Source organism: Hymenobacter glacialis, from assembly GCF_001816165.1.
GTDB classification, from domain to species: domain Bacteria; phylum Bacteroidota; class Bacteroidia; order Cytophagales; family Hymenobacteraceae; genus Hymenobacter; species Hymenobacter glacialis.
This window is the reverse complement of the sequence record NZ_MDZC01000133.1, coordinates 57,672-160,516: the sequence shown is the minus strand read 5'-3', so window position 1 is coordinate 160,516 and position 102,845 is coordinate 57,672. Positions and strand designations below refer to the sequence as shown.

Genomic DNA, 102,845 nt, shown 5'->3' with positions numbered 1-102,845 from the left:
CGCTCCGGCCGGGCCGAACGGGCCGTGGCAGACGCAGCGGGCGCTTCCACGGCTTCCCCGTTCTGGTCCACCCGCTGCGGCTTGCTTTTGCGCTCGGTCTGCGGCACCGCTTTCACGGGGGGCTCCGAGGGGTTTTGCGGCGTGGTTTGAGCCGCCGGCCGCTCGCCCTGGTCGGGGGCCACTGGCGCGCTGGCGGGTAGCAGGGCTATGGCCGGGACCGGCCGCGCCGTTTGGGCGTAGGCCGTGGTAGTGCCCAGCCCGAGCAGGCCCAGGCAGACAATGAAAACGAGAGGCTTCATGGCAATGGCAAGTAAACAGATACACAGAAACCCAAGTGGCTGCCAGCGGCAATTGAGTGGTCAGTAATCAACAAAGCCGGCCGCCTTTCCGAATGGTTCAGAAACGCGACCGACCTGGCAGGCAAGTTCAGTAATTAATGCTTGCCCTGGTGCCCGCCGCCATTCGAACGGCCGCCGCCCTTCGAATGGCCGCTGCCAGCCGACCGGCCACCCTGGCCATGCTCGCTGCCCCGTGCGCTGCGGGCGCTACGGGCATTGCCCATATTGTGGTCTACGCCGTGGCCACCGCGGGCAACACTGCTGATGGCCGCGCCCTTGTCGGCCCCGGTGAGGGTGGTGGACTTAGCAAAGGCGCTCACGTTCTGGCCGTGGTTGGCGGGCTTGCCGGCCTGGTTGCCGGTGCGGTCGTCATCGTCGCCGCGCTGCTTGGTTTTGGCTTCTTTGCGGCGCTCCTTGGCGGCTTTGTCGGCGCGACGGGTGGAGGCACCTGCTTTATCCCCTTCGTGGTCGTCCTCGTTGCCGTGTTGCTTGATTTTGGCTTCTTTCTGGTACTTTTTATCGGCGCGGCGGGCATCGGCGGCGGCGGTGGGGGCTTGCGCCAGGGTGGCCAGGGAGTAGCCCAGGGCCAGAATGGAAAACAGTGCTTTTTTCATGACGGTTGGGGGTTGATTCGTTAAAGAATAAGACAAACCTATCAGCCCAACATGATGCGAACATGATAAGCCGCGCCCCTGACCAGGCGGGTAGCAGGCTGCCTGCATTAGAAGCGTGGTGCTCACCAGCAACTCCCGCCGGGAATTCCACTGCGCAAACCCTCACGCCGTACCATGGCAAAACTGTGGTGCAACGGCCCTGCAAGGGCATAAATTAGCACCCAGCAAATCCCCTTCGATGAAAAAATTCTTTCTCTATGTGGCGCTGGCCATCGCCGCGACCCTGCCCGGATTTTACATCCGTTTCACGGGCACCCACCTCGCGCCAGTGTTTGAAGCGGCTGTATTCTTCGTGGCCATTCTCGGGGCGGGCTTCCTGCTCTCGTGGGGCGCGGAGGCGGCCGAGGAACACGTCTCGCAGGGCCTGGTCATCGGCGTACTGGCTCTGCTCACGGTGCTGCCCGAGTACGCCGTTGACCTGTACTATGCTTACCAGGCCGGCCTGCATCCCGGTTCGGCCTACGCCGGCTTCGCCGCTGCCAACATGACCGGCGCCAACCGCCTGCTTATTGGGGCGGGCTGGCCGCTCATCGTGGGGCTGCACTGGTGGCACAGTGGCAAAAAAACGGTGGTCCTGAATGCAGACAACGCGGCCGAAATTGCCTACCTGGCCCTGGCCAGCCTCTATTCCTTCGTCATCGTGTGGCGGGGCCGCATTGGGCTCGTTGATTGCGTGGTGCTGGTGGGCATCTTTGCCGCCTACCTCTGGCGCCTGAGCCAGCTGCCCAAAACCGACCACAACGCAGAAGAAGCAGCAGAAGATGATGACGACGAAGTAGGTCCGGCGGCGGCCCTGGTCGTCCTACCCGTTCGGCATCAATGGCTGATTATGGGCCTATTGACTGCGGTAGCTGTCGCCGTTATCGTCATGGCTGCCGAGCCGTTTGCGGAGTCTTTGCTGGCCGCCGGCCGCGACTTGGGCGTCAGTCAGTTTCTACTGGTGCAGTGGGTAGCGCCCTTTGCCAGCGAAGTGCCTGAGGTGGTGCTGGTGGTGCTATTCGTGCTCAACAACCGCCCCACGGCCGCCCTTGGGGCCCTGGTCAGCGACAAAATCAACCAGTGGACGCTGCTCGTGGGGATGATTCCGGTGGTGTACGCCTTTGGGGCCGGCCACCTGACTGGCTTCCCGCTCGATGCCCGCCAGCAGGAAGAGTTCTTCCTCACGGCGGCCCAGTCTTTGTTTGCCGTGGCGCTGCTGCTGCGCCTGCGCCTGAGCCTGGCCAGCGCCATCACGCTGCTGGCCCTTTTTGTGGTGCAGTTCTCGCTGGCCTTCGTGTTTCAGCACGATGAGGCCCGCACCATTCAGGTACTGACGTACATGGCCTGGCTGTACCTAGCCCTGGCCGGGGGGCTTTTCATCTGGAACCGCCAAGAACTACGGCAGTACCTGCGCCAAGGCCTGCTGGCCCGCCCGGGGCCGGCCGAAAGTGAGCCGCCTGCCTAAGCTGTTCCACCGATGAATGTGTAGCCAACCAAAACCAGCGCAGCCATTCGACCACAAGGCCTAGCTCGAGTATAGCTGCAGCCACCTTCGCCCCATCCTGTCTTTAAGTTGACAGCCAAGCTCCAAAAAAAGGGCCGCCCCCGAAACGGGAACGACCCTAGATGCCGAAAAGAGGAGCTTGGCAACTAATTCTCTCCGACAAAGCAAATGTATAGGTTCTATTACAGGACCGACAGCTTTTTCAATCAGTCTAAGCAGGCTCAAGAATCGGTCAGCCTGCTCTGTCCCAGATTCCGTCCCAGGCGCATAAAAAAAGGCCCTTAGCAGTGCGCTAAGGGCCTTTTTTTGTGGCAACAGTTGGAATCGAACCAACGACACCAGCATTTTCAGTGCTGTGCTCTACCAACTGAGCTATGTTGCCGTTTCCCCGTAGCAGAAACCCGCTTTGGGGACCGCAAAGGTACGAAGCCAAAACAACGACGCAAGGAGTTGAGTAAAAAAAGTAGTAACTAAAGTCAATTCATTCAAAAAAAGTATTCGGCATGCCGACTATATTGCAGCCGCAAACGTTTCCACTTCCTTACCTTTACTGCATGTTGCAATCCATCATTTTCCTGCTGCTCCTGGTAGCGGCCTTTGGTCTTTTCGCGTGGCAGGTCCGGAAAGTCCGCGCCAACATCCTCGTGGGTCGCGACCGCGACATGAGCGGCAACGCCGCCGAGCGGTTTAAAAAGACCCTGCTGGTAGCCTTTGGCCAGCAAAAAATGTTCAAGCGCCTCACGCCCGCCCTGCTCCACCTCATTGTGTACGTGGGCTTTCTGGTGATTAACGTGGAGGTGCTGGAAATTGTGGTGGACGGCCTCTTCGGCACACACCGTTTCCTTAGCTTCCTCGGGCCGGTGTACGACGTGCTCATGGCCACCAATGAAATCCTGGGCGCGCTGGTGATTCTGGCGGTTATCGCCTTCTGGTGGCGCCGCAATAGCTCGGCGCCCGTGCGCCGCTTCACCGGCGTGGAGCTGCGCGCCTGGCCCAAGCTCGACGCCAACATTATCCTTTATGTGGAGGTAATTTTGATGGCCGCCCTGTTCACGATGAACACCGCCGACCTCAAGTTGCACCAGTTGGCAAGTAAAGACCTGCCGGGCACTTTTCCCATCAGCAGCCTGCTCACGGGCCTATTTCCAGATAGCGTAAGCGCTTTGGAGATACTGGAGCGCGTGGGCTGGTGGGCGCATATCGTGGGCATTCTGGTGTTTCTCAACTACCTGCCCAGCTCCAAGCACTTCCACATCATCATCACGTTCCCCAACGTGTGGTTTTCGCGGCTGGTGCCGCAGGGCCAGTTCAGCAACGTGGAGAGCATTACCCACGAGGTGAAGGCCATGATGGACCCGAGCTACGTGGTGCCCCCGGCCCCGACGGCCCCCGATGGCTCGGCCCTGGCGCCCACGTCCTTCGGCGCCAAAGACGTGGAAGACCTGCCCTGGACCAGCCTGCTGAATGCCTACTCCTGCACGGAGTGTGGCCGCTGCACCTCGGTGTGCCCCGCCAACCTGACGGGCAAGCTGCTTTCGCCGCGCAAAATCATCATGGACACCCGTGACCGGATGGAGGAGAAGTACGAGTCGCCGCTCATCTTCCGCCCCAACGTGTACGGCGCCGAAGCCAAGCACGAGCCCATCACCGACCTGGCTAACGCCACCCTGCTGCGCGGCAAAGTGACGCCCGAGGAGCTCTGGGCCTGCACCACCTGCAACGCCTGCGTGGAAAGCTGCCCCGTAAACATCAACCCCCTGGAAAGCATCATTGAGATGCGCCGCTTCCTGGTGCTGGAAGAGTCGGCCGCGCCGAACGCCCTGAACGTCATGTTCTCGAACATTGAAAACAACGGCGCGCCGTGGGCCTTCTCGCCCTCCGACCGGTTCAACTGGGCCGATGACTTGTTTGCGACTGATAAGCAAGCAGCTACGGTAGTCGCGTAAATCGTTTGTCATGCTGACGCAGGAAGCATCTTATCGCCGCTACTTTCGTCAGAATAACTAATTCACTGCGGCTCGGACGTGATAAGGTCCTTCGCTGCGCTCAGGATGACAGTTGTGTTGTCCATTTTCTCTATGTCCCCAAACACTCCCGAAGCCACCAAAAAGCAAATCAACGTTCCCGTCATGGCCGATTTGGCGGCCCGCAACGAGTCGCCCGAAATTCTGTTTTGGGTGGGCTGCGCCGGCGCTTTTGATGACCGGTACAAGCGCGTGACCCGTGCCTTTGTGCGCATCCTGGAGCACGTGGGCACCAAGTACGCCGTGCTGGGCCTGGAAGAAAGCTGCACCGGCGACCCCGCCAAGCGCGCCGGCAACGAGTTTCTGTTTCAGATGCAGGCCATGACCAACATCACGACCCTGAACGGCTACGGCATCAAGAAAATAGTGACGGCCTGCCCGCACTGCTTCAACACCATTAAGAACGAATACCCGGCGTTGGGCGGTGATTATGAGGTGATTCACCACAGCACTTACCTGCAGCAGCTCATCAACGACGGCAAGGTGGGCGTGACCGGGGGCGAAAGCTTCAAAGGCCGCCGCATCACCTTCCACGACTCCTGCTACCTGGGCCGCTCCAACAACATTTACGAAGCCCCGCGCGACGTGCTGGCCGCCCTCGACGCCGACCTGGTGGAGATGAAGCGCAGCCGCGCCAACGGCCTGTGCTGCGGCGCCGGCGGTGCCCAGATGTGGAAGGAAGCCGAGCCGGGGAAGAAGGAAATCAACATCGAGCGCACCGAGGAAGCCTTGGCCACGCTGGCCGGCAAGGCCGAAGCCCTGGCGAACCTGGGCGGCGTGGAGACGGAAACCAGCACCCCCGATGCCCACGACCTGCAAGGCAGCATCATTGCCGTGAGCTGCCCCTTCTGCATGACCATGATGAGCGACGGCGTGAAAAACAAGGAGCAGGAAAGCAAAGTGCAGGTCTTCGACCTGGCCGAGCTGATAGCCTCGGCCGAAGGCATCAACGCCTAAGAACACGGATTAGCGCGGATTTAAACGGATTTCACGGATTTTGTGGGCGGCTTCGGCCGGAACGCTCAAGGAGTCATGAGCCAGTGATAGGTAGCTGGTGTCCGGAACAGCTTCGTGGCAAAAGCCGCTGCTTTGAGAATAAATTCCTGTTATTTCTGTTAAGGCACTCCGCTACGTGTCGTCCACAAAATCCGTGGAATCCGTTTAAACCCGCGCTAATCCGTGTTCTATGTACGTTTCCTTCGACCAGCTGCCGCCCAGCGCCCGGGTGTGGATATACCAGGCCAACCGCCCGCTCACCAGCCCGGAAATAATGGGCGTACTGCCCACCCTGGCCCGTTTTGCCGCGGAGTGGACCAGCCACGGCAATGCCCTCCACGCTTCGGCCACGTTCCTGCACCAGCAGTTCCTGGTGGTGGGGCTTGATGAGGGCGTAGCCGGCGCCAGCGGCTGCTCCATTGATGCCTCGGTGCGGTTTGTGGCGCAGCTGGAACAACTGCTCGGCGTGGAGCTGTTAGACAAGTCCCGGCTGGCACTTCTGCAAGGTGGTGTGGTGCAACTGCTGAAGCGCAACGAGCTCAAAGCAGCCGTGGCAGACGGCACCCTGGCCCCCGACACTTTCTACTTCGACAACACCTTAGCTACTAAGGGTGAGCTGGATACCGCCTGGCCACGCCCGGCGGGCGAAACCTGGCTGGCGCGCTACTTTGGGCAGGAAGAAAGAAGCCAGCACCTGGCTTAGCGCCTGCGGCTGCGTAAATCCTACGGCTACGTAGTATTATTGCTATCCTAAAAATTGCCCTAACGGGAATGCTCTCTGCTACCCGTCCCTTTCCTACTTTCCAATTCATGAGGAACCTATTATTCGTCTGTGTCGCGGCCGGCGCAACCGTCTTGCTTGGCGGTTGCGCCACCACGGGCAGCATGAGCAAAGGCGACAAGCAATTTGCGCGCGGCCAGTACGAGTTGGCCATTCCCTTGTATAAAGCGGATGCGGCTAAAGGCAAGAACGTGGCAATTTCCAACTTCCGCATCGGCGAGGCCTACCGCCTTTCCAACCGCGTAGAGCAGGCCGAGTCATTTTACAAAGCGGCGCTGGATGGCAATGTGAAAAACGCCGACGCCGGCTACCGCTACGCCGAGGCCCTGCGCGCCAACGGCAAGTACGACGAAGCCGCCGCGCAGTTCACGACCTACGCCGCCAGCGGCAGCAACCGCACCCTGGCCGCCCGCGCCGAAAGCGACGCCAAAAATGCCACGGAGAGCAAGGCCGTAGCGGCCATCAAAAACAAGTACGACGTGCTGCCCGTGGATGCGCTGAACTCCCCGGCGTCGGACTTTGGCGGCTCCATGCTGGCCAGCACCGGCGACCTGGTGTTTACCTCCGGCCGCGACGGCAAGAAGTACCTGGGCAACGGCGAGAACTTCAACGACCTGTACGCCATCAAGTTCGACGACGCGGCGACCATGACCGGTGGCACCGCCCGCAAGCTGGAAGGCCCCTTCAACTCCGAGAACAAGCACGAGGCCAGCGCCACCTACACCCCCGACGGCAAAACCATGGTGTTTGCCCGCTCGAACGACGGCAGCAAGAAAGGCTACCTGAGCGTGGACCTCTGGATTTCCTATAACAAAGGCGGCGAATGGAGCGAGCCCGTGCTGGCCAACATCAACGACCGGACTGCCGACGACTTCTCGCCGGCTTTTGCCCCCGATGGCACCACGCTCTACTTCGCCTCAGGCCGAAAGGGCGGGCAAGGCGGCAACGACCTGTATAAGGCAACGCTGGGCCCCAACGGCCGCTTCTCGCCGGCCGAAAACCTGGGCGAAACCATCAACACGGCCGGCAACGAGAACTTTCCCGGCGTGGCCCCCGATGGCACGCTGTACTTTGCTTCGGACGGACGCCCCGGCGTGGGCAAGCTCGACCTGTTTATGATGCAGGGCGGCCAGGCCGTGAACCTGGGCGCCGACGTGAACAGCATTGCCGACGACTTTGCCCCGGTGCCCATGGGAGCCGACATGGGCCTCTTTAGCTCAAACCGCGACGGTGGCAAGGGTTCCGATGACTTCTACACATTCAAGAAAAAAGCACCGAAGCTGGTCACGTTCTACGTGGACGGCACGGTGCTGGAGCGCGACGACAACACCAAAACCACGCTGCCCATTGCCGGGGCCCAGGTCACGCTCATCAGCAATACCGGCCAGCGCCAGACCTTTACCAGCGGTCCGGATGGCAAGTTCAGCTCGCCGCTGGACTCGGTGACGAGCTACACCGTGCTGGCCGAGCGGCCCGGCGACTTTGCCGCCCGCACCTCCCTGAGCACCGTGGGCCGCAAGCCCAGCCAGGACCAGCTGCCCAATCCGATGAACGACATTCGGCTGCCGGTAACGCTCACGCTGAACAAAATCATTCTGGCCCGGGCCATCGAAGTCAAAGACATTTTCTACGACTACGACAAGTTCAACATTCGCCCCGACGCCGCCATTCGCCTCGACACGCTGGTGCAAACACTGGTGGATAACCCCAAAATCTCCATCGAGCTGAGCTCGCACACCGACCAGCGCGGCAAGGATTCCTACAACCAGAAGCTCTCGCAGCAGCGCGCCCAGGCCGCCGTGGACTACATCGTGAGCAAGGGCATCGACAAGGCCCGCATCACGGCCCGCGGCTACGGCGAAAGCCGCCCCATTGTAGCCGCGCCCAAGTCGGAGGAAGAATACCAGCGCAACCGCCGCACCGAGTTTAAGGTGACGCGCGTGGCCAAATAACCGCAAAAGCAAGCGCACTGAATTTAGAACGTCATGCTGAGCGCAGCCGAAGCATCTCGCGTGCTGTAACTAATCCTCACGATTGGATTACTACCACACGCGAGATGCCTCGGCTGCGCTCGGCATGACCATTCTAGTGTGTTCGACTACGTATGCGCGCCTGTTCAAAACATAGTTGGCGAATTTTGCCGGGTCAGTCTTATTTGCGGGCGAAACGTGGCATAGCTTTTGGAATCAGGGCAATACCAGCCGGCTATACGGTGGGCCATTTCCTTTGGCGTCATGAAAAAGACTTTACTCCTTGCCTTGGCGGGCCTGTTGGCAGCCATCGCCCCGGCCCTGGCCTACCCGGTGCCGCCCGCCAACGTCACCTTTGCCTCCGAGCGCGGGGGCGTGCCCTTTGGGCTGGTTCTCGATGGCCGCCCGCTCACCCGGGGCGTATCCCGGCAGGTGCACGTAGACCGGCTGGCGCCCGGCGCCCACTGGGCCGATTTTACGGTACCTACCGCCCGCGGGGGGGCCGTGCGCTTCCGCAGCCGCGTGTGGCTGGAGCCCGGCCTCGAAACCACCTTTGTGCTCATTGCCCGCCCCGGCCGGCCACTCGGCTTGCAGCAGGTAGGTGCCGTGGCACTCTACGTACCCGGCCACGGGGGCTACCGCAGCGGCTACAACGACGGCTATGGCCCCGGCCATTACAACAGCCCCACGCCCTACGGCCAGACTGCTCCCGGCTCCTCCTACCCCTACAGCCGCGGCAACCAGAGCAGCGACTACGATAACAACGACCCACGCTACGCCCCCACCCCAGCGGCAGGAAGCTACCGCATCATGGCCCCGCAAGACGTGGACGCTCTGATGCAAACCCTACAGCAGCGCCCTTCCGAAGCAAGCAAGCTGAACATTGCCAGGGAAGCACTGGGCCAAAGCAGCATTCAGGCCGATGATTTGAAGCGGCTGCTGCGCAGTCTGAGCTTTGAGTCGTCCCGAGTGGAACTGGCCACCTTTGCCTACTCCCGCGTGGCCGACCCGCAAAATTTCTACCGCGTGTACGACTCCTTTGATTTTGATGCCAGCGTGCAGGAAGTGCAGCAGGCCGTGAGTAGCCAGCAACGTCGGTAGCCAGAAAAGTTGACGCACAAGAGCCGCCGTGAATATCACGGCGCTCTTGTGCGTTGAAATAAGAGGGCTGCCCGGCAGCCGAAGGCTACCGCAGGCGGTCGGCGCTGCGCACCAGCTGCTCGTCGCGGCGGATGAAGCGGTTGGCCAGCAGGTTGAGCAGCAGGGCCAGCGTGGGCAGGTAGAAGCCGGCCAGCTCCTTGCCTTGCAGTTTCACGTTGAGGTGCTGCTCGCCCTGGTTGGAGAAGTAGAAGGCGGCGCCCAGCGTGGCCACGATGAGCAGCAGGTTTACCGAGCCGAGCAGGAGCTGCTTGGCGCGGTTGCGAAACTGGAAAATCTCAAAAACCGCCACCGCAGCAGAGGCAATGGCCAGTACGCCGATAATCCAGGCCGGACCCGTAGGCAAGGCCAGTGGCTTGCCCCCCGCCTGGAACCCGAAGGCGGTGAGGGTGAGCTCCTGGCCCGTGAGGCCGTCTGCTTTGTGCCACAGGGGCAACGCTAACACGCTGAGCATGGCCAGCGCCAGCAACAGCAAAAACACGCTTTGGATTCTTTGTATCATCTTTGCAGGTAGTAAAAATTACCCCCGGATTTGTGCCGGGGCCACAAATTTAGTCCCATCCGGCGCTTGCGCCGCAATTGCTATTTCGAATGTCAAGTGCTTATGTCGTGGACGCGGTGCGTACCCCGATTGGAAAATTTGCCGGTGCGCTCAGCAGCGTCCGGCCCGATGACCTGGCCGCTCATGTGCTCCGTGAGCTCATGCGCCGCAACCCTTCCCTTGATAAAAACGCCGTAGAAGACGTCATCATGGGCGCGGCCAACCAGGCCGGCGAAGACAACCGCAACGTGGCCCGCATGGCGGCGCTGCTGGCCGGCCTGCCCATCACGGTGCCCGGCAACACCGTGAACCGCCTGTGCGCCTCCGGCCTGCAGAGCATCATGGACGCCGCCCGCGCCATTAAGTGCGGCGAGGGCGACGTGTACCTGGCCGGCGGCTCCGAGAGCATGACCCGCGCCCCGTTTGTGATGGCCAAGTCGGAGTCGGCGTTCGGCCGCGAACTCACGGCCCACGACACCACGCTGGGCTGGCGCTTCATCAACCCGCGCCTCACCAAGCTGCACCATCCGTTTGCCATGGGCCAGACGGCCGAGAACGTGGCCAAGCAGTACCAGGTAACCCGCGAGGAGCAGGACTTCTTCGCCTTTGAGAGCCAACGCAAATACGCCCGGGCGCTGGAAAAAGGCCGTTTCCGCAGGGAAATCGTGCCGGTGTTCATCCCCCGGCCCAAGGGCGACACGGCCCTGTTTGACACCGACGAGCAGCCGCGCTTTTCTTCCCTGGAAAAGCTGGCCACCCTCAAGCCCGCCTTCCAGCCCGAGGGCGGCACCGTGACGGCGGGCAACTCGGCCGGCATCAACGACGGCGCCGCCGCCGTGCTGCTGGTGAGCGAGGACGCCTTGCGCCGCTACGACCTCAAGCCCATGGCGCGGGTGGTGGCTTCGGCCGTGGTCGGCGTCGACCCGTCGGTGATGGGCCTAGGGCCGATTGCGGCCACGCACAAGGTGCTGCAGCGCGCCGGCCTCACCCTGGCCGACATGGACCTCATTGAGCTGAACGAGGCCTTTGCGGCGCAGAGCATTGCCTGCGTGCGGGAGCTGGGCCTGGACATGGCCAAGGTGAACGTGAACGGCGGCTCCATTGCCATGGGCCACCCGCTGGGCAGCTCGGGCGCCCGCATCACGGCCACGCTGCTGCACGAGATGCAGCGCCGCGAGGGCGTGCGCTACGGCCTGGCCGTGATGTGCGTGGGCGTGGGCCAGGGCGTGGCCGTGATTTACGAGAAGCTATAGATTAATGGTTAGTGGTCAACGGTTGGTGGTTAATGGGCCTGTTCGAGCATTTTGGCAGTCTCATTAATCACTAACCATTAACCACTACCCGCTGAATGCCATGCGCTACTTCCTGCACCTTGCCTATGACGGCACCAATTACCGTGGCTGGCAGATTCAGCCGGGCATGCCCACCGTGCAGGCTGAGGTAGACCGCTGCCTCTCGCAGGTGCTGCGCCAGCCAGTGTACTGCCTGGGCAGTGGCCGCACCGACTCGGGCGTGCACGCCAGCCACCAGGTAGCCCACTTCGACGCCGACCTGCCCGAAAACATCACCCTCGACCTGCTGCTTTACCGCCTGCGCCGCGCCCTGCCCACGGACATTGGGGCCCTGCGTCTGCACCCCGTGGCCCACAATGCCCACGCCCGATTTTCGGCCGAAGAGCGTAACTACGAGTACTTTGTGGTCACCCAACCCAACCCCTTCCGCCGCGACCAGGCCCTGTACGTAGACCGCCCGCTGGACGTGGCGGCCATGAATGAGGCGGCCGGCTACCTGGTGGGGCAGTTTGATTTCACTACCTTCTCGAAGGTGAAAGGCGGCGAAAACCACTACGTGTGCTACTGCACGGCCGCCGGCTGGCACGCGGCGCCGGGCGGCTGGGTGTTCCGCATTCGGGCCAACCGCTTTGTGCGGGGCATGGTGCGGCTGGTGGTGGGCACCCTGCTCGACGTGGGCCGGGGCAAGCGCACGCCGCGCGAGTTCCAGCAACTCCTTTGGGCACAGCAGCGGGTGCACGCCAGCGGCGCGGCCCCAGCCCAGGGCCTGTTCCTGAGCCGGGTGGAGTATGAGGATGGCGTGGTGCCGGCAGAGTAACACGCTTCGGCTGCTACCCTTTTCAGGAACCGGCGACGGCGGGGCGTGATTTGGTATACTTGCGCTCCAGCGTCTTTAGGTACTTCATAGACGCGTCGGAGAAGCGCGGAGGGTGGGTTTTGTCTTTCCGAGCGGCTTTCTGGTAGAGATAAAAGAAGGCAAACGGGTCATCGGCCTTGTCAATCATTTGCTTGGCGTAGCCGTTTTTTTTGATGGTACTGGACATGAAGAAGCCCGGCAGATGGCCGTTTGACCCGTTGGAAAGACGCCGGTAGAACCGGCCCGTGGCCGGGGCCCCGCCCAACGCCCGCGCCTGAATACTGGAGTCCATTTGGTGAATAAAGGCCGGTGCGGGGTCTATAATCCACTCGCGAATGCCGCGCGGGTCGCCGGGCATTTTTATGGTAACCGCTTTATCAATCAGGTCGGGTATGCCTTCGTTCTGGATGCTGAACATTATTTCCATTAGCCCCTGGTCGTCGGGCGCAATGGTGCCGAAGTCTTTGCCCGTGCGCAGCCGGTGGTGCATCTCATGCCCTTGCAGAATGCTGGCGCCGGCCTCGTTGGCATCGCGCACCGCCCGCAGGCTATAAAATATACCCTCGGCTTGCACGGTGGCATCGTTGCCCAAGGCTTCGTAGTAAATATTCAAATCATCTGCCTTGGTGTGGTTGCGGGCCGGCAGGTACTCGTAGGCTTTCTGGTACATGAGGTCGCGCGAAGCCGCGCCATCCTTCACCGAAGCAACCAGTTGTCGGTAGTCGGCCTCATGCTCTTTGTAGTCGTTCACCATCATGTAGTACCACACCTTGGCGTCCAGCTTGGCCCGGCGCAGCGAATCATAGCGCGGCATGTACACCACCTCTATGGCTGTGCGGTAGCGCACCAAATCAGCGGCTGAGTAGATGCCCCGCACGTAAATCTTATTGCCGGGGATTTCCAGAAACTCCTGCCACATCTGGTCGGTAAGGGGCTCATTTTTCCGAAGTCCGTCGGTTATCTCCCAGTAACGCGTCACGGCGTCCACGTTGATGGTTTGGGCCTGAGCAGGACCGGCAGCCAGCAGCAGAATGAGTGCAGCGACCAAGCGCCAGATTCGGAAAAGCATAAAGCAAGGGTGAGAAGGTGGTAGTTGCTTCAAAGATGCACCCCGCCGCGCATTAGATGCCTGGATGCATGCAGTACCGTTGTTATTTATCGTGGGGCGAAGCTTTCTCCTCTCCTTATCTGTTAAATCGCCAACCAAGACCCGGCACTGGCCCGCTAACGCCGCAGTCCCGACCTTTGCCCGACTTATGACTTCCACTACTTCCGCCACCAAAACCGGGCAGGTGTTCGACTGGGCCGTGCTGCGCCGCTTGCTGGCCTACGTGCGGCCGTACCGGCGCGTGTTTATCGGCCTTGTTTTCCTCACCGTGGCCACGGCCGTGCTGGGCACGCTGCGGCCGTTTCTCATTCAGCGCATGGTCGATGTGAGCATCGAGCAGGGCGACGTGAGCGGGCTGAACACCATGTTTCTGCTGCTGCTGGTGCTGCTGGTGGGGCACGCCGGCGTGAGCTACCTGCAGACGTATTACGGCGGCTGGCTGGGCCAGTACATCGTGCGCGACATCCGCACCGACCTCTACCAGCACCTGCTCAAGCTTAAGCTGAGTTTCTTCGACCGCACCCCCATTGGCGTGCTCACCACGCGCAGCATTTCCGATGTCGAGACCCTGTCCGATGTGTTCAGTGAAGGCCTGGCAGCCATGGTCGGCGACATCCTGCAGTTGCTCTTCATCATGGCCTTCATGTTTTACATCGACTGGCGCCTCACGCTCATCAGCCTCTCGGTGATTCCGCCGTTGCTGTTCTCCACCTACGTGTTCAAGGAGAAAATCAAAGGCTCGTTTCAGGACGTGCGCAACGCCGTGGCCAAGCTCAATTCCTTTGTGCAGGAGCACCTCACGGGCATGAACGTGGTGCAGATTTTCAACAACGAAGAGCGGGAGTTTCGCAAGTTCGAAGCCATCAACAAAGAGCACACCGATGCTCACATTCGCTCGGTGCTTTATTACAGCATCTACTTCCCGGTAGCCGAGGTGCTGGGGGCCATTGGCGTGGGCCTGCTGGTGTGGTACGCGGCCCAGGGCCAAATTGAGGGCACCATTTCCAAGGGGGCACTCATTGCGTTTATCATGTACAACGCGCTGTTTTTCCGGCCCATCCGCCAGATTGCCGACCGGTTCAACACCCTGCAGCTGGGCCTGGTGAGCACCGAGCGCCTGCTCAAGCTCCTCGACAACAAAGACCTGATGGCCACCACCGGCACCTACGCGCCGGCTGATATCCAGGGCGATGTGGAGTTCAAAAACGTCCGGTTCGCTTACAACGAGCCCGATTGGGTGCTCAAGAACATCAGCTTCCACGTGAAGCCGGGCCAGACCATAGCCTTTGTGGGCGCCACCGGCGCGGGCAAAACCAGCATCATCAACCTGCTCAGCCGCTTCTACGACATCCAGGAAGGCAGCATCTGCGTGGATGGCCGCGACCTGCGCGAGTACGACCTGGGCCTGTTGCGCCGGCAAATTGGGGTGGTGCTGCAGGACGTTTTCCTCTTCGCCGGCAGCATCCGCGACAACATCACCCTGGGCAACAAAACCATCACCGACGCCCAAATATGGGAAGCGGCCGACCTCGTGGGCGCCCGCCGCTTTATTGAGCGCCTGCCCGGCGCCCTGCAATACCCCGTGATGGAGCGCGGCGCCACGCTCTCGGTGGGCCAGCGCCAGCTCATCAGCTTCGTGCGGGCCATGGTGTACCAGCCCCGCGTCATCGTGCTCGACGAGGCCACGTCCTCCGTGGATTCGGAAACCGAAGAGTTGATTCAGGAGGCCATCGAAAAACTGATGCAGGGCCGCACCTCGCTCGTCATCGCTCACCGCCTGAGCACCATCCAAAAAGCCGACAAAATCATCGTCCTCGACAAAGGCGAAATCAAAGAAACCGGCACCCACGAGGAGCTGCTGCGCTTGGAGGGTGGCTACTACGCCCAACTCTACCGCATGCAGTACGTCGTCGTCAATGAGGAATCAGGAATGAAGAAGGAAGAATTGCCGTCTAAATAATATCGGGGCTTTCATTCCTCGTTCTTCATTTTTAGTTCTTCATTAAGCGAAGCGTCATGCGTTACCTCTTTCTCGCTATCATTCTGCTAACCGTGGCTGCCGCTGGCGTCTACGTGTATCTGGGCGGCAACCGCGAGCCGGTCGTTGCCCTCGAAACCACCACCGCGCCGGTGTACCTGGCCGGGCAGCCCTTCCAGGGTGCCGTCACGGGCGCGGGCTTTGGCGGGCTGTTCCGGCAGGCCAAAGAAGCCCAGGCCAGCCTACACGGCGACCTGGCCAATTTGTACCTCAACGACCCGGAAACCGCCAAAGACACCGTCACGGCCTTCATCGGTCTGGCTCTGCCTGACACCAGCCAGGCCTTGCCGGCCGGCTTTCGCTACCGCGTGGTGCCAGCCGGCCAGCGCGTGGTGGCGGCCCGGCTCACGGGCGTGAGCTACTTGCTGTCGCCCAACAAGCTGTACCCCGCCGCGTTGGAGTACCTGGAAAAGCGCAAGCTCCGCGCGCGCGGCGACTTCTACCTGGAACGCTTCGGTGCCGATGATGCATCGGAGGTGTGGATAGGCGTGAAATAGCCGGACGCTTTGAAAAAATAAAAGAGCGACCAAACAGCAACGGACGTAAGCATAAGCTTGCGTCGAAGCAGTTATTCGACGCGCTGCCTCCGACAGAGGCGTTAGGGAGTTGTCGGCAAAACAGGCTCCCAGCATTATCGCAACTAACTCCCACAACTTGTTGGCAGCGCCGATGTAACTTTACCGGCGCTACTGGCCATTACTTTCTGAGTTATGAAACCAAAAGCCCGCTGAACATGCGTTCAGCGGGCTTTTGTGCTATCAACTGAATGTCGGGGTGGCAGGATTCGAACCTACGGCCTCGTCGTCCCGAACGACGCGCGCTGCCGGGCTGCGCTACACCCCGAAAGCAGGCCGATGGAGCGGCCCGTTCCTGACTACCGATACTTATGGCCAAAAAAAAGCCTCCGAACTCGTAAGTTCGGAGGCTTTGAGAGCTGTTGCTCTTCCGTCGGAGTGGCAGGATTCGAACCTACGACCTCCAGCACCCCATGCTGGCGCGATACCAGGCTACGCTACACCCCGGTTGGTATCTTTGGTATTGGTGCAACAAAGGTAAGCGCTTTTTTGAGCTGAGTGCAAGCCAACGCTAAATAAAATTTTCCCAACAGCGCTGTTTTTACGGTCTGGCACGCGCCTTGCACCATGGCCGGGGCAAGCAAGCTGTAGAATTTATTAGCTTTACGCTAGCAATTTTAACCTCATCAATTCGTATCTCCATTATGAAGCATTTATTACTACTACTATTGGCCTGTGCACCCGTGGCCGCCTATGCCCAGGCTGCTCCCGTGGCCACGCCGGCCGCCACTTCACCCGCAGTTCCCGAATCGGCCCAGGAGGCTATTTTGCCCACCGGAGTTGTGAATGCGCCCGTGGTAGCGGCTGCCGCCCCCACGGCCCTGGCCTCCAGCACGCGCATTGCGCCCGCCCCCGAAACGCCGGCAGCCAATCCCAATGCCATTAAGGTGAAAGCGGATGCCGCCGCTGGCCGCCTCACGGTGAAGACCGACAACGCGGGCCCTACCCGCATTGAAGTAACCGACGTAAGCGGCCGCCCCGTCATCACCCGCACCACGATGAATGGCCAGGCTGCTACCGTACTCAACGTGGCGCAGCTGCCCGCCGGCACCTACATCGTGCGCTGCTCGGCATACGAGAAAACCGGCATGCGTCAAGTTAGAATCGGGCAGTAGCGCATTGCTTTCCCGGTAACCCCGGAGGGCGTCTGCTGTGCAGAACGGCCCCTCCGGGTTACCGGGGGTTTAGCTTATCTGTGGTTAGCCCAGCGGCTCTAGCAGGTCCCACTTGTTGCCGTACAGGTCCTCAAATACCGCTACGTGGCCGTATGCTTCGCTGCGAGGTGTTTCCAGGAAGCGCAGGCCGCGGGCTTGTAGCACGGGGTAGTCGTGCCAGAAGTCGGCGGTGTGCAGGAACAGCCACACGCGGCCGGCGCCCTGCTGGCCCACGCCACGCTTTTCCTCGTCTGTAGTTGCCTCGGCCAGCAGCAGGCCGCAGCCGCTGGGGCCGGGTGGCGCTACCACTACCCAGCGTTTCCCCTCGCCCAAGTCCACGTTCTCAGCGAGAGCAAACCCCAGAACGTTGGTGTAGAAGGCAATGGCTTCGTCGTAGTTCCGAACGAGCAGGGTGACGTGGGCAAGCCGTTGGTTCATTTGATATCATGCTGATTTGAAGTTTAGGGGATGCGATGCGGCTTATGAGGCACGCGCCCGTTCCCAACTCACTGCGGCTACGCTTCTTCGGTTTGCAGCTGCCGCTCGTAGAGGGCCCGGTACAGACCGGCGGCGTCGGCCATCAGGGCGTCGTGGGTGCCGTGCTGCACAATCACGCCGTCGTCGAGCACCAGGATTTCATCGGCCAGCTTCACCGAGCTCACCCGGTGCGAGATGATGAGACTGGTGCGCTTGGCCATAATGCGCTGCAGGCTGCCGAGAATGGCATTCTCGGTTTTGGTGTCCACGGCAGAGAGCGAATCGTCCAGAATCAGGATTTTGGGTTCCTTGGCCAGGGCGCGGGCCATGCTCACGCGCTGCTTCTGCCCGCCCGAGAGGGTGATGCCCCGCTCCCCTACTTTGGTGTCGAAACCTTCGGGGAAAGCCCGGATGTTTTCGTACACGTCGGCGTCCCGGGCGGCTTGCAGCATCCGGGCTTCGTCGGGCTGGTCGAGGCCGAAGTTGATGTTGTTGCGGATGGTGTCGGAGAAGAGGAACACGTCCTGCGGCACGTAGCCAATCTGACCGCGCAGGGCCCGCAGCGAGTAGTCGCGCAGGTCGGTATCGTCTATACTAATGCTACCGGCCGTCACGTCGTAGAGCCGGCAGAGCAGGGCGGCAATGGTGCTCTTGCCCGAGCCCGTGTTGCCGATAACGGCCAGCGTCTGGCCTGGCCGCACCCGGAAGCTCACGTCGCGCAGGGCCTGAATGCCGGTATCGGGGTAGGTGAAGGACACGTGCTCAAAAACGATGTCGCCCACCAGCTCGCGCTCCACGTTCTGCCGCGAAACAATGTCGGTTTTCTGGTCCAGAAACTCGTTGATGCGCACCTGCGACGCCTCGGCCCGCTGCACCAGCGACGACGTCCAGCCCAAGGCCGTAACGGGCCAGGTGAGCAGGTTCACATAAATCAGAAACTCGGCAATGGTGCCCGTGGTGATGGTGCCCCGGATAACTTCCTGCCCGCCTACCCACACTGTGATAAGTGAGCTCAGCCCCACGAGGAACAGAATCAGCGGAAAAAACAGGGAGTTGACGAAGTTCAAACTCAGCGACTTCTCCTTGTAGTCGTTGCTGGCTCGGGAGAATTGCTCGTGCGAGTCGGCTTCGCGCACAAAGGATTTCAGCACCCGAATGCCAGAGAAGGCCTCCTGCACGAAGGTGGTCATGCCGGACAGGGCCTTCTGAATTTCATCGGATTTGCGCTCGATTAAGTTATTGATATAGAAGATACTGACCGACAGAATGGGCAACGGCAGCAGCGTGTAGAGCGTCAGCTTCACGTTCACCATGAGCATGAGCGGCACGATGAGCAGAAACAGCAGCACCAGCTGCAGGAAATACATAATGGCCGGCCCGAGGTACATGCGCACGCGGCTCACGTCTTCGCTGATGCGCGACATCAGGTCGCCGGTGCTATTGCGGCGGTAGAAGCTGAGCGGCAGCGACTGGTAATGCTGATAAATCTGGTTTTTCTGGTCGTTTTCAATGTGCCGTGACATCACAATAAGTGTCTGGCGCATAAAAAACAAAAAAATGCCCCGCAGCAACGCCAGCACAATGATGAGCACGCCGTAGAACAGCACGTTGCGCCCAAACAGCTGGTATACCTCGCGCTGCGACTCCGTGCCCTCGTAGAGGTTGTAGAGGTCGATGCCCTCGTTCACCAAATCGAAGGCATAGCGCACCAGCTGCGCCGGAAAAATGGCCAACAGCGTGCTGAGTGCGACAAACAGCACGCCAGCCAGAAAATGCCATTTGTAGCGGAATATGAACGGGTTAACGGCGTTGAGAGCGCGCACAGGCTGGGTGGAAAAGGGGCCGATGTGGGAAAAATGGGGTACTTTTGCGGCCTGAATGATACCAGAAGCTTTCGCTTGCGGTACCATTTAACGAAGTTACACCACACTCTTCCCAACCTAAATTCCCACCACGCTCAATCCTTCCCACATGATTGAAACTCAACTTATGGCTCCTGAGGCCATTTTTGGCCAGATTGCCGAGCACCAGCACGAGCAAGTCGTGTTTTGCCACGACCACGAGACGGGCCTGAAGGCCATCATCGGCATCCACAACACCGTGCTGGGCCCCGCCCTGGGCGCACCCGCATGTGGCACTACGCCTCCGACATGGAAGCCCTAAACGACGTGCTGCGCCTCTCGCGCGGCATGACCTACAAGGCAGCTATTTCGGGCCTGAACCTGGGCGGCGGCAAGGCCGTCATCATTGGCGATGCGAAAACGCTGAAGACCGAAGCGCTGCTGCGCAAGTTCGGCCGCTTTGTGAAGAACCTGAACGGCAAGTACATCACGGCCGAGGACGTGAACATGACCACCAAGGACATGGAGTACATCCGCATGGAAACCAAGCACGTGGCAGGCCTGCCCGAGAGCATGGGCGGCAGCGGCGACCCCTCGCCGGTGACGGCTTACGGCACCTACATGGGCATGAAGGCCGCCGCCAAAAAGGCGTTCGGCTCCGAGAGCCTGACCGGCAAGACCATTGGCGTGCAGGGCGTGGGCCATGTGGGCACCTACCTGCTCGAACACCTGCAGAAAGAGGGCGCCAAGCTCATTGTGACCGATTACTACGAAGACCGGGCCCACGAGGCCGCGGCCCGCTTTGGCGCCACCGCCGTGGGCCTCGACGAGATTTATGACCAGCAGATGGACATCTACTCGCCTTGCGCCCTGGGTGCCACCCTCAACGACGACACCATCTCGCGTCTGAAGTGCCAAGTAGTGGCCGGCTGCGCCAACAACCAGCTGGAAGTGGAAAACCAGCACGGCCCCGAGCTGGTGCGCCGCGGCATTGTGTACGCCCCCGACTTCCTCATCAACGCCGGCGGCCTCATCAACGTGTACTCCGAAGTAGTGGGCACCAGCCGCCAGGGCGCCCTCACCCAAACCGAAAAAATCTACGATTTCACCCTCCAGGTGCTGGCCAAAGCCGAAGCTGACGGCTCGCACCCCCAGGCTGCTGCCATCAAGCAGGCCAAGGAGCGCATCGCCAGCGTGGGCAAAGTGAAGTCGACTTATTAAAAAAGAACGTCATGCTGAGCTTGCCGAAGCATCTCTACTGCTTCGTTGCAGTAGTAACTGCTTAGTTGTGCGGTAGAGATGCTTCGGCAAGCTCAGCATGACGTTCTTTTTCCGACTACTGAATACCCAATCCTGATTACCAGATAAATATGCTCAACCGCCGCCTTCTCCGTATCAAAGTCATGCAGTCGCTTTACTCCTACCACCAGGCGGTGGGGGCCGATTTGCTGCTGGCACAGGACCGCATTGCGGCTGCTTTTGAGCCCGACCTCACGGCCAAAGAAGCACCCGACCGCCGCCAACTGGAGGGCCAGCGCAAGATGGGTGAAGCCCAGTTGCGCGCATGGTACAAGACCGGCGAGCAGCCCGAAAAAACGGACGACAAAGCCGTGGACAACGCCGTGGCCGATGCCATTACCTCGTTTCAAAACCAGGTAAAGAAGGACGGCGAGTTCTACGGCGGCCAGCTGCTGGTGGGCGCCGAGAGCATTCACGACCAGTACCTGCACCTGCTCAACCTGCCCGCCGCGCTGCTCGGCGTGATTGAGGAAGAGCAGAGCCGCGAGGAGCGCCGCCGCCTGGGCCCCAGCGAACACGCCCTGGACGCCACCCGCCTGCACCAGAGCAAGGCCATTGCCAAGCTTATGGCCAACGAGCAGCTCCAGGCCCTGACCATCCGGCGCAAGCTGGCCTGGGAAGGCGCAGTGGAAATTGAAGCCCTCCGCGCGGCCTGGCAGGAAATGAAAGCCGACGGGCCGCTACGCGAGTACCTGGCCGGCAAGCCCACCGACGAAGCCGCCATGGACTACGATGCGGACTTGGAAATTCTGCGCCTTTTCTACAAAGACTACGTTTTCAAGGGCGAGGCACTGCCGCGCCAGCTGGAAGCCGATGACCTGAACTGGGAAGAAAACCGGCCCATTGTGCGCAACCTGGTGCTGAAGACGCTGAAAATGCTGCCCTTCGGTGCCGATGAAAAGCAGGAGCTCATGAACCTCTCGGCCAACTGGGCCGACGACCGCGAATTTGCCGAAACGCTCTACAAGCAGACGCTCATCGAGGACGACAAGATGGAGAAGCTCATCGCCGGCTCGGCCCAGAACTGGGACGTGGAGCGCGTGGCCCTGCTCGACAAGATTATCCTGAAAATGGCCCTTACTGAGATGCAGCTGTTCCGCGGCATTCCCGTGAAAGTCACTATCAATGAATACATTGAAATCAGCAAGCTGTACAGCACGCCCAAGAGCAAGCAGTTTGTGAACGGCATTCTGGACAAGCTGGCCACGGATTTGGCGGCCAGTGGCGACATTCGCAAATCGGGCCGCGGCCTGCTGGACAACCAGTAAGTAGCGTATGCTTTAGCTTGCGCCGGCGTTGCGCCAGCCGAAGCATGTTCTATATAACTTCACCGGCCTGCCCGCCGTTGAACCCTCCGACCCTTATTCCCACTTTCTCATTCCGACGACCATGGCCAGCAAAACCACCACCGGCATCTTATGCTTCGCGGGCGGCGCCCTCACCGGCGCAGCCCTTGGCTTGCTTTATGCCCCCGAACCCGGCACCGAAACCCGCTCCTGGCTCAGCTACCAGCTGGAAAGGTACCGTTCCGTACTGGCCGACCTCACCGACAGCCTGGTGACCAGCCGCGAAGCCAGCGGCCAGTCTTCGGCCAAAAGCGAAGGCCAGCGCGTGATTTCCGACGCCAAGTCCAAAGCCGAGCAGCTGCTGGGCGACGTCGACCAGCTTATCAACCAAATCAATTCCCGCAAGGGGATTTAATTCCAATGGGCGCCTGGGTGCAGGCGTAAAGTCAGGAGTGCTTAGGCCAATTCTGGCTCCAGGCATCTTGGTCATCCACGCATGCACTCAGCTACCCATTCACCTATTGAACAACAAGATGCACTTAGTAACCCTTATTCCCGGCGACGGCATTGGCCCCGAAATCACCAAGGCGGTAACCGACATTTTTGCGGCGGCGCAGGTGCCCATTGAGTGGGAAGAACAGAACGCCGGCCAAACCACCTTTGACCAGTCGGGTGAATTGATTCCCAACTCGCTGCTCAAATCCCTGGAAAAGAATAAGGTAGCGCTGAAGGGCCCAATTACTACTCCGGTGGGCAAAGGCTTCCGCAGCATCAACGTGACGCTGCGCCAGAAGTACGACCTCTACCAGAACGTGCGCCCCAGCAAGACCACGGCCGGCATCAAAACCCGCTACGAAGGCATCGACCTGGTGCTGTTCCGCGAGAACACCGAGGGCCTGTACTCGGGCTTGGAGGTGTGGGACGAGCGGCTGGGCATTGCCGACTCCTTCAACCGCATCACGGTGGAGGGCTCGCGCAAAATCTGCCGCGCCGCCTTCGCGTATGCCGCCAAGCACGGCCGCAAGAAGGTGACCCTGGCGCACAAAGCCAACATCATTAAAATGGCCGGCACGCTGATGCTCAATGCCTGCAAAGAAGCCGCTACCGAGTTTCCGCAGATTGTGTTCGAAGACAAAATCATCGACAACATGTGCATGCAGCTCGTGGACAAGCCCGAGCAATTCGACGTGGTAGTGACGACCAACCTGTTTGGCGACATCCTTTCCGACCTCTGCGCCGGCTTGGTGGGCGGCCTGGGCGTGGTGGCCGGTGCCAACATCGGCGACGACATGGCCGTGTTTGAAGCCGTGCACGGCTCGGCCCCCGACATTGCTGGCCAAGGCAAAGCCAACCCCACCGCCCTGCTGCGCTCGGCCCTGATGATGCTGCACTTTTTGGGCGAGCACGCCAAGGCCGACCAGATTGAGAAAGCGCTGGAAGCTACCCTGCTGCATCAGGAAGAGTGCACCGGCGACCTGGGCGGCAAAGCCAGCACCAGCCAGTTTGCCCAAAGCATCATTGCCAAGCTCTAGTAGCTTGCTCGTAGGTTGCCCGTGGTTGCTGCTTCGCTTGGGCAGGGCCACGGGCACTCTCCTTCCCAACCAGCTGTTACTGAATATATCTCCCTTTTTTTGTGCCTTCACCAGGACGTGCCCGGTCGCGTTTTACTCGTATGAAATACCAAATTATTCTGGCTGCCTCCCTCCTTCTTTCGGCTTGCAACAACGACAAAACCGTTGAGGTAGGTGCCGAAGGCATGAACGCGGCCGCCAATGCGGCGTCTGACGCCACGGCCAACCCGGCCATTGACAACCCCAACGTGGTGAGCGAAAACGAAGCGCCCAACCCGAACGCCCCCGTGATGAAATTCGCGGAGTCTGAATTCGACTTTGGCGACATCAAGCCCAACAGCTCGGTGCGGCACACCTTCACCTTCACCAACACCGGCAAGTCGCCGCTGCTGATTGAGGACGCTACCTCTTCGTGCGGCTGCACCACGCCCAGCTGGACCAAGGAGCCCGTGGCCCCTGGTGCCCAAGGCACCATGGAGGTGCAATTCGACAGCCGTGGCAAGCAGGGCATTGTGAGCAAGCAGGTGGCCGTACGGGCCAACACGCAGCCCAACATCACCACCATCCTCATCAAGGGCAACATCCTGACGGACCCTGCCAATAGCGCGGCCAGCACTTTTTAATCTCAGCCCTTTACCCAAACGCCATGTTTTTGACCTTACTCCTGCAAGCTACCGGCGGAATGGACTACACCCAGCTCCTTTTCCCGGTAGCCATTGGCCTGGTGGTGTATTTTTTCATGATTCGGCCCCAGCAGAAGCGGGCTTCGGATGCGAAGTCTTTCCGGCAGTCGCTGGCCAAAGGCTCGCGCATCGTCACCATCGGCGGCCTACACGGCCTGGTGGTTGACCTCACCGACGAGACCGTAGTGGTGGAGGTAGACCGTGGCACCAAGCTGCGCTTCGACCGCTCGGCCATTGCCCGCGAAGTGGGCACCAAGAAGGACGCGGGCACCGACGTTGTAGCCACTACCTAAGCCATGGACGGGCCGCTGAATCGGGCTACTCGGCTAGTAAGCTGGTTTGTGCGCCCCTTCGCGGGCCAGGAACCCAGCTTCTACCGGGCCGTGACGGCGTGCCTGCTCGCGGCGGGCTTGTTTTGGCAAATGAATGCCCTAAGCAAGAACTACACTACCCGCCTGACTTACCCCATTGCGTGGCAGTACGACTCGGTGCACTACGTGCCGCTGCGGCCGCTGCCCGAAGCCCTGCCCGTGACCGTTACGGGCCAGGGCTGGCGGCTACTGCGGGCCAACATGGGCTGGGGCACGCAGCCTGCCGTGTTGCGGCCCGTGCCCCTGCCCGGCACCCGCTACCTCCCCCCCGATGCCTGGCGCCGCGGCCTTGAAACCGCCCTGGAGGGCATGCAGGTGAGCGAATGGGCGGGCGATACGCTGCGCCTTACGTTTGACCGCTACGCCACGCGCCAGCTTAGCCTGGCCCTGCCGCGCGATTCAGCGCGGTACTACTCGGCACGTTTCACGCCGCGCTACGTCACGTTCCGGGGGCCTGCCAGCGTCATCAACAACCTGCCCGACCCGTTTCCCATTCCGGCTTCGGAAATGCCCGCCCCAGACTCCGACGACGAAACCGACGTGACCTTGCAGCTGCCGGCCCGGGTGCGGGCGTCGGTGCAAAAGGTGAGCCTCACACAAAAGCGGCGGGCTGCTGCCCCAAGGCCAGGCCAACGCCGGGTTTCTTCTTATACTCATTAGTGCATCTCATGCTGCGCATCGGCATCACCGGCGGAATTGGCTCTGGCAAAAGCATTGCCAGCCGTTTGTTTCAAGCCATGGGCGTGCCCACCTACGACGCGGACTCCCGCGCCCGCTGGCTAATGGAAAACGACGAAGAGCTGCGCCAGCAGCTCACGGCAGCTTTCGGGCCAGCTACCTACACCGCTACGGGGCACCTCAACCGCCCGCTGCTGGCCGGCACCGTATTCAACAACCCGCCTTTGCTGGCCCGGCTCAATGCGCTGGTGCATCCGCACGTGCGCACCGATTTTGAGCGTTGGGCGGGGTTCCAGGAGCAAGCCGGCCATGCTTACGTGCTCAAGGAGGCAGCCCTGCTCTTCGAAGCCGGCTCCTATAAGCAGCTCGACCAGATTATTACCGTGTTTGCGCCGCTGCCGGTGCGCCAGGCCCGCGTGCTTCGGCGCGACCCCCACCGCTCCGTTGCCGATATTCAGGCCATCATGGGCAAGCAGCTTAGCGAAGATGAAAAGTTGCAGCGTGCCCACCACGTGCTAACCAACGACGACGTGCAGCCGCTGCTGCCGCAGGTGCTGGCGTTGCACGCGCTGTTCAGCGCAGCACCAAGGGCATAGAAAAGGGCTGCTTCTCTCGAAACAGCCCTTTTCGTTGGAGCGGTTCTGCGAACCGTCCGCTTTATAGCAACTTACAAGCGGCCGGAATAGTCCTCCAGGGTATCAATCACCTTGAGCAGCTGGGGCACAGCCAGCGAGTAGTAAATCTTGGTACCAATCTTACTGGATTTCAGCACGCCCCGATCTTTGAGGGTGATGAGATGCTGCGAGGCAATGGCCTGGGGCAGGTCGAGGGCTTGGTAGATATCGGTAACGGACATTTGGCTGTCTTTGCCTTTGGCTTTGCCTAGCAAATCAACGATAGCCAACCGTTTTGGGTGAGAAAGAACCTTGAGCATAGCCGCGGCACGGTCCAACTGATGCGCTTCTACACGCGAATGCAATGGTTTCATGGGATAATGAAAAAAGAAGAGGGGAGATTATTTGTACTGTTGGCAGAAAAAATAGAATAGAAGGTAGACAATAGAAGCGTATAATAACTGCAATACATCATTACTGCTTAGGTAGTTCCTTACAGTGCTGCAAAATACGATAAAGAAGTTAACTATTTTATAATACCTAGATATACATCCCTGATACTTATTGCTAGTGTTCAATTGCTGCATTCACCTACTGCTGGGTTACCTGCTACCTTTGCGTTGCCGCACTTTACGCGTAAATATTTTCCTGTATTACCCAATGCTTAACCTTCTTACCAAGTTTGAAAACAAACGTCCCGAAATCGTATTTGAGTGGAAAGACTCAGAAACCGAAGCCGAAGGGTGGGTGGTAATCAACTCTTTACGTGGCGGCGCGGCTGGTGGTGGCACCCGCATGCGCAAAGGCCTTGACAAGCGCGAGGTAGAGAGCCTGGCCAAGACCATGGAGGTTAAGTTCACGGTGTCAGGCCCGGCCATTGGGGGAGCCAAGTCCGGTATCAATTTCGACCCGCAGGACCCGCGCAAGCGCGGGGTGTTGGAGCGGTGGTACCGCGCGGTGTTCCCATTGCTGAAAAACTACTACGGCACCGGTGGTGACCTCAACGTGGACGAGATACACGAGGTTATCCCCATTACGGAGGAATACGGCCTGTGGCACCCGCAGGAAGGCGTGGTTACGGGCCACTACCACGCCACCGAGCCCCAGAAGATTCAGAAACTGGGCCAGCTCCGGCAAGGCGTGGTGAAGGTGGTGGAAGACGCTACCTTTTCCCCCAACCTGGCCCGCAAGTACACCGTGGCCGACCTCATTACCGGCTACGGCGTGGCCGAGGCTGTGCGGCACTATTACCGCCTCTGGCCCCAGACCGACCTGCGCGGGCAGCGCGCCATTATTCAGGGCTGGGGCAATGTGGGCGCGTCGGCAGCTTATTACCTGGCCGGGCAGGGCGTGCGCATTGTGGGCATCATCGACCGGGCCGGGGGGCTGCTGAGCACCGAAGGCTTCGGCCTGGAGGAAATCAGGGCGCTGCTGCTGGCCCGCCAGGGCAACGCCCTGACGGCCGACAGCCTGCTTTCATTCGAAGAAGTGAACGCGCGGGTGTGGTCCATGGGCGCCGATATCTTTATCCCGGCCGCATCCTCGCGCCTGGTGGCCCGCGAGCAGGTGGAGCAACTGCTGGCCGGCGGCCTGAAGGTGATAAGCTGCGGCGCCAATGTGCCCTTTGCCGACCCCGAAATATTCTTCGGCCCCACCGGTGTATTTGCCGACGAGCGCACGGCCGTCGTACCCGACTTCATTGCCAACTGCGGCATGGCCCGGGTATTTGCCTACCTTATGGAAACGGGGGCCGAAATCACCGACCAGGCCATTTTCGCGGACACCTCCCGCATCATTGGGGCGGCATTGGAGCGCACGCACCAGGAAAATGCGCTGGGCACAGGCATCGCCCAACGCTCGTTTGAGATGGCGCTTCGGCAATTGGTGTAATCCACAAGTATTTGACTTCAACTTCATTATCACATCATTTCCGACAGTGAGTACGCCGGCACGGCGGTGCCTGGGCTGGCGCTGTCGCCCGGCACTGCCCTATCTACACACGGCGCGGTATTGTCGCTACAATTTGATATCTTTGACGCCCTGCTTTTAATCGCCCCTTTGCCGGGGCGATTTTGCTTTTAGCAGGAATTCCCACAGAAACTATGTCAGATATTAAAAAAGAGAAAACCAGCAAGACCAAACTCTCCGACGACTTGCTGAACGCCGGCAGCGGCAAAACCATCAAGCAGCCCAACGTCAACGACGACAAGCTCACCTCCATCACCGAAGTGCGGCACGCCGACGGTGGTGCCGCCATGGCCGTGGAAGACGAGCAGCGCCTGCGCAAGGCCCTTGTGGACAAGGACTGGAACGAAATCAAAATCGCCGACAGCTGGCAGATTTTTAAGGTGATGGCCGAGTTTGTGGAGGGCTTCGAGAAGATGTCCAAAATCGGCCCGTGCGTCAGCATCTTCGGTTCGGCCCGCACCAAGCCCGACAACCCGTACTACCTGATGGCCGAAGAAATTGCCGCCAAGTTGGTACGCCACGGCTACGGCGTTATCACGGGCGGTGGCCCCGGCATTATGGAAGCCGGCAACAAAGGCGCCCGCTCCGAGGGCGGCAAGTCGGTGGGCCTCAACATTGAGCTGCCCTTCGAGCAAACCCACAACATCTACATCGACCAGGACAAGTGCATCGACTTCGACTACTTCTTCGTGCGGAAGGTAATGTTTGTTAAATACGCCCAGGCGTTTGTGGGCATGCCCGGCGGCTTCGGCACCCTCGACGAGCTGTTTGAGGCCATGACGCTGATTCAGACCAAGAAAATCAGCCGCTTCCCCATCGTATTGGTGGGCTCGGCTTACTGGAACGGTCTTTTCAAGTGGGTGAACGACGTGATGCTGCTTGAGGAGAAGAACATCTCGGCCGAGGACATGAACCTGGTGCAGATTGTGGACGACGCCAGCGAGGCGGTGAAAATCATCGACGACTTCTACCACAAGTACCTGTTGTCGCCCAACTTCTAAGACCACGGATTTTTCGAATTTTAGCGAATTTCACGGATTTTGTGGACGGCGCTTTCTGGTTTGAAAACCCTTGCGTTGGAAAGCCGCTTCTTCGGGAGCGGCTTTTTTTGTGGGTAGTTTTGCCTGCGCCCGTCGTGCTCCGCTCTGTTTTTATGCCGCCAGCAATTGTTACTCCTGTGTCAGAATACGACTACCTCATTGTGGGTGGCAGCGCAGCGGGCCTGAGTCTGGCGTACCACCTGGCGCAGGAGCCCCGCCTGGCCGGCAAAAAAGTACTGCTCATAGAGCCCGACGCCAAGGACCAGAACGACCGCACCTGGTCCTACTGGTCGGATACGCCGATGGTCTTCGACGGCATCGCGGCGCATGAGTGGCGCCAGATTGCCTTCCGCAGCCCCGGCTTTGAAAAGGTAATTGACCTGGGTGCCTACCGCTACCGCATGATTCGCGGCCTGGACTATTACCACTTCGTGCGCGAAGCCCTGGCTGGCAAACCCCAGTTCGACCAGGTGCGCGGCACCGTGGAAAGTCTGGAAAACACCGCCACCGGCGTGCGGGCCCAAAGCACCGCCGGCACCTTCTCGGCGCGCTATGCCTTCGACAGCCGCCCGCCTAATCTGCAGCAGCTCAGGCAGCCGCAGAAGCACCGCTACCTGCTGCAGCATTTTGTGGGGTGGGAAGTGGAAACTGATGCCGATGCCTTCAACCCGGAGGTAGTGGAGTTTATGGACTTCCGGGGCGAGCAGCACCACGAGGCCCGGTTCATTTACGTGCTTCCTTTTTCGGCCCGTAAAGCCTTAGTGGAATTCACGTTGTTCTCAGAAAAGCTACTACTGAAAGCCGAATACGAGGCCGCCATCCGCGAGTACCTCGCTACGACTTTAGCAGGCCGGGACTACCGCATTGCGGCCGTGGAAATTGGAGCCATTCCGATGACGGACCATCCGCTGCCCGCCCGTACGGGGGCCCACATCATCAACCTGGGTACGCGCGGCGGGCGGGCCAAGCCCAGTACCGGCTACGCGTTCAAGCGCATTCAGCAGCACTCGGCGCGGCTGGTGGAGGCGCTGGCCCGCACTGGCCATCCGCCCGCCGATACCACAGGCGATAAATGGCAGTTCCGGCTATTCGACACCCTGCTGCTTGACATAATGAAACGCAGAGGCGAGAGCACGCGCGACATTTTCCGGCAGCTGTTCGAACGCAATCCAGTGGAGCGCATCTTCCGCTTTCTGGACGAAACCACTTCCTGGGCCGACAACCTGCGGGTGATGAACTCGGTGACGCCGGGGCCGTTTATGCGTTCCATTGTGCAGCTGCTGCGCGGCAAGCCGGGGCAGCGCTAGGGCTTCAGGTGGCGCGGCGCGGGGCTTGCTCCAGCCACTCGCGGGCCGCCTGCACCGTGTGCGGCGAGAGCGGCCGCAACTGTGGCTGCGGCTCGGATAGGTTGAGTAGGTAGCCGCTTAGGCCGGGCAGGTTGTCGAGGTCGTGGGTGCTGCAGAGTACGGTTTTGCCCTGCTCCTGCACCCAGCCGTGTATCAGGCCGAATACCTGACGGCGGTAGTACACGTCGAGCTGCTGGGTGGGCTCATCGAGCAGGTAGAGCTGGGCATCTTGTAGGCTAAGCTGGGCCAGCCACACCAGCTGCTGCTCGCCGCCGGAGAGCTGGGTAAAGTCCTGCCGGGACAGGTGCCCCATTCCCACGCGCTCGAGAGCGGCGTCGGCCAGGGCGTAGTCGGCGGGTGCGTAGGCGCTGAGAAGGCCGTGGTGGCGGTAGCGCCCCATCACCACCAGCTCCCGCACCGCAATGGAGAAGCCAATGCTGCCCCGCTGCGGCAGGTAGCCCAGCAGGCCCGCTTGTGCCGCGCGCCGCAGGCCGCGCACTTCCTGCCCCAGCAGCTGCACGCTGCCCTCATAGGGCAACTGCCCCGTGAGCACCCGGAAAAGAGTGGTTTTGCCGCTGCCGTTGTGGCCCACCACAGCCACGAAAGCAGGCTCTGGCAAGCACAAAAAAAGGTTGCGGACCAGCACCCTTCCGGGGTAGCCCGCAACCAGATTTTCCACGTAGAGCGTGGGAGTTATCAGCTGAGAGTTATGGGTTATGAGTTTAGCCGGTAGGTCCTTTTTCAACTCGTAACTCATAACTCTCAACTCACAACTCTCCTAGTATTCGTCTTCGTTGAACATGAAGTCCTCCTTGGTCGGGTAGTCGGGCCACACTTCTTCGATGTTTTCGTAGGGCTGGCCGTCATCTTCCAGGGCTTGCAGGTTCTCAACCACTTCCATGGGCGCACCCGAGCGGATAGAAAAGTCAATCAGTTCGTCTTTGGTGGCGGGCCAGGGAGCATCTTCCAGGTAGGAAGCGAGTTCGAGTGTCCAATACATAGTAAGGAGGATAAAAAAAGGTTGGCGAAGGTAGCTGTTTCCTGTCAAAATACAAGCCAGAAAATGCGCTGAAACCGACAACGCAAAAGTTGGCCCAAGGTTTAGCCCGCGGCTTGCGCCTGCTGGCTGAATAAAGCAATCAAGTCGTTTTTCGTGCGAATTTTGCGTTCAAGTGACCGGATTTTGGTTTGCAGCATTTGCCGGAAGGCCTCGTTGGCGGTGCTGATGCTGAGCTTATCCAGGTTGTCGCGCAGCACTTCCAGCTCCTGGTGGTCGTCTTTCAGCAGCTCGCGCAGCGTAGTGGCCCGGAAGCGGGCCCGCTCGGCGGGGGTGGCAGCGGGCTCGCCGCCCACGCGCTTGCGCAGGTGGTACTCCAGCGCGCTGAGCTCAAATATCTTGTCGCAGGCCACCATAAAGCGCTGCCAGATACGGTCCGACTCTTCGCCGCGCACGGTGCCCACCTGCTTCCATTCTGCCTGCAGGGCTTTGGCTTGGTGAATGGCTTCCTGGGGCGGAATGTTCATCAGGTCCTCGGCGCGGCTGGCGAGGGCGCGCTTGCGCTCCAGCAGCACCTCGGGCGAGGCGGCCGCGCCGGGGGCACCGGCCACCTGCTGTGACGCAATGTGCACTTTCAGCCGCTCAAAAAAGAAGTTATTGGCCGCCCGGAAGCGGGTCCACAGCTCCGACGCCTGCTTTTTTGGCAAGGAGCCATTTACCTCGCGCCAGGCCAGCTGCAGCTGCTTGAGCTGGCGGGAAGTGGCTTCAAACTGGTCGGAGTTCTTCAGGTTTTCGGCCTGCTGAATGAGCTCGCGGTAGCGGTTTTGCACCCGCGACGTCATGGCCTTTTTGTCGGCCTGAAACTCTTTGCGGCGGTCGAAAAACGCCTGAATAGCTGTTTGGAACCGGTGTTCCAGCTTGTCGGCCATTTCCTTGTCCACGGGGCCGGTTTTGAGCCAGCCCTGGCGCAGGTCCTTCACTTTCTCGCTGGCCGATATCCACTCCACGCTGTCGCGCAGGGCTTCGGCTTCCTGAATGAAGCCAAGTTTGATGGCCAGGTTCTTCTCGCGGTTGTGGGCCACGGTCACGGCAATGGATTCCTCTGCGTCGGTGAGGTGGCGGTGCAGGCGGGCAAAGTCGCCGAGGCCATCGTAGGTCAGCAGCTGTTCTTTGAGGTGCAGGGCCTTCATCAGAAACGAGCCTTTGTTGTCGCTGGCTTCCATTTTGGAGAGCAACGCGTCTACTTTGGTGTCCAGGGCGTCAAAACGGTGCGCGAAATAGAGCAGCGCGGCATCGTCCGATTCTTTGACCAGGCCTATCTGGCGGGCGGGCTGGCCCAGCACGGGGCGCAGCCACACACCTTCGGCTTCCACGTAGCCGTAGCGCTTGGCTTCGGCCAGCAAGGGGTCGGTTGGTTCCATACTAAATTAAGCTCGTGGGTAGGTGTGTTGAATACGGTGCAGCTGAAACGTGGAACGGGAAGGGGTTACAAGTTTACGCTAAAAACATGACGAATTGGTGTATTCTTAGACGAATGAACAGCTACAGTAGGTGAGAAATACAAGAAGCGGGGAATGACGCATTAAAGGCGAGCAAAACCGGGGTCTGGTTTGGCAGCGCTGCCCTGCCGTTCTTTGCCCCTCAACTCCGGTGCCAAGGCCACTGGCGGCCTCGCCGGGAGTTGAACCAGCGCTGGGGCGCAACAACCCCATTGCTGCTGGCTCACTATTCATTACTTCATTCTCTGCAAACCCCATGAGCGACCAAACCATCATTTTCAGCATGGCCGGCGTGAGTAAGATTTACCCACCCCAAAAGCAAGTTCTCAAGAACATTTACCTCTCGTTTTTCTACGGCGCCAAAATCGGGGTGTTGGGCCTCAACGGCTCGGGCAAGTCGAGTTTGCTGAAAATCATTGCCGGCGTCGACAAGCAGTTTCAGGGCGAAGTGGTGTTTTCGCCGGGCTACTCGGTGGGCTACCTGGAGCAGGAACCCCAGCTCGACCCCACCAAAACCGTGCGCGAGGTGGTAGAGGAAGGGGCCGCCGAAACCGTGGCCCTGCTGAAGGAATACGACGAGATAAACGAAGCTTTCGGGGCCGAGGACGCCGATTTCGACAAGCTGCTGGAGCGCCAGGGCACCGTGCAGGAGCGCCTCGACCAACTCGACGCCTGGAACCTGGATACCCGGCTGGAACGGGCCATGGATGCCCTGCGCACCCCGCCCGAAGAAGCCATCATCGGCAACCTCTCGGGCGGTGAGAAGCGCCGCGTGGCTCTGTGCCGCCTGCTGCTACAGGAGCCCGACGTGCTCCTGCTGGACGAACCCACCAACCACCTCGACGCCGAAAGCGTGTACTGGCTGGAGCAACACTTGCAGCAATACAAAGGCACCGTGATTGCCGTGACCCACGACCGGTACTTCCTCGACAACGTGGCCGGCTGGATTCTGGAGCTGGACCGCGGCTCGGGCATTCCGTGGAAGGGCAACTACAGCAGCTGGCTGGAGCAAAAAACCGACCGCATGGCCAAGGAGGAAAACTCCGAGAGCAAGCGCGCCAAAACCTTGCAGCGCGAGCTGGACTGGGTGCGCATGTCGCCCAAAGCCCGCCAGGCCAAGGGCAAGGCCCGGATGGCCAACTACGATAAGCTGGCCAGCGAGGAGGCCAAGGACAAGGAGCAGAAGCTGGAACTGTTCATCCCCGACGGCCCGCGCCTGGGTGCGCAGGTGATTGAGGCCGAGGGCATCACCAAGGCCTTTGGCGATAAGCTGCTGTTTGAAAACCTGAGTTTTTCGCTGCCGCAGGGCGGCATCGTGGGCATCATCGGGCCGAACGGCGCGGGTAAAACCACGCTCTTCCGCATGATAACCGACCAGATGCAGCCCGACGCGGGCACGTTTGAAGTGGGCCCCACCGTGCAGACGGCTTACATCGACCAGCAGCACGACACGCTGGACGGCAGCAAATCGGTGTTCGATACCATCACGGGCGGCACCGAAACCATGCTGCTGGCCGGCCGGCCCGTGAACTCCCGCGCCTACGTGAGCAAGTTCAACTTCGGCGGCGGCGACCAGGAAAAGAAAGTGGGCACGCTCTCCGGCGGCGAGAAAAACCGCGTGCACCTGGCCATGACCCTCAAGCAGGGAGCCAACCTGCTGCTGCTCGATGAGCCCACCAACGACCTGGACGTTAATGCCATCCGGGCCCTGGAAGACGCGCTGGAGAACTTCGCCGGCTGCGCCGTTATCATCAGCCACGACCGGTGGTTCCTGGACCGGCTGGCCACCCACATTCTAGCCTTTGAGGGCGATTCGGAGGTGGTGTGGTTTGAGGGCAACTTTACGGACTACGAAGAGGCCAAGCGCAAGCGCCTGGGCGACGTGGAGCCGAAGCGCGTGCGGTACAAGAAGCTGGGGTAGTGGCTTTGCCATAGTCAACAGCAACTCGCTAATTAATTTATCCCGAGACAACAGAATACCTCAGTTGCGGAGTAAAAACGTCTCTTAGGGAGGCGCGCTTACTCCGCAGTTGAGGCATTCTGTTGTCTCGGGGCGTAATCGGGTAGTAACACCAGCAAAACGCGGGAACAAAAAAGCCGTCACCCTGCCTGCAGGATGACGGCTTTTTTGTAAGAATACAGTTCACTAACTGCGGCGGCTGCCGCCCATGAAAATCATCACGTAGTAAAGCAGCGTGGCCAGCGAGCTAATGGCGGCCACCACGTAGGTCATGGCAGCCCACCACAAGGCGTCTTTGGCCATGACGTGCTCCTCGGTGGTTACCACACCCCGCGTGTCCATCCAGGCCAGGGCCCGGCGCGAGGCGTCAAACTCCACGGGCAACGTCACAAAAGAGAAGATGGTGGTGAGCGAAAACAGCACAATGCCCAAGCCCAACGGAATCATGCTACGGTTAATCATGAAGACGCCCGCCAGCAGAATCCACGGCATATACTTGGAAACGGCACTGAGCGCCGGCACCATAGCCGAGCGGAATTGCAGCATGGAATAGGCCGTGGCGTGCTGCACGGCGTGCCCGCACTCGTGGGCTGCAATGGCGGCGGCAGCGGCGCTACGCTCGGCGTACACGCCCTCGCTCAGATTCACGGTTTTGTCGGTGGGATTGTAGTGGTCGGTCAGGCTACCGTCGGTGCTGATGATGCGCACATCGGTAATGCCGTGGTCGGCCAGCATGAGCTCGGCTACCTGCGCACCGGTCAGGTTGGCTTTGAGGCCTACCTGCGAGTACTGCTTGAACTTGCTGCGCAGCCGCCACTGAATGGCGAAGCTAACCAGCATGAGCAGAATGAGAATAATATACATGGCAATGAGGTATTAAAACGAAAGAGAAGGGTACTACTGCGCGGATGACCTGCGAAAGCTTCTACATCTTGATTGATTAAAATTACTGTGACACGCTACGCAAAAAACATGCCGCACAGCACTATACGCCCAATATACGGTCCACAATGCGGGAAGTGCTATAGCCCGGCACCAGAGGCACAGTCAGCACTTGCCCACCCCTGTTCAACACCAGTTCATGGCCCACAATTCCGTCGATGGCGTAGTCATCGCCTTTCACCAGCACGTCGGGCTGCACCAGCTCAATAAGGGCCAGCGGCGTGGGCTCGCCGAACAGCACCACAGCATCTACAAAAGCCAGCGAAGCCAGAATACGGGCCCGGGCATCTTCGTCCTGAATGGGCCGGCCGGGCTTGAGGGCACCTACCGACGCATCGGTATTGAGGCCCACCACCAAGGCATCGCCCAAGTGCCGGGCCTGCTCCAGGTAATCGACGTGGCCGAGGTGCAGCAGGTCGAAGCAGCCGTTGGTGAATACCACTTTACGGCCCTGCGTCCGCCATTCGGCCAACGTGGCAGGCAGCTGCTCCCGGGTCCTGATTTTATCTTTTGTCCACATAAAGGGCATTTCTACGGAAGAGGCGCAAGGGGTACTGATGCCAGCGACTTGGCCACTTTGCCTGATTTAATGGCACTGGCAATGAAGCTAATGCCTCCCATGAACACGACCAGTAACGTCTGCGCTCCGTGCACTACCAGCGCATAGGCAATGCCCGCTTCCTTGCTGATTCCATACACCAGCAAGGTGCTCTGCACCATCACGTGGAACACACCAATGCCACCCTGCACCGGCGCCGCCATGCCAAATGCCCCAAACGTGAGCACCGCCAGGCCAGCCTTGGCGTCAAGGCCATACGTTTCGGGAAAGCACTTGAACGCCAAGTAGTCCATCAGATAATACACCAACCAGGTGAAACCGGTATGCAACAAGAATAGGCCCTTGTTCTCCAGCTTGCGCACGCTGAATACGCCCGCCAACAACCCTTTCACAAAGCCCACTACTTTGGCAAAAAGCGTGTATTGCCGCAGTTTTTCGAGGTTGCGAAACAACAGGTACCCAAACACGACAAGCAACAGCACAGCAATGCCCACCAAGGCAAGCAAAGTAGTGCGGTTGGCTGCCAGAGAATCGTATTTATCGGCAAACAGGCTTTGTAGAAATGCCCAGAACTTGTTAAACTCCAGCAGCATAATACTACCTAACAGCAGCAACAACACCAGCACGTCAATCACCCGCTCGGTTATCACCGTGCCCAGCGACACCTCTACCGGCACCCCGCTCGTGCGCCGCAGCACCGAGCAGCGAATGACTTCGCCCATGCGCGGTAGCACAATGTTGGCCAGATAGCCCACCATCATGGCGTGGTACACATTCCAAAACGGCACCTTGTAGCGCGAAGCCGTAAGTTGCATTTGCCAGCGGTAGGCCCGGCTAAAGTAGCCCAGCACCGAGAGCACCATGGTAATTCCTAACCATAAGTAGTTGGCCGTAACAATGTAATGACCGATTCGCGACAAGTCCTGTCCACGCACGGCATACCACATCAGCACCCCCGAGAGGGCCAGCAACAGCGCGTATTTTAAAATGGTAAGTAGCTGTTTCAACTAGCAAATAGAATGGTGATTGTTTAAAAGAGTCCGCAAAGGTAAAGCGCTAACTTTACCGCCTAGCCCGCCACCACAAGGTTGTCAATCAGCCGAACACCGCCCAAATGGGCAGCTAGGCACAGCACCACGTCCCGGTCCGCGGCGTAGTCCGCCAGCGGCTGCAGGGTTTGTGCATCGGCTATCTCGAAATATTCGGGCGTGATGAGCGGCTCACGACGCAGTGCCGCTTCAGCGCTGGCCTTCACCTGACTGGGAGGTACACCCTGGCGGACCTCGGCGGCGGCAGCCTCCAGCACCTGGTGCAGCAGCGGCGCGGCGGCGCGTGCCTCGGGCGCGAGCCGCCGGTTGCGCGACGACATGGCCAACCCGTCAGGCTCCCGGATGGTGGGGCATGTCACAACTTCCAGGTCAAACGACAAGTCCGCCACCAACTGGCGAATCACCGTTACCTGCTGCCAGTCTTTTTGCCCAAAGTAGGCCCGGTGCGGCCGCGCAAAGTGAAATAGCTTGCTTACCACCGTGGCCACGCCGTTGAAGTGGCCGGGCCGGTGCGCGCCCTCCATCACCTGTTCCAGGGAGCCGAAATCGAACCGCAGCACCGCGGGCTGCGGATACACCTCGGGCACGGACGGCACAAAAAGCGCGGTGCAGCCCACCGGCTCCAGCAGCACGGCATCGGCCTCCGGCACCCGTGGATACAGCCGAAAGTCCTCGGCGTTGTTGAACTGCGTTGGATTGACAAAGAGGGTGACTATCACCTCGTCACAATCAGCGCGGGCGGCCTGCACCAGTTGCAGGTGGCCGGCGTGCAACGCACCCATGGTAGGCACCAGGCCCACGCTTTTGCCTGCTTGGCGGGCCTGCTCAGTGTAGGCTTGCAACCCGGCGGCGGTAGTTAGTATCTGCATAGAAGAGGAAGGCTATTGGACTGGCCTCCAAAGTAGGTTTTATTGATTTTCCGCTCAAAATTGTTTAATTTTGTGCACCCATAGCATGGGCTTGTCCCATTCTCTTCAATAATCCCTTATGTCGAAGCTACGAATCCTTTACGCGGCCACCGAAATTGACCCCTTTCTGCAGACCACGAAAGTGGCTGAAATGCTGCGTCGGTTGCCCGCCAGCATGCAGGAAATGGGATGCGAAATCCGCATTTTCGTGCCGCGTTTTGGCATTATCAACGAGCGCAAGAACCGGCTGCACGAAGTAGTGCGCCTCTCGGGTATCAATATTGCAGTGGGCGACGACGAGAAACCCTTGGTTATCAAGGTTGCTTCTATTCCCACGGCCAAGCTGCAGGTTTATTTTATCGATAACGAAGATTATTTCCACCGGAAGTCGGCCTTGGTTGACAAAAACGACAAGTTTTACGCCGATAACGACGAGCGTGCCATTTTTTTCTGCAAAGGTGTGCTTGAGACGGTGAAAAAACTCGGCTGGTCCCCCAACATCGTGCATTGCAGCGACTGGATGACGGGCCTGATTCCGCTGTACCTGAAGACGACCTACAAAAAGGACCCGGTGTTCAAGGACGCGAAGTCGGTGTTCTCAATCTACAACAACGAATTCTCCGACAAATTCGAGGGCAACATCCTCGAGAAAGCCAAGATGCTGGACATCGACGACTCCATGTTGGCGTCGCTAAAAACGGCGGACTTCAGCGGCTTCATTAAGATGGGCATGGAATATGCAGATACTGTGGTCCGGTCCGATGAGGACTTTAGTGACAACATGAACGGCATGTTCACCGAATACGCCCTTCACAACCGGCTAAGCCAGGTAGCCACCGACGAAAACCTGCACTCTTCCTACCTAGCGCTCTACAATGAACTGGCTGCTAACTAGCCGCTATGCTCCCCTGGTAGTTCTCACCGCACTGGCGCTGACCGGCTGCGACGAAGGCACCGACCTGAATGTGGACCTGCCCGGCACGGCATCCACCAGTACCGAGTATATCGAATACAAAACCCCGTTGCTTGACGTGGCCACCGTGCGCATCGCTCCGGTGCAAACCCTCAAAGCCAATCAGTTCCTGGTGGGCCGGCTGAGCGACAACATTGCTGGCACAACCGAAGCAAGGGCTTACCTCAACACCATTACCGTTAGTTCCAAAGATTCGCTGCCGTCGTCATTGACGACGCCGGTGTTGGACTCGGTGGTTTTGGTGATGGGGTTCGACAAGGTGGACGGCAGTTTGACCACGCCGGCGCAGTTCGACGTTTTCAACCTGCAGGCTCCTCTTGACGAGCGGCAATCCTACAACAGCGGTTCGAATACGCCCACGGTGAGCCCGGCGCTGGGCCAAAACATCACGGGTCGCCTCAACCGCACCGTACAGGTGACTACGGCGGCTACCGGAACCACGCCGGCTACCACCGCCACTGTTCCAGACCAGACGGTCCGTTTGGTATTGCAGCGTACTTCGGCCGTCGCCGCACCGTTTGCTCCGGCACCAGCCGTGGCTTCGTCATTCTTCAGCACCACGTTTTTCCCGGCGTTGCGGGGCACCACCTTTACGCAGGCCCAGCTCGATGGCCTGCTGAAAGGCTTGGCCATCACGCCAAGTGCAGGCTATTCCAGTGGCATTGTGAGTTTTGGCCGGGCGTATAACCACCGCTTAGCCTTATTTTTCCACGATGGCGCTGTTCCGGCGCCGCCCTCCACGGTACGCCGGAAATGGCGCTCATTCTCCGTGTTTTTTGGTTCGGTTTACAGCGGCATTAACGGTGCCCCAACCAGCGCCCCAGCCAGTGACCCACGCTACTACACACAAATAATCAACGACTTGAGTGGTACCCCGCTCAATGCGCTGGCCGATGTAACGCAGGCTGTATCCGGCAATTCCGGGGTTCTGAGTGGTACCAGTTACCTGCAGGATGGTGTTGGCCTGGGCACACGCGTGACGTTTAAAAGCCTTGATAAACTGCTGGCCACGCCCGGCGTCATCATCAACCGCGCGGAGCTACGAGTGCCCGTAAAGCCCTTTAGCAACGCGCTACTTACGAATCCTGCCGCCATCTATGCCCTCGAGGTAGATGCCAACAACAGGCCCCTGCAGCGCATTGTCAATTTCATTCCAACCGACCGCGTGGTACAAGCCGACGGGTCAAACCAGTTAGCTACTGGAGTTCCGTCTGTTGGCACGCTGGTGAATTCCAGTGCAACGCAACCCTACTACAATTTGCTTATCACCAGCTATCTACAGGCTTACATTGCCAATAAGCTTGATGGTAATCCGGCGGCACTTGTGCTGGTGCCGAACATTAATTCGGCCCTTACGTTGTCGCTGAATCGAGCTGTAATTGATGCTAACAACATCAGTCTTCGCGTGTATTACACCAAGCGCTAGTCAAGGCTGGTAAGTACGTCGCTAGTGAGCTGTTGCTTTTCAATTCTATTTATTAATTAATTCTTCTGCCATGTGCGGCATTGTCGCTTATTTGGGCCATCGTGAGGCCTGCCCTATTATTCTCAAAGGCCTGCGTCGGCTCGAATACCGCGGTTACGATTCTGCGGGCGTAGCCTTGCTCAATGGTGACCTCAATGTCTTCAAAAAGAAAGGCAAGGTTAGCGACTTGGAAGCTTACATCGCGGACAAGGACACGCACGCCAATGTGGGCATGGGTCATACCCGGTGGGCTACCCACGGCGAGCCTAATGATGAAAACGCTCACCCCCACTACTCTACTTCTCAGCGGATTGCCATTATCCACAATGGCATTATTGAGAACTACGCGGCGCTAAAGACGCATTTGCAGCAGCAGGGCCACACGTTCCATTCCGATACGGACACGGAAGTTTTCGTGAACCTGATTGAGGAAATCCAAAAGCAGAACGCCTGTTCTCTGGAAGAGGCCGTGCGCCTGGCCCTGCACGAAGTAGTGGGCGCGTACGCCATTGTGGTGCTCAGCAAGGATGCCCCCAACCAGCTCATCGCAGCCCGCAAAGGCTCGCCGATGGTAATTGGCATTGGCGAGGGCGAATTCTTTATTGCTTCGGATGCGACTCCTATCATTGAGTACACCAACGAAGTTGTGTACGTGAACGACTACGAAATTGTGGTTATCCGCGATGGGCAACTGGAGATTCGCAGCAAAGAGGACGTAAGCCAGACCCCCTATATCCAGAGGCTGGAAATGGAGCTCGAGAGCATTGAGAAAGGCGGCTACGAGCACTTCATGCTGAAGGAGATTTTTGAGCAACCCCGCTCCATCCTCGATTCCATGCGCGGGCGCCTGGAATTGGAGGCAGGCCACCTCAACATGGGCGGCATTCGGGCGTACGAGCAAAAGTTTGTGAATGCTCAGCGCATCATCATTGTCGCCTGCGGCACGTCGTGGCACGCTGGCCTGGTGGCCGAGTACCTGATTGAGGATTTGGCCCGCATTCCGGTGGAGGTTGAATACGCGTCGGAATTCCGCTACCGCAACCCGGTTATTACGGAGCGCGACATCGTAATTGCCATTTCGCAAAGCGGTGAAACGGCCGACACGCTGGCCGCCATTGAACTGGCTAAGAGCAAAGGCGCAACCATTTTCGGAGTCTGCAACGTAGTGGGCAGCAGCATTGCGCGCGCTACCGATGCGGGTGCTTACACTCACGCCGGGCCGGAAATTGGCGTAGCTTCTACCAAGGCATTCACCGCTCAGGTGACGGTGCTCACGCTGCTGGCCATGATTATGGGCCAGAAGCGCGGCACTATCACCGACACCAAGCTGCGGGAGCTGATGGTGGAGTTGGATACCATTCCGTCTAAAGTAGAGAAGGCACTGCTGCTTGACACAGAGATTCAGGCCATTGCCGAGATTTTTAAGGATGCCACCAATTTCCTGTACCTGGGCCGCGGCTACAACTTCCCCGTTGCATTGGAAGGCGCGCTCAAGCTCAAGGAAATCAGCTACATCCACGCAGAAGGCTACCCCGCCGCAGAGATGAAGCACGGCCCCATCGCCCTGATTGACGAACACATGCCCGTGGTGGTAATTGCCACGCGCGACAGCTCCTATGAGAAAGTGGTGAGCAACATCCAGGAAGTGAAGGCGCGCAAAGGCCGCATCATTGCCGTGGTGAGCGAGGGCGATACCGTCATTCCAGCCATGGCCGAATTTGTGATTGAAGTACCTCACACCAGCGAAGTGCTGATGCCGCTGGTGTCGGTGGTGCCGCTGCAGTTGCTCTCTTACCACATTGCGGTGCTTCGGGGCTGCAACGTGGACCAGCCCCGCAACTTGGCCAAGTCGGTGACGGTGGAGTAGGGCAGAGAACCTAACAACTTTGTAAAACTGTGAAAGGCAGGACAAACGGTAACGTGGGTCCTGCCTTTTCTTTTGCAACTAAAAAGAAAACAACAGGATACGGCCAACGGCTTAGCCTAACTACTTTGGCGCGAAAAAAGTAGTCGCCAAACCGTCCGCGCCATAACATGGGCGGTGCTTCCTCATTTGAAACTAATTTCGGCTCTCCCTAAAAAATGGCTGACTATATGTTGAACGGTTCGCCACTCAGTGCCTGTCGCTTCAGCAGGGGGCACACTTTGTAGCGCTCGTCGTGGGTATCGTGCCACATAGCTTCCAGCACGGCATACACCCGCTCCACACCAATGGCATTGGCCCAAGCAAAGGGCCCGCGTGGGTAGTTGGTCCCGAGCCGCATGCCGAGGTCAATGTCTTGCATGCTGGCTGTGCCTTCCTGCAACGTGAAGCACGCCTCGTTGATGATTTGGCAGACGACGCGGGGCGTGACCAAGCCCACGCGGTCGGCTACCACACGGTAGTCGGTGCCGAGGGCGGCGCAGGTTTCGGCCAGCTTTTGGCGGTTATTTTCGTTCCAAACACTCACTTCCAGAAGTGGACGGTTTACCAGAGTGGGCAGGCCGCAATATCCAAATAGCAGCGCATCAAGGGCAACGCCCTCATATTCCAGACTTTCAATCAGAGATTCATCAGAAGCTTCTACAAAAACCGGGATAGTTAAATGAGCGAAAAGCAAATATGACTGTCCGCCTTCACCACTAAAAACCACGTCAACTGTATCGGCTGCAGCTAGCATGTTCTCCACCATACGGTCCTGTTCAGCACGGTCTGAATAGTTCGTGTTGAAGAAACTGTAATCGTGCGCCGGGCCGAACTTCGCGCGGAACTCCGCTTCTACGTGGTGGCCGTCAATAACCAGAATGTGCATGGTTTCGGTAGTTACTTTGGGCCAAAGATACCTTAACCATTCGCACTCATGGCCCACCAGATTATCCTCACCGACCAAGCTCCCGCCCCCATTGGGCCCTACTCCCAAGCCGTGAAGGCTGGCAACACCGTGTACGTTTCGGGCCAGATACCGCTGGATGCGGCGGGCCAGCTGGTAGCCGGCGACGTAGCCGCCCAAACCCATCAGGTACTCAAGAACCTCACTGCGGTGCTGGCTGCAGCCGGCCTGGCCCTGACCGATGTGGTGAAGTGCAGCATTTTTGTAAAAGACCTCAGCAACTTCGCGACCATCAACCAAGTGTACGGCTCCTACTTTGAAGACGCCACGGCACCCGCCCGTGAAACCGTGGAGGTGAGCCGCTTACCCCGTGATGTGGAAGTTGAGATTTCCTGCATCGCCGTGGGCGCGTAGAAAGTAAGGCAGTCTGCCATCCTGAGCTTGCGAAAGACCTTATCACAAATGAGATTTTATCAAACGCTTGTAATTCAAGCGCGATAAGGTGTTTCGCAAGCTCAGGATGACCAGCTTGTTCGAATTCCTGCAGAGGTCTATACAAGTCCCCATTCCGAGCAACACAGCGCTTCCCTGTTTCCGGGACTGTGCAGTAGTGCTGCGGGGCTTTGCACTTCACCCACCCCAAAAGCCCCACCTGATTACCACCAGTGGGGTGAGCGGTCTTTACTCCGGCGCCTCCCGCTCCCGTGTAGCAGTCTGGAGATAACGCTTCGCGCTAGTGAGTGGCGGCGTTACCTTTGCGACGCGTTCCGGCCGACGGAGTGCGCTTTTTTTGCTTTATGACTGATAGAGAAGTTCGGGTGCGTTTTGCGCCCTCGCCCACCGGGCCGCTGCACATTGGCGGCGTGCGCACTGCGCTGTACAACTATTTGCTGGCCCGCAAGCTCGGCGGCAAGATGCTGTTGCGCATCGAGGACACCGACCAAAACCGCTTTGTACCCGGCGCGGAGGAATACATTCTGGAGGCATTGGCCTGGTGCGGCATCGTCATCGACGAAGGCCAGGGCGTGGGCGGCCCCCACGGCCCCTACAAGCAGAGCGAGCGCAAGCCCATGTACAAGCAGTACGCCGACCAGCTCATTGCCGGCGGCCACGCCTACTATGCCTTCGATACGCCAGAGGAGCTGGACGCTATGCGCGCCCGCCTGCAGGCCGCCAAAGTGCCCAACCCGCAGTACAACAGCATTACCCGCGCCCAGATGCGCAATTCGCTCACCCTGCCCGAGGACGAGGTGAAGACCCTGCTTGATAGCGGCGCACAGTACGTGATTCGCCTGAAGGTGCCCCGCAAGGAGGAAATCCGCTTTCAGGACATGATTCGCGGCTGGGTGGTGGTGCATTCAAGCGCCGTAGACGACAAGGTGCTGATGAAGTCGGACGGCATGCCCACGTACCACCTGGCCAACATCGTGGACGACCACCTGATGGAAATCTCCCACGTGATTCGGGGTGAGGAGTGGCTGCCCTCGGCGCCGCTGCACGTGCTGCTGTACCGCTACCTGGGCTGGGAAAGCACCATGCCGCAGTTTGCCCACCTGCCCCTGCTACTGAAGCCCGACGGCACCGGCAAGCTCAGCAAGCGCGACGGCGACCGCCTGGGCTTCCCTGTGTTCCCCTTGGAATGGCACGGCACCGATGCCGAAACCGGCGAACCAACCATCAGCAAGGGCTACCGCGAAGAAGGCTACCTGCCCGAAGCGCTGGTGAACTTCCTCGCCTTTCTGGGCTGGAACCCCGGCACCCAGCAGGAGATTTTCTCTATGGACGAGCTGATTCAAGCGTTTTCGATTGAGCGCGTGAGCAAGTCACCGGCCAAGTTCGACCAGAACAAGGTGAAGTGGTTCAACGAGCACTACCTACGCGCCAAGCCCGATGCCGAGTTGGCACCTTACCTGCTCACGGCCCTCACCGAGCACGGCATCACCTGCTCGCGGGCAAAAGCCGAACAGATAGTGGGCGTGATGAAGGAGCGGGTAAGCTTCCCGAACGACTTTTGGCAGGAAGCCAAGTACTTCTTCCAGGCACCCACGGAATACGACCAGGCCGTAATCAGCAAAAAGTGGAATCCCGAAGTAGCAGCAGCCCTCGTCGCCTACGCAGCGGCCATTCCCACTGCTTCCGATGCTACGGCCGACGGCCTGAAAACCTTGTTCAACCAAACCATGGAAGCGCAGGGCCTCAAGCCAGGCCAGGTGCTGCAAGCCCTGCGCGTGGCCGCGACCGGCGCCGCGCGGCCCCGACCTGTTCGAAACCCTGGTGATTCTAGGCACGGACGAGGTAGCTACCCGCTTGCGAACCGCCGCGAGCTCACTAAGCAACTAGCTTCGAAAACCGGATAATGCGGCATTTAGTGAGAAGGGCTGGCCGATGGCCGGCCCTTCTGCGTTAGGTTCTGCGGCGGCACGCCACCTCTCGGCCGTGGTTTGCGTAAAGTGATGTATTAGTCGTAGCCTCACCATTATCCCACCATGGCCAAGAAACCCGTAAAACCCAAGTCGAAAACTCAGGACCCCGACAAGAAAGCCCGCGTTCACAAGGAATTGGAGGGCTTCGAAATCGGCGTTAATCCGTTGGGCGAAATCACCTCAAACTATAGCATCGAGCAGATAAACCAATTTCTGGGCCGGCACGTGCGCGACAAAAAGTTGGTGGACCGCGCTGGCCAGTTTGGTGAAAAGCCCGGCGAAGACGATGCCGACGACGAAGACTTCCCCATTGCCGACGCCGAGCATGCGCCCGAGCCAGAGGAAAGCGACGAAGAGTTTATGAAGCGCAGTAGCCAGGAGGCCAAGCGCAAAAAAGCCGCAGCCAACCCGGATGCTGCGGCTGCCAAACTCCGCAGCACCTCATCCAAGAAGGACTAGCCACCGCGCCAGACAGTTTCTGACCACTGCTTGGCAGCCGATGGGCGGCCGTGGCGGCACAGCCTGCTGTATGCGGCGATGCAGTAAGCTTCGTCATACAACGAACCCGCACTTCTCACTTCCTTTCCCATTTTTTCTGTACCATGCTTTCTCACGACGTTGACTTTCGCATCCTCGGTTCCGACATTCAAGTGCTTGAAATTGAGCTGGACCCCAACGAAACCGTAATCGCGGAGGCCGGAGCCATGGTTTACATGGACGAGGGCATTGCGTTTGAAACCAAGATGGGCGACGGTTCCGAGCCCGACCAGGGCCTGATGGGCAAGCTGTTTTCGGCCGGTACGCGCCTCATTACCGGCGAGTCGCTCTTTCTCACGCACTTCACCCACCGCGGGGGCTACGGCAAAAGCCGGGTGGCCTTTTCGGCACCCTACCCCGGCACCATCATTCCCGTGAACCTGGGCGACATGCCCAACGGCCTCATTGTGCAGAAAGATGGTTTTCTCGCGGCGGCACGGGGCACCAAAATCAGCCTGCACTTCAACCAGAAACTGGGCGCGGGTCTTTTTGGCGGCGAGGGCTTTATCCTGCAAAAGCTCACCGGCGATGGCAAAGCCTTCGTGCACGGCGGCGGCACCATCATCGAAAAGAAGCTTAACAACGAGCTGTTGCGCGTAGACACGGGCTGCGTAGTGGCTTTTGAGCCGAGCATTGATTTTAGCATTGCCCGCGCCGGGGGTCTGAAATCGATGATTTTTGGCGGAGAAGGGCTCATGCTAGCCACCCTGCGCGGCACCGGCCGGGTCTGGATTCAATCCATGCCGGTAAAAAAGCTCATTCGTGCCCTGGCGCCAGGCGGAGGCAATTCCCAAAAGGAGGGCGGCGGGGTACTCGGCGGCCTGCTGGGCGAGTAAGCCCGCAGGGCGACCACCGCAACGTGTTAAGGCGTGCCTTTTTAGCCCTCGGCAAGGCCTGTTATCACGAAGCCCAACACCACGGCTATCACCAGCCCAATAGCAATACCTACGCGCACCAGAAACTTGTAGTCGCCGGATTCGTCGTGCTTGCGGCGGTCGGCTTGGCGGCGTTCGCTACGGGACTTGTAAGGGCGCTGGTAAGCCGTTTTGTTCGAAGATGGATGTATCGTCTGCAATGGCGTAGTTGGAAATATTGCGGTAATATTACTAAGTAATCAGCAGACACCCATGTACGTACCGGGCTAAGAATCAGTTGTGCCCAGCAAATGGTTGGTTTTTCCGGGCCAATACTTTCGCCTGCCAAGGGAGTGGGCTGGGCACTAGTTGTGGCCGGGGCAGGAAGCGGCGCGCAATACTGCCTCCAAAACATCGCGGGAGTTAAGCAGCCGCGGGACTTTGTGCTGGCCACCCAGCTTGCCCTGGCTGCCAAGCCAGGCCTCGAAAGTGCCCGAGGGCACGGCATGCAGCCGGGGGGGCGCCAGCGCCAAACTGCGGTGGCGCTTGGCAGCATAGTCTGAATTGAGGGCACACAGCGTGGCATCGAGTACGGCGCCAAACCTATCCAGGTCGGGGGAGTCGGCCGACGCGAATTCGATGGCCCACTCGTGGCCCCCGCGCGAAGTGGCACTGCCCACGGCAAACCAAATCGGGGCCGCGGTGAAGTCGCGGACGGCCACCCCCGTGGCTTGGCTGGCGGCGGCCACGGCGGCTTCGGCATTTTCAATCACCACTTCTTCGCCAAAGGCGTTGAGAAAATGCTTGGTTCGGCCCGTGATGCGCACCCGGTACGGCCCCAGCGACGTGAAACGCACCGTGTCGCCCACCACGTAGCGCCACAGCCCGGCGTTGGTGCTGATGACCAGGGCGTAGGGCCGGTGCAGCTCTACTTCAGCCAGCGACACGGGGCGGGGGTTGGGGCTGGCCCACTGGTCGGCGGGCAGGAATTCGTAGTAGATGCCGTGGTCGAGGAGCAGCAGCAGGTCCTCGCTCTCGGGCTGGTCCTGCAGGGCAAAGTAGCCTTCGGAAGCGCTGTAGATTTCGAGGTAGCGCATGCGCGCATCGGGAATGAGCTGGCGAAACAGCTCCCGGTAGGGGCCAAAGGCCACTGCGCCGTGCAAAAACAGCCGCAGGTGCGGCCACACATGCGTAATGTCGGGCACACCGGCCAGCGCCACCACGCGGCGCAGCAGCACCACCATCCAAGTGGGCACACCGGCAAGGGTGCGCACGTCCTGGTGCATCACGTGCACCGCAATGCGCTCTATTTTCTCTTCCCACTCATCCAGCAGGGCCAGGGCAAGCGGTGGGGTGCGCAGCTGCTCGGCCCACCGTGGCAGCTGCTGCATGATAACGGCCGACACATCCCCGGCCCGCGACGTGGCGCCCGGCGGCCGGAGCGGGTTGGCAGTGTGCGTGCCGCCCAACGACAGGGTTTTGCCGGCGAGCAACCGCTCCTGGGGGTAGAAGTGCGTGGCCAGCGCCAGCATGTCGCGCCCGGCACGGTAGTGGCACCCGTGCAGCGCTTCGGCCGTGACGGGGATATACTTGCTGCGGGCGTTGGTGGTGCCGCTCGACTTGGCAAACCATTGCGGCCGGCCCGGCCACAGCACATCGGACTGGCCCCGCATCACTTTTTCCAGTTCCGGGTAAAGTTGCTCGTAGGTGCTCACGGGCACGCGGCGGCTAAATTCGGCCGGCGTCAGGCGCTCATTATAGCCGTAGCGCCGGCCCCATTCGGTGCCCTGGGCGCGCACCAGCAAGTGGCGCAGCACCTGCGCCTGCACTTCCAGCGGCCGCTCCCGCAGGCGGGCCAGCCGGGACAAGCTCCCCCATTGAACGGCACGGGCTAATAGCTGGTCGAGCATAGGGTTTTAGGGTGCGGTTCTACGTCATGCTGAGCTTTTCGGAGCAGCTCTACTGCAACAGTAAATCCTTTCGATTGGATTACTCCCCTGGTAGAACTGCTTCGGCTGCGCTCAGCATGACGTGCTGTATCGTTGTTCTCCAAAACTTACACGTTTCTCTTCAGTTCGAAGTTTTTGCCCAGGTACACGCGCCGCACGGTTTCGTCGCTGGCCAACTCTTCGGCGGTGCCGGCTTTGAGCAGCTTGCCTTCGAAGAGCAGGTAAGCGCGGTCCACGATGCTGAGGGTGGAATTCACGTCGTGGTCGGTGATGAGCACGCCGATGTTGCGGTGCTTGAGCTTGGACACGATGCCCTGGATTTCTTCGGTCGCAATGGGGTCGACGCCCGCAAAGGGTTCATCGAGGAGCACAAATTTGGGGTCCACGGCTAGGGCGCGGGCTATTTCAGTGCGCCGCCGTTCGCCACCGCTCAGCACCTTGCCCAGGTTTTTGCGCACGTGGGTGAGGCTGAACTCATCCAACAGCTCCTCGACCTTGGCATGGCGGGCGTCTTTCTTCATGCTCGTCATCTCGAGCACGGCCATGATGTTTTCTTCCACGCTCAGGTCGCGGAACACGCTGGCCTCCTGGGCCAAGTAGCCCACGCCCAGCCGCGCCCGCTGGTAGATGGGCATGTTGGTTATCTCGGTGGTGTCAAGATAAATGCGGCCGGCGTTGGGTTTCACCATTCCTACCATCATGTAGAAGCAGGTGGTTTTGCCGGCGCCATTGGGGCCCAGGAGCCCCACAATTTCGCCCTGCTCCACCGTCACCGACATGTCGTTGACGACGGTGCGGGCTTTGTATTTTTTGACGAGGTGGTCAGCGCGAAGAATCATAAAGCAAAGGTATGGACTAGCGCCACGGCAGGCCGATAGCCCAGCAAACGTTTAATGCGGCATAAATTAGTAGGCACGCCTAACAAATGGTTTACAACATTTCTTCCTTTTACCCCCAAAATATTACCTGCCCAAATTCTTTTTTTCTGTTATGATAATAAAAAAACCTGCTCTTTGCAGGTGGTGCCGTCCTGGTGGGCGCTTCCAGCGCCCACCAGGACGGCTTTCAGGTTTACCTACCCAGTCAGCAGAGCATTGGCATGGGTGGGCCTTTCCATGGAACAAGCTGCGCAGTTTATGCCCTCCGGTGCCATGGCCGTGCTCCGCTAAAACGCCGTGCAGGTGGGCGCATGCGCCACGTTTGCCCGGCTGGCGTTTCGGCCAGCAAGCGGTGGCCCCCAGCGCCAGCTGGAAAACACGACCGTGACGCCGCTTAACGTGTACGCCAGCTTTGGCACCAAGAAAGGTTCCGGGCCGGCATTTCGGTTTACACGCCCTAAGGCTCCACGCTGAAGTACAAAAAGGGTGGGAGAGCCGCTTTGCCCTCACCGAAATCACGCTGCGCGCCATTCACGTGCAGCCCACCGTGAGCTACGCCATCGCCGACCAGCTGAGCGTGGGCGCTTATCTAAGCAAGAACCTACGAAACGGCCACTTGCGCCGCCAGGTGCTGCGCGATGAGCTGGGCGTGGTGCCGGCCGTTTTCGATGAACCAGCGGCTGGTGGCGCGCCCACCGCACACGGTGCCGGCCACAAACAGGCCGGGCCGGGTGGTTTCGTGGGTGGCGGGGTCAAAGAGCGGGGCGCGGGCTTCGTCGGCAGGGTCGGGCTCGACGCCGAGCCGGCCGAGCAGGGCCTCGTCGGGGTGGTAGCCGGTGAGGGCGTACACGAAGTTGGTGGGAACGGTGAGCGGGCCGTCGGGCGTGCGGATGTCCACGGCCTCGGGGTGAATGGCGGTGATGGTGGCGTTGAAGTGGGCCGTGATGCGGCCTTCGGCAATGCGGTTGACGAGGTCGGGGCGAATCCAGTACTTCACGGAGTCGCTGATGGCGGGGCCGCGCACGATGAGCGTGACGGTGGCCCCGGCGCGGGTGAGCTGCAGGGCGGCTTTGGCCGAGGAGTTTTTGGCCCCGACCACCACCACGTGCTGGGCCACGTGCTGGTACGGCTCCTTGTAGTAGTGGCTGACGGTGGGCAGGTCTTCGCCGGGCACGTTGAGCGGGTTGGGCAGGTCGTAGAAGCCGGTGGCCACTACCACGTTGCGGGTGCGGATTTCGCCCTTGTCGGTGGTCACGGTGAAGTCGCCTTGCTCGCCCTCCAGCTTCAGCACCTTTTCGTAGAGGCGCAGGGTCAGTTTTTCGTCGCGGGCCACGCGCTGGTAGTAGTCCAGGGCGTCTTCGCGCAGGGGCTTGTAGTGGCTGGTAGGAAACGGATAGCCGCCGATTTCCAGCAACTCGGGCGTGGAGAAAAACTCCATGTTGGTGGGGTAACCAATAATGGAATTGACCAGCGCGCCCTTTTCGACCACGGCGGTGCGCAGGCCGCGGCGCTGGGTTTCGAGGGCGCAGGCCAGGCCTACGGGGCCGGCCCCGATGATGAGTACGTCGAGCATATGTGGATGAATGTATTTCTGGAAGCGCACCTTGGCGCGTTTCCACACCATGTTCCCACGGTGCGCGTTGCGTATCCGGGATTTGTGTGGCAGCACCGACCTTTGCGCCATGCGTACCTGTGACTTGTGCGGCAGCACCGATTTTAAGAAGCTGCCTTTCTATTACGAATTCGAGGGCCAAAAGCTGCAAGGCACCCAGTGCCGCCGCTGCGACCTGATGTTTCTCGACCCCCAGCCCACGCCCGCGCAGCTGGAACGGCTTTACGGCAAGGACTATTTTACGGAGCGGCCCAACTACGACCGCACCCAGCAGGAGGTCGTCTTCATTGAAGAAGGCCAGAAGCAGAGCGCATTAAACCAGGTGCGGCCCGACAAGTTCACGAACTACATCCTGGCGAAATACCCCGGCCGCAAGTTCCGCTACCTCGACGTGGGCTGTGGCCCTGGCTACACCCTCAAAAGCCTGGAGAACCTAGGCTGGCAGGCACACGGCCTCGAAATATCCGAGCACGCCGCCGACTTTGCCCGCCGCGAGCTGCACCTGCCCGTGGTGACCGGCAACATTGAAACCACCGAGGATTTCCACGAAAACCAGTTTGACCTGGCCTACATGGGCGATGTGCTGGAGCACCTGCTCTCGCCCGCCGCCACGCTGGCCAAGTTCCACCGCATTCTGGAGCCGGGCGGGCTGCTGGTGCTGGCGCTGCCCGCCACGCTCAACCTGCCCACGGTGCGCCTGGGCTTTGCCGCCTACGGCCTGCTGGGTAAGGAGCGCAAGATGGATATTCCGCCCTATCACTTATTCGAATTCACCCCCGCCACCATCAGCAAGATGCTCAAGCAGCAGGGCTTTGAAGTGGTGGAGCTGCTGAACCCGGTGAAGCCGCCGAAGAATATTCGCCTGGGCGGCAGCGCGGTGGAGAAGGTGGGCAAGCTGGCCGGGCAGTACCCTACGTACTATTTGAATAAGCTGACCGGCCGGTTTGGAGACAGGATGTTTGTGGTGGCGCGGAACGTGAAGTAAGCGCCCTCCGCGTCAACCTCACCCCCTGACCCCCTCTCCAAAAAAGAGGGGGCACCGGTTCAGCTTTAGATGAATAAGAAAAGGCCTGCTGTGCAGCAGGCCTTTTCTTTTATACGCCAAAGTCAAGTCACGCATAACCGGTGCCCCCTCTTTTTTGGAGAGGGGGTCAGGGGGTGAGGTTGACGCCAAGCGCGACTACTCCAGCAACTCCGTGCTGCGCTTCACAAACTGCGTCAGGGCCTCGCCCTTCAACATGCCCTGGGCCAGCAAGGCCAAGTCAAACGCCTGCTTGGCGATTTTCTCGCCGCCTTCGGCCAGCACTTTTTGGGTGAGGGGGTGGTTGGCGTTCACGGTCACGTCGTACGACTCGGGGAAGGCGCCGAACATCTGCATGCCGCCCCCGCCGCCGGTGCGCTGCATATCTTTCATGCGGCGCATAAACTCGTTCTGGGTGATGACCACGGGGGCGTCCTGGGGCGAGAGGGCCGCTACTTTCACGTGCATGGCCTCGTTGGCGATGGCCGACTTGAAGAGGTCCGAGAGCTTGGTTTGCTCGTCTTCGCTCAGCACGCTTTCGGTGGTGGTGTCTTTCTCGATGAGCTTGCTCACGGTGTCGGCATCCACGCGCTTGAAGCTGGTTTTTTCCAGCTTTTGCTCCAGTTGGCCCACGAAGTGCGGGTCGAGGATGTGGTCGAAGTTCAGCACGTCGTAGCCACGCTCCTGGGCGGCGGCCACGAAGCCGTGCTGGTGCTCGGCGTCGTTGGTGTAGAGCACCACGGTGCTACCGTCCTTGTCCTGCTGGTTGGCCTGGATGTGCTCGGTGTACTCATTAATGGTGAACAACTTGTCGTTCACACTTTTGAGTAGCACAAAGTCTTTGGCTTTGTCGTAGAACTTCTCATCCGAGAGCATGCCGTACTTCACGAACATGCCGATGTCGCCCCACTTTTCCTCGTAGCCGGGGCGGTCCTGCTTGAAGAGGCCACTGAGCTTGTCGGCCACCTTCTTGGTAATGTAGGTGTTGATTTTACGCACCGCCGCGTCGGCCTGCAGGAAGCTGCGGCTCACGTTCAACGGAATGTCGGGCGAGTCAATCACGCCGTGCAGCAGCATGAGGAACTCGGGCACCACGTCCTTCACCTCGTCGGTGATGAAGACCTGACGCGAGTACAGTTGAATCTTGTTGCGCGAGAACTGCAGCTCGTCCTTCACCTTGGGGAAGTAGAGAATACCCGTCAGATTGAAGGGATAGTCCACGTTGAGGTGAATCCAGAACAGGGGCTCGTCCATGCTCATGGGGTAGAGCTCCTGGTAGAATTTCTTGTAGTCCTCGTCGGTGAGTTCGGCGGGCTGCTTGGTCCAGATGGGGCTGGTGTCGTTGATGAGCTGGCCCTCGAACTCGATGGGAACGGGCAGGAATTTGCAGTACTTGGTGAGGATGGTGCGCAGGCGGGCTTCCTCCAGGAACTCGTCAGAGTCCTCGGCTACGTGCAACACGATGTCGGTGCCGCGCTCGGTTTTGGCGTGCTCGCCGGTGGGCTCGTCCAGGGTGAATTGCGTGCTGCCGTCGCACACCCAGTGGGCGGTCACGGTGTCTTCTTTGTACGATTTCGACCAAATTTCAACTTCTTTCGCCACCATGAAGGCCGAGTAGAAACCCAGGCCGAACTGCCCAATTATCTGGTCTTTGGTGGCGGCGTCCTTCTCCTTGTATTGCTCCACAAACTCGGTGGCGCCAGAGAAAGCAATCTGGTTGATGTACTTCTTGATTTCTTCAGCCGTCATGCCCAGGCCATGGTCGGAAATCGTGATTTTGCGGGCTTCTTTGTCCACGGTCACGCGCACTTTCAACTCGCCCAGCTCGCCTTTAAACTCGCCCAATTGGGCCAGGCTCTTCAGCTTTTGGGTGGCGTCAACGGCGTTCGAGACTAATTCCCGCAGGAAAATCTCGTGGTCGGAGTACAAGAACTTCTTGATGATGGGGAAGATGTTCTCGGTATGGATGGAGATGGAGCCGGTTTCTTGCATGATAAGGGGATAGGGAAACGGTTGGATGCGGACGGAATGGCCGGGCACAGGGGGCCGGGCCCCGGCATACACGGCATTCAAAGGGCGTTCCAAGGCAAGAAAGGCTGTCAGATTGACAGCGGGGAGGGCACGGGTTGCGCGTGACTAGTGGCTGCGGCTATACAGGGAGCGCGGCTCAGCCACGCCGTCTGAGGCACCAATACCCAAGCCATGCACTGCCTCCCACTCCATGAGCAGGGCCGGCAGGCGGCTTGAGTAGTCGCATATCCAATGCATGCCCGGCACGGCGGACGAGAAAAATTGGATATCAAACTTGATAAACGGCCGCGACATGGCAATGAGCGAGTCCAGGGCCAACTGATTGTGCACGCGCCGTCGGCTGATGGCCAGCACCACACGCTCGAGCGGCAGCTTCGTGAGCGGCGGCATCCAGTTCACCCCCAGCCACACCTGGTCATACACCGATATATCGGAAAAGGTGTTCATATCCAGCAGCATGTGGCGCACGCCCAGCTCGCGAGCCAGTATCAGCAGCTGCTCGGCACTGCTGCGAAAGGTGCGCATGTCCTGACCCGACGCCCACTCTACACGCAGCAAGCCCAAGGCTTGGTCGTGTTGCAGCGAAAGGTCAGGAATGGTGGTTATAATCACAAAAAAGTTGAGCGCGGCTGCTTTGGGCAAGTTATTATACGGGTTACGACAAAATCCAATCCATTGGATTGCGATGAACGGCAAAAGTTTAACGAAGTATTGCCGGAGCCGTCGTTTGTTTTATCCCATATTTGCATTTGTGTCCGCCTTGCGCTCTCATATCGCTCTGTTACTGCTGCTCTGTCTCACGCGGACGCTGCTGCCCGAGGCCTGGATTTTGGCGCTGCACGCGCATGCGCACACCACAGTAGAGCCGGCGCACGCCCCAGCTGCTGCCCACAAAGGCAAGTCCCTGGTAAGCGCCGAACACAAGCACTGCCAGGTAGAGCATTTCTACAATGCTTCGTTTCAGGCGGCTGTGCCGGTACGCGTACCCATGCCCCGCGTGTGGCCCGGCTATGCCGCGCAGGAAGCCCCCTTGGCGGTGCGCCCTCCGGCCGGCCTGCTCGCACGGGCCTGCGCGCTACGCGGGCCGCCCAGCCGCGCCTAGTTCCGGCATTCTCAATTTTTCCTGATTTAAACCGCCCCTCCCGCGGCCGTGTCCTTCTGCGGGCCTGCGGCTTGGGCGGCGGCGTAGCTTTTTTCCATGCAATCCATTATATATCGGTTTTCCCTCTCGTTCGGTCTGGCGTTCTTGCCTTTGGTGCTAGTGGCCCAATCGGCCCCAATCAGTAACCCCCGCCTGCGGCCGCGGCCCCGCCTTTCACGGGCCGCATCATCGACGCCGCGTCCGGCGAAGGCCTGCCCGGGGCCAATGTTGTTTTTGTTGATTTAAAAAGAGGCACCGCTACCGACGCCGACGGCGGCTTTCGCTTCACGAACCTGCCTCGGGGGCGCTTTACGGTGCAAGTCCGCTCGTTGGGATACAACACCGTGACGCAGCTCGTAGACACGGGCAGCGACCAGCCGCTGGAGGTGCGGCTGGAGGCGGCGGCTACCGAAATTGGGCAGGTGGTGGTAACCGGCGTGTCGCAGGCCACGGAGCTGCGCCGCTCGCCCGTGCCCACTACCGTGGTCGACCACACGCGGCTAAACCAAACGGCGGCCTCGAACCTGATTGATGCCATTGCCCATACGCCGGGCGTGACGCAGATTACAACCGGCGCAGCCATCAGCAAACCGGTGGTGCGCGGCCTGGGCTTCAACCGGGTGATTACCCTGAACAACGGCGCCAAGCAGGAAGGCCAGCAGTGGGGCGACGAGCACGGCATTGAAATCGACGAATTCAGCGTGGACCGGGCCGAGATTATCAAGGGGCCGGGCTCGCTGCTCTACGGCTCCGATGCCATGGCCGGCGTTATCAACTTCGTGGCGCCCGACCCCGTGGACGAGGGCCGCATTACGGGCGTGGCCACGGCCAGCTACCAAACCAACAACAGCCAGCAGGGCTACTCATTTCAGAACGCCGGCAACCTCAATGGGTTTAACTGGCTGGCGCGCGGCACCCGCAAAGTGGCCGGCGCCTACCAAAACCGCTACGACGGCCGCGTGTACAACTCGGGCTTTAATGAATGGGATGCCAACGGCTACGTGGGCGTGAACAAAAGTTGGGGGTACTCGCACCTCACTTTCAGCAGCTTCAACCAGCGGGTAGGGCTGACCGAAGGCGCGCGGGACTCCGCGACCGGCATTTTTTTGAAAGACATTGCCGATGGCCCCAACACCCGGGCCGTGCTCGTGAACGACCAGGAGTTGCGCAGCTACGCGCTGGACGTGCCCCAACAACAAATCAACCACCTGCGGGTGGGATTGGATAACAACCTGATTCTGGGCGACAACGGGGCCCGCCTCACGCTGCAGGGCAGCTACCAGCAGAACCTGCGCCGCGAGTACGGCAATGCCCTGGACCCGGCCGAAACGTCGCTTTACTTCCAGCTGCGCACCCTGGACTACTCGCTGCGCTACTTTCTGCCGGAGCGCAACGGCTGGCACCTGACCCTGGGCGGCAGCGGCCTGCACCAGCAAAACCGCAACCTGGGCGTGGAATTCTTGATTCCGGCGTACCGCATAAACGAAGGCGGGGCGTTTGCGGTGGCCAAAAAGACCATTGGGGCGCTCGACCTCAGCGGGGGCCTGCGCTACGACCTGCGGCGCATTACGGCCGATGCCCTGTACCTGGACGCCGACGAGCGGCCCACGGCAAGCACCACCCCGGACGCCGAAACCAAGTTTGCGGGCTTCGCCAGCACCTTCCGCAACTACAGCGGGAGCGTGGGCGCGGCGTACAGCCTGAACGAGACGCTGACCGTGAAGGGCAACCTGGCGCGCGGCTTCCGCGCGCCCAACATTGCCGAGCTGGGCTCCAACGGCATTCACGAGGGCACCATCCGCTACGAAATCGGGCAATCGAACTTAAAGGCCGAAACCAGCCTGCAGGCCGATGCCGGCGTGAGCTACGTGAGCGACCACGTGCGCTTCAGCGTGGATGCATTCACTAATACCATTGACAACTACATTTTTACGCGCCGCCTGCTCACGCCCGCCGGGACCGACTCGCTGAGTGCCGAGGGCGATGGGGTGTTTCGCTTCGAGCAGGGCCGGGCCCGCCTGCTGGGCGGCGAGGTGAGCCTCGACTTCCACCCCCACCCGCTCGACTGGCTGCACTTTGAAAACTCCTTTTCCATGGTGCGGGCCCAGCAGCTCAACCGGCCCGAGGCCGAGCGCTACCTCCCCTTCATTCCGGCCGACCGCCTACAGTCGGAGCTGCGAGCCAACTTCCGCCGCCAGGGCAAGCGCCTCACCAACCCCTACGCCCGCGTGCAGTTGGAACACAACTTTGCCCAAAACCGGTTTTTCTCGGCTTTCGATACCGAAACGGCCACGCCGGGCTACACCCTCATTCACGCGGGCCTGGGCACGGACCTGGCCAATGCGGCGGGAAAAACCCTGTGCTCGCTGTTCATCACGGCCAACAACCTGTTCGATGTGGGTTACCAGAGCCACCTCAGCCGCCTGAAATACGCCGATTTCAACAACGCCAACGGGCGCCGCGGCGTGTTTAACCAGGGGCGCAATGTGAGCGTGCGGCTGGTGGTGCCGCTGTCGTTCAAGTAACAGGCGGGCATGTCCATTGGGGCGTGTTTAGCCGGCTGGCTCCGCTTTGCGTAACGGTTCCTTATGTCCGCTTCCTACCAGCCCGACGTATTGGGCCCCGATTTTGAGCAGCGCGTGCTGCCCCAGCCCGACGATTACGAGGGTGAGGTGCAGTGCACGCTGGTGCGGCTGCGGCCTAAGGGCCCGGCTGCCCGGGCGGTGCTGTACGTTCACGGCTTCAACGACTATTTCTTTCAGCGGGAAATGGCCCACCGCTACCAGCAGCAGGGCTACCAGTTCTACGCCCTCGACCTGCGCAAGTACGGCCGCTCGTGGCTGCCCCACCAGCGCCCCAACAACGTGCGCGACCTGCGCGAATACTACGCCGACCTGGACGCGGCGCTGGCCGTGGTGCAGGCCGAGGGCTACGCCACGGCGGTGCTGTGCGCCCACTCCACCGGGGGCCTCGTGGCGGCTCTCTATGCGCACGAGGGCATCCAGCGGGCTGTAGTATCGGCGCTGGTGCTCAACAGTCCGTTTCTGGCCATGAACCAGCCCTGGCTGAAAAAACAGGTAGCTATTCCGCTGGCAGCGGCCCTGGGCCGGTTCCTACCCAACATCAGCCCGCCCAGCGACCTGCCCCCGGAATACGGCCTGAGCCTGCACCAGAACTACCAGGGCGAGTGGGACTACCGCCTGCTCTGGAAGCCGCTGGTGCCGTTCCCGGTGTCTCTCGGATGGCTGCGGGCCATTGGCGCCGGCCACCGGCGCGTTCGGCGCGGCTTGGCCATTGCGCAGCCCGTGCTGGTGCTGCATTCCGACCGCACGGTGCGGACCAGCGGCTGGAGCGACGACTATTTTCGGGCCGACGGCGTGCTCGACGTGCTCGACATTCAGGCGCTGGCGCCGCGGCTGGGCACCCGCGTGACGGTGCAAGCCATTGCCGGCGGCATGCACGACCTGGTGCTGTCATCGGAGCCCGTGCGGGAGCAGGTGTACCGGGAAATATTTACCTGGCTGGCCACGCTGGGGCAGTAGCGCAGGCCCGCAGCGGGGCAGGCCCGCAGCAGCTAAAGTGCCTGGCGGCGAGCAGTCCTGTTAAAGTAAGCACAACGTTCTTCCGGCTGGTATTACATTTCGCCATGCAAGCCTCTCAACCCGCCAAAAGCTCCCTTTTCTCCGCTGCCGTCATTGTGGCGGCCCTTGGTTACTTCGTCGACATTTACGACCTGATTCTCTTCAGCATTGTGCGGGTAGAGAGCCTGAAGGACCTGGGCATTACGGCCCCAGCCGAGGTCACCAACCAGGGCCTGTTCCTGATTAACATGCAGATGGGTGGCATGCTGCTCGGTGGCATTCTGTGGGGCGTGTTGGGCGACAAGAAGGGCCGGCTGTCGGTGCTGTTCGGGTCTATTCTGATGTATTCGCTGGCCAACCTGGCCAACGGCTTCGTGCAGACCGTGGAGCAATACGCCTGGCTGCGGCTCATTGCCGGCATTGGCCTGGCCGGGGAGCTAGGCGCGGGCATCACGCTGGTAAGCGAAAGCCTGCCCAAGGAAAAGCGCGGCTATGGCACCATGATAGTGGCCACCGTGGGCGTGAGCGGGGCCATGCTGGGCTACTGGGTGGGCCAGCAGCTGGGCTGGCGCAACGCCTACTTTGTGGGCGGCGGGCTGGGCCTGGCGCTGCTGCTGCTGCGCGTGAGCGTGTTCGAGTCGGGCATGTTCCAGCAGGTGCAGGCCCAGACAGCCGTGGTGCGCGGCAACTTCCTGAGCTTGTTCACTAACCCGGCGCGGCTGGGCAAGTACCTGCGCATCCTGCTCATTGGCGTGCCGCTGTGGTTTGTGGTGGGCATACTGGTCACGCTGGCGCCGGAATTTGGCCGGGCGCTGGGCCTGCAGGGCGAAGTCACGGCCGGGCTGGCGGTGTTCTGGTGCTACTTCGGGCTGGTATTTGGCGACTTCATGAGCGGGGCGCTCAGCCAACTGTGGCACAGCCGCAACAAGGCCCTCAAGGTGTTTCTGGTGTTTTGTGCGGTACTGGTGGGCGTCTATTTGTTCGGCATCAAAGGCGCTTCCACCACTACTTTTTATGCCGTGTGCTTTGTGCTGGGCATGTCGGTGGGGTTCTGGGCGTTGTTTGTGACGGTGGCCGCCGAGCAGTTTGGCACCAACCTGCGGGCCACGGTGGCCACCACGGCGCCCAACTTTGCCCGCGGTGCGGTGGTGGGCCTGGTACCGGCCTTCAAATACCTGAGCGGCGAGCTGGGCTTTCTCATGGGCGCGGCCGTGCTGGGGGGCATCACCCTGGTCCTGGCCTTCTGGGCCGTGAGCACGCTACCCGAGAGCTACGGCAAAGACCTGGATTACGTGGAGTAATTGGTTGATAGTTTGGTTGTCAGGTATCAGGTGGAAGCAGGGCTGGCGCGCGTCTGCTACGCGTTGCTCACTGGTTTCGAGCCTGCGGCTCGGGCATGCGGTGTCTGTGCACTTACCACGCCTTGTTCATTGGCGAGCCACAGGCTCAGAGCAAGTCGGCAACGCGTCGCAGACGCGCGCCAGCCCAACAAACCGATAACTCAAACAGCCACTCGCATTTCCAGCATGTGGCCTGCAAAGCCCGCCTTTTCGTAGGCCCGGATGGCCGGCTGGTTATGGGCATATACCTCCAAGCGCAGCTCGGTTAGGCCCCGGGCTGCTGCCCATTGCTTGCAGGCGGCCAGCAGCAGGCCGTTGATGCCCTCCCCGCGGTGGCCCGGCTCCACGTACATGAATCCCAGATAGCCGTACTGCTGGTGCAGGTGGTAGCTTTTGGCGGCCTGAATGCGGACGTAGCCAGAGCCGACCAGTTGTTGCTGGCTCTCGGCGACCAGCACCACGGCCTGGGGGCTGGCCAGAAGGGCCGGCAAGTCGTAATACTGGATGGGGTCGGGCCGCAGCGTGGGGTCAAAGGGCCGTTCGGCTGTAATTACGCCCTGTTCAAAGCGTAGAAGCGTCTCCAAATCGGCGGGGGTTGCTACCCGGATAGCTATTTCTTTCATGCAACTTCAGGTGGTGTTCTGGTGAATAGGGGCAGTTCCCGGGCGGACTGTCTGCCCCGCGGAAGTTACTCCAAATGCCAACTTCCCGTTGCGGCCTGCGTTTCAAGGCAATACCAACGGTTCGTTGATTCTCAAACCCTCCCATGAAAAATCTATTTTTCGGCGCCGCCCTCCTGGCCGCCCTCGCCGTTGCCGGCACGGCCACGGCCCAAATCACACCCGCCACTACCCCTGTAGACCCCACTGCCGTGCCCCTCACGCCGGAGCAGCAACGCATGCGCGCCGACGAGGCCAAAGCCGCCTACGAGGCCCAGAAGCAGCAGACCAACTCCAGCGACCAAGCCGTGCGCAACAGCAAAAACCAGCTTAAGGAGCAGGAAAACGCTCAGAAAGACTTAAAAAAACAGCTTAAAGACCAGCGCGAGCAGGCCAAGGCCCAAAAAGCACAACTCAAAGAGCAGCGCAAAACAGCCAGCGAGGCCAAAAAGCAGGAGCGCCTTGCCCGCGACCAGGCCAAAGCCGAAAAGAAGCGCGCCCGAGAGTTCGAAAAGGCCAGCAAATAGTCGCAGCCCATACCCAAGGAAAAGCTCCGGCTTCGGCTGGAGTTTTTTTGTGCCTCCTTCCAGCGCCCTGCGCTACTTTCGTTCATTCGCCGTCGTTCACCGCCCATGTCCAGCCCCACCAAAAACACCGTTCAACTTTATCCGTGGCACCATTTTGTGCTGCTGCCGCTGGCCCTCATCATGGCTGGCTACGCCATCAAGCACTACGCCGACGTGGCCGGCGACAATGATGAAATTGCCCGGTTGTGGTTCACAGTAGCAGCCCTGGGCGTCATTGGCTTGGGCGTGTTGCTCATGCTGCGCCAGCACTACGCCTTGCAGCTGCAAGACCGGATTTGCCGCCTTGAAGTACGGCAGCGGTACTTTGAAGTGAGCGGCCAGCGTTTTGCCCAACTCGAAACGCAGCTCAGCCTTGCCCAGATTCTGAGCCTACGCTTGGCCGGCGACGACGAGCTGCCCGCCCTGGCCCAGGCCGCCGCCGCTCAAAAACTGTCACCCAAAGACATCCAGGCCCGTATCACCAATTTCCAGTTCGACTCAATGCGCGTTTGATTAAGTGGGTTAAGGAGCAATTGGGTGACTGTTTTTCGTTCACTCTATTAGCTTCATTCGCCCGTCATCCCCATTCGCTCCTTTCCCCATTGACTTTATGATTCTTTACAACGTAACCAGTAGCATTGAGCCCGCCGTGGCCGACAAGTGGCTGGACTACATGCGCTCCACTCACATGCCGGAGGTGATGGAAACCGGTTTTTTCATCAAAAGCCAGCTTTGCCGCCTGCTCGATGAAGAAGAAGGCGGCATCACCTACGCGGCCCAGTACTACTGCCTCAGCGTGGAGCAGCTGGACGAGTACCAGCGCCTGTGCGCCCCCGCGCTGCGCGCCGATATGGAGGCCCATTTTGCCGGCCAGTACGTCTCGTTCCGCACGGTGCTGGAGGTGGTAGAATAAGTCCGTTCCCGCCACGTGTCAGGGCACGAAAATGGTCGTGGTGCTGTTTAAAAAGCACCTTATGAAAAATCTTATCTTTTTCGGCGACAGCCTTACCGCGGGCTACGGCCTGCCGGCTGCCGCCAGTTTTCCCTCCCTTATTCAACGGCGGCTCGACGAACAGCAGCTGCCCTTTAAAGCCTACAACTACGGGGTGAGCGGCGAAACCAGCGCCGGCGGGCGGCAACGCCTGGCCTCGGTGCTGGCCCGGCACCCGGTGGAGACGTTCGTACTCGCCCTGGGGGCCAACGACGGCATCCGGGGCATTGCGGTGCGCGAAACCACCCACAACCTGCAGTTCATCATTGACGCCGTGCGGCGGCAGCACCCGGAATCCCAGCTGGTGCTGGCCGGCCTGGAATTCCCCTTCGACTTGGGCCCGCTGGGTGGCCACCGCTTGGCCCACTACGCCACCGAGTTCAAGGCTCTGTTCCGGACTCTAGCCGACAAGAACAGCCTGCCCTTCGTGCCTTTTCTGCTGCAGGGCGTGCTGGGCCGCCGCGAGCTGAACCTGGCCGACGGCGTGCACCCCAACGCGGCAGGCCAGAAAATACTGGCCGAAAACGTGTGGCAAATTCTTGGCCCGCTACTCGCAGGAACGCGCCAGGGCGTCTTTCTACCCGAATAGGTTTCCCTGCACTGGCTGGGGAATAACGAAGGGCGGCGGCACGGCAATACCCGTCAGGGCGCGCATCTTATCCAGAAAATATGTGGCGAACACGGGGGCGTGGCGCACGTCTTTCTGGTGGATGAAAAAGTAAATCTCATGCACGCCCTGGGCTACCCAGGCGGCCAGGCGCTCGGCCCAGGCATCGGCGCGCTGGTAGTCGGTGCTGTGCAGGCCGTGGCCGTTGAAGCGGATGAAGGCCACCGGCGTGGTCAGGCGCATGGGCAGCACATCGCGCCGGCCGGCCACGTCGGTTATCACCAGGGTTTTGTTCAGGGCTTCGAAGGTGGCGTACACGGCATCGGCCAGGCCCTGGTCGGCAAACCAGCGGGGGTGCCGCAGCTCCACGGCCAGTGGCACGGCTTCCGGAAAGTCGAGCAGGAAGCGCTCCAGGCGCGGCAGGTGCTCGGGCCCAAAGTGCGGCGGCAGCTGCAGGAAAGCCCAGCCCAGGTTCTCGCCCAGGCTCTCAAAGGCCCGGGCCGTGGACACCACCAGGTCGTCGGCCTGAAACAGTTCCCGCTCGTGGCTGATGCTGCGCGGCAGCTTGGGGCAAAACTTGAAGTCCGGCCCCACGGCCGCCTTCCAGCGCCGCACGGTGCCGGCATCGGGAATGCGGTAGTGCGTGGTGTTCAGCTCAATGCTGTTGAACTGCTGGGCGTAGTAGTGCAGGTAGTCGGGTTCTTTGATGCCCGCCGGAAAGTAGGTACCCAGCCACTCCTTGTTGGTCCAGATGGGGCAGCCCACGTGCAGGCCGGCCGGTGTGGGCTGCGTGGCCCGCGCCCGGGCCAGCACCCGGGCGGTTTCGGGGTGGTCGGTCGGGAGGCGAAAGTCAACGTAGCGCAGGTCGGGCAGGCGGCCAAAATCCATGGTGCAAAGGTAGCCGTCCGCGCCGCCAGCGGCCGGTTTTGCAAACAATGCGTTGGGGCAAAAAGCCTCATCCCCGCCGCCCATCTCGGCCAGCCCGCGCCGCCCGCCACCGGCCTGGCAACGGATAAGGTTTTGGCTTAAGTCATTACAAAAAAAACCGGACACACGCAACCCGGTTTCAGAAGGAGTTGGCGGGCCGATGACAAAATTTTGTATGCGTCGCATAATCTAATTTTTGCACCTGTGCAATGAATTGGTCCTGGTTCGGCAAAATATAGTTTAGCGCTACCGTACGGCTGCTTTCTTTACTAGTAAAGGAATAAATTAAATGCAAGTTTTATTAGAAAAGGTCAATTTTTAACCCAAAACCATTAGTAGTTGCTCTGCAAAACTTAGCAATGCCGGTACGGGGGGCTCTATGTTTGTCCCGCTCACCATCTGCAAAACGCGTGTTTTTATTTCGTTCCTTTAAGGTACCCTTCCTCTCCAGCATACTTTTATACCTGACTTTGCTGAGCGCCCCGGCGTACGCCTCCACCCCCGGCACCACCAAAGCAGCATCGACCCCCACTCCCACCAGCAGCGCCACCACGGTATTGCGCGGACGGGCCTCCTGGTACGGCATCTACTTTCAGGGACGCAAAACCACCAGCGGCGAGCGGTTCAACCGCTTCAAGTACACGTGCGCGCACAAAACCCTGCCCTTTGGTACCCGCCTGCGGGTTTCGAACGTGAAAAACGGCAAGTCGGTGGTCGTGCGCGTCACGGACCGCGGCCCCTTCCGCCACGAGCGGATTATTGACCTTTCGGAAATTGCCGCCCGCCCCCTGGGCATCACCGAATGCGGCGCCGCCACGGTGGTAGCCGAAGTAGTGAAAGCCAATACGCCCCTGGGCCCTGCCACCACTCCCGACAACCTGGCCGAGCTGTTTGCCGCCGACCCCAACCCCGATGCGGCCTACACCACTTACTCGGTGCCCAACGACGACGCCCCGGAGCCCAACGCCGCCACCCCTGTGGCCCCCACCGAAAAGCCTGCCCTGATTGCCGCCGCCACCGTGAGCAAGACGGTCGTAATGACGGCCACCGAATCGGTGAACTGCCCCTCGGGCTTCCTCATCCAGGCTGGTTCTTTTGGCGATGTGGCCAACGCCCGCCAGATGCAGGCACGCATCAAGTCGCTGCTGCCCGACGTGAAAGTGGAATTGTCGCAGGACCTGCTTGACGGCCGCCAGCGCAGCCGCGTGTTCGTGGGCAACTTTGGCGAGCGGCCTGAGGCTGAAGCCGTGCGCCAGCAACTCCGCGTGTGGGGCATTGGCGGGCTGGTGCGCGAAGTAGCCTTGCGCTGACCCGCGCCGCCCGGCACCACTCCTACTATAAGGCATCCAAAACAAACAACCCCACCGCGCGCTGCCTGGTGGGGTTGTTTTGGGTAAGAGAGGGACGAGAAACCCCGGCAGGGTTCTACATTTAGGGCATTCGGGCCGTGGCGGCCCGCCCCTGAGCGTATGATTTCCTGGATTAAAGCCCTGCTGACGCTCGCCGTGAGCCTCACCCTCGTCTGGACGCTGAACACCAAGCACGGCGACGTGCCGCCGTTTGGCAAGCTGCTGAGCCCGTACCGGGGCTTCTGGCAGAACGGCGAAGCCCCCGGCGCCTTTCCCGCCGAGCAGACCCTGGGCCTGCCCGGCCTGCAGCAACCCGTGACTGTGCGCTACGACGACCGCCGCGTGCCCCACGTATTCGCCCAGAACGACCCGGACCTGTACTTCGCCCAGGGCTACCTCACGGCCCGCGACCGGCTCTGGCAAATGGAGTTCCAGACCCACGTAGCCGCTGGGCGGCTGGCCGAAATAGTGGGCCCGGCGCGGCTGGAAACCGACCGGTTTTTCCGGCGCATGGGCCTGCCCTTTGGTGCTGCCAACTCCCTGAAGGTGATGCTGGCCAACCCCACCACGCGCACCGTGCTGGAGTCGTACTCGGCTGGGGTGAATGCCTACATCAGCCAGCTCACGCCCGCCACGCTGCCGTTTGAATACAAGCTACTCGACTACCAGCCGGAGCCCTGGCAGCCGCTCAAATGCGCCCTGCTGCTCAAATTCATGGCCTGGGACCTGAGCGGGCGCACCGACGACCTGCGCATGAGCAACATTCTGGGCAAGTACGGCCCGGCCGTGACCAAGGACCTGTTTCCGGATTATCCCACACGGGAAGACCCCATTGTACCGGTGGGCACGCCGCTGGATTTTAAGCCCTTGCCCACGCCGGCCGTGCCCAAGTCGTTTGCCGCGGCCCAGGCCGCCAATCAGCTGCGCACCGAACCCGATGCCGAGTTGGGCTCCAACAACTTCGCGGTGAGCGGCGCTAAGTCGGCCTCGGGCTATCCGCTGCTGGCCAACGACCCGCACCTGCAGCTCAACCTGCCCAGTATCTGGTACCAGATTCAGCTCAGTGCGCCGGGCGTGAACGTGTACGGCGTTACCATTCCCGGCGCGCCCACAGTCATTATCGGCTTCAATGAAAACACGGCCTGGGGCGTGACCAACGTAGCGGCCGATGTGCTCGATTTCTACCAGCTGAAGTTCCGCGACAATACCCAGCGCGAATACTGGCACGACGGCCGCTGGAAGCCCGTGCGCCGCGTGGTGGAGCACATCAAGGTGCGCGGCCGCCCCGACCGGCTCGACACCGTGCTTTACACCCACCACGGCCCGGTGGTGTACGACAAGCCCGAGAAGCCCTTTCTGGCCCAGATGCCCATAGCCCACGCCATGCGCTGGACCGCCCACGACGGCGCCAACGAGGTACTGGCGTTCTATGAGCTGAACCGGGCCCGCTCCTACCCCGACTACACGGCCGCCCTGGTGCACTACGGCTCCCCGGCCCAGAACTTTATTTTTGCTGATAACCAGAAGGATATCGCCATCTGGCCCAACGGCCGCTTCCCACTAAAGTGGCGCGACCAGGGCAAGTTTATCCTGGACGGAACCGACCCGGCTCACGACTGGCAGGGCTGGATACCGGCGGCCCACAACCCGCACGTGAAAAACCCGGCGCGGGGCTTTGTGAGCTCCGCCAACCAGTTTTCGGCCGGACCCGACTACCCATACTACTTGCATTGGAACTACGCGAACTACGAGCGCGGCCACCGCATCAACGAGCGGCTCGCGGCCATGAGCCAGGTGACGCCCGACAGCCTGCGCCAGCTCCAAAACGACGTACTCGACCTTAACGCTCAGCTTATACTGCCCAAAATGCTGGCCCTGGTAAGTGGGGCCGCTATCCGGCCGGCCGAAGCCCAGGTACTGGCTGAGCTGCGCCGCTGGCCCTACCTGTATACCGCCGACGCCATCGGCCCCAGCGTATTCAGCCTCTGGTACGCGGACCTGGTAAAGCGCCTGTGGGACGACGACTTCGGCGCCAAAGTCACCGGCCTGGAAATGCGCTACCCGTCCCGCGACCGCACCAATAACCTGATTCTACAGGAGCCCCATTCGCCTTGGATTGACGACCGCCGCACGCCCGCCAAGGAGACGCTGCCGCAGCTGGCGCTGCAAAGCCTGCGTTTCGCCACCGACTCACTCACCCGCAAGTTTGGGGCCCTGGGCCCTAAGTGGCGCTGGGCCAACCAGAAAAGCACCGATATTCTGCACCTGCTCCAACTTCCCGGCTTCGGGCAGCTGGACGTGGACTGCGGGGGCGGCGCGGGCATCGTGAACGCCACCTCCGAGCGCAACGGGCCCTCCTGGCGCATGGTGGTGGCCCTGGGCCCCCAGGTGCGCGCCTACGGCGTGTATCCCGGCGGACAGAGCGGCAACCCCGGTTCGCCGTTCTACAACAATATGCTGGAAACCTGGCGCGTGGGCCAGCTCGATGAGCTGGTGTTCCTGCGCTCGGCTACCGAAGCCAATCCACGGGCAACCACGGCCTGGAAGCAGCAGGGCAAGTAGCTCCGCAGTAGCAAATTCCGTCCGCTCGATTGCATAATATTGGTAATTTTATTATATATTCATATTACGAAATTTTGATAGCGCCGCAGTCGGCGGACAGCCTGTCGTCTCCCATCGCCATTATTACTACCTCACCCAGTATTATGAATATGCAACTCCTTTATGGTACCGCCATTCGCACACGTCTGGGTAGTTCCTATGCGCTGCCAGCTTTTGTGCCATCACGGTTCATCCATGCTGTGAAGCCTTTGGCACACACGTTTTGGCCGAGCGCTGGCACGAACCCTGGCCCCTTGCCGGCCTGTGGGCCGTGTGCAAGGTAAAATGGGAACACGCAGACAGATTCGAAATAAAATCCGGTGAATCAGCAGAAGAAACACGGTGCCATACCGCTTCTGGTGCCTGCGTAACAGCTCACTGGAGTGCGCCCACTGCCACCGGGCCCTTAATCCTGACGATGAACCTGGCCGCGCCCGACCCCGAAAACGACTTTGAGGAAGAGCCCGACCCAGACCCCGAAGACGAAAACGAGGCCGATCAAAACCCCAGCTCCATCACCACACGGTCGGTGCCCGACAGCAGCCCACGCGGCGGCGATGGCACCATCAACCCGCCGTTTCCATAAGCACAGCGCCCCTCAGCCCAAACAAGAAAGGCCGCTTCCGGATAGGAAGCGGCCTTTCTTGTTTGGGCTGGTGAGTCCGAAGACTTACTTGTTCCCTTTTTCCTTGCTGGTGGCAAGCTGGCGCTTATCCTCGCTCACATCGTGAGCTTCACCTTCGCTTTCGCTGTTCATCTCGCGGCCAATGAGCACAATGGCCACGGTGGCCAGGGCGGCTACACCCAATACCATCTGAGTAGGAGTGAACCGTTGCGCGGCTTTGCGTAGCAGTACGCCACCGTTTTTCAGCAGGTCGTCCATGTGTTCGTGGTTGCCTTGTACCAGCACATGGTAGGCGCTTTCGAAAGTACGCGCCAGGTCTTCGGGCATGATTTTTTCGAGCTGCTGTTCAATTTTGGAGTCCATAAAAGAGGGTAATGAAAGAAGGAAGGAAAAGGATGCAAGGCCTTAGCCTTGAAAATAGCTGTACGCAAAAGCGTCTTTCCGGGCTGCCTTTTCTCTCACATTAATGCGCAAACCCTGCGGCGCACCTAGCCAGCCGCCCCTTTACCGGGAACAGCTACTGTCGCTTGTGTACTGGTTATGAGCCTTCTTACTCAATCACCACTATCCGCGAGCCGCTGCGCTGGGCCTCGCGCACCTGGCAGTAGTAGGCGCCGGCAGCCAGGCCACTTAGGTCCAGGGGCAGCAGCTGCGCGCCGCGGGGCAGCATGCGGTCCACGGCCCGGCGCACCTCGCGGCCCAGCGTGTCGAGCAGCACCACCTGCACGTGCCCACCGGTGCTTTCGTAGGCTACTGTGGTACGGCCCTCGCGGGCCACGGGGTTGGGGTATACCGTAAAATCGGCCACCTCCGCGGCCTTGGTCGTGGCCAGCAAGGCATTGGGCCGCAGCACCGGCACGTAGGGGAAGCTGCGCCCAAATAGCTGCGCCAGCGTGGCCGGCGCCACCTGAAACCAGTCCTGCAGAATGCTGGTGTAGATGCTGCGGAAGTCGTGCTGCATGGTCACGTTGTCGTTCACGCCCGCGTTGGCGGGCAGCGTGGGGTTGGCCCCGTGTATCATGGGGTTTACCCGGGTGCCGAATACGAGCAGCGGAGCAGCGGCACCGTGGTCGGTGCCGTTGCCGGCATTGGCCCGGATGCGGCGGCCAAATTCCGAGAACGTGAGCCCCACCACCCGGTCCTGGATGGCCAGCCGGCGCAGGTCGTCCTGAAAGGCGTTCACGGCTTCGGAGATGCGGCCCAGCAGCGTGGCGTGCGTGCCGGTGGTGGTGCTGCCCGTAGCGGGCACCTGCAGGGTATGGGTATCGAAGCCGCCCAGGTTGCACACGTAGATGCGGGTGCCCAGGCCCCCGGCCACCAGCTGGGCCACAATCTTGAGCTGGTCGGCCAGCGAATTCTGACCCGCCGCGGGATAGAGCGGCGAAAGGTTCTGGGCGCGACGGGCCGCCTCCTGAATGGCGGTGGTGTAGACCTGCGTCTGGCTTACCACCTGCCGGATAAACGTGAGCTCGTGCCCAGCCGGGGTGTTGGGGGCGGCATCTACCCCACCGCTCAGCAGCTGGTAAAACGACGACGTGCTGGCAATGGCCATGCCCATGTTCACGGCAGGGCCCTGCACGCAGTTGCTCACCACCGAGCCGATGCTGATGGCCAGGGGGTCGGGGCTCTGGGTGTTGGGGTAGCCCGTGGGGAAACCCGGGAATTCGCTGTTGAGGTAGCGGCCCGCCCAGCCCGTGGTCAGGTTCACATTAGAATCCGAGCCTGAGGTCCAGATATCGGTGGCCCGGAAGTGCGAGAAGTTGGGGCTGGGGTAGCCCACGCTCTGCACCACGCCCATCTGGCCGTTCTGGTAGAGGCTGCGCAACGCCGCCATGGCCGGATGTATGCCCGTGGCCGCCGTGAGGGGCAGCACCGCCGACTGCGGCAGGGCCAGGTTGGGCCGCGCCGCCATCAGGGCCGGGTACTGGTCCAGGGGGATAATCATGTTCAGGCCATCATTGCCACCCTGCAGCTGAATGATAACCAGCACCTTATCCGACTGTGTGGCGGCATTGGTGAGGGCGGCCAGCTCGGGCGAGTAGCCGTAGGCCCCCACTGGCAAGCCGCTCAGAAAGGCCGTACCCGCCGTGGCGGCCGCCGTGGTTTGTAGAAATTCGCGACGCTTCATAATTAAGCCGTTAGCTATTCGCCGTTAGCCATTAGCTAGCAGCTTCATTTGACGAATGAATTTTTTCCGAGAGCTACTAGCTGCCAGCCAACAGCTTAAGAAAGGTGGTACTCGGCCAGTCCCATCAGGGCCCGCAGCATGGCCTGCAGCTTGGTGTTCACGGCCGCCCGTTTGGCGGTGTTGTTGGGAGCCGCCAGGTACTCCTGCCACTCCACGGTCCACTCAAAGTCGGGCAGGCCGGGCAGCAGCGTCGATTTCAGGAAACCCAGTTGGTTGGTGGTGAGCGGAATGGGCAGCATTAGCCGCACAAACTCAGCAATGAGCTGGTTGCAGTCCGAAGCCGTGGTGGCCGGAAACGACTGCACCAACGCCACCGGGTCAATCACGATTTTCGCTCCGTTGCGGGTGTAGCCATTGGCAATAAAGAGGTCCGTTATCTGGTTTCGGCGCGGCAGCGTCACGGCGTTTATCCACAGCTCGTGGAACTGCGGGGTTTGGTAGTAGGCCGCCCAGCCCGCCACATTGGGCGGGTCGCCTAGGGTTTGCTGCTGCAGATTCGCCACTCCGTTGAGGTAGCTCCACATGCCGTACTGTGCCACGGTGCTGCTGGCAGGCGGAAACACCAACTGCATCTGCCGGCACAGGCCCACCGAAAAGTCCAGCGGGCTTTTGATGAGGCAGCCCACGTTGGCCTCGTCAAAGAAATGCTCCGAGCTGAAGAGCTTGCGCAGCACCGGCGCCACCTCAAAACTGCTCTGCATCAGCAACGTGGCCAGGGGCTGAATAATATCGGTTTCTACCTGCGCATCAATTACATAGTACACAAACCAGCGGTACAGCTTGCGCACGATAAACCGCGCCGTTTCGGCCTGCTGGAATATCAGGTTGATGAGGTTCTGGTATTCGGTAGCGCCACTGCCCGCTATGGTGGCGTTGCCAAACGCGGCCGAAAACACCTTGGTCGTGTTATCGTGCCGGCTGGCCGTGAAGTAGCTGCCCACCGGCGCACCCTGGTCGCGCCAGCCTGTGAGCACGCGGGCGGCCGCCTGCACATCGGCTTCGGTGTAGTGGGTGTAGTTGCCGGGCCCAATGAGCGGGCCCTTGCCCACCGTGAACAGCTCGAGCAGCTCGCGGCCGTAGTTCTCGTTGGGGTTGCCGGCCGTGCTCTGGTTGCCGTTGAGGTAGCGGAGCATGGCCGGCGTCACGGTCACGTCTTTGGCCAGCTGCCGGAAGTTGCCCAAGGCGTGCTGGCGCAGCAGCCGGGAGTATTCGTAGCCCATGCGGGCGTCGTTGATGTCGTTGAACTCCACCACGAAGTGGTTGTGCCAGAAGAGGGTCATCTTCTCCACCAGCGACACGTCGGGGCCCAGCAGCTGCCCCAGCCACCAGTCGCGCAGCGAAGTGCGCCGCGCGCCTTCCACGTTCTGGTCGAAGGGTTGGGATATCCACGTCTGGCCGATGGGCACGCTGGTGTCGGCAGTGGACACGTTCAGGGGCGGCGCCGGCGCTGGCCGCGCCGTGAGCAGGTCGTCGAGCACTGCGGTGAGCGTGGCGCCGGCTGCCGTCAGGATCTGCGGGCGGGTGGGGCCAAACAGGGTGCGGCGCAGCAGGTGCGCCGCTTGGGCATAGCCCCACGGCCCGGCGTAGGGCGCCAGCGTGCTCGTGGCGCGCGACAGGCCCGTGGGCAGCTTGCGGTTGGCGTAGCGGCTGATGGTTTCGGGGGGGTCCTGTGGCGCCAATACGGCGGGGCCTGCGGCGGCTGGCGCCGCCACGGCCGCCACCGGCGACGTAAGGACGGACGCGTTTCGTTGGAGGAAAAGTCTACGGTTCATATACGCACGCAAAAAAGCCGAAATCGGCTCTAAATATAGATGAAACAAGCGGGGTTTTTCAATCTATAATTCAGCCGTTTACCAATGACTTCACAGTTGAGGCAAGGTTTAATTCGGCTATCTATATTTTTTGGTTGGCGGTGGGTGGGCGGAGGCTACAACAAAAAAGCGCCCGGCCACTGGGGCCGGGCGCTTTGCCTCGTTTTTAGGAGCCGTGCCTACGCTTAGTTTTCCGTGGTTCCCTCGGTGGCACGCACGCGGCCGGCAGCGTAGAAATTACGCTGGTAATATTCCTGCTTCAGGGAGCTTATCATCACGCCACCGTTGGTGGCCGAGTGGGCAAACTTACCGCCTTTCAGGTAGATGCCTACGTGAAAAATCGGGCCTTTGCCACGACGGAAGAACACCAAATCTCCGGTTTTCATCTCGCTCTTGGCAATGTGCTTGGTGGTGGTAAACATAGACCGCGAGGAGCGCTGCAGGGTCACGCCGTATACTTCGCGAAACACGCGGGTTACAAACCCGGAGCAGTCGGTACCGCGGCGTGTATTGTTGCCGTAGCGGTAAGGCGTGCCAATCCATTCGGTCACGGAGCGCAGCAGGTCTTTGTTTTCATTGAAAGCCAGGTCCAGGCCCAGGGTCTGTTCGTAGTAGTGGTAGGCCAGCGAATCGCGGGAAGCGGCCAGTTCTTCGGATGTGGGCTCCGTGGGCTCCGTGGCCGGCTTTTTGGCAGGGGCCGGTGCTATGCTGGGTACAGTGGCCCCGGGGGCGCTCATGGTCAGGCTCGGAAACAACGATGCTTCGGCTACGGTGGGCGCCACAGAGGCACGGGCCGTAATCGAAGCATTGGGGGCTTGTTCGAAGAAGAAAGAGAGTGCCAGGGAGGCAGCGGCGAGGCAATACAGAATGCTATGTTTCATTGTCCGTCGTAGGGAGTGGGGCAAAAATCCGGGTTCCTGGCAGGGTTAAGGAAGAGCCGGGGCAGTGGGTTTCTTAGGCGATAGGCGAGGCTAAAAGCAGCCAAGTAACGAGGTGAGAAAAAGACTTGTATGTGCTAATTCATATTATCCATGAATTCGCTTATTAGGTAAAGCTAAACCATAGATTTGGTTACTCAATCATTTTTACCTTAAAAAAGCCAAAAATTCTTTGTTTAAGTCAATTACATATCGTTAAAATAGCAGATAAGCTCACAACCGTAGCACCGCCTTTGCCGTATCCATCCGCTCAAAATTTCCCTCTCTACCTTGGTGCTATGCAAAACCTCCGTACCTGGACTTCCTCACCCCTTGCCCGCATTGCCTGCCGGGTGCTGGGCAGCCAGCGGGTAGCCATGGTCATTGGCCAGACGGTGCACCTGAGTGGCACCACGCGGGAAGAGTTTCTGGCCGATGCCGAATGGGTGGCGCACGAGCTGGTGCACCTCCGCCAGTTTAAGGAGCACGGCTTCGTGCCCTTTCTCTGGAAGTACCTGGTCGAGTCGGCCCGCGTGGGGTACTACCACAACAAGTACGAGGTAGAAGCCCGCGAAGAAGCCCGCCGCGTGGTACTTGCCACCCCCGGCCACATACTACGGCCGCGGCCCCTGCATTCCCAGCCCAAGAGCCCGCCGGCATAGCCGGCGGCCCAGCGTTGGCCCAAGCGCAGCATCCGTTGGGGTTGGCAGGAGCCTGGGGCCACTGGCCTCCGCTCTGCCAGCCCGCGTCCGGCCCATACAGAATTGGGGCGGGCGTTTAAAATATTGAGGGTTAGCGTAACATATGGGGAGGAACTTACGAATAAAAGCATCGGCAGCCCCTACACCACGAAGCTGCACGTTCCTTTCTTTCTCACTTCCACTTCCTCTCCAATTATTATGAACAACCAAGAAAACCAGCCCGGCTCCTCTATGCCCGGCGACGACGCTCGTAGCCAAAACGCCGGTACTTCTAACGCCAACGCAGGCGGGGCCCGCAAAGGCGGCGCAGCCGCTGGGCAGGCACGCGGAGCCAGCAGCCAAAGCGCCACGGCCAGTACCGACCGCGAGTCCAATGACCAAAACGCTATGACCAGCAGCAGCAGCCAGAGCGAGGGCGTAGACCAGCAAGGCAACAAGATGCTGAACACCGCCATCGAAAGCGGTAAGAAATGGATTGAGGATTCGGGCGTGCTCAACGGCGTGAACGACCTGCCCCAGACCGTGAAGGACTGGAGCTCGCGGGCCGCCAGCCGCGTAGGCGAGCTCTCCACCACCCAGAAGATTGTGGGCGGTGCCTTGCTCGCCGCGGGCATTGGCTACCTGGCCACCCGCAAAAACGGCGGCAAAGACGACAAGCCCCAGTCGCGCTACGGCCGCCAGAGCGGCAGCAACTACGGCCGCAGCTCCGGCTACCAGGCCCCCGACGCCTCCAACAGCCGGCGCACCAGCGTGGGCAGCGGCCGCTCCGATAGCGGTTCGGCTTACGGCAACAGCAGCACCGGCTCGGGCTTTGGCTCTACCACGCCGGGCAGCGACGCCAGCGCCCGGACTTCGGAGAGCAGCCAACGCTCCAAAAACGATGATTTCCGCAGCGTTGAGTAAGCAGCTGCTTACTGAGTTTGCGTAAACAAAAAGCCCCGCTTCGTAACCGAAGCGGGGCTTTTTGTTGGGTAGCCGAAGCGGCTAGATGTTCATGGCCGACTCGCGGCGGCGCATCTTGCCGGCCGGAATGCCGAACATCATCTTGAAGCGGCGGCAGAAATAAGCGGTGTCTTTGTAGCCCACTTCCTTGCCAATGTCGCGGATGCTTTTCTTGGTGGTGCGCAGCAGGAACACGGCGCGCTCCATGCGCTGGTACTCAATGTAGTCCTGCGGGTTGATGTTGGTCAGCATTTTGAAGTACTGGCCCACGTAGTCCTCGCTCACGTTGGCCACGCCGCTCAGCACCTTGTTGCTGAGGTCGCCGCCCAGGTTCTCCTTGATGTAGTTGAACAGGTCGATGAGGCGCGGGTCCTTGAAGTAGGTGCTGTTGGTGGCCAGCTGCTCCACAAACATGTTGTTGCGCAGCACGTAGCGCACCACCTCCACCACAATGTTCTCGGTGTAGATGTTGATGAGGCGCTCGCGGCCCGGCAGGTCCTGGATGCTCTCTTCCACCACCTTCACCACCAGGTTGGCCAGCTTCTGCTGCCCGCTGATGAGAAACGCCGGCACGTCGAGCGACGCGAAGAAGTTAACCGAGTCAAACACCTTGGCCTCGAAGCTCACAAAGGTGTGGCTCTCCTCGTCGTCGCCGATGAGGTCGAGGTTGTCGTTGGAGTGAAAAAACTTGTCCTTGTTGGTAATGAGGTCGTCGTTCGAAATCACCCGGTTTTTCAGGTCGATGCCGTAGCTCACGCGGGTGGGGCGGCCACCGGGAATAAACAGCATGTCGCCCTCCTCCACCACCATTTCATCTTCGCCGAAGGTGACGTGGCCTTTGTGCAGCAGAATTAGATTATTACCAACATCGTAGGAGTTGCGCACGGTGAAGGGCTGGTGCAAGACCAAGTTTTTCGCTTTGATGTAGCGAACGCCCAATGATTCGATGACTTTATTGTAATCTTCCATAATTTGAATGGCCAGAATAGCCGGCGACGGGAAGCGGATAGGATAACAGGGTGGCTACCGCAGTGCAATATAACACGTTGAAATTCACAAAAACTAAAAACCCAGCCATTTTGTGGCTGGGTTTTGTGCAATGAATCTGAATTTTAGGCAATTCGGGCCTTACTTGAGGATTTCCCGCGAAATCACAATTTTCTGAATTTCAGAAGTGCCTTCGTAAATCTGGGTAATCTTGGCGTCGCGCATGAAGCGCTCCACGTGGTATTCCTTCACAAAGCCGTAGCCGCCGTGAATCTGCACGGCCTCCACCGCCGAGTCCATGGCCACTTTCGAGGCGAAGAGCTTGGCCATGGCACCGGACTTGGCGTAGTCGCCGTGGTTGTCCTTGTCGGCGGCGGCTTGCAGGCACAGCAGGCGGGCCGCGTCGATGTTGGTGGCCATGTCGGCCAGCTTAAACTGGATGGCCTGGTGCTTGGCGATTTCCACGCCAAACGCCTTGCGCTCCTTGGCGTACTTCAGGCTCAACTCCAGCGAGCCGGAGGCAATGCCCAAGGCCTGCGACGCAATGCCAATACGGCCGCCGGCCAGTACCTGCATGGCAAACTTAAAGCCGAAGCCGTCGGCGCCGATGCGGTTCTCCTTGGGCACCTTCACGTCGGTGAACATCAGCGAGCAGGTATCGGAGCCGCGGATGCCGAGCTTGTTCTCTTTGGGGCCGGTGATGAAGCCGGGCATGTCCTTCTCCACAATCAGCACGTTGATGCCGCGCGACTTCAGCTCGGGGTTGGTTTGGGCAATCACGAGGTACACCGAGGCGGTGGTGCCGTTGGTAATCCAGTTCTTGGTGCCGTTGAGGAGGTAATGGTCGCCCATGTCCTCGGCGGTGGTGCGCTGGCTGGTGGCGTCGGAGCCGGCTTCGGGCTCGCTCAGGGCGAAAGCACCGATGATTTCGCCCGAGCACAGGCGGGGCAGGTACTTCTGCTTCTGCTCCTCGGTGCCGTACTGCTCCAAGCCCCAGCACACCAGCGAGTTGTTCACGCTCATGATAACCGAGCACGAAGCGTCCACTTTGCTGATTTCCTCCATGGCCAGCACGTAGCTCACGGTGTCAAGGCCGCTGCCGCCGTATTCGGGGCTCACCATCATGCCCATAAAGCCCAGCTCGCCCATTTTCTTAACTTGCTCAGTGGGAAACTTCTGGTGCTCGTCGCGCTCGATAACGCCGGCCCAGAGCTCCTGGGCAAACTCGCGGGCGGCGTCGCGCACAGCCAGCTGCTCTTCGGTCAATTGATAAATGTTAGTGGAAGTGGCGGTTTGCATGGACGGGGTGGGAAAATGGATTGATAAGACAAAAGTACGCCCGCCGCAGGCGGTGGGCAAGGTGTACTATTCGGGCTCCGATACGGTGCACAACAACCCAACGGGCAGAATTCTCTCCCGGTGGCTGCTATTTTTTGCCAGCCGGCTGCGCTGCTAGCTTTACGCCCTGCTCTCTCTTCGTTGCTTCCCTATGTCGTTGCCACTTCTCAGCCGCCTGGTGCTGGCCACAATCTTTGTGTTTGCTGGCATCTGGCATTTCCTGCACCCGGCCACTTACCTGGCCATTATGCCACCGCAGCTGCCGCAGCCGCTTACTTTGGTGTACGTGAGCGGGGCGTTTGAAGTCCTGGGCGGACTGGGGCTGCTGCCCGCCCGCACCCGGCGCTGGGCCGGCTGGGGCCTGCTGGCGCTGCTGGTGGCCGTGTTTCCGGCCAATGTGTACATGGCGCTAATACACGAAAAGCTGGGTATTCCGGGTTGGGTGGCGTGGGGCCGACTGCCCCTGCAGCTGCCGCTCATGTGGTGGGTGTGGCGCGCAAGCCGCCACCGCTAGGGCAGCTATATATTGCGGCCACTTTTTTACCACCTTTTCCATTTTGATGAACGCACCCCGTTTGGCCAGCCCACTGCTGTGCCTGCTTGGCGTAGCCACCGCTTCCTTTGCCCAGGCCCAGCCTACTGCTGCCACCAGCCAACCGGCCACCTCGCTGGGCGTTTACCGGCTGCCGGGCACTCCTTCGGAGGCGGCCCGCTACGCTGTAGCGCACGACTCGCTCACCCGGCTGGTCAATACTGCTTATACTGATGCAGAAACTCTGATGGTTTCATTCCGTGAATCACAGAGCAATTTCGGCAGTGTTCACCGCCGGATAAAAAGCTTCAGCGATACGCAGCTAAAGCAACCCGTCAAGCGGGAAGTGGTGAAGCAACGGTTCGGAATCGAGCTAAAAAAAGTAGCGTACCACGACCCTAAAGGCCGTAAGTTCCTGACCGAGCGCTACGAAAACAACCAGCTTGTCCGGCTCGAACTCAAGCAACACACGGAGCCTTTTAACAAGCCCGCCGCCACGTGGGTATTTGTGCGCGGCAATTACTTGAAGCGCACCAGCAACAGTACTTCCAACGGTGGCAAGGGAAGCAAGACCAGCTACTTCTTTAGTCCCCTTCCCGCCACCAGATAGGCCCAGCCTGGAAATAAATCGGGGTCCTGCGGACTCCGTATCTACTCCCAGCGCACGTCCAGCAGGCGCAGCTGCACGCTGCGCTGGCCGCGGTACTCGTTCAGCTCCACCGTGTAGCAGGCGCTGAAGGGCTGGCCTTGCTCTATTTCGGGCAGGTAGTCGGCCAGGCCGAAGCCGATGGCATCCACGGCCGGGCCCTGGGCATCGGCCGATGCCAGGCGGAGCTTGAGGTGCCCCTGCCCCACCACGCGGGCGCTGTTGGGCACGGCCAGCAGGCGCTGCGAGGCAAATACTGGGTTGGGGTTGCCGGGGCCGAAAGGCTCCATGCGGCGCAGTTCGGCGAAAAATTCTTCGTTGATGCGGCTCAGGGGCAATACTGCCGCTATTTCCACTGGGCGCACCAGGTGCTCGGTGGTCAGGGTATTGGCCACTACCTCTTCGAAAAGGTGCTGAAAAGCGGGCACGTTCTCCACCTTCAGGGTGAGGCCGGCCGCCGCGCGGTGCCCGCCAAACTGGTCGAGTAGGGCAGAGCAGGACTCCAGTGCCTCGTGCACATCAAACCCCGCCACCGAGCGGGCCGAGCCCGTGGCCTTGCCGTCGCGCTGGGTGAGGATGACGGTGGGGCGGTAGTACTGGTCGAGGCAACGCGAGGCCACAATGCCCAGCACGCCCTGGTGCCAGTCGGCCTTGTAGAGCACGGTGGCGCGGGCATTCTGCAGCATGGGGCTGCCGGCAATCATGTCCAGGGCTTCCTGAGTGGTCTGCTGGTCGGAGCCGCGGCGCTGCTGGTTCATCTGGTCCACCACTTCGGCGGTGTAGCGGGCTTCCTGCTGGTCGGGGGCCAGCAGCATGGCCACGGCCCGGCGGGCGTCGCCCATGCGGCCGGCGGCATTGATGCGCGGCGCGAAGCCAAATATCAGGCTGCTGATACCCAGGGGGCCTTCGCGCAGAGTGGCCAGCTCGCGCAGGGCAGCCAGGCCAGGGCGCAGCAGTTCCGCGTCTTCGTTGAAGCGCTTCAGGCCGTGGGCCGCCAGAATGCGGTTTTCACCGGTAATGGGCACAATGTCGGCCGCAATGCTCACCGTGGCCAGGTCCAGCAGGTCGTGCAGCGGCGCCTCGGGCAGGCCCAAATGCTCGCCCAGGGCCTGCATCAGCTTGAAGCCCACGCCGCAGCCCGACAGCTCTTTGTAGGGGTACTCGCAGTCGGCCCGCTTGGGGTCGAGCACAGCCACCGCCTTAGGAAGCTCCTCGCCGGGCAGGTGGTGGTCACAGATAATGAAATCGACGCCCTGGCTGGTGGCGTAAGCCACCTGCTCCACCGCCTTGATGCCGCAGTCGAGCGCCACAATAAGGGCGAAGCCGTTGGTGGCCGCAAAATCAATGGCTTTCTGGGAAATGCCGTAGCCCTCGGTGTAGCGGTCGGGGATGTAGTCGCGCAACCGCTCCGCGCCGAACAGCGGCATGAGGTAGCTCATCACCGTGGCCACGGAGGTAATGCCGTCCACGTCGTAGTCGCCCAGTACCATCACCTTTTCGCCGGCGCTGAGGGCGTGGCTGAGGCGGGTCACGGCTTGCGCCATGCCCTGCATCAGCAGCGGGTTGGGCAGCTGGCGCAGGTCGGGGTCGAAGAAGGCGGCGGCGGCTTCGGGCGTGGCTATGCCGCGCTGCACCAGCAGGGCGGCTATCTCGGGGGCAATGAATAGGGCCTGGGTGAGGCGGTGAACCTGTTGAGGGTCTGAGTCGGGGATAAAATTCCAGCGCTTACTAGCGGATATGGGCATTTGATACGTCGTAGAAATGGCCCCAAAAGTACGACCAAACCCCTCCCCCACGCCAGCCGGCCTACCTTTGCGCCCGGCTCACCTGCTCCCGTTTTCCATGCACAAGCTCCAGGCGTTCTACCGCAAATACCGCCAGTACATCCTCTCCGATGGCTTGATGTACGTAGTATTTATCCTGGCGCTGGCCGTAATGTTTGTGTTTTTCGGGTAGGAACGCGCCTTGGCGCGTTCGATGTGCGGAGGCATCCACACCCGTTTGAGCGCCTTTTTCCGCGCAAATGTCGAACGCGCCGAGGCGCGTTCCTACACGCCGTCGCCGCGCAGCTTGCGGAAGCGCTTGCGGGCCTCGGCCACGTAGATGCTGCCGGGGTATTTGGTAATTACCTGGTTGTAGAGCTCCTGGGCTTTGGCTTTGTCCTTCACGTCCTCTTCCTGAATGCGGGCGAGCAAAAACAGCGCGTCGTCGCTCAGCACATCGTACTTGGGGTTGCCGGTGATGCGCTCCAGCGTGGCTATGGCGCCAGGGAAGTCGCCGGTGCGCCGCTGGAGCTGCGCTTTGAGGTAGTAGGTATCGTCGGAGAGCGGATGGCCGGGGAACTTGTCCAGCAGCGCATCGAGGCCCGCAATGGCCTCTTTAATCTTATTCTGAAACACCAGCTGCTCCACGGCGGCGTAGGCCCGCAGGCCCAGGCCCAGCGTGTCTTCCACGGTGTTGTCCTGAATGAGCAGCGAGAGCTGCATGGCGTCGTTGGCAATTTCGCGGGTGGTGGCCTCTTTCAGAATGTCCAAGTGGCTTTGGGCGAGCTTAAAATCGCCGGCGTAGTAGCTCAGGCGGGCGTTGCGCAGCTTGGCTTCGTAGCCCAGCGGCGAGTCTTTGTGGGACTTTTCTACCTGCGAATACAGCAGCGTAGCCTCCCAGGGCTCACCCTTCAGCAGGTACAGGTCGCCCTGGGTCACCTTGGCCTCGTCCACCACGTCGCTGCTCACGCGGGGCATGTCTATTACCTCCTGCAGCAAGGCCATGGCCTTGGCTCGATCATTCAGCTGAAAGGCGTGCAGGTTGGCCAGGTTGCGCAGCACGGGCGCCGTTTCGGGCGTGCTGCCCAGCTCGGCCAGAAGCTGCTCGTAGTCGGCCACCAGAGCACGCACCTTGGTGGCATCCACGGGGTAGGTTTCGCGCACCTGGGCCTCGCGCACCTGCAGGAGGCGCTGCCGGGCAACGTTGCCGTAGGGGCCGCTGCGGTACTCTTTGGCTACGTAGGCATAGCCCTCGATGGCACTTTCGTAGTCCTTGTTCTGCTGGGCAATGCTGGCCAGCTCCATCACGCGCACGCCTTCGCCGCGGCCGCGGCGGTCCAGGGCCCGCGCCTGCACCAGGGCCCCGCCAAAGTCTTTGCGCTGCACCTGCAGCCACAGCAGCAGCTCGCTGTACGACGCCTGCTCGGGGTGCTGCTGAACGGCGGCCAGCAGCAGCTTTTCCAGCGCTTCGAAGTCCTTTTCTTCGCGCAGGGCATTCTGCAGCATGTTGCGCACAAAGGGCAGCTGCTTTTCGTCCTGCGCTATCAGGCGCAGGGTTTCGGCCAGTACCTGGGGTTGGTTCTGGCTTTGGGTGTAAAGCTGAATCAGCTGCGGCGCGTACTCGGAGTCGTTTTTGGCTAGGACGCGGCCGCGCAGGTAGGTGCGCTCGGCCCACTCGGGCAGCTCGCGGCGGCCAAACTCGGTGGCTATCGGCAGCACCTGCGGGGGCGTGAGCTGGGCCAGCACTTTTTGCCATTGCTTTTCGGCGGCGGGGGCATCGCCGGCGGCGGCATACACGCCCCCCAGCGCCACGCCCATGCCCGCATCTTCGGGCCGCAGCTTCACGGCTTTCTTAGCCAGTTTTTCGGCTTCCTTGTAGCGTTTCAGGGCCTGTAGCGACGCGAGGTACACGGGGAATACCTCCGGGCTGGTTTGCTCCCCGGCCGATAGCCGCTCAAACAGAAACACCACTTTCTCGTGCTCGCCGCGGCGGGCGTAGTCGTTGGCCAGGGCGTTGCTGCTCACCGGTGCCCAGCCTTTAGAGGGCGCCTGGGCGTGCGCTGGTACAGCCAGCAACAAAGAGAAAGCTACTACTAGAGAAAGCGGACGCATAAGTTCGATAGTCATTTCACGCGAAGTGGGCACTGCCCCCACCGGCAGCGTGCCAGCTAAACACGCTCCTTGCGGCCGTTCGTTCAACCTACAACCAGCCAGCGCAGTACACTTGTTTGCTTGGCAATGGCAAAGTTGTTGAAAACAAAAAAGGGCCGCCCCCGAAGGTACGGCCCTTTTCAAACGGAGGGATTCGCTTCCTAGAAAAACTTCGTGCGGTTGTCTTTCACGTTGGCCTGGGCCTTGATGGCCTCGTACACCTTGCCATCCTGCTGCTGGGAGCGCTGCTGGGCGAGCTGCGTCTGCAGGGCTTTCAGGTCGGCAGCGGGCGCCTGGGGCGCGGCCACGTTCACTGGCTCGATTATCAGTACGCCCTGTTCGCCCTGGATAGCGGCCGACTTCTGGCCGGGCTTCAAGCCAAAGGCTTTGCCCACGGCCACCGGCTCGAAGCCGACGTTGGGGAAGTTGCCCTGACCGAGGACGATGTCAGTAGAAGTGCCCACCTGAGCGGTAGAACCGTATTTGGCAGCCATTTCTTCCAGGGTACCGGTTTTGGGCAGCTTGGCCATAATCTGCTTGGCCTTCTCTTCGTTGCGCACCATGGCTGACAGCTCGGGCTTCAGGTTGGCTATGCTGGCGGTGCCTTTGGCGCGCTCGTCCGTGAGGGCAGCAATGACGTACTGGTCGCCCATCTCATATACTTCCGACACGTCGCCTACCTTGGTGTCGTTGCCGGTCTGGTTGAAGCCGAAGGCCCAACGCACCAGCTCGCGGGCGTTCTGCAGGTTGTTGACGCTGCGCGCGGCGCGGTCCAGGTTTTTGGCTTCCTGGCGCACCAGGGTTTTGTCCTTGGTCGACAGGGCGCGGAAGCTTTCCAGGTCGGTGGCTTCGCCCTTCAGCTGCTGGGCTTTGGCGTAAGCCACCTCGCGGGTAGCGTCGCTGGGCACAATGGTTTTCTTCACCTCGGCTACCTGGTAGGTCTGCTTGGTGGGCGCCGCCGTTACCTTGATAACGTGGTAGCCAAACGAAGTTTCCACTACGTTGGGGAGCAGGCCGGTAGCACCGGCACCAAAAATGGCTTTCTCAAACTCGGGTACCATGCGGCCCTGGCCGAACCAGCCCAGGTCGCCGCCCTGGTCCTTGGTGCCGTCGGTACCGAACTGGCGGGCCATGGCGCCGAAATCGGCCCCGGCTTTGATTTTGCTCAGGATGTCCTGCGCCTTGGCTTTCGCGGCGGCTTTGGCTTCGGGCGTGGCGCCATCGGCCTTGATGAGGATGTGGCTGGCGCGAGCAGCCGACTGCGTGCCGGTGCCCACAGCGCTCACTTTGTAGAGCGAGTAGGTGCCGTTCTCGGCAAATGGACCGTAGATGCGGCCCTGGGTCAGGGGCAGCTGCTTGCGCAGCTCTTCGGGCAGGTCGGCAGGGCTGCGGAGGGCCTTGTTGTAAGGCTGCTCCGAGTTGGCCGACACAAACAGCGAGTCTACCGGGGCCGAAGCAAACTGGGTGGCCAGTTCGGCAATGGTGGCTTTCACGCTGGTGCTGTCTTCTTTCGAGGCCAGCACCGGAATGGCTACGTACTCCACCGAGCGGCCGTCTTCTACTTTATACTTGCTCTTGTTTTTGTCGAGGTAGGCCTGCAGCTGCGCATCGGTCACTTTCACGGCCGAGTCGGAGATGCTGGCGTAGGGCACAAACAGGTACTTCACCGTGGCCTTGGTGTTTTGCAGCGTGTTGTAGCGCTTGGCTTCGGCCGTGGTCACGTACACCGAGTTTTTCAGCAGGGCGTTGTACTTGTTGGCGAGGCGCTCGGCAGGCAGGTTGGCTTCGAAGTTCTGCCAGGCGGCCTGGTTTTCGGGGGGCAGCTTGTCGAGGTTTTTCAGGTACTCAATCAGCCGCGCCTTGTCGAACTGGCCCGTCTGCTGGTCGGTGAAAGCCTGCTTGATGCCGGGGTTGATGTTGTCGCCCTGCACCATGTCCACCAACTCGTCGTCGGACACGGTCAGGCCCAGCTTCTCCCACTCCGGCTGAAACGCCAGGCGGTAGATGGTCTGGTTCCAGGCCTGGTCGCGGAGGTAGCCCATGGCCTGGTCGTCGGGCTGGCGCTGCTGCTGCGTGATGAAGGCCTGCTTGGCCTGCTCCAGCGAGTTGTTGTATTCTTCGAGCTCCACCTTCTGGCCGGCTACTTCGCCCACCACGGTTTGGTCGCGGTTGAAGAGGCGGCTGTTGCCACCCACCAAGTCGCCGCCCACAATAAAGAGCACCATGCCTACCGCCACGAGGCCGACTGCCACCCCTGATTTTTCTCGAATCGTGTTAATTAAAGCCATTTACTAGTTGTCGGTTATTTAATGGTCGGGGGTCAGTTCCGAGGCAGTGGTTCAGTACAAACTAAAACCTGACAACGGGCCACTGACACTTCTTGTAGGTGGTCAAAAGAGGCGCAAAATAACCAGAATTTGACCGGTAATCAAAGTTTTAACTGATTTTAAGTACCGAAGCCGGCTGGCAAAACCGCTGGGGTCTGCCTGGTGGCGCCCACGGGCTGGGGGCGGGGGCCGCGCTTAGCGGCGTTTAGCGGCGTTTTTTGGTTGATTTGGCCGGCGTTCTGGCCTGGGCCTTCTTCGCCAGCTTTGCTTTTTCCTCGGCCACTTTCGCGGCCAGCCGCTCCTGCTGCCGCCAGTACAGCAGCGGCAGCCAGCAGAACATCGAAATCATAAAAATCCAGTAGTTACGGGCTATGTCGTTGTAGAGAATGGTCTCGTACACGCCGATTACAAACGACACCACGCCCAGGGCGAAAAGCACGGTGCGCAGGAGGGATTTATCGAAAGTCATGGGGCTGAGGGGTTGGGGCGATAAGCGGATTATCGCCGAAGAAAGTACCGGCCTGGGTGTGCTACCTCACCGGCTGCGGCGCGGGCGCGGCCTGGGTAGCCGGCGCTGCGAATACGCCCTTGGGGTCGATGATGCCGTAGCGGGAGAAGTCCTGGTTGGCCGTGAGGCCATAACCGGTCAGCATCTCGGTGGGCGTGGTGACCTTCACAAACATGGCCGAGTCGGTGTAAATCAGCTGCTTGTTCTGGTCAAAGAACAACTCTTCGGTGTCCAGGCGCTGGGCCTGCGGCACGTTCACTACCTCCACTTTGCCGCGCATGGTGTAAATGTTGGTGGCCTTGTCCGACTTACCGTATTTCGCCGTGAGGGTGTTCACCACGTTCCGCCTGCCATCCGACGAATAGAATATCACCTTCACGCCCTTGGGGTAAACCACGTCCCCGTTCTCAAACTGCTGCTGCAGCGGCGCAGTGAGCTGGAATTTCAGCTTCGCCGAGTCGCTGAAGAGCGTCTTCACGTTGGTGGTTTCCGTGAGCGGGCCGGTGTAGACCAGCTTGGGGCCGGTCGCGGTTTTTTTATCGCAGCCGGCCAGGGCCAGCACTGCCACCACCAGTGCGCCTCCGGCCAGTTGTCTGAAATCGTGCAAGGTGCTGAAGCTGGTTAAACCCGGTGGATTACTGCAAGCGCCGCTTGATGAACCAGCGGTTGTTGAGCGTGACGCCCAGCTGCCCGCGGATGTAGGTTTCCTGCACGTTGCTGCTGCCCGCGTTCAGCAGGTCAGTGTTGCCGCGCACGCCGTAGGTGAAGCCCAGGCTGAAAGTGGTAGCTTCCAGCGGCGTGGCCGTGGGCAACGGGAACGCAAAGCCCCAGCTCACGGCCCGGTCATACAGCATTTTGCCACCGGGCTGGTAAGGCAGTTGGGCCACATTCAGGCCGGCCCGGTACGTCACGCGCTGGAAGTAATGGTCTACCGAGCCCGGGTCGGGCGTGATTTCGCCGCCCAGGCCCACGCGCATGGTGTTGTTTAGCGGCGTGCCTGCCGAGCCGAAGGAATTAAATTTCGACCACTGCTGCTGCGAAGCATCGAGGTTGAGGCTCCAGTTCTTGTCGTTGTCGAAGCTGACGCCGACCTGGGCCAACGCGGGCACATAAGTGCTGCCGCGTTCGTCGCTCACCGTGTTGGGCGTGCTAATCAGTCCGCCTGACCTGTTTTCCTGCTCCTGGGTGACGGTTTTCTGCCCGTTGAGGTTGTGGCCAAAGCCGTACACGCCGGCCACGTTCAGGTTGAGCGTTTTGCCTACTTTGTAGCGGTAGTGCACGCCGGTACGGAAAGCAAAGTCCGAGTAGCGCGTATGCGTCCGGTTCACGGCGTTCACCAGCGAGTCGGAGCGGTTGTCAATCTGCACAGTGGAACCGCTGGTCTCGTCGATAACGCCGAACACGTAGGAGGCGGTAAAGCCCGCGGTCAGGCCCTTGGCCAAGCGAATGCCCTGCCCCAGGTACGCCTCCGAAATACCGCCTTCGCCCTTAGCCTGGGTGAACACCCGGGTGGGCACCGGCGTACCGGCCACGTCCTGGATGGCGTTGGTTTCATAATCTACAGCGGTCAGGGATTTCAGACCCACAGCAGCACCCCAGCGGGTGCTCAGCGGCACCGACAGCGCGAGGTATCCCAGGTTGCCGCTACCGCTCTGGTTAGAGGAAGTGGCATTCTTCACGGTTTTGTACTGCCCGTTGAAGCCGGCTTCAAACGTGGTGCGGCCGGTATAGTACAACAGTGCCGGGTTCAACTCGTTCACGTTCGTGGCGTTAGGCGCCGCCAGGCCCACACCGCCCATGCCCATCTGGCGCACGCCGCCGGTATTGGGTTTGAATTCGCCCAAGGCGATGCGCGAGTAGGGCGAATTGCCCAAGCCCTGCGCCTGCGCGCCCCCCATTGCAACTGCTATACCCGCCACCACCAAGCCCAAACGCAGGCAACCCATCTCTTTATTTGACAACATGATAAGCTAAAATCCGATTAAGGCCGAGCAGCACCAGCTCAGGCACCACAAAGATACGAGCCGGGAGCCGGGCCGCTAGAAAAGCAGCATCGCCGCCCGTGAGCAACACCCCAATGCCGGGATAGAGTCGCTGATACTGAGCAATAAAGTCCACGATTTCGGCTACCATGCCGTTTACCACGCCGCTCAGCAGGCTACTGGTAGTGGAGTCGCCCACGAGCGGAATCGTTGCATCGGCGGCGGGCCGCTCCAGCAACGGCAGCCGCCCCGTAAACGTGTGCAAGGCCCGAAAGCGCATGCTCAGGCCCGGCGCAATGCTGCCACCGCGGTAGGTTTCATCGGCCGTCACTACGTCAAACTTCAGGGCCGTGCCCGCGTCGATGATGAGCGTGGGCCGGCCCGGCCGCAGCCCGGCCGCTCCTACTGCCGCCGCCAGCCGGTCGGCGCCCAGGGTGTGGGGCGTGGCGTAGGCGTTGCGCAGCGGTACAGCCGTAGTGGCCGGCGAAAACGTCAGGATTTCGCCCGGCACCAGCGCCCGCAACTCGTCTGCCCGCAAGGCCGCATCCTCGGCTACCGAGGCCACGATGACGTGAGTTGGTTGCCACCGCCGTACGAGCGCCAGCACCTCGGCGGCCGGGAGGCCCGCCTGCATATCGCGAAGCAGCAGGCCTTCGAAACAGCCGGCTTTCACGGCAGTGTTACCGATGTCGAGAGCGAGGGTACGCATTTTTTTTACGAAAATGAAACAAAAGAAGAACGTCATGCTGAGCGCAGTCAAGCATCTTTACCTGGTAAGTAATCCTAATGACTGGAATTACTATTGCGGTAGAGATGCTTCGACTGCGCTCAGCATGACGTTCTTTTTGAGTTCTTCCAAACTCGTTATATGCTGATTACAGGAAGTACTTCATCCGAATAACCTCTTGCTCACTCAGGAAGCGCCACTTGCCGCGGGGCAGGTCCTTTTTGGTGAGGCCAGCGTATTGCACGCGGTCCAAGGCCACCACTTCGTAGCCGAGGTGCTCAAAAATGCGGCGCACAATGCGGTTGCGGCCAATGTGGATTTCGATGCCCACAAAGTGCGGGTTGCCAGCCACTACGGCTACATCGTCTACCACGGCTTTGCCGTCTTCCAGCTCGATGCCTTGAGCAATCTGGCGCAGGTCCTCTTCGGCCAGGGGCTGGCTCAATTCAACCTGGTAGATTTTCTTGTTTTTGTGCGAAGGGTGCGAGAGCTTCTGGGCTACTTCGCCGTCGTTGGTGAAGAGCAGCAGGCCCGTGGTGTTGCGGTCGAGCCGGCCCACGGGGAAAATCCGCTCTTTCGAAGCGCTGGCTACCAGCTCCATTACCGTGCGGCGGCCTTCGGGGTCCTCTGTGGTCGTGATGAAGTCCTTGGGCTTATTCAATAGCACATACACCGACTTCTCGCGGTTGAGGTTGGTCTTGCCGTACTGCACGGTATCTTCGGGCTGCACTTTGTAGCCCATCTCCGTCACCACTTCGCCGTTTACTTTGATTTCGCCGGCGGCAATCAGCGTATCGGCTTCGCGGCGCGAGCAGATGCCGGCGTTGGCGATGTAGCGGTTCAGGCGCAGCTCGTCGGTACCAAAATCCTCTTCCTCCTCGCGGCGGCGCTTGTTGCCGCGGGTTTTGTCGTTTTCGTAGTGCTTCAGGTTTTTGTAGTCGGGTGCCTCGCCGGGGCGCTCGCCAAAGCGGGGCTTGTCGGCGCGGTTTTCCTGCACGGCCGGGCGGGCGGCGCGGGGCTTGTCTGGGGTACTGCCGTAGCCGGTACCCGAGCGGCGCACGCTGCGCTCCTGGGCCTTTAGGGCCTCGCGGCGCTCGGCAAAGCTGCCAGGCGCGGGCGTCCATTTCTCGGTGCTGCGCTTCTCGTAGGTGCCGGGGCGTTCGCTGGTGCTGCGGCTGGCGCCGAAGGTGGTGTTCTCACGCTTGCCAAAAGCGCCGGGCGTAAACTTCCGGCCAAACGCGGCTTCGTCGCCGCGGCGGTCAGCATCGCTGCCACCGGCAAAATCGCCGCGTGGGCCACGCTCCTCGCGGGGCTGCGGCGGGTCGGCCTGAAACGGACGAGCCGACCGGATGGGCCGGTTCGGGCCGCGCTCCTCGCTGCGCTGGAAATCTTCCGGCTCGCGGGGCGTGCTTCGGCCAAAGCTGCCGCTGTTGCGGGGGGCGCTGGTTTCGGCCTGCTCGTTGGGGTTTTGCTTCTCAAACTTGCGGTTGCGCTCGCCGGGCATGCCCCGGGGCACGGCCTTCTCGCCTTCGCGGCGGTAGGGCTGGCCGTTCCAGTTTTCTTTGGCCTGATACGGACGGATGGGGCGGGCGTCTGGCGCAGCCGGGCCGCGCTGCTCACCACGGTCGTTGCCGTAGCTGCCACGCTCGCCGCGGTCGTTGCCGCGCTCGGGGCGTTCGGCGGTACGGCCGTAGCTGGTACCGGTGCGCTGCTCCTTGCCCAGGCGCGGGCGCTCGGGGCGGTCGCCGCCGGGGCGGAAACCGCCGGACTCGCGCTGGCCATATTCTTTGTTGCCGCCGAAGCTCTTACTGCCAAAGCTTTTGTTGCCGCCAAAGCCGCTGCCGCCTTCGCGGTTGCTATCGCCATAGCTGCTGCCGTAGGGGCGCTTCTCGCCGTCGCCGGAGTTGCTGCGGCCGCCACCGAAGGCACCGTTAGCGGGGCGACCAAAGGCGCCATTGGTAGCCGGACGGCCGTTGCCGGGACGGGCTGCGGAGTAGCCGCCACGCTCGCCGCCACGCTCGCGGTCGCCGCCGCGACCAGCTGGTCCGCCGGGGCCCGAACGCTCGTTTTTATTGCTGAAGCCTCCGGGGCCACCTGCATTGCGGCCGCCGCGACGGTCCGACTTATCGTCTGAAAAATGTTTCTTGCCCATGGCTTGAAGAATTGCTTGCCGTATCGCTACGGTATGATGAAAAACGTGGTTGTCAGAGTTGTGTTCTCGTCTACTGACCGGATAAAGCCCGTAGTAGCGGAAATGATTCACTTAAGATAAAAGCAAAAGCCCGAACCTGCCAGCCGGCCGCCGCAGCGCCGGCCCACAGATTCGGGCCTCGGGCCTTCGCGAAGACTAGTCGCGACGCGCCATTTTGGCTTCGATGGAGTGCTGGGTGTGGGGCACAGCGCGCAGGCGCTCCTTCGGAATGAGCTTGCCCGTGCCAATGCACACGCCATAGGTGCCGTTTTTGATGCGAACCTGGGCGTTTTCGAGCTGCTGAATGAACTTCATCTGGCGCGAGGCCAACTGGTTCATGCTTTCCTTCTCGGCGGTATCGGCGCCGTCCTCCAGCACTTTGGCCGAAGATGCAGTGGTGTCGGTACCGGAATCGTTGCTGCGGGTCAGGGTCTCCTTGATGAACGCCAACTCCTTGCGGGCCGCCGTCAGTTTATCTTGAATAATCTGGTCGAACTCGCTCAGGTCTTCCCGGGAATAGCGAATGTTGTCTTCGTTCATCGAAAGAGTAAAAAGGAATTATGGAATTGAATAAGGAAGTGCTCTTGGGCAATGGAGCGGCAACACCGCTGCCTGCTAAATGGTTTGGCAGCGTTTACTAGTGCCTGCTGCCTCAATTTAAAGCTTTTGCATGCTTCATTTTGCGGGTGCAAAGTTAGGGATTCAGGGCCGCTTTTCCGTCGGATGCTAAAAACCTAACATTTGGATGGCTGCTACGGCGGCTTCCACGCCCTTATTGCCATGCTTGCCACCGGCGCGGTCCCAGGCCTGCTCCAGGGTATTGGTGGTCACGAGCCCAAAAATGACGGGTTTGTTGAACTTCAGCCCTACCTGGGTAATGCCCTGGGCCACGGCGTGGCAGATGTAGTCGTCGTGCTTGGTTTCGCCCTGAATGACCACGCCCAGGCAAATCACGGCGTCCATTTCGTCGTGCTGCGCCAGGAACTGGGCGCCCAGCGTGAGCTCGAAGCTGCCGGGCACGGTGTTGCGGTAGATGTTGTCGGCCGTGGCGCCGTGCTTGAGCAGGGTGTCATAGGCGCCGGCGCTCAGCACGTCGGTTATCTCGCGGTTCCAGTCGGCCACCACCAGCCCGAAGCGCTTCTCGCTGATGTCGATGAAAGTGGAAGCGTCGTAGTCGCTGAGGTTTTGGAGGGAAGTAGCCATAGGGTGGGGTTAAAAGCAGTCATCCTGAGCGCAGCGGCGGACCTTGGCACGATGGAACGGGTTGCGTTCGGGTGCGGCAAGGTCCTTCGCTGCGCTCAGGATGACAAGTAGGGGTACGGGTTGGTTATTTGGCGCCTTCCAGCTTGGCCTTGAACTGGCGGGCTTCCACCACTTCCTGGGCCGTCGGGAATTCGTTGATGATGCGGTCGTAGGCTTTAATGGCGCCTTCGTTGTCGTTGGCCAGCTCGCGGGCCGTGCCTTCCTTCAGCAGGTAGCCGGGCGAGAAGTACTCGTTGGCGTTGTGGTCGGCGGCTTTGGCGTAGAGGTCGGCGGCTTCCTTGGATTTGTTCATCTCCAATTGGGCGTCGCCCATCAGGGCGTAGGCGCGGCTCTGCACCAGGTAGTCGTCGGAGCTGAAGTCTTCGAGGTAATCGAGGGCCTCTTTGAACTTGCCCTGCTTCAGCGAGGCTACGCCGGCATAGAAGTTGGCAAGGTTGCCGGCTTTGGTGCTGCCGTACTCGTTGGCCACGGTGGTCAGGCCGGGGGCCTTGCCGTCGCCCTTAATGGCTTTGCTCAGCGAGTCGGCTTCCCAGTTGTTTACGGCGCGGAACATGCTGGCCTGCGCTTTCTCGTTCTGGGTATTGCGCCAGTAGTAAAAGCCGAAAGCGCCCACCACTGCCAGCACCACCACCGCCAAAATGACCAGCAGCACGTTGCCGTTGTTGCGCACGAAATCTTCTGACTCCACCAAGCGGGCAGCCAAAGCGTCCGGGTCTTCTAGCAGCGGGTTTTCCGGTGCTAGGTTTTCGGCGGGCGCCAGCGGGTCGGCCGAGACGTTCTGAACGGGTTGCCCCTGGCGGGCCTGCTGGCTTTTGCCAGTAAATGGAATCTTCGACATAGTGGAGAAGCGGCTGGCTATTAGCTGTCAGCTGCTAGCTTTTGATGGGGGAAATCAGGATTATCGTCGTTTGCAAAAGCTCCTGCCTGCGGGCTGGTAGCTATAGGCTATTCCAACTTAGTCGTGGATGTAAGGGTAGTCCTCCTGCACGTACACGTCCTTGTACAATTCGTCGGGCGTGGGATAGGGCGAGTTTTCGGCAAACTCCACCGACTCGGCCACCTGGGCTTTGATTTTTTCGTCGATGGCTTCCAGGTCGGCCTCGGTGGCAAACTTGTTGGTGAGGATGGTGTGGCGCACGCCTTCAATGGCGTCGCGGTGCCGGTAGTCTTCCAGCTCCTCTTTGGTGCGGTACTTGGCGGGGTCGCTCATGGAGTGGCCCTTGTAGCGGTAGGTCTTGAACTCGAGCAGCGTAGGGCCTTCGCCGGCACGAGCGCGCTCGGCGGCGCGGACCACGGCTTCGTGCACGTCTTCCACGCGCATGCCGTTCACCGGCTCCGATGGCATGTCGTAGCTCAAGCCAATCTTGTAGAGGTCGTGCACGTTGGAGGTGCGCTGCACCGACGTGCCCATGGCGTAGCCGTTGTTCTCAATCACGAAGATGACGGGCAGCTTCCACAGCATGGCCATGTTGAAGGCCTCGTGCAGGGCGCCCTGGCGCACGGCGCCGTCGCCCATGGAGCAGATGCAGAGCTTGCCGGTCTTGTTGTACTTCTCGGCAAAGGCAATGCCCGCGCCCATGGGCACCTGGGCACCCACGATGCCGTGGCCGCCCATAAACCCAACCTCTTTGTCGAACATGTGCATCGAGCCCCCCTTGCCTTTGGAGCAGCCGGTGGCTTTGGCAAACAGCTCGGCCATGATGGCATTGGGCGAGGTGCCCAGCGCCAGCGGGTGGGCGTGGTCGCGGTAAGCGGTAATGTACTTGTCGCCTTTTTCCAACGCCGATACCTGCCCCGCTACGCAAGCCTCCTGGCCAATGTAGAGGTGGCAGAAACCTTTAATCTTCTGCTGGCCGTAGAGCTGGCCGGCCTTGTCCTCAAACTTGCGCATGAGCTGCATCTGCTCGTACCACTGCAGGTAGGTTTCCTTGGGGAAGGAAGTACCCGCCTTGGCCTGCTTCGACAAATCGGTGCCGGACGCGGCCATCTCGGGTGCGTCGGTGCCAGGCATCAGGGGGTCGGGCTGACCGCCGGTAGTGGCCGCTTTGGTCTTGGCTTTGCCCTTGGGCGCAGGTGCTGCGCTCTTGGTTGCCGTCGATTTCTTAGAAGCAGCTTTTACTTTCGTATCTGCCATAGCTCGTTAAAGGAAAATAATATTTCGCGTTGGGAGGGCGAAATTACGTAAAAGTGCTGGCAATACCGAACCTTATGACCCTTGACTCCCTGCAGCTGCTTTTTTTTAAAAATTACGACGACGCAGCGCTTCGTTTATCCCCCGGCCTGAACTGCTTCATCGGCGACAACGGCAGCGGAAAAACCAATTTGCTGGACGCCATCCACTATTTGTCGCTGACTAAGAGCGCAATAACTGCATCGGATGCCTTATGCATCAAGCAAGGTGCTGATTTCTTTGTAGTTAAGGGAAATTTCTCTTCAGGTTCCGATTCCGACCCGGAAACTATTCAGGTGAGCTTGCGCCTGGGTCAGAAAAAGACGCTGACCCATAACAAGCAGCCGTATGAGCGCATGGCCGACCACATTGGAAAGTACCCCGCCGTGCTCATCTCGCCCTACGACACCGACCTGATTCGGCAGGGGAGCGAGGACCGCCGCAAGTATTTTGATAGTTTAATGGCGCAGCTCGACCATGAGTTTCTGGAGTTGCTCATCTCCTATAATGCCTTGCTCCGCCAGCGCAACGCCGTACTTAAGCAGGGCGACCGCCCCAGCCACGGATTTGACCGCGACTACTTACTGGCGCTTGATGAGCAGCTGGCTCCCATCGGCACACAGCTGACTGTTTTGCGAGAAGCCTTCCTGGCTGGATACGTCCCCATCTTCCAGCGCCACTACCAGCAGTTGGCCGATGGGCGCGAAACCGTTACCCTAACCTATAAGAGCCAGCTCCTGGGGGCTAACTTTGTTGAACTCCTGCGAAGTAATGAGCGCCGCGACTTCGCTCTGCAACGCAGCACTACTGGTTCTCACCGCGACGATTTCGTGTTCTTAATGGATGAGCAACCGGTGAAAAGCCACGCCTCGCAGGGCCAGCAAAAGTCTTTTGCTATTGCTCTCAAGCTGGCTCAGTTTGAGATGCTCGCGGCCACCCAACACCACAAGCCCCTGCTGCTGCTCGACGATATTTTTGACCGCCTTGATGACAAGCGCATCGCCCGACTACTGGAATTGGTAGCCGATGAAACCTTCGGCCAGGTATTCCTCACTGACACCAACCTGGAACGAACCGACCAGGCCCTGGCACGGGTAAGCATCCCCATCCTCCGATTCCGAGTGCAGGATGGGGCAGTGGCACCTGTTTAGCCATCTCGCAGCGCTACCTTTACAGCACCAAAAGCAGAACGTTACGCTCGCTCCTTTTGGCTTGTCTGCATGGTAAAAAAGTCTCCTTCCCGCTCCGGTGATATTTCCCTCAAGGAGGGACTTGAGGCATTGGTTCGAACCTACCGTCTCCAAGGGAAGCTTAACGAGGTAACGGTAGTATCGAGTTGGGAGCGGGTAATGGGGAAGGCCGTTGCTCTAAAGACCAAAGAGGTCTATGTTAATCAGGGCCGGCTTTTTGTCCGCCTCACTTCCGCGCCTCTCAAGCACGAGCTGCTCATGGCCAAGACCCGAGTCGCTGAACTCATCAACGCCGAGGTCGGTGAAACAGTGATTAAGGAAGTTATTTTCCTGTAGGCTGCATAGCCCTCTCCCGTCTGCCCTATTCCATGGATGGGCCCAGGTCTTCTTGCGCCGTTGGGACTGCTCTTCGCCTCACCTATTCCAATATTACAAGTTTTTTAGCAGGCTTATACGGCTGTCATTTTGGGCCTGCGAATGACTTTGTCATTACCCTCAATTTTGGTTTCAGGCCGAACTTCCCAGAGGTGACAGGGCGCTTGGTTGACTCAACATAACAGGCCCCGCACCAAGAGCAACAGCATACTTCTGCAATATCCGAAACCCCTCCCCTCCGGCTACTTTGTTTAGCGCCCAATTTCTTTCGTTAGGCACGTGGCCTGGCTTGCAAACGGAGTAGACTCCCCTTTGTTCAGCGCCAGTCATCCCACAGGATTGATAACTATCGCAGCATCTTTTGTTCGTTGGGACAGGACTTCGCTTCGGCTAATAATGCCGCCCAAACCAAACACTTTAAGGGGGGGGGATGTAATACATCCAACGGCCCCTACGCCTCTTGGAGGTCTTGCTCGACAAGCCCTTTAAAGGCGACTCTTCGGCACATCCTTGAGCATGGGCGAATAGGCAAAATCGCCTCTTAAAACTAAACAATAGCCCTTTTAGGGTTAAAACGCTAGCCAAGCCATGAACAAAAATGTTTCACGTGGAACATTTTTGTTACTTAGGTCCATACACTTTTAGCAGAAGTTCATTGTATGCCTCTAAAAGGGCTATATACTTAGTCTGGAGCACTAAAAGCTGCTTAGATGGGTCGGATTCGAGGTTTTGGACTTGTGTTACACGAGGTGTAACACTGTTTGTAACAACCGATTTAATGGCAGGCGTTACAAAAGGAAGTGACGATTGTTGAACAACTGTAAAGTCGTTGGAAAAGTCGTGATTAATAATATCACCTATTCTTTTTACGAAGTTGTAATCAATTGTTTCTTCTTTGAATTTACGATAAATGGTTGGACGTGTAATACCCAACTCCTCTACGATACGCGTAATGGAAATACCGCTGTTTTTGATAGCCTCCTGCAGGATTTCCCCTTGATGTGTCATAATAAACGCGGTGTGTAACGCTTATGCAAATATGTACACTATGCACGAATTAAACAAATATGTTTCTGTTTTTAAAATGCATTGTTATTACATTACAGCATAACATGTAACACATAAAACGTAAATGTGTACAAATATTACGTATCACCAAAGTGTTACAAAATTATCTTGTAACACATTATGAGCTTTGCGTTACAATAACAAAAAGGCCTGCTGAAGTCAGCAGGCCAAGATTAGGCGGCACATATAACTATTTGTACCACGCAGGAAATTCTGTTTACTAAGCAGAAAGCAATGAGAGCAACCGGTCAGGGTAATCGGTTGTCATGCCGTCCACACCCAGGGCTAACAGGCGTTGCATATCGGTGGGGTTGTTTACAGTCCAAGGCACCAGGCGGAGGCTGGGAAATTCACTTCGCAAAGCATCAACCGCGGCGGGTGTGATGGTGGTTGCATCGGGGCCAAAAGTGCTGGGAAGGAATTCAAGCTGGTGCAGGCTTGAGGCCCACGGCAGTTGGTCTTCGAGTAAGAAGCAAGTGGCTAGATCGGGCCGTAGGCGGTGGGCCAGTTCCAGGATGCGCGCATCAAAACACAGCAGCGTGGTGCGCTCCGAGACCTCGGCTGCGGTCAGCTCGGCCACCACCAAGTCGAAAAATTCGGCGGGCGCTGGGTGGAACACGTTGTCTCCCGCTGGGGTGCATTTTATTTCTACCGAGTAGCTGACTGGCGGCCGGCCGAGGCTGGCTGTGGCGCTTCTCAGGATAGAGAACACCTCGCTTAACAGGGGCTTATAAGCAGGTTGAGAAGCCTGCTCCGGGAAGCTAGGATGACGAAGCTGTCCGCAGTCGCAACGCCGGATGGTGGCGTAGGGCACCTGGTATAGGTTGTAATTCCGGCCATCTGCCAATGAAATGGATTCACCAGCGGGGCCGAGGCAAATGAGCGGGTTGAGCCAGGGTTCGTGGGATACGACAACTTGTTTATCAGCCGAGATGACGACGTCTAATTCGATGACATCAACGCCTAGTGTCAGGGCGTGCAGGAAGGCAGGCAGGGTGTTTTCGGGGCGCAGGCCGCGACAGCCGCGGTGGCCGTGCACTTCCGGGCGCAAAGGCGCAGGGAGGCTATTAGAGGGGGAGAGCATGGCACAAGGATAAGAATTCAAAAGTCAACAGGTAAACCATGCTCTTACGTCAGGCCTTAGCACAATGCTCCTTGCTATACGACAGCAACGCTGAAACCCGGGGTTTGGGGTAATTTCGTGGTTCAACCTTATTGCTTAGGTACCCATGAAAAAACTACTGTTGCTTGTATTGCTGATAGCCCTGGGGGCCGGAGGATACTATTACTACCAGAGCTTGAAGAACGGGCCGGAAGGAGCGTTGGTGATGGCCGCAGCGGCGGTGCAGTCGCACGACATGGCCGCGTTTGAGAAGTACGTGGACGTGAGCAGCGTGACCAGTCACCTGGTGGACGACGTGGCCCAACAGGGCTCAGCGCTGGCGTCGCTGGTACCAGGCGGCGGGCTGATGATGGGCGGGGCATTGCGGATGCTGAAGCCGGCTCTGGCCAAAGCGGCCCACAAAGAAGTGGAACGCTACGTGGAGACAGGTTCGCTGCAGGCGGCAGCAGATGCAGCGCCGAAACACGTTGTGAACGTCTCGCTGACCGGGCTGGCCAGCCGCGTGGTGAGCGCCGACAGCCAGTTCAAAGGCATCAAGTACAGCCGCGAGGAAGGCGACAATGCTTACGTGGGCCTGGAGGTATCGCAGCCCAAGTACGACACCACCATGGTGGTAGAAGTGAAGCTGCGCCGTTTGGGCGACCATTGGCAGATGACCCAGATTACGAACAGCGGCGAGCTGCTACGCGGTGTAGCGCGACTCGAAAAAAAGCGACTGCTCAACCAATAGAAAAAGGCTGCCGATACCTGGGCTGCGCGCCAGCCCATCTACTTAAACCCAGCAAAAAGCCCCGACCAGATGACTGGTTGGGGCTTTTTGCTGTTGCTGTTTTGAGCGGTTACTTCCGGCCTGAAAACAGGAAGTAGATAATGGAACCGCCAAAGGGAAAGAACCAGATAATGGCACCCCAGATAAGCTTTTTGGTGAGGCTCCAGTCCTGCTTGAGCAAGCTAACCAGGGCCGCAATGGCCATGATGACGTAGAGCACGCCAAAGATGGAAAGGCTACCGTTGTCATTGCGACCATCACAGGAAGTGAACAGCAGCATCAAAGGCATCAGGAGAGCCGCGAGCGGCAAACGGGAGGTGAAGTGACGAAGGGATTTCATGGTGTAAAGGTCAGATGAAAGAAACAACTTGCCCTCAAATACGCAGAGCCCCAAAAATAGATATAATAAAGCGAATTCAGCTATACAACCTATTGATTATGAGAGTTTTGCCTGAATAAAGAGGCTTATCTGGCTAACGAACTCCGGGGCGGCAGCAGGCATGAGGGCCAGCAGCAGCACCACGCCGAAGAGCGCACCGTAGAAGTGGGCGTCGTGGTTGATGTTGTCGCCCCGACGGCGGCCCATGTACCAGGAATAGGCCAGGTAAAGGAAGCCGAAGACAAAGGGCTGAATGGGAATCGGGATGGGGAAGATGATAATGCCGCCCCCGTTGTTGTTCACCGGAAACAGCAGGATGCTGGCAAACAGCACCGACGACACCCCGCCCGACGCGCCGAGGCTGCGGTAGCCGGGGTCGTTGCGGTGACGGAAGTAAGTGGGCAAATCGGAGAGGATGATGCCGCCCAGGTACAGCAGCAGAAACAGCCCCAGACCCGCCCCTTCGCCATAGCCTGCCACCAGCGTGCGGAGCACCACCGGGCCGAAGGAATAGAAGGCAAACATGTTGAAAAGCAAGTGGGCCCAGTCGGCGTGCAGGAAGCCGGAAGTGAGCAAGCGGTACCACTGGCCGTCGGAGCGGGCCATGCGGTAAGGCTCCAGTATCCAGGAGTTCATCAGCTCGTCCTTCGACCAGGCGTAGACGGAGATGGCGACCGTGAGGCCGATGAGAATGATAATAGGGTCGAGCACAGTAAAAGGGGGTGTAGTTGTCAGTGTTAGTCGTCGGTTGTTAGTGCTCAGCAGAGGCAGTCATAAGCATCCTGACAGCCGGCAACTAACAACGGGCAACTAATTAGCTTTCGCGGTCCATGAGCTGCAGCGTCAGCTGGTGCAGGGGCTGTTTGCGCTCCTGCGGGGCCGCTACGCGCTCCAGGTGCTGCAGGGCATCCTGGAAGTAGTCGTTGATGAGCGCCTCCGTCTGCGGGCGAATTTCGAGCTCGTCGTAGATGGCGCGCACGGCGGCTACTTTGGCGTCGGCATCGGTCACGGGCTGGGCAATAAGCTGGCGCAGGATGGCCTGCTGCGACTCGTTGGCCTGGGCCTGAGCGGTGAGCAGCAGGAAGGTCTTTTTGTTGGCCACGATGTCGCCGCCCACGCGCTTGCCGAAGGTGGCGGCGTCGCCGTACACATCCAGCAGGTCGTCGCGCAGCTGGAAGGCCAGGCCGATGTCGGTGCCGAACTGGCGCAGGTGCTCGGCATCTTCCTCGGTGGCGCCGGCCAGGCGGGCGCCCAGCTCCAGGCAGAAGCCTAGCAGGACGGCCGTTTTTAGGCGAATCATGTCCAGGTATTGGGCAATGCTCACCTGGGCTTCGGTCTCAAAATTCATGTCCCACTGCTGGCCTTCGCAGACCTCGGCCGCCGTCTGGCCGAAGCGGGCGAGGATGCGCGGCAACAGCGTCGGCTCTACCTCAAGGAATAGCTCATAGGCCCGCACCAGCATCACATCGCCGGAGAGAATGGCCACGTTGGGGTTCCACTTTTCGTGCACCGTGGCCTGGCCGCGGCGCAGGGGCGCCTGGTCCATCAGGTCGTCGTGCAGCAGGGTGAAGTTATGGAAGACCTCGGTGGCCAAGGCTGGCTTGATGATGCCGCCAAGCTCGTCGGTGAAGAGGTGGGCACCGAGCAGCGTGAGCAGCGGCCGGATGCGCTTGCCGCCCAGACCCATGATGTAGCGGATGGGCGCATAGAGGGTGTCAGGAGCCTGGCCGTAGTCGAGTTGAGCGAGGGCGGCGGTGATGTTAGCGGGGAAGTCGGCTGGGGTCATAGGTAGTGCAAAGAACGGCAGGCGGCGCTGCCGGTTTCAACGGCGCGGCCGGGGAACCTCACCCCCGGCCCCTCTCCAAAAGAGAGGGGAGCCACGGCGGCGCTTGTGGAATAACCGTCCAGCCTGGAACTGTTCTATAAGCCCTCGTATTTCTCCTCCACATTTGCCAAAGCTTCACAGTCGCAATAGCCGCCGTAGTCGCCTAGCCACTGCTTGATGGGCTCAAATGCGAGGTTGCGGCTGGCAGCGAATTGCTGGGTGAAGCGCAGTGTATCGTCGCAATCATGCTCTTCCAGTTGCTGGTCGAGGTAATCGAAGAATTCTTGCAGCTTCTCTTTTGGCATCGGCAGCGCCGCAAGTCTCTCCGCATCGGCCTTTTTCATTAGCTCGTTTTGGATAGCCTTCCGGCGCCCCTTTTCTTCCTGAGATGGCATAACTCAAAGGTGAATGGGCTCGGGATAAAGCTACACAAAAAGCCCCGGCTCTGGATTGAGACGGGGCTTAAGATGTCATTCGAAAATCATCAGGCTCCCCTCTCTTTTGGAGAGGGGCCGGGGGTGAGGTTAAGTGCTGGATTCAGAAGCTACCGCCGCTTCCCCTTAAAACCGCCGCCGCCCTTGCTGCCACCCTTGCCGCCGCCGCTGTGGTCGCGGTAGCCGCGGGGCTCGCTGCTGCGCTGCTTGCGCTCGTCGGCTTCGCGCTTTTTCACGTGGTCGGGGCGGTCGTCTACCAGTTCGAAGTCGATGGTGCGGTCGAGCAGGTTGGCTGATTTAACGACTACCATCATCTCGTCGCCGAACTGGATGATGCGCTTGTTGCTCCGGCCCACGATGCGGTAGTTGTCTTTGTCGAGCTCGTAGGTGTCGCCGGGAATGTCGCTGATGCGGACCATGCCTTCGCACTTGTTCTCCTCGATTTCGATGTACATGCCGCGCTCCGTGAGGCCCGACACGACGCCTTTGAACGTGTTGCCGATTTCATCGGCCATGAACTCCACCTGCTTGAACTTGATGCTGGCGCGCTCGGCGTTGGCGGCTAGTTTTTCGCGGGCCGAGGAATGCTTGCACTCTTCCTCCACGGGGTCGACGGGCACGTTCTTGCCGCCCAGCAGGTAGTGTTCCAGCAGGCGGTGGGCCATCATGTCGGGGTAGCGGCGGATGGGCGACGTGAAGTGCGAGTAGTGGTCGAAAGCCAGGCCGAAGTGGCCGAGGGGCTCGGTGCTATAAATGGCCTTGGCCATGGTCCGGATGGCCAGGCCCTGGAGCACGTTCTGCTCGGGCTTGCCCATCACCTCCGAACTAAGGTTGTTGAGCTCGGTGCTGATTTTCTTCGGGTTTTCGAGCTTCAGCTTGTAGCCAAACTTCTGGGCGAAGAGGGCAAAAGTCTGGAGGCGTTCGGGCTCGGGCGCGTCGTGGGTGCGGTACACCATGGTGAAGCGCGGCTTGGTCTTTTTGAGGTTGAACACGAACTCGGCCACCTTGCGGTTGGCGAGCAGCATAAACTCCTCAATCATCTTGTGCGCGTCCTTGCGCTCCTTCACGTACACGCCGAGGGGCTTGCCGGCTTCGTCCAGGCGGAACTTCACCTCCTGGGTTTCGAAGGTGATGGCTCCCTGCTTGAAGCGTTGGGCGCAGATTTTGTGCGCCATGTCGTTCATCACGTTGATGTGCTCGGCGTGGTCGCCGGCCTTACTCTCGATGCGCTCCTGCGCCTCCTCGTAGCTGAAGCGGCGGTCGGAGTGAATGATGGTTTTGCCAAACCACGACTCGTAGAGCTTGCCGTCTTCGTCCAGCTCAAACACGGCCGAGAAGGTCAGCTTGTCTTCGTGGGGCCGCAGCGAGCATAGGCCGTTGCTCAGGCGCTCGGGCAGCATTGGAATCACGCGGTCTACGAGGTACACCGACGTGGCGCGGTGCTTTCCCTCGCGCTCCAGCTCGGTGCCGGGGCGCACGTAGTGGGTCACGTCGGCGATGTGCACGCCAATTTCCCAGTGGC

Annotated in this window: 95 protein-coding genes, 3 tRNA genes and 2 pseudogenes (1 of these 100 only partly in view); 49 read left to right on the top strand and 51 right to left on the bottom strand. The window is 60.1% G+C overall.

The genetic code is table 11. From position 1 onward, the window contains the following. Both BEN48_RS17920 and BEN48_RS17915 read right to left on the bottom strand, forming a co-directional pair. Positions 1–299 (bottom strand): hypothetical protein (locus BEN48_RS17920; protein WP_206599882.1); only part of this gene is annotated, 299 nt, incomplete at its 3' end. A 134-nt stretch (positions 300–433) separates the two neighbouring features. After that, positions 434–952 (bottom strand): hypothetical protein, encoded by a 519-nt coding sequence (locus BEN48_RS17915; RefSeq protein WP_070736553.1) that lies wholly within the window; start codon positions 950–952, stop codon positions 434–436. 238 nt (positions 953–1,190) lie between these two features. Here BEN48_RS17915 and BEN48_RS17910 point away from each other — a divergent pair, with 238 nt between their 5' ends. Then, complete coding sequence (locus tag BEN48_RS17910; RefSeq protein ID WP_070736552.1) at positions 1,191–2,456, top strand: sodium/calcium exchanger protein; 1,266 nt, start codon at positions 1,191–1,193, stop codon at positions 2,454–2,456. Positions 2,457–2,804: 348 nt separating this feature from the next. On the opposite strand, the gene BEN48_RS17905 is transcribed toward BEN48_RS17910, so the two are convergent. After that, a tRNA-Phe gene (locus BEN48_RS17905) sits at positions 2,805–2,877 on the bottom strand. A gap of 172 nt (positions 2,878–3,049) precedes the next feature. On the opposite strand from BEN48_RS17905, the gene BEN48_RS17900 reads away from it, so the two are divergent. From BEN48_RS17900 to BEN48_RS17880, 5 genes are all read left to right on the top strand, one after another. Next, positions 3,050–4,441, top strand: coding sequence for a (Fe-S)-binding protein (locus BEN48_RS17900; protein WP_070736551.1), 1,392 nt, complete (start codon positions 3,050–3,052; stop codon positions 4,439–4,441). Positions 4,442–4,624: 183 nt separating this feature from the next. Then, positions 4,625–5,476 carry a (Fe-S)-binding protein gene (locus BEN48_RS17895; protein WP_070736576.1) on the top strand — a complete coding sequence of 284 codons (852 nt, stop codon included), beginning with the start codon at positions 4,625–4,627 and terminating at the stop codon, positions 5,474–5,476. Between the two features lie 229 nt (positions 5,477–5,705). Beyond that, positions 5,706–6,218, top strand: a complete 513-nt coding sequence (locus tag BEN48_RS17890; protein ID WP_070736550.1) for a hypothetical protein — start codon at positions 5,706–5,708, stop codon at positions 6,216–6,218. Between the two features lie 107 nt (positions 6,219–6,325). Then, positions 6,326–8,248, top strand: coding sequence for an OmpA family protein (locus BEN48_RS19980; RefSeq protein WP_070736549.1), 1,923 nt, complete (start codon positions 6,326–6,328; stop codon positions 8,246–8,248). 282 nt (positions 8,249–8,530) lie between these two features. Next, positions 8,531–9,367, top strand: coding sequence for a DUF4476 domain-containing protein (locus BEN48_RS17880; protein WP_070736548.1), 837 nt, complete (start codon positions 8,531–8,533; stop codon positions 9,365–9,367). A gap of 85 nt (positions 9,368–9,452) precedes the next feature. Here the strand turns inward: BEN48_RS17880 and BEN48_RS17875 are convergent, their stop codons facing one another. Next, positions 9,453–9,926 (bottom strand): DUF4293 domain-containing protein, encoded by a 474-nt coding sequence (locus tag BEN48_RS17875; RefSeq protein ID WP_070736547.1) that lies wholly within the window; start codon positions 9,924–9,926, stop codon positions 9,453–9,455. 89 nt (positions 9,927–10,015) lie between these two features. On the opposite strand from BEN48_RS17875, the gene BEN48_RS17870 reads away from it, so the two are divergent. Further along, complete coding sequence (locus BEN48_RS17870) at positions 10,016–11,218, top strand: thiolase family protein (protein ID WP_070736546.1); 1,203 nt, start codon at positions 10,016–10,018, stop codon at positions 11,216–11,218. 100 nt (positions 11,219–11,318) lie between these two features. Beyond that, positions 11,319–12,074 (top strand): tRNA pseudouridine(38-40) synthase TruA, encoded by a 756-nt coding sequence (gene truA, locus BEN48_RS17865; RefSeq protein ID WP_070736545.1) that lies wholly within the window; start codon positions 11,319–11,321, stop codon positions 12,072–12,074. A gap of 22 nt (positions 12,075–12,096) precedes the next feature. On the opposite strand, the gene BEN48_RS17860 is transcribed toward truA, so the two are convergent. Continuing rightward, the gene (locus BEN48_RS17860) at positions 12,097–13,182 is read right to left on the bottom strand and encodes a DUF5700 domain-containing putative Zn-dependent protease (RefSeq protein ID WP_125932716.1); all 1,086 of its coding nucleotides are present in this window, start codon (positions 13,180–13,182) and stop codon (positions 12,097–12,099) included. A gap of 187 nt (positions 13,183–13,369) precedes the next feature. Between BEN48_RS17860 and BEN48_RS17855 the strand changes: the two genes are divergently transcribed. Together BEN48_RS17855 and BEN48_RS17850 are read left to right on the top strand one after the other, a co-directional pair. Continuing rightward, positions 13,370–15,181, top strand: a complete 1,812-nt coding sequence (locus BEN48_RS17855) for an ABC transporter ATP-binding protein (protein WP_070736543.1) — start codon at positions 13,370–13,372, stop codon at positions 15,179–15,181. 56 nt (positions 15,182–15,237) lie between these two features. Then, positions 15,238–15,756, top strand: coding sequence for a GyrI-like domain-containing protein (locus BEN48_RS17850; RefSeq protein ID WP_070736542.1), 519 nt, complete (start codon positions 15,238–15,240; stop codon positions 15,754–15,756). Between the two features lie 272 nt (positions 15,757–16,028). On the opposite strand, the gene BEN48_RS17845 is transcribed toward BEN48_RS17850, so the two are convergent. Together BEN48_RS17845 and BEN48_RS17840 are read right to left on the bottom strand one after the other, a co-directional pair. Next, positions 16,029–16,102 (bottom strand) — tRNA-Pro (locus BEN48_RS17845). 105 nt (positions 16,103–16,207) lie between these two features. After that, positions 16,208–16,281 (bottom strand) — tRNA-Pro (locus BEN48_RS17840). A 197-nt stretch (positions 16,282–16,478) separates the two neighbouring features. Here BEN48_RS17840 and BEN48_RS17835 point away from each other — a divergent pair. Beyond that, positions 16,479–16,949: a T9SS type A sorting domain-containing protein gene (locus BEN48_RS17835; protein ID WP_083321199.1), complete on the top strand. Its 471-nt coding sequence runs from the start codon at positions 16,479–16,481 to the stop codon at positions 16,947–16,949. 84 nt (positions 16,950–17,033) lie between these two features. Here BEN48_RS17835 and BEN48_RS17830 read toward each other — a convergent pair whose 3' ends face one another. Then, complete coding sequence (locus BEN48_RS17830; RefSeq protein WP_070736540.1) at positions 17,034–17,426, bottom strand: VOC family protein; 393 nt, start codon at positions 17,424–17,426, stop codon at positions 17,034–17,036. Positions 17,427–17,503: 77 nt separating this feature from the next. Continuing rightward, positions 17,504–19,288 carry an ABC transporter ATP-binding protein gene (locus tag BEN48_RS17825; protein ID WP_070736575.1) on the bottom strand — a complete coding sequence of 595 codons (1,785 nt, stop codon included), beginning with the start codon at positions 19,286–19,288 and terminating at the stop codon, positions 17,504–17,506. A gap of 148 nt (positions 19,289–19,436) precedes the next feature. On the opposite strand from BEN48_RS17825, the pseudogene BEN48_RS17820 reads away from it, so the two are divergent. The 8 genes and pseudogenes from BEN48_RS17820 (at position 19,437) to coaE (ending at position 25,790) form a co-directional block, all read left to right on the top strand. Beyond that, a pseudogene (locus BEN48_RS17820) lies at positions 19,437–20,527 on the top strand (Glu/Leu/Phe/Val dehydrogenase dimerization domain-containing protein). Between the two features lie 182 nt (positions 20,528–20,709). Next, positions 20,710–21,873, top strand: a complete 1,164-nt coding sequence (nusB, locus tag BEN48_RS17815; protein ID WP_241502322.1) for a transcription antitermination factor NusB — start codon at positions 20,710–20,712, stop codon at positions 21,871–21,873. A 28-nt stretch (positions 21,874–21,901) separates the two neighbouring features. Then, positions 21,902–22,306, top strand: a complete 405-nt coding sequence (locus tag BEN48_RS17810; RefSeq protein ID WP_317043717.1) for a YtxH domain-containing protein — start codon at positions 21,902–21,904, stop codon at positions 22,304–22,306. A 118-nt stretch (positions 22,307–22,424) separates the two neighbouring features. Further along, a complete protein-coding gene (locus BEN48_RS17805; RefSeq protein WP_070736574.1) occupies positions 22,425–23,423 on the top strand; it encodes an isocitrate/isopropylmalate dehydrogenase family protein in 999 nt (332 codons plus the stop codon). A 140-nt stretch (positions 23,424–23,563) separates the two neighbouring features. Then, the gene (locus BEN48_RS17800; RefSeq protein WP_070736538.1) at positions 23,564–24,085 is read left to right on the top strand and encodes a DUF1573 domain-containing protein; all 522 of its coding nucleotides are present in this window, start codon (positions 23,564–23,566) and stop codon (positions 24,083–24,085) included. 23 nt (positions 24,086–24,108) lie between these two features. Beyond that, positions 24,109–24,438, top strand: coding sequence for a preprotein translocase subunit YajC (yajC, locus tag BEN48_RS17795; RefSeq protein ID WP_070736537.1), 330 nt, complete (start codon positions 24,109–24,111; stop codon positions 24,436–24,438). Between the two features lie 48 nt (positions 24,439–24,486). Next, positions 24,487–25,176, top strand: coding sequence for a YbbR-like domain-containing protein (locus BEN48_RS17790; RefSeq protein WP_070736536.1), 690 nt, complete (start codon positions 24,487–24,489; stop codon positions 25,174–25,176). 8 nt (positions 25,177–25,184) lie between these two features. After that, a complete protein-coding gene (gene coaE / locus BEN48_RS17785) occupies positions 25,185–25,790 on the top strand; it encodes a dephospho-CoA kinase (protein WP_070736535.1) in 606 nt (201 codons plus the stop codon). 71 nt (positions 25,791–25,861) lie between these two features. On the opposite strand, the gene BEN48_RS17780 is transcribed toward coaE, so the two are convergent. Beyond that, positions 25,862–26,128, bottom strand: coding sequence for an ArsR/SmtB family transcription factor (locus BEN48_RS17780; protein WP_241502325.1), 267 nt, complete (start codon positions 26,126–26,128; stop codon positions 25,862–25,864). A gap of 340 nt (positions 26,129–26,468) precedes the next feature. Here BEN48_RS17780 and BEN48_RS17775 point away from each other — a divergent pair, with 340 nt between their 5' ends. The 3 genes from BEN48_RS17775 to BEN48_RS17765 all read left to right on the top strand — a co-directional run bounded on the left by BEN48_RS17775 (position 26,469) and on the right by BEN48_RS17765 (position 30,123). Continuing rightward, positions 26,469–27,698, top strand: coding sequence for a Glu/Leu/Phe/Val dehydrogenase dimerization domain-containing protein (locus BEN48_RS17775; protein WP_070736533.1), 1,230 nt, complete (start codon positions 26,469–26,471; stop codon positions 27,696–27,698). 212 nt (positions 27,699–27,910) lie between these two features. Further along, positions 27,911–28,777, top strand: coding sequence for an LOG family protein (locus BEN48_RS17770; RefSeq protein WP_083321198.1), 867 nt, complete (start codon positions 27,911–27,913; stop codon positions 28,775–28,777). A gap of 152 nt (positions 28,778–28,929) precedes the next feature. Next, positions 28,930–30,123, top strand: coding sequence for a lycopene cyclase family protein (locus BEN48_RS17765; RefSeq protein ID WP_083321197.1), 1,194 nt, complete (start codon positions 28,930–28,932; stop codon positions 30,121–30,123). A gap of 4 nt (positions 30,124–30,127) precedes the next feature. Here the strand turns inward: BEN48_RS17765 and BEN48_RS17760 are convergent, their stop codons facing one another. The 3 genes from BEN48_RS17760 to BEN48_RS17750 all read right to left on the bottom strand — a co-directional run bounded on the left by BEN48_RS17760 (position 30,128) and on the right by BEN48_RS17750 (position 32,580). Further along, on the bottom strand, positions 30,128–30,808 hold the full coding sequence (locus tag BEN48_RS17760; RefSeq protein ID WP_394330938.1) for an ABC transporter ATP-binding protein: 681 nt from the start codon (positions 30,806–30,808) through the stop codon (positions 30,128–30,130). Between the two features lie 132 nt (positions 30,809–30,940). Further along, complete coding sequence (locus tag BEN48_RS17755) at positions 30,941–31,162, bottom strand: DUF2795 domain-containing protein (protein WP_035561220.1); 222 nt, start codon at positions 31,160–31,162, stop codon at positions 30,941–30,943. Positions 31,163–31,263: 101 nt separating this feature from the next. Further along, positions 31,264–32,580, bottom strand: coding sequence for a DUF349 domain-containing protein (locus BEN48_RS17750; RefSeq protein WP_070736531.1), 1,317 nt, complete (start codon positions 32,578–32,580; stop codon positions 31,264–31,266). Between the two features lie 334 nt (positions 32,581–32,914). Between BEN48_RS17750 and ettA the strand changes: the two genes are divergently transcribed. After that, entirely contained in the window at positions 32,915–34,579 is a 1,665-nt protein-coding gene (gene ettA / locus BEN48_RS17745; protein ID WP_070736530.1) for an energy-dependent translational throttle protein EttA, read from the top strand. A gap of 225 nt (positions 34,580–34,804) precedes the next feature. Here the strand turns inward: ettA and BEN48_RS17740 are convergent, their stop codons facing one another. The 4 genes from BEN48_RS17740 to panC form a co-directional block, all read right to left on the bottom strand. Then, complete coding sequence (locus BEN48_RS17740) at positions 34,805–35,482, bottom strand: zinc metallopeptidase (protein ID WP_070736529.1); 678 nt, start codon at positions 35,480–35,482, stop codon at positions 34,805–34,807. A 121-nt stretch (positions 35,483–35,603) separates the two neighbouring features. Then, the gene (rfaE2, locus tag BEN48_RS17735; protein WP_070736571.1) at positions 35,604–36,080 is read right to left on the bottom strand and encodes a D-glycero-beta-D-manno-heptose 1-phosphate adenylyltransferase; all 477 of its coding nucleotides are present in this window, start codon (positions 36,078–36,080) and stop codon (positions 35,604–35,606) included. 11 nt (positions 36,081–36,091) lie between these two features. Further along, entirely contained in the window at positions 36,092–37,126 is a 1,035-nt protein-coding gene (locus tag BEN48_RS17730) for a lysylphosphatidylglycerol synthase transmembrane domain-containing protein (protein ID WP_083321195.1), read from the bottom strand. Positions 37,127–37,188: 62 nt separating this feature from the next. Next, positions 37,189–38,037, bottom strand: a complete 849-nt coding sequence (panC, locus tag BEN48_RS17725) for a pantoate--beta-alanine ligase (RefSeq protein WP_070736528.1) — start codon at positions 38,035–38,037, stop codon at positions 37,189–37,191. A 118-nt stretch (positions 38,038–38,155) separates the two neighbouring features. Here panC and BEN48_RS17720 point away from each other — a divergent pair, with 118 nt between their 5' ends. The 3 genes from BEN48_RS17720 to glmS all read left to right on the top strand — a co-directional run bounded on the left by BEN48_RS17720 (position 38,156) and on the right by glmS (position 42,381). After that, positions 38,156–38,971 carry a glycogen/starch synthase gene (locus BEN48_RS17720; protein WP_070736527.1) on the top strand — a complete coding sequence of 272 codons (816 nt, stop codon included), beginning with the start codon at positions 38,156–38,158 and terminating at the stop codon, positions 38,969–38,971. Then, positions 38,952–40,475 (top strand): DUF4270 family protein, encoded by a 1,524-nt coding sequence (locus BEN48_RS17715; protein WP_070736526.1) that lies wholly within the window; start codon positions 38,952–38,954, stop codon positions 40,473–40,475. The genes BEN48_RS17720 and BEN48_RS17715 overlap by 20 nt, the downstream gene beginning before the upstream one ends. A 70-nt stretch (positions 40,476–40,545) precedes the next feature. Continuing rightward, positions 40,546–42,381 carry a glutamine--fructose-6-phosphate transaminase (isomerizing) gene (gene glmS / locus BEN48_RS17710; RefSeq protein ID WP_070736525.1) on the top strand — a complete coding sequence of 612 codons (1,836 nt, stop codon included), beginning with the start codon at positions 40,546–40,548 and terminating at the stop codon, positions 42,379–42,381. A 223-nt stretch (positions 42,382–42,604) separates the two neighbouring features. Here glmS and BEN48_RS17705 read toward each other — a convergent pair whose 3' ends face one another. Continuing rightward, positions 42,605–43,306 carry a 3-hydroxyacyl-CoA dehydrogenase family protein gene (locus BEN48_RS17705; RefSeq protein WP_070736524.1) on the bottom strand — a complete coding sequence of 234 codons (702 nt, stop codon included), beginning with the start codon at positions 43,304–43,306 and terminating at the stop codon, positions 42,605–42,607. A 48-nt stretch (positions 43,307–43,354) separates the two neighbouring features. Between BEN48_RS17705 and BEN48_RS17700 the strand changes: the two genes are divergently transcribed. From BEN48_RS17700 to BEN48_RS17685, 4 genes and pseudogenes are all read left to right on the top strand, one after another. After that, entirely contained in the window at positions 43,355–43,738 is a 384-nt protein-coding gene (locus BEN48_RS17700) for a Rid family detoxifying hydrolase (RefSeq protein ID WP_070736523.1), read from the top strand. 383 nt (positions 43,739–44,121) lie between these two features. After that, positions 44,122–45,664 (top strand): annotated as a pseudogene (gene gltX / locus BEN48_RS17695) (glutamate--tRNA ligase). A 146-nt stretch (positions 45,665–45,810) separates the two neighbouring features. Further along, positions 45,811–46,206 (top strand): hypothetical protein, encoded by a 396-nt coding sequence (locus BEN48_RS19310; protein WP_070736522.1) that lies wholly within the window; start codon positions 45,811–45,813, stop codon positions 46,204–46,206. 143 nt (positions 46,207–46,349) lie between these two features. Then, on the top strand, positions 46,350–47,120 hold the full coding sequence (locus BEN48_RS17685; protein WP_070736521.1) for a TIGR00266 family protein: 771 nt from the start codon (positions 46,350–46,352) through the stop codon (positions 47,118–47,120). 41 nt (positions 47,121–47,161) lie between these two features. Here BEN48_RS17685 and BEN48_RS17680 read toward each other — a convergent pair whose 3' ends face one another. The 4 genes from BEN48_RS17680 to BEN48_RS17665 form a co-directional block, all read right to left on the bottom strand. Next, a complete protein-coding gene (locus tag BEN48_RS17680) occupies positions 47,162–47,359 on the bottom strand; it encodes a hypothetical protein (RefSeq protein ID WP_070736520.1) in 198 nt (65 codons plus the stop codon). A 144-nt stretch (positions 47,360–47,503) separates the two neighbouring features. Continuing rightward, entirely contained in the window at positions 47,504–49,048 is a 1,545-nt protein-coding gene (locus BEN48_RS17675; RefSeq protein ID WP_070736519.1) for a GH3 auxin-responsive promoter family protein, read from the bottom strand. Between the two features lie 146 nt (positions 49,049–49,194). Beyond that, positions 49,195–49,926: an LPS export ABC transporter ATP-binding protein gene (lptB, locus tag BEN48_RS17670; protein WP_070736518.1), complete on the bottom strand. Its 732-nt coding sequence runs from the start codon at positions 49,924–49,926 to the stop codon at positions 49,195–49,197. Between the two features lie 640 nt (positions 49,927–50,566). Then, positions 50,567–51,538, bottom strand: coding sequence for a YpdA family putative bacillithiol disulfide reductase (locus tag BEN48_RS17665; protein WP_070736517.1), 972 nt, complete (start codon positions 51,536–51,538; stop codon positions 50,567–50,569). A gap of 109 nt (positions 51,539–51,647) precedes the next feature. Between BEN48_RS17665 and BEN48_RS17660 the strand changes: the two genes are divergently transcribed. Then, a complete protein-coding gene (locus BEN48_RS17660) occupies positions 51,648–52,562 on the top strand; it encodes a class I SAM-dependent methyltransferase (RefSeq protein WP_158010240.1) in 915 nt (304 codons plus the stop codon). A gap of 195 nt (positions 52,563–52,757) precedes the next feature. On the opposite strand, the gene htpG is transcribed toward BEN48_RS17660, so the two are convergent. Continuing rightward, positions 52,758–54,590: a molecular chaperone HtpG gene (gene htpG, locus BEN48_RS17655; protein WP_070736569.1), complete on the bottom strand. Its 1,833-nt coding sequence runs from the start codon at positions 54,588–54,590 to the stop codon at positions 52,758–52,760. A 144-nt stretch (positions 54,591–54,734) separates the two neighbouring features. Further along, on the bottom strand, positions 54,735–55,241 hold the full coding sequence (locus BEN48_RS17650; protein WP_125932715.1) for a hypothetical protein: 507 nt from the start codon (positions 55,239–55,241) through the stop codon (positions 54,735–54,737). A 148-nt stretch (positions 55,242–55,389) separates the two neighbouring features. On the opposite strand from BEN48_RS17650, the gene BEN48_RS17645 reads away from it, so the two are divergent. The 4 genes from BEN48_RS17645 to BEN48_RS17630 all read left to right on the top strand — a co-directional run bounded on the left by BEN48_RS17645 (position 55,390) and on the right by BEN48_RS17630 (position 60,652). After that, a complete protein-coding gene (locus BEN48_RS17645) occupies positions 55,390–55,731 on the top strand; it encodes a hypothetical protein (RefSeq protein ID WP_070736514.1) in 342 nt (113 codons plus the stop codon). Positions 55,732–55,955: 224 nt separating this feature from the next. Beyond that, positions 55,956–58,295, top strand: a complete 2,340-nt coding sequence (locus tag BEN48_RS17640) for a TonB-dependent receptor (protein ID WP_083321193.1) — start codon at positions 55,956–55,958, stop codon at positions 58,293–58,295. Positions 58,296–58,358: 63 nt separating this feature from the next. Further along, positions 58,359–59,312, top strand: a complete 954-nt coding sequence (locus BEN48_RS17635; protein WP_070736512.1) for an alpha/beta hydrolase — start codon at positions 58,359–58,361, stop codon at positions 59,310–59,312. A gap of 104 nt (positions 59,313–59,416) precedes the next feature. Continuing rightward, positions 59,417–60,652, top strand: coding sequence for an MFS transporter (locus BEN48_RS17630; RefSeq protein WP_070736511.1), 1,236 nt, complete (start codon positions 59,417–59,419; stop codon positions 60,650–60,652). A 200-nt stretch (positions 60,653–60,852) separates the two neighbouring features. Here the strand turns inward: BEN48_RS17630 and BEN48_RS17625 are convergent, their stop codons facing one another. Further along, positions 60,853–61,314 carry a GNAT family N-acetyltransferase gene (locus tag BEN48_RS17625; protein WP_070736510.1) on the bottom strand — a complete coding sequence of 154 codons (462 nt, stop codon included), beginning with the start codon at positions 61,312–61,314 and terminating at the stop codon, positions 60,853–60,855. A gap of 143 nt (positions 61,315–61,457) precedes the next feature. Between BEN48_RS17625 and BEN48_RS17620 the strand changes: the two genes are divergently transcribed. The 4 genes from BEN48_RS17620 (at position 61,458) to BEN48_RS17605 (ending at position 63,496) form a co-directional block, all read left to right on the top strand. Then, positions 61,458–61,877, top strand: a complete 420-nt coding sequence (locus BEN48_RS17620; protein ID WP_070736509.1) for a hypothetical protein — start codon at positions 61,458–61,460, stop codon at positions 61,875–61,877. A gap of 105 nt (positions 61,878–61,982) precedes the next feature. Further along, positions 61,983–62,429: a DUF6526 family protein gene (locus tag BEN48_RS17615; RefSeq protein WP_070736508.1), complete on the top strand. Its 447-nt coding sequence runs from the start codon at positions 61,983–61,985 to the stop codon at positions 62,427–62,429. 97 nt (positions 62,430–62,526) lie between these two features. Continuing rightward, entirely contained in the window at positions 62,527–62,829 is a 303-nt protein-coding gene (locus tag BEN48_RS17610) for a DUF4286 family protein (protein WP_070736507.1), read from the top strand. 61 nt (positions 62,830–62,890) lie between these two features. Next, on the top strand, positions 62,891–63,496 hold the full coding sequence (locus BEN48_RS17605; protein ID WP_070736568.1) for an arylesterase: 606 nt from the start codon (positions 62,891–62,893) through the stop codon (positions 63,494–63,496). On the opposite strand, the gene BEN48_RS17600 is transcribed toward BEN48_RS17605, so the two are convergent. Continuing rightward, on the bottom strand, positions 63,485–64,402 hold the full coding sequence (locus BEN48_RS17600; RefSeq protein ID WP_070736567.1) for a DUF72 domain-containing protein: 918 nt from the start codon (positions 64,400–64,402) through the stop codon (positions 63,485–63,487). The genes BEN48_RS17605 and BEN48_RS17600 overlap by 12 nt on opposite strands. A 509-nt stretch (positions 64,403–64,911) precedes the next feature. Here BEN48_RS17600 and BEN48_RS17595 point away from each other — a divergent pair. The 3 genes from BEN48_RS17595 to BEN48_RS19225 all read left to right on the top strand — a co-directional run bounded on the left by BEN48_RS17595 (position 64,912) and on the right by BEN48_RS19225 (position 68,977). Continuing rightward, a complete protein-coding gene (locus BEN48_RS17595) occupies positions 64,912–65,751 on the top strand; it encodes a septal ring lytic transglycosylase RlpA family protein (protein WP_070736506.1) in 840 nt (279 codons plus the stop codon). A gap of 159 nt (positions 65,752–65,910) precedes the next feature. Further along, on the top strand, positions 65,911–68,352 hold the full coding sequence (locus tag BEN48_RS17590; protein ID WP_070736505.1) for a penicillin acylase family protein: 2,442 nt from the start codon (positions 65,911–65,913) through the stop codon (positions 68,350–68,352). 457 nt (positions 68,353–68,809) lie between these two features. Beyond that, on the top strand, positions 68,810–68,977 hold the full coding sequence (locus BEN48_RS19225) for a hypothetical protein (RefSeq protein ID WP_158010238.1): 168 nt from the start codon (positions 68,810–68,812) through the stop codon (positions 68,975–68,977). An 84-nt stretch (positions 68,978–69,061) separates the two neighbouring features. Here BEN48_RS19225 and BEN48_RS17585 read toward each other — a convergent pair whose 3' ends face one another. The 4 genes from BEN48_RS17585 to BEN48_RS17570 form a co-directional block, all read right to left on the bottom strand. Next, entirely contained in the window at positions 69,062–69,379 is a 318-nt protein-coding gene (locus tag BEN48_RS17585; RefSeq protein ID WP_070736504.1) for a hypothetical protein, read from the bottom strand. Between the two features lie 187 nt (positions 69,380–69,566). Continuing rightward, positions 69,567–71,144 (bottom strand): DUF1501 domain-containing protein, encoded by a 1,578-nt coding sequence (locus BEN48_RS17580; RefSeq protein WP_070736503.1) that lies wholly within the window; start codon positions 71,142–71,144, stop codon positions 69,567–69,569. A gap of 95 nt (positions 71,145–71,239) precedes the next feature. Beyond that, complete coding sequence (locus tag BEN48_RS17575) at positions 71,240–72,976, bottom strand: DUF1800 domain-containing protein (RefSeq protein ID WP_083321190.1); 1,737 nt, start codon at positions 72,974–72,976, stop codon at positions 71,240–71,242. A 224-nt stretch (positions 72,977–73,200) separates the two neighbouring features. After that, on the bottom strand, positions 73,201–73,896 hold the full coding sequence (locus BEN48_RS17570; RefSeq protein WP_070736502.1) for a C40 family peptidase: 696 nt from the start codon (positions 73,894–73,896) through the stop codon (positions 73,201–73,203). 335 nt (positions 73,897–74,231) lie between these two features. Between BEN48_RS17570 and BEN48_RS17565 the strand changes: the two genes are divergently transcribed. After that, positions 74,232–74,594, top strand: a complete 363-nt coding sequence (locus BEN48_RS17565) for an eCIS core domain-containing protein (RefSeq protein WP_070736501.1) — start codon at positions 74,232–74,234, stop codon at positions 74,592–74,594. Between the two features lie 237 nt (positions 74,595–74,831). Further along, positions 74,832–75,536 carry a hypothetical protein gene (locus BEN48_RS17560; protein ID WP_070736500.1) on the top strand — a complete coding sequence of 235 codons (705 nt, stop codon included), beginning with the start codon at positions 74,832–74,834 and terminating at the stop codon, positions 75,534–75,536. Positions 75,537–75,617: 81 nt separating this feature from the next. Here BEN48_RS17560 and BEN48_RS17555 read toward each other — a convergent pair whose 3' ends face one another. Both BEN48_RS17555 and BEN48_RS17550 read right to left on the bottom strand, forming a co-directional pair. Continuing rightward, entirely contained in the window at positions 75,618–76,544 is a 927-nt protein-coding gene (locus BEN48_RS17555; RefSeq protein ID WP_070736499.1) for an AraC family transcriptional regulator, read from the bottom strand. 159 nt (positions 76,545–76,703) lie between these two features. Next, the gene (locus tag BEN48_RS17550) at positions 76,704–77,861 is read right to left on the bottom strand and encodes an acyl-CoA dehydrogenase family protein (protein ID WP_070736498.1); all 1,158 of its coding nucleotides are present in this window, start codon (positions 77,859–77,861) and stop codon (positions 76,704–76,706) included. Positions 77,862–78,051: 190 nt separating this feature from the next. Here BEN48_RS17550 and BEN48_RS17545 point away from each other — a divergent pair, with 190 nt between their 5' ends. Both BEN48_RS17545 and BEN48_RS17540 read left to right on the top strand, forming a co-directional pair. Further along, entirely contained in the window at positions 78,052–78,414 is a 363-nt protein-coding gene (locus BEN48_RS17545; RefSeq protein ID WP_070736497.1) for a DoxX family protein, read from the top strand. 46 nt (positions 78,415–78,460) lie between these two features. Further along, positions 78,461–79,042 (top strand): hypothetical protein, encoded by a 582-nt coding sequence (locus BEN48_RS17540; protein WP_070736496.1) that lies wholly within the window; start codon positions 78,461–78,463, stop codon positions 79,040–79,042. Between the two features lie 41 nt (positions 79,043–79,083). Here the strand turns inward: BEN48_RS17540 and recJ are convergent, their stop codons facing one another. The 12 genes from recJ to pdhA form a co-directional block, all read right to left on the bottom strand. After that, positions 79,084–80,823: a single-stranded-DNA-specific exonuclease RecJ gene (recJ, locus tag BEN48_RS17535; protein WP_070736495.1), complete on the bottom strand. Its 1,740-nt coding sequence runs from the start codon at positions 80,821–80,823 to the stop codon at positions 79,084–79,086. 303 nt (positions 80,824–81,126) lie between these two features. Further along, positions 81,127–82,968 (bottom strand): tetratricopeptide repeat protein, encoded by a 1,842-nt coding sequence (locus BEN48_RS17530; protein WP_241502320.1) that lies wholly within the window; start codon positions 82,966–82,968, stop codon positions 81,127–81,129. Between the two features lie 185 nt (positions 82,969–83,153). Then, positions 83,154–85,280: a peptidylprolyl isomerase gene (locus BEN48_RS17525; RefSeq protein WP_070736493.1), complete on the bottom strand. Its 2,127-nt coding sequence runs from the start codon at positions 85,278–85,280 to the stop codon at positions 83,154–83,156. A 244-nt stretch (positions 85,281–85,524) separates the two neighbouring features. Beyond that, positions 85,525–85,788, bottom strand: coding sequence for a hypothetical protein (locus tag BEN48_RS17520; RefSeq protein ID WP_070736492.1), 264 nt, complete (start codon positions 85,786–85,788; stop codon positions 85,525–85,527). Positions 85,789–85,849: 61 nt separating this feature from the next. Next, positions 85,850–86,434: an LPS export ABC transporter periplasmic protein LptC gene (gene lptC / locus BEN48_RS17515; protein ID WP_083321189.1), complete on the bottom strand. Its 585-nt coding sequence runs from the start codon at positions 86,432–86,434 to the stop codon at positions 85,850–85,852. 28 nt (positions 86,435–86,462) lie between these two features. Further along, a complete protein-coding gene (locus BEN48_RS17510) occupies positions 86,463–87,791 on the bottom strand; it encodes a hypothetical protein (RefSeq protein ID WP_125932714.1) in 1,329 nt (442 codons plus the stop codon). Then, entirely contained in the window at positions 87,778–88,518 is a 741-nt protein-coding gene (locus BEN48_RS17505) for a type III pantothenate kinase (protein WP_070736564.1), read from the bottom strand. Before BEN48_RS17505 ends, BEN48_RS17510 begins: the two co-directional genes overlap by 14 nt. A gap of 166 nt (positions 88,519–88,684) precedes the next feature. Then, positions 88,685–90,688, bottom strand: coding sequence for a pseudouridine synthase (locus BEN48_RS17500; RefSeq protein ID WP_070736490.1), 2,004 nt, complete (start codon positions 90,686–90,688; stop codon positions 88,685–88,687). A gap of 195 nt (positions 90,689–90,883) precedes the next feature. Next, positions 90,884–91,267: a TraR/DksA family transcriptional regulator gene (locus BEN48_RS17495; protein WP_070736489.1), complete on the bottom strand. Its 384-nt coding sequence runs from the start codon at positions 91,265–91,267 to the stop codon at positions 90,884–90,886. A 186-nt stretch (positions 91,268–91,453) separates the two neighbouring features. Continuing rightward, positions 91,454–91,930 carry a 6,7-dimethyl-8-ribityllumazine synthase gene (gene ribH / locus BEN48_RS17490; RefSeq protein ID WP_035559585.1) on the bottom strand — a complete coding sequence of 159 codons (477 nt, stop codon included), beginning with the start codon at positions 91,928–91,930 and terminating at the stop codon, positions 91,454–91,456. A gap of 124 nt (positions 91,931–92,054) precedes the next feature. Next, positions 92,055–92,828 carry a tetratricopeptide repeat protein gene (locus tag BEN48_RS17485; RefSeq protein WP_125932713.1) on the bottom strand — a complete coding sequence of 258 codons (774 nt, stop codon included), beginning with the start codon at positions 92,826–92,828 and terminating at the stop codon, positions 92,055–92,057. A gap of 117 nt (positions 92,829–92,945) precedes the next feature. Further along, positions 92,946–93,977 carry a pyruvate dehydrogenase (acetyl-transferring) E1 component subunit alpha gene (gene pdhA / locus BEN48_RS17480; protein ID WP_094122981.1) on the bottom strand — a complete coding sequence of 344 codons (1,032 nt, stop codon included), beginning with the start codon at positions 93,975–93,977 and terminating at the stop codon, positions 92,946–92,948. 221 nt (positions 93,978–94,198) lie between these two features. On the opposite strand from pdhA, the gene recF reads away from it, so the two are divergent. Both recF and BEN48_RS17470 read left to right on the top strand, forming a co-directional pair. Then, complete coding sequence (gene recF, locus BEN48_RS17475; RefSeq protein ID WP_070736488.1) at positions 94,199–95,311, top strand: DNA replication/repair protein RecF; 1,113 nt, start codon at positions 94,199–94,201, stop codon at positions 95,309–95,311. Positions 95,312–95,380: 69 nt separating this feature from the next. Then, positions 95,381–95,686 carry a DUF721 domain-containing protein gene (locus BEN48_RS17470; protein ID WP_070736487.1) on the top strand — a complete coding sequence of 102 codons (306 nt, stop codon included), beginning with the start codon at positions 95,381–95,383 and terminating at the stop codon, positions 95,684–95,686. Positions 95,687–96,346: 660 nt separating this feature from the next. Here BEN48_RS17470 and BEN48_RS17465 read toward each other — a convergent pair. Continuing rightward, positions 96,347–96,733 (bottom strand): helix-turn-helix domain-containing protein, encoded by a 387-nt coding sequence (locus BEN48_RS17465; RefSeq protein ID WP_070736486.1) that lies wholly within the window; start codon positions 96,731–96,733, stop codon positions 96,347–96,349. Between the two features lie 280 nt (positions 96,734–97,013). Beyond that, positions 97,014–97,877, bottom strand: coding sequence for a glycerophosphodiester phosphodiesterase family protein (locus tag BEN48_RS17460; RefSeq protein ID WP_070736485.1), 864 nt, complete (start codon positions 97,875–97,877; stop codon positions 97,014–97,016). Between the two features lie 145 nt (positions 97,878–98,022). Between BEN48_RS17460 and BEN48_RS17455 the strand changes: the two genes are divergently transcribed. Beyond that, complete coding sequence (locus BEN48_RS17455) at positions 98,023–98,646, top strand: hypothetical protein (RefSeq protein WP_070736484.1); 624 nt, start codon at positions 98,023–98,025, stop codon at positions 98,644–98,646. A 109-nt stretch (positions 98,647–98,755) separates the two neighbouring features. Here the strand turns inward: BEN48_RS17455 and BEN48_RS17450 are convergent, their stop codons facing one another. From BEN48_RS17450 to rnr, 5 genes are all read right to left on the bottom strand, one after another. Then, a complete protein-coding gene (locus tag BEN48_RS17450) occupies positions 98,756–99,025 on the bottom strand; it encodes a PLD nuclease N-terminal domain-containing protein (protein ID WP_083321187.1) in 270 nt (89 codons plus the stop codon). Positions 99,026–99,121: 96 nt separating this feature from the next. Next, positions 99,122–99,775, bottom strand: coding sequence for a rhomboid family intramembrane serine protease (locus tag BEN48_RS17445; protein WP_070736482.1), 654 nt, complete (start codon positions 99,773–99,775; stop codon positions 99,122–99,124). 103 nt (positions 99,776–99,878) lie between these two features. Continuing rightward, on the bottom strand, positions 99,879–100,850 hold the full coding sequence (locus tag BEN48_RS17440) for a polyprenyl synthetase family protein (RefSeq protein WP_070736481.1): 972 nt from the start codon (positions 100,848–100,850) through the stop codon (positions 99,879–99,881). 134 nt (positions 100,851–100,984) lie between these two features. After that, positions 100,985–101,233: a DUF2695 domain-containing protein gene (locus BEN48_RS17435; protein WP_083321200.1), complete on the bottom strand. Its 249-nt coding sequence runs from the start codon at positions 101,231–101,233 to the stop codon at positions 100,985–100,987. Between the two features lie 200 nt (positions 101,234–101,433). Then, positions 101,434–102,845: the 3' portion of a ribonuclease R gene (gene rnr / locus BEN48_RS17430; RefSeq protein WP_070736479.1), read on the bottom strand. Its footprint extends 1,078 nt past the window's final position; the window shows 1,412 of its 2,490 coding nt (coding positions 1,079–2,490); its start codon lies off the right edge, out of view — the gene reads right to left on this strand; it ends in the stop codon at positions 101,434–101,436.

Bases quoted from the DNA above. Each gene is read 5' to 3' on its own strand.
- BEN48_RS17915 (WP_070736553.1), bottom strand. From the start codon at position 952: ATGAAAAAAGCACTGTTTTCCATTCTGGCCCTGGGCTACTCCCTGGCC.
- BEN48_RS17910 (WP_070736552.1), top strand. From the start codon at position 1,191: ATGAAAAAATTCTTTCTCTATGTGGCGCTGGCCATCGCCGCGACCCTG.
- BEN48_RS17900 (WP_070736551.1), top strand. From the start codon at position 3,050: ATGTTGCAATCCATCATTTTCCTGCTGCTCCTGGTAGCGGCCTTTGGT.
- BEN48_RS17895 (WP_070736576.1), top strand. From the start codon at position 4,625: ATGGCCGATTTGGCGGCCCGCAACGAGTCGCCCGAAATTCTGTTTTGG.
- BEN48_RS17890 (WP_070736550.1), top strand. From the start codon at position 5,706: ATGTACGTTTCCTTCGACCAGCTGCCGCCCAGCGCCCGGGTGTGGATA.
- BEN48_RS19980 (WP_070736549.1), top strand. From the start codon at position 6,326: ATGAGGAACCTATTATTCGTCTGTGTCGCGGCCGGCGCAACCGTCTTG.
- BEN48_RS17880 (WP_070736548.1), top strand. From the start codon at position 8,531: ATGAAAAAGACTTTACTCCTTGCCTTGGCGGGCCTGTTGGCAGCCATC.
- BEN48_RS17875 (WP_070736547.1), bottom strand. From the start codon at position 9,926: ATGATACAAAGAATCCAAAGCGTGTTTTTGCTGTTGCTGGCGCTGGCC.
- BEN48_RS17870 (WP_070736546.1), top strand. From the start codon at position 10,016: ATGTCAAGTGCTTATGTCGTGGACGCGGTGCGTACCCCGATTGGAAAA.
- truA (WP_070736545.1), top strand. From the start codon at position 11,319: ATGCGCTACTTCCTGCACCTTGCCTATGACGGCACCAATTACCGTGGC.
- BEN48_RS17860 (WP_125932716.1), bottom strand. From the start codon at position 13,182: ATGCTTTTCCGAATCTGGCGCTTGGTCGCTGCACTCATTCTGCTGCTG.
- BEN48_RS17855 (WP_070736543.1), top strand. From the start codon at position 13,370: ATGACTTCCACTACTTCCGCCACCAAAACCGGGCAGGTGTTCGACTGG.
- BEN48_RS17850 (WP_070736542.1), top strand. From the start codon at position 15,238: ATGCGTTACCTCTTTCTCGCTATCATTCTGCTAACCGTGGCTGCCGCT.
- BEN48_RS17835 (WP_083321199.1), top strand. From the start codon at position 16,479: ATGAAGCATTTATTACTACTACTATTGGCCTGTGCACCCGTGGCCGCC.
- BEN48_RS17830 (WP_070736540.1), bottom strand. From the start codon at position 17,426: ATGAACCAACGGCTTGCCCACGTCACCCTGCTCGTTCGGAACTACGAC.
- nusB (WP_241502322.1), top strand. From the start codon at position 20,710: ATGCAGTCGCTTTACTCCTACCACCAGGCGGTGGGGGCCGATTTGCTG.
- BEN48_RS17805 (WP_070736574.1), top strand. From the start codon at position 22,425: ATGCACTTAGTAACCCTTATTCCCGGCGACGGCATTGGCCCCGAAATC.
- BEN48_RS17800 (WP_070736538.1), top strand. From the start codon at position 23,564: ATGAAATACCAAATTATTCTGGCTGCCTCCCTCCTTCTTTCGGCTTGC.
- yajC (WP_070736537.1), top strand. From the start codon at position 24,109: ATGTTTTTGACCTTACTCCTGCAAGCTACCGGCGGAATGGACTACACC.
- coaE (WP_070736535.1), top strand. From the start codon at position 25,185: ATGCTGCGCATCGGCATCACCGGCGGAATTGGCTCTGGCAAAAGCATT.
- BEN48_RS17780 (WP_241502325.1), bottom strand. From the start codon at position 26,128: ATGCTCAAGGTTCTTTCTCACCCAAAACGGTTGGCTATCGTTGATTTG.
- BEN48_RS17775 (WP_070736533.1), top strand. From the start codon at position 26,469: ATGCTTAACCTTCTTACCAAGTTTGAAAACAAACGTCCCGAAATCGTA.
- BEN48_RS17770 (WP_083321198.1), top strand. From the start codon at position 27,911: ATGTCAGATATTAAAAAAGAGAAAACCAGCAAGACCAAACTCTCCGAC.
- BEN48_RS17765 (WP_083321197.1), top strand. From the start codon at position 28,930: ATGCCGCCAGCAATTGTTACTCCTGTGTCAGAATACGACTACCTCATT.
- BEN48_RS17755 (WP_035561220.1), bottom strand. From the start codon at position 31,162: ATGTATTGGACACTCGAACTCGCTTCCTACCTGGAAGATGCTCCCTGG.
- BEN48_RS17750 (WP_070736531.1), bottom strand. From the start codon at position 32,580: ATGGAACCAACCGACCCCTTGCTGGCCGAAGCCAAGCGCTACGGCTAC.
- ettA (WP_070736530.1), top strand. From the start codon at position 32,915: ATGAGCGACCAAACCATCATTTTCAGCATGGCCGGCGTGAGTAAGATT.
- BEN48_RS17740 (WP_070736529.1), bottom strand. From the start codon at position 35,482: ATGTATATTATTCTCATTCTGCTCATGCTGGTTAGCTTCGCCATTCAG.
- rfaE2 (WP_070736571.1), bottom strand. From the start codon at position 36,080: ATGTGGACAAAAGATAAAATCAGGACCCGGGAGCAGCTGCCTGCCACG.
- panC (WP_070736528.1), bottom strand. From the start codon at position 38,037: ATGCAGATACTAACTACCGCCGCCGGGTTGCAAGCCTACACTGAGCAG.
- BEN48_RS17720 (WP_070736527.1), top strand. From the start codon at position 38,156: ATGTCGAAGCTACGAATCCTTTACGCGGCCACCGAAATTGACCCCTTT.
- BEN48_RS17715 (WP_070736526.1), top strand. From the start codon at position 38,952: ATGAACTGGCTGCTAACTAGCCGCTATGCTCCCCTGGTAGTTCTCACC.
- glmS (WP_070736525.1), top strand. From the start codon at position 40,546: ATGTGCGGCATTGTCGCTTATTTGGGCCATCGTGAGGCCTGCCCTATT.
- BEN48_RS17705 (WP_070736524.1), bottom strand. From the start codon at position 43,306: ATGCACATTCTGGTTATTGACGGCCACCACGTAGAAGCGGAGTTCCGC.
- BEN48_RS17700 (WP_070736523.1), top strand. From the start codon at position 43,355: ATGGCCCACCAGATTATCCTCACCGACCAAGCTCCCGCCCCCATTGGG.
- BEN48_RS19310 (WP_070736522.1), top strand. From the start codon at position 45,811: ATGGCCAAGAAACCCGTAAAACCCAAGTCGAAAACTCAGGACCCCGAC.
- BEN48_RS17685 (WP_070736521.1), top strand. From the start codon at position 46,350: ATGCTTTCTCACGACGTTGACTTTCGCATCCTCGGTTCCGACATTCAA.
- BEN48_RS17675 (WP_070736519.1), bottom strand. From the start codon at position 49,048: ATGCTCGACCAGCTATTAGCCCGTGCCGTTCAATGGGGGAGCTTGTCC.
- lptB (WP_070736518.1), bottom strand. From the start codon at position 49,926: ATGATTCTTCGCGCTGACCACCTCGTCAAAAAATACAAAGCCCGCACC.
- BEN48_RS17665 (WP_070736517.1), bottom strand. From the start codon at position 51,538: ATGCTCGACGTACTCATCATCGGGGCCGGCCCCGTAGGCCTGGCCTGC.
- BEN48_RS17660 (WP_158010240.1), top strand. From the start codon at position 51,648: ATGCGTACCTGTGACTTGTGCGGCAGCACCGATTTTAAGAAGCTGCCT.
- htpG (WP_070736569.1), bottom strand. From the start codon at position 54,590: ATGCAAGAAACCGGCTCCATCTCCATCCATACCGAGAACATCTTCCCC.
- BEN48_RS17635 (WP_070736512.1), top strand. From the start codon at position 58,359: ATGTCCGCTTCCTACCAGCCCGACGTATTGGGCCCCGATTTTGAGCAG.
- BEN48_RS17630 (WP_070736511.1), top strand. From the start codon at position 59,417: ATGCAAGCCTCTCAACCCGCCAAAAGCTCCCTTTTCTCCGCTGCCGTC.
- BEN48_RS17625 (WP_070736510.1), bottom strand. From the start codon at position 61,314: ATGAAAGAAATAGCTATCCGGGTAGCAACCCCCGCCGATTTGGAGACG.
- BEN48_RS17620 (WP_070736509.1), top strand. From the start codon at position 61,458: ATGAAAAATCTATTTTTCGGCGCCGCCCTCCTGGCCGCCCTCGCCGTT.
- BEN48_RS17615 (WP_070736508.1), top strand. From the start codon at position 61,983: ATGTCCAGCCCCACCAAAAACACCGTTCAACTTTATCCGTGGCACCAT.
- BEN48_RS17610 (WP_070736507.1), top strand. From the start codon at position 62,527: ATGATTCTTTACAACGTAACCAGTAGCATTGAGCCCGCCGTGGCCGAC.
- BEN48_RS17605 (WP_070736568.1), top strand. From the start codon at position 62,891: ATGAAAAATCTTATCTTTTTCGGCGACAGCCTTACCGCGGGCTACGGC.
- BEN48_RS17600 (WP_070736567.1), bottom strand. From the start codon at position 64,402: ATGGATTTTGGCCGCCTGCCCGACCTGCGCTACGTTGACTTTCGCCTC.
- BEN48_RS17590 (WP_070736505.1), top strand. From the start codon at position 65,911: ATGATTTCCTGGATTAAAGCCCTGCTGACGCTCGCCGTGAGCCTCACC.
- BEN48_RS19225 (WP_158010238.1), top strand. From the start codon at position 68,810: ATGAACCTGGCCGCGCCCGACCCCGAAAACGACTTTGAGGAAGAGCCC.
- BEN48_RS17585 (WP_070736504.1), bottom strand. From the start codon at position 69,379: ATGGACTCCAAAATTGAACAGCAGCTCGAAAAAATCATGCCCGAAGAC.
- BEN48_RS17580 (WP_070736503.1), bottom strand. From the start codon at position 71,144: ATGAAGCGTCGCGAATTTCTACAAACCACGGCGGCCGCCACGGCGGGT.
- BEN48_RS17575 (WP_083321190.1), bottom strand. From the start codon at position 72,976: ATGAACCGTAGACTTTTCCTCCAACGAAACGCGTCCGTCCTTACGTCG.
- BEN48_RS17570 (WP_070736502.1), bottom strand. From the start codon at position 73,896: ATGAAACATAGCATTCTGTATTGCCTCGCCGCTGCCTCCCTGGCACTC.
- BEN48_RS17565 (WP_070736501.1), top strand. From the start codon at position 74,232: ATGCAAAACCTCCGTACCTGGACTTCCTCACCCCTTGCCCGCATTGCC.
- BEN48_RS17560 (WP_070736500.1), top strand. From the start codon at position 74,832: ATGAACAACCAAGAAAACCAGCCCGGCTCCTCTATGCCCGGCGACGAC.
- BEN48_RS17555 (WP_070736499.1), bottom strand. From the start codon at position 76,544: ATGGAAGATTACAATAAAGTCATCGAATCATTGGGCGTTCGCTACATC.
- BEN48_RS17550 (WP_070736498.1), bottom strand. From the start codon at position 77,861: ATGCAAACCGCCACTTCCACTAACATTTATCAATTGACCGAAGAGCAG.
- BEN48_RS17545 (WP_070736497.1), top strand. From the start codon at position 78,052: ATGTCGTTGCCACTTCTCAGCCGCCTGGTGCTGGCCACAATCTTTGTG.
- BEN48_RS17540 (WP_070736496.1), top strand. From the start codon at position 78,461: ATGAACGCACCCCGTTTGGCCAGCCCACTGCTGTGCCTGCTTGGCGTA.
- recJ (WP_070736495.1), bottom strand. From the start codon at position 80,823: ATGCCCATATCCGCTAGTAAGCGCTGGAATTTTATCCCCGACTCAGAC.
- BEN48_RS17530 (WP_241502320.1), bottom strand. From the start codon at position 82,968: ATGACTATCGAACTTATGCGTCCGCTTTCTCTAGTAGTAGCTTTCTCT.
- BEN48_RS17525 (WP_070736493.1), bottom strand. From the start codon at position 85,280: ATGGCTTTAATTAACACGATTCGAGAAAAATCAGGGGTGGCAGTCGGC.
- BEN48_RS17520 (WP_070736492.1), bottom strand. From the start codon at position 85,788: ATGACTTTCGATAAATCCCTCCTGCGCACCGTGCTTTTCGCCCTGGGC.
- BEN48_RS17510 (WP_125932714.1), bottom strand. From the start codon at position 87,791: ATGTTGTCAAATAAAGAGATGGGTTGCCTGCGTTTGGGCTTGGTGGTG.
- BEN48_RS17505 (WP_070736564.1), bottom strand. From the start codon at position 88,518: ATGCGTACCCTCGCTCTCGACATCGGTAACACTGCCGTGAAAGCCGGC.
- BEN48_RS17500 (WP_070736490.1), bottom strand. From the start codon at position 90,688: ATGGGCAAGAAACATTTTTCAGACGATAAGTCGGACCGTCGCGGCGGC.
- BEN48_RS17495 (WP_070736489.1), bottom strand. From the start codon at position 91,267: ATGAACGAAGACAACATTCGCTATTCCCGGGAAGACCTGAGCGAGTTC.
- ribH (WP_035559585.1), bottom strand. From the start codon at position 91,930: ATGGCTACTTCCCTCCAAAACCTCAGCGACTACGACGCTTCCACTTTC.
- BEN48_RS17485 (WP_125932713.1), bottom strand. From the start codon at position 92,828: ATGTCGAAGATTCCATTTACTGGCAAAAGCCAGCAGGCCCGCCAGGGG.
- pdhA (WP_094122981.1), bottom strand. From the start codon at position 93,977: ATGGCCGCGTCCGGCACCGATTTGTCGAAGCAGGCCAAGGCGGGTACT.
- recF (WP_070736488.1), top strand. From the start codon at position 94,199: ATGACCCTTGACTCCCTGCAGCTGCTTTTTTTTAAAAATTACGACGAC.
- BEN48_RS17470 (WP_070736487.1), top strand. From the start codon at position 95,381: ATGGTAAAAAAGTCTCCTTCCCGCTCCGGTGATATTTCCCTCAAGGAG.
- BEN48_RS17465 (WP_070736486.1), bottom strand. From the start codon at position 96,733: ATGACACATCAAGGGGAAATCCTGCAGGAGGCTATCAAAAACAGCGGT.
- BEN48_RS17460 (WP_070736485.1), bottom strand. From the start codon at position 97,877: ATGCTCTCCCCCTCTAATAGCCTCCCTGCGCCTTTGCGCCCGGAAGTG.
- BEN48_RS17455 (WP_070736484.1), top strand. From the start codon at position 98,023: ATGAAAAAACTACTGTTGCTTGTATTGCTGATAGCCCTGGGGGCCGGA.
- BEN48_RS17450 (WP_083321187.1), bottom strand. From the start codon at position 99,025: ATGAAATCCCTTCGTCACTTCACCTCCCGTTTGCCGCTCGCGGCTCTC.
- BEN48_RS17440 (WP_070736481.1), bottom strand. From the start codon at position 100,850: ATGACCCCAGCCGACTTCCCCGCTAACATCACCGCCGCCCTCGCTCAA.
- BEN48_RS17435 (WP_083321200.1), bottom strand. From the start codon at position 101,233: ATGAAAAAGGCCGATGCGGAGAGACTTGCGGCGCTGCCGATGCCAAAA.